Origin of the sequence: Brucella sp. BE17 (assembly GCF_039545455.1) — a bacterium.
Lineage (GTDB): Bacteria > Pseudomonadota > Alphaproteobacteria > Rhizobiales > Rhizobiaceae > Brucella.
Genome location: NZ_CP154468.1, coordinates 171,622 through 285,001, shown reverse-complemented (window position 1 = coordinate 285,001; position 113,380 = coordinate 171,622). Strand labels below are relative to the sequence as shown.

The following is a 113,380-nucleotide window of genomic DNA, read 5'->3' as shown; positions in this document are numbered from 1 at the left end:
GCGGTGCCGCACTGACCGTTCTACAAAGAGTGGTTGCCATCTCAAATGATGAAGCAGCCTGACGGGGAAGAAACACCATGTCCACCGACATTCTGCGCAAGATCGAAGTCTACAAGCGCGAGGAAATAGCGAGCGCCAAGACGCGCCATACACTCGACGACCTGAAAGCCCACATTGCGGATCAGTCGGCACCACGCGGATTTCTCAAGTCGCTGGAAGCAAGGCGCTGCGCCGGAGAGTTCGCTCTTATTGCCGAAATCAAGAAAGCCAGCCCTTCGAAGGGTCTGATCCGGCCTGATTTCGCCCCCCCTGCGCTTGCGAAAGCCTATGAAAAAGGCGGCGCCGCCTGTCTTTCGGTTTTGACCGATGCGCCTTCCTTTCAGGGCGCGCCTGAGTTTTTGGCGCAGGCGCGTGAGGCTTGCACTCTACCGGCACTGCGCAAGGATTTTCTATTCGACACCTATCAGGTCTATGAGGCCCGTAGCTGGGGGGCCGATTGCATCCTGATCATTATGGCAAGCGTCGATGACGATCTCGCGAAGGCATTGGAAGAGACCGCATTTGAGCTTGGCATGGACGCCCTTATCGAAGTGCATGACGAAGAGGAAATGGAACGCGCGCTAAAACTTTCCTCGCGTCTGCTCGGCGTCAACAACCGCAATCTGCGCAATTTCGAAGTCGATCTCGCTGTCTCGGAACGTTTGTCGAAGATGGTGCACGACGACCGCGTCCTGGTGGGTGAAAGCGGTATTTTCACCCATAACGATTGCTTGCGGCTACAAAAGTCCGGCATTGGCACCTTCCTGATCGGCGAAAGTCTGATGCGTAAGGACGACGTGGAAACTGCAACCCGTGAACTCCTGACAGGCAAGGCTTGAAATCATGCCGTCAAAAACCCGCGAGTTAACGCATCTTGATCTTACGGGTGCCGCCCATATGGTGGATGTCGGTGCCAAGGATGAGACGGAGCGTCAGGCCGTTGCCGAAGGATGTGTGCGCATGCGTAAAGAGACGCTGGCACTTATTCTGGCCGGGGACGCCGCCAAGGGCGATGTGATCGGCACAGCACGTCTGGCTGGAATCATGGCCGCGAAAAAAACCGCCGATCTTATTCCGCTCTGTCACCCTTTGATGCTGACCAAGGTATCGGTCGAGATCGAACCCGATGATACCCTGCCCGGCCTTCGCGTGCGCGCAACCGCAAAACTAAAGGGCCGAACCGGTGTAGAGATGGAGGCGTTGACCGCAGTTTCTGTCACCTGCCTCACCATTTATGATATGGCCAAGGCCGTGGACCGTCTCATGGAAATAGGCAATATCCGGGTTCTGGAAAAGACCGGCGGCAAATCAGGCGACTGGAAAGCCTGACAGAAATCCGGCAAATAATTTGAAAGGAAGCGTCATGGCCCTTCTCCCTGTTGAGCAAGCATTGCAACGCATCCTGCATTCAGCCAATACCGATGGATATGAAACCGTTTCATTGAGCGAAGCCGGCGGTCGCATTGTTGCCCACCCGGTTCAAGCGCAGCTCATGCAGCCGCCCTTCGATTGCTCGGCAATGGATGGCTATGCGCTGATTGCGCCCGCAGACATCACTTATCCGCTGCCTCTGAAAGTGATTGGCGAATCCGCTGCCGGAAAACGCTTTAACGGCAGTTTGCGACCCGGCGAAGCCGTTCGCATCTTTACTGGCGCCCCCCTGCCCGACAATGCCGACACGATCGTCATTCAGGAACATACAGACCGTAAAGGTGACCAACTGACAATATTGGAGGGTATCGACAAAGGTCGCCATATTCGCCGCGCTGGGCTGGATTTTGCGCCGGACAAAACGGTTCTCGAGGCGGGACGCGAGTTGGATGCAGCAGCGCTGTCGCTGGCTGCGGCAAGCGGCAATGCAGCCTTGGATGTCTTTCGCAGGCCCCGCATTGCCATTCTCGCCACAGGTGACGAACTCGTCCCTCCAGGCACCGCGCCGGGACCTGACCAGATCGTCGCGTCCAACAGTCTCGGCGTTGCAGAAATCATTCGCCGTGCGGGTGGCATGTCTCAGGATCTGGGCATCATCCCCGATAATCCTGCAAAAATCGAAGCGGCCATCGCGCAGGCGCTGGAGAGCGGCATCGATGTGCTGGTGACAGTTGGTGGCGCCTCGGTTGGCGACCGCGATTTTATCCATGTCGCCTTGCGCAATTGCGGCGTAGATCTCGACTTCTGGAAAATTGCCATGCGCCCAGGCAAGCCGCTGATGTATGGTCGCAAAATAGTCGGAAGCAAAACCGTGCATGTGATCGGCCTGCCGGGCAATCCTGTTTCCAGCCTCGTGTGCAGCCTCGTCTTTCTGCGTCCACTGGTCGCAAAGCTGGGCGGTACAAACCTGGACACCGATATCCGGCCCGCCATTCTTGGACAGCCAATGGCCGCCAACGATCATCGCCGCGATTTTGTACGCGCGACAATCGAAACACGAGGCGACGGCACGCTTGTTGCGACACCTTATTCGCTGCAAGATTCTTCCATGCTCTCGGCACTGGTCAACTCCGACGCGCTTTTAATCCGGGACGAAAACGCAACTGCGACTGCCAATGGCGAGCCATGCCGCATCCTCATGTTGTGATCATTTCGCGATAATTCGCCAAGCATACCCGTCTTCGCCTGAACATTAATTATTTAAAAACCATTGCAGAACAAGACTGGAACATATAGTGTTCGTTCTGGTTTTGTTTTTCTCTTATCTGTTCTAGGCCGGAGGGTGTCGCCAATGTTGACCCGCAAACAGCATGAACTTTTGCTGTTCATTCATGAGCGTCTGAAAGAAACCGGCATTCCCCCTTCTTTCGACGAAATGAAGGAAGCGTTGGATCTCGCTTCCAAGTCGGGCATTCATCGGCTGATTACAGCACTTGAAGAACGCGGTTTTATCCGCCGGCTACCCAACCGGGCGCGCGCGTTGGAAGTGCTGCGCCTACCGGATTCGATCGCGCCGGGGCTGAACAGTCAAAGAAAATTTTCGCCAAGCGTCATCGAAGGCAGCCTCGGCAAAGCGCCTGCAGCACAGCAGGCGGCGCGCCCCGCGTCCGTCACCACCAATGATGCCGTTTCTGCCACCGTTTCCGTGCCCGTTATGGGTCGCATCGCGGCAGGCGTACCGATTTCCGCCATCCAGAACCAGACACATTCACTGAGCCTTCCGCCGGAAATGCTGGGGGCGGGAGAGCATTACGCGCTTGAAGTGCGAGGCGATTCGATGGTTGAAGCTGGTATTTTTGACGGTGACACCGTCATCATCCGGCGTGGCGAGACGGCTAGCCCCGGCGAAATTATTGTGGCCCTCGTCGATGATGAGGAAGCAACGCTAAAGCGCTTCCGCCGCAAGGGCGCTTCGATTGCTCTTGAAGCTGCCAATCCCGCTTATGAGACGCGTATTTTCGGACCGGATCGGGTTCGCGTACAGGGAAAACTCATCGGGTTGATCCGTCGCTACTGACATTAAAGCGCGTTGCACCGGTGAGCGGGTTTGCAGCAACGTTCATGATCGGCTAATCCGGGGACCTTCCGTCATGACAGCGGAAGGTACTTTGGAAGGGTTAGGCTGTTTTTGGCGGTCGTAACGCGAACGCACAGACGGCTGAGACAATTGCCATCAGCACCATGTAAAGAACAGTGGGCATGACAGTGTCTGAATATTCCGCCGGGAGCGTCGTCGCGATAAGTGGTGAAACGCCGCCGCCCAGGATCGGACCAATCTGCTGAACCAGAGACAGGCCGCTATAGCGAATTCTGGCCGGGAACAATTCAGAACAAAATGCGCCCTGCAAGGCAATCGACGTTTTGATATTGGCGTGCCAGTTGTCTGCAAAGACCGTGTTCCAGAAACGCAGGAGCTCTTCATGGATTTCCTTGGCGCGGACATGATCTCCGCGTTACACGGCATTCCAAAGTGCAATGCACACCCCGGTAGGCCGTGATCCAGATTGCAAACAACATATCAGAAGCTCTGGGCGAATAGAGAGACGCAAACCGAGAGCTCAGATCAGACCAGATTTACTCCGTGCTCTAATATTCACCAAGCTTGATGTCAGATGTGTAATCGACACCATCCACTTCCTTCACGACTGGCTGTCCGCATTGCATGACGCCGGTTGCCGCGTTGAAAGCATAGGTTGGCGAGCCATAAAGTTGCCAGCCCTTGTTAAGCGCTGCCGTCACGCGGTGGCAAAAAGCGGAATCGTCCGGCCCGGTTATAAAGCGATAGAGTTTCATGGTCTGTCCTTTCTTAAATCCGGCCTAGAAGCCCGCTCTGGCAAGCAGGCGTTCGGCCATGGAAAGATGCAGCCGTTCGACCATCTTTCCCTCAAGCGAAATCACGCCCTTATCGGCATTTTCGGCCAGCGCGAACGCCGCGACCACCGCGCGGGCATGCGCAACCTCTCCCTCATCGGGCGAGAAGGCGCGGTTAGCAGCGCCGATCTGGTTTGGATGAATGAGCGTTTTGCCGTCAAAACCCATCGCGGCTCCTTGTGCGCATTCATCCGCAAAACCTGTTTCGTTGCGGAAATCATTATAGACTCCGTCAAGCACAGTCAGCCCGCCAGCACGAGCCGCCAGCAGAATCTGCATTAGCCACGGCACCAGATAGGTGCGCGCCCCATCAAGACGCACGCCCGTTTGCTGTGCGAGATCGTTGGAACCGACCACAAAAGCGGCAAGCCGTGCCGCTGAACGATTGCCAAGCGTCGCGATCTCGTCGGCATTGAGGATACCGCGCGCCGTCTCGATCATCGCCCATATAGCCATTTCTGGCTCAGCGTCATGGTGATCGAGCCGGTTTGCCGCATCGATCACATCCTGCGGGCGCTCAACCTTTGGCAGAAGAATGGCGTCAGCACCGATTCCAGCGGCAATGGTAACATCCTCCTTACCCCAAGGCGTCTCGGCACCATTGACCCGCACGATACGCTCGAAATTGGCTGAAGGGTGCGCGGCAAAATGCGCTTCAAGTGCTGCACGCGCCGATGCTTTTGCCTCGGGCGCAACCGAATCCTCCAGATCATAGATGATGCACTCGGCATCAAGCGTCAGAGTCTTTTCCAGAGCGCGAGCATTAACGGCGGGAACGAACAGGACCGAGCGGCGGGGACGGGCGATTGTCTTCATGGCCGATTTGTGCACCGAACGACAATGAAGCGCAAGCATGCGAGTGCTTGAAATACGGCCTTCGCCAGCTTATCTTTTCTGTTTGGTTGCGACCTATTCAGCACTTGGGGCCCGAAACCGGGTCTTAACGTTGACTCTACGCAGTGCTGATGTAAATCAGTCTGAAACTTTTCTACCGACAGGCGCAGAACATGGATAAATTCACCAAGCTTACCGGCGTTGCGGCCCCTCTGCCGATCGTCAATATCGACACGGACATGATCATCCCCAAGGATTACCTTAAGACGATCAAGCGTACCGGGCTTGGGACCGGCCTTTTTGCCGAAATGCGCTTTAATGAGGATGGCAGCGAAAACCCCGACTTTGTGCTTAACAAGCCGGCCTATCGCAATGCGCAGATTCTGGTTGCCGGCGATAATTTTGGCTGTGGCTCTTCGCGCGAACACGCGCCGTGGGCGCTGCTTGATTTCGGCATCCGCTGCGTGATCTCCACCTCCTTTGCCGATATCTTCTACAACAATTGCTTTAAGAACGGCATCCTGCCCATCAAGGTGAGCCAGGAAGATCTAGACAAGCTGATGGACGACGCTTCGCGCGGCGCCAACGCAACGCTCACCGTCGATCTGGACGCTCTGGAGATCCATGGCCCCGATGGCGGCTCGATTTCTTTCGATGTCGACGAATTCAAGCGCCACTGTCTTTTGAACGGTCTCGACGATATCGGCCTGACCATGGAAAAGGCTGCCAACATCGACGTGTTCGAGGCCAAACGCGCCGAACTGCGTCCCTGGGCTTAATAGCGGTATGCATAAAACGACCGGCTTGAACATCTGTGGCCTGAACAATTGAATAGGACACGATTGGCTCATATGGCCAGAGAAGATCAAAGCGGGGGATGGGCAGCACGTCTTTCTCCCTCACTGGACGAAATCGAATCGATTGCGATCGAAGCTCTTGCGCATCTCCCGCAGGAGTTTCGTCAGCTATGCGGCGACATCATCATCCAGATATCCGATTTTCCAGACGAACAGATCGTCGAGGATATGGGACTGGATACGCCTTTCGACCTGCTCGGCCTTTTCGAGGGCCACGGCATCGGTGAACGGTTTAGCATGCAAACAGGTGATGGGCCGAACCGCATCACGCTTTTCCGCCGTGCCGTCATTGATTACTGGGCCGAGCACGAGGAGACGCTGGGCGACATCATTACCCATGTTCTCATTCATGAGATCGGGCACCATTTTGGACTGTCCGACGAAGACATGGAAGAACTCGAAGCGCAGGCCGAATGATATCTGTCCTGTAAGCTCGCTTGCTTTCTGAAATAATTTGAAAGACCGTCTGAAGTTATTGCAAGGGATGGATGCTATAGATTTATCCTGATGCAGTTCGAGTAGTGATCATGAGTATAGATTTCTTCCAGGGGCTTTCCGCTTTTCCACTGACACCGATTGATGTTTCAGGAAATGTTGACGCGGCTATTCTGACACGTTTTCTGGATCGCATTCAGATGGCGGGAGCGGATTCCGTCGGTCTTTTGGGCAGCACTGGCAGCTATGCTTATCTCTCGCGCTCACAGCGCCAACAAGCAGTTCAGATAGCCGTTCATGCCGTGGGCGGGAAAACACCCCTCATTGTGGGTGTCGGCGCGCTTCGCGCCGATGAAGCTGTGATACTGGCGCGCGATGCTGAAGAGGCCGGAGCGGATGCGCTTCTGCTGGCTCCCGTGTCATACACACCGCTCACCGATGAGGAAGTGTATCAGCATTTTCGGACCGTTGCCGAAGCGACGTCCCTGCCTCTTTGCATCTACAACAATCCCGGAACGACCAGATTTATCTTCGCTCATGAACTAATTGTTCGCTTGGCAAAGCTTAAAAATATCAAGGCAATCAAAATGCCACTGCCTGCGAATGATGCTTTCAAAGTAGAATTGTCAAAGCTCCGTTCAGAGACAAAAGAAGATTTTTCCATTGGTTATAGCGGCGACTGGGGCGCTGCCGACGCGCTGCTTGCCGGATGTGATTGCTGGTATAGCGTGATTGCAGGGCTTCTGCCTGTTCCTGCGCTGTCGCTTGCTCGCGCGGCCCAAGCCGCCAACAGAGCCGAAGCCGAAAGGATCAATCTGGCTTTTCAACCTTTATGGGAACTGTTCAAGCGTTTTGGAAGTTTCCGCGTCATGTATGTGATTGCCGATCTGCTCGGCCTTGCACAGATTGAGCCGCCACGTCCAATCCTACCTTTAGCTCCGCCTGTTAGAGCAAAGGTCGAGCAAGCCCTCGAAAGCTTGGATAGTCTGGAATTATCGCGGGAATGAAAGACACCTTATAAGAGGCGTCTTTCATACTTGCATTCAGGCAACGCTCAGACGTACATCGAGATTGCCGCGCGTGGCATGCGAATAAGGACAAACGATGTGAGCCGCATCGACCAATGCCTGGGCGTTGTCTTTTTCAACACCGGGAAGCGCTATTTCCAACGCCACATCAAGGCCAAAACCACCACCATCTTCGCGCGGTCCGATACCAACGGTCGCCGTGACCGTGCTATCCGGTGAAATCGAAACCTTTTCCTTCGCAGCCACAAATTTGAGTGCACCGAGGAAGCAGGCCGCATAACCAGACGCAAAAAGCTGTTCAGGATTGGTGCCTTCGCCACCCTGCCCGCCCAGTTCCTTTGGCGTGTCGAGAACGACGCTCAGGCGTCCATCGGCGGTCTTCGCGCTGCCCGTGCGGCCACCAGTTGCTGTCGATTGAGTGGTATAGAGAATAGCCATTTGGTTGCTCCTTGCTAGATTAATCATTCTCAAAACCAACGTAGCGCATTTTAAATTGTGGACAATCTAATTTTGCGTAATTGATTACACAATTAAGTGATGCGCAATTCAATTGCATGTGCGGTATAAAGTGCGAATCTTCGGAAATTGAAGGCAGACATTGATGGCACAGGATTTCCCGCTCAAACTTTCCGATATGGTCTGCTTTGCGATCTATTCAAGCGCGAATGCTTTGGCACGGGCCTATCAGCCGATCCTGACGAGGGTTGATCTCACCTATCCGCAGTTTCTGGTGATGCTGGTTCTTTGGGAAAACAATGATCAGACGGTATCGCAGATCGGCTCGAAACTTGGTCTTGATTCTGGCACACTGACCCCGCTTTTAAAGCGTCTCGAGGCAGCTGGCCGCATTCAGCGCTGCCGCGACGCCCAGGACGAACGTCAGGTACGCATCACGCTTACAGAGGCGGGATGGGCGTTGCGGCATGCGGCTGCGGATGTGCCGGAAGCAATCATCTGTGCGCTTGGCCAGCCACTCGATGAGTTGATCGATATGCGCCAGCGCCTTTTCAATATCCGCGATAATCTCGTCGCCGCCCGCACCAAATAAAAAGCGCCGGTCAACCGGCGCACAAACATCAGTCAGATAAAGCCTCTCACTGAGAATGGCCGTTATAATGCTTGTCATACCATAGCCACCCGAAAACAGCAGCCGCTACAATCAGTGGGAAAACATACCAGAAGAACACTTCCGAAGTCATGGCTTCAGCCTCCCTAGAATTCGTCTTGCTGCTAAATGTAATCCAATTGCCGCGAGAATCCAAGAGCCAAGGACCAGCACGGAGACGAACAGCCCGCCATCCGGCGTGAAATTAAACGTCTTTCCGAGCACGCCAACCGCCAGAAAGGCCGTAGACAGGCGATCGAGATTATTCGCCAGAAGTTTTATGCGCTCGTTATATATCAGGCTCATCTATAGCCCCGTTTCGCTTTCCTCTCCTACATATCCAATACAGGAAGTAACTTCCAGTCCTCAAAGAAAAAGCGCCGGTTTCCCGGCGCCTCTGTCTTTCCAGTCTGAAAAAGCGATCAGGCAGCAAGTGCCTTGGGCGTAATCAGCCCGCGCGCAATCAGCAACTCTGCAATCTGAATGGTGTTGAGGGCAGCCCCCTTGCGCAGATTGTCGGAAACGACCCATATGGCCAGACCGTTCTCGACGGTAATATCCTCACGGATACGGCTGATATAGGTTGCATCTTCACCAGCCGATTCATAAGGCGTGATGTAGCCGCCGTCCTCGTGCTTGTCGATCACCTGACAGCCCGGCGCTTCGCGCAGAACTTCACGGGCTTCCTCGGCAGAAATCGGGTTCTCAAATTCCAGATTGACCGCTTCCGAATGCCCGATGAACACGGGAACACGCACAGCGGTTGCCGTCACCTTGATCTTGGGATCAAGCATCTTCTTGGTTTCGGCGACGAGCTTCCATTCTTCCTTGGTATAGCCGTCTTCCATGAACACATCGATATGCGGGATGACATTAAAGGCAATGCGCTTGGTGAATTTCTTCGTGGAGATCGGATCTGCGACGAAAACCGCGCGAGACTGTTCAAACAGCTCGTCCATGCCTTCCTTGCCCGCACCCGAAACCGACTGGTAAGTGGAGACAACGACGCGCTTGATTTTTGCGGCATCATGAAGCGGCTTCAGCGCGACAACCAACTGCGCCGTCGAGCAATTCGGATTAGCGATGATGTTCTTCTTACGAAAGCCTTCAATCGCATCCGGATTCACTTCCGGCACGATCAGCGGCACCGCAGCATCATAGCGCCAGGCCGACGAATTATCGATCACCACACAGCCCTGCTGGCCAATCTTCGGCGACCATTCCTGCGAAATCGAACCACCAGCAGACATCAGGCAGATGTCGGTGTCGGAAAAATCATAGGTGTCGAGCGCGCGTACCTTCAGCGTCTTGTCGCCAAAGGACACCTCCGTGCCCTGACTGCGACGCGAGGCGAGTGCCACGACCTCGTCTACGGGAAAACCGCGCTCCTCGAGAATATTGAGCATTTCGCGCCCAACATTGCCCGTAGCGCCGACAACTGCAACCTTGAAACCCATTTTCGTCTCCTGTCCCTCTCCGCTTCGATATTCAGAACCCCCGCAGGCCACGCGGATGTTCCGCCCCCGGGCCGAACCCGGAGAGAGGGCGAGCAGGCCAAGGGATCAGACCGTTTTGGTGGTCGTTTTGGTAATGGCCATAGTTTTTTTGGAAATTGAAGACATACACGCTTGCCCGGTAAAAATACCGGCGCTTTCTGACAAAGCTGACGCTATGATGACGCGTTCCACGCGAGTTCTCCTTCGTTCGAGTTTGCTTTTACGCGCTTTATGCAGGGAGTCAATTATCAGCGATCGCAAGAAGCATATTTTTTGCTAGTTTCATAAAGAAAGCGGCATTCCGGCACTGTCAAACCTGTCTCATACTAAAGACTTACTCCCCGAATCTGCATTTTCAGTTCATCATGCAAGTGTGTAGAGAGCGTTGTTCGCTGAGAGGAAAGCGGTGCGGCGCATTGGACGGATCTCATTTGCTCAATATTTCTCTTGTCGGGTATTTCCCCCATCAGGAACGAAATGAGAAGTCCGTTTTATATAGTTCTGTTTGGGAGGACAGATTAATGGCAGTTTCTTCAAGTGCCGATTCCGGTACAAAAAAAATGACACGCGAAGAGCGCAAGGTTATCTTTGCATCATCGCTTGGAACTGTTTTTGAATGGTATGATTTTTATCTGTATGGAACACTCGCTGCCTTCATCGGCGCAGCGTTCTTCAATGAATATCCAGAAACAACACGAAACATCTTTGTCTTACTGGCTTTTGCTGCAGGTTTTCTGGTGCGCCCGTTTGGTGCACTTTTCTTTGGCCGCATCGGTGACCTTGTGGGCAGAAAATATACTTTTCTCATCACCATCGTCATCATGGGCGCATCGACATTCCTTGTCGGCATTCTTCCTGGTTCGGCCACATTGGGCATCATCGCACCGACAATCCTGATCATTCTGCGCATGTTGCAGGGACTGGCGCTCGGCGGTGAATACGGCGGCGCTGCAACCTATGTTGCCGAACATGCGCCCAACGGCCGGCGCGGTTTTTATACTTCATGGATTCAAACCACGGCCACACTCGGCCTGTTTCTGTCGTTGATGGTGATTCTCAGCGTTCAGAACATTATGACGACAGAGTCATTTGCCGCATGGGGCTGGCGTATTCCGTTTATCTTCTCAATTTTCCTGCTTGGTGTTTCTGTCTGGATTCGTTTGCAGATGAATGAATCGCCAGCATTCAAGAGAATGAAGGAAGAAGGGAAAACATCAAAAGCCCCCCTTTCCGAAGCCTTTGGTCAGTGGAAAAATGCGAAAATTGCCCTTATCGCCCTTTTCGGCCTGACAGCAGGCCAGGCCGTTGTCTGGTATTGCGGTCAGTTCTACGCATTGTTTTTCCTGCAAAATGTGCTCAAAGTTGAAAATCAGTCTGCAAATATCATGGTGGCGACAGCGCTTATTCTTGGTACTGGTTTCTTCGTCGTGTTTGGCTGGCTTTCAGACAAGATCGGACGCAAGCCAATCATCATGGCTGGTTTGTTGTTGGCCATCTTGACCTACTTCCCGCTGTTCAAAGCTCTGACGCATGCCGCAAATCCCGCACTTGCTCAGGCTGAACAAACGATCCGCGCAACAGTTACAGCAGCCCCCGGCGATTGTAACTTCCAGTTTAATGCAACCGGCACAGCCAAGTTCACCAGCTCTTGCGATCTTGCCACGAGCTTTTTGTCACGCAGTGCCGTACCTTATGATGTTGTCGAGGGGCCAGCCGGACAGCCTGCAACCGTTAAAATTGGTGATGCAACGATCACATCTTTTGACGCGGTTCAGGAAGGAACGAACGCTCCTGCCAGACAGGCTGCACTCACCCATGACATCAATCTGGCTTTGCAAAAAGCTGGCTGGCCACTGGTCCGCAGCCCGGCAAAGGTTGCAGATTCCCAGCTTGAAGCGTTCATAGCATCCAATCCGGAATTGGAACTAAATGCCGATGCTATCAGAGCGGGTGAAAAAACAACATTAGCAAGCGCAGATCTCGTCAAGAACAAAATTTTGACGCAGGCTGAAGCTGATGCGGCTGCTCTACCCGAACAAGCCGTCTATACCATCCCGAATGCAGGGGCATTCAAGATGGTTGCGGATCCGGATCGGATCAACTGGGTTATGACCATCGCCATTCTCACTGTACTCGTGATCTATGTCACAATGGTTTATGGCCCGATTGCTGCGATCCTTGTCGAAATGTTCCCGACCCGCATCCGTTATACCGGTATGTCTTTACCATATCATATCGGTAATGGCTGGTTCGGTGGCCTTCTGCCAGCAACCGTCTTTGCAATGAGCGCGGCTAAGGGGGATATTTATTATGGCCTCTGGTATCCAATCATCATTGCAACCATAACACTCGTCATTGGCATTCTGTTCGTCAAGGAAACCAAGGATGTCGATCTGAACAAGGTGGAATAATCGCTCTTCCGCTGACAACCAGAAACGCCGCCCTTTCGGGCGGCGTTTTTGTTTTCATAATCCATAGGGAAATTCGATCAGGACAAGGCCTTGAACTTTCCAAGGATCGCATCACCCATTTCGCCTGTTGTGATCTGTTTGGTACCTTCCGACCAAATATCGGCGGTGCGCAGCCCTTCATCAAGGACACCGGCAATCGCTGTTTCCAGACGGTCGGCCTCGGCCACCAGATTGAACGAATAGCGCAAGCACATCGCAAGCGAAGCAATCATGGCGATCGGATTGGCGATCCCTTTACCCGCAATGTCGGGTGCCGAGCCATGCACCGGCTCATAGAGCGCCTTGCGCTTACCGCTCTTCGCATCAGCCGCACCCAGAGACGCGGAAGGCAACATGCCAAGCGAGCCTGTCAGCATGGCGGCAACATCTGAAAGCATGTCACCAAAAAGATTGTCGGTGACGATAACATCAAACTGCTTTGGCCAGCGCACGAGCTGCATGCCGCCGGCATCCGCCAGCATGTGATCGAGCTCGACCTCGCCATGCTTTTCCTTGTGACGCGCGGTTACGACCTGATTCCAGAGCACGCCCGATTTCATGACATTGCGCTTTTCCATCGAAGTGACCTTGTTGCGGCGCGTGCGCGCCAGCTCGAAAGCCACATCGGCAATGCGTTCAATTTCGTAGGTATCGTAAACCTGCGTGTCGATGCCGCGCTTCTGGCCGTTACCGAGGTCGATGATTTCTTTCGGTTCACCGAAATAGACGCCGCCAGTCAATTCACGCACGATGAGAATGTCCAGCCCCTCGACCACTTCGGGCTTGAGCGAGGAGGATTGCGCCAATGCCGGGTAACAAATGGCCGGACGCAGATTTGCATAAAGCTCCATGTCCTTGCGCAAACGCAGCAGTCCGGCTTCCGGGCGCACTTCATAAGGGACATCATCCCATTTCGGCCCGCCCACCGCACCAAACAGAACGGCATCAGCGGCAATAGCCTTTTCCATATCCGCGTCGGAAATCGCCTTGCCATGCGCATCATAAGCACAGCCGCCGACAAGTCCCTCATCAGTTTCGAAACCCAGTTTCAGATCCGAATTGAGAAAAGCGATAATCTTGCGGACTTCCGCCATCGCTTCGGGGCCGATCCCGTCGCCGGGCAGAAGAAAAAGTTTGCGCGATGCCATGATGCCATGCCTCTGTTTTTAAACTAGAAATAGAAGCAAACGAGCGGCTTGCTCCTGACGGTCAAAACTGTTCCGTAAGCCTTATAGAACTCCGGCTCAGGGCAGGCAACAACAAGCAGCAATGAAATTAATGAAAATTTTTACCGGAATGTAGGAAATTAAATAACCATCGCGGCAAGACTATCAGCTGTTTTTGCCTTCATTCGCATCGATCGTGCGTGCTTCCGACGGCAGCATGATCGGGATGCCGCCGCGCACCGGATAAGCAAGCCGCGCTTTGTGTGAAACAAGCTCGGATCGTGCGGCATCATATTCCAGCGGCCCCTTGGTCAACGGGCAGACCAAGAGTTCGAGAAGACGGACATCTATTTCTGTACTTTTGACTTTGTTGTCCATTATCGCCACTCCTTCATTGCAGTCGCGAGCCGAAATCATTGTCTTTTTCCTTGGCCAGAACCATTTCGGTGATAGCGATCAGCGTCGCGGCACGGGTCGTGAGATCAGGCGCTTCCAGCAATGCCTGTTTTTCAGCCGGGCTGAAAGGCGACATGATCGACAACGCGTTGACGAGCGTTTCATTGCCAGCACGTGCAATATTGTCCCAGTCCGCTTCCAGATTATGGGCTTCAAGATAATCACGAAACGCCTGCAAAAGCGCCTCACGGTCGATCTCGCCAGCATCACGTGTTTCTTCGAGATCGGCCAAAAAAGGTATGATTTGGCACTGGCGATAGGGTGAGCGGCAATTGACCTCCTCGCGCACCCGGAAACGACAGATGCCTTGCAAGGTGATGAGGAGACGTCCATCGCCAGTCTCGGCATAGGTGGTGATGCGGCCAAGGCAACCGACAGTGCTCAACGGCGGGTTGACCGTTTCATCGAGTTGCGCCACGGCCTCATCGTCATCGCCCTCGATACGGGGCTGGATCATGCCGATAATGCGTTTACCCGCCAGCGCGTGCTCGACCATTTCCAGATAGCGTGGCTCAAAAATATTGAGTGGAAGTTGACCGCCAGGTAGAAGCAGCGCTCCCTTTAAGGGGAACACCGGCACCTGATCCGGTATGTCGTCGCCCGTTCGATAACGAGCATTGCCAACCTGCATTGCAACCTCCCTTTGCGGCTTGTTCTCTCAAGAAAACAGGAGCGAGGACAACTTGCGGCGCGCTGCAAGGGTCGCAGCATCAGCGTTGCCCCAGGCTTCGAAAAACTGCAACAACTGCTTGCGCGCGCCGTCATCGTTCCACGCGCGGTCCGCCTTCATGATCGCCAGCAATTCATTGGCCGCATCGTCGCGCCGTCCTTGTGCATTGCGCACATGCGCCAGATCGAACCGCGCCTGATAGTCATTGGCGTCAAGCTGAATACGCCGCTCCAGTTCAACCGGATCACCGATCAGCTTGACCTGATCGGCAAGCGCAAGCTTTGCTTCCAGTGCGCGAACGGCTGCCGCCTCGCGCTTGTCTGCACTCACACTCTCCAGTATTTCGCGTGCCTTTTGCTCATCCCCGGATTCCAGAATACAGGTCGCAAGCCCGACGACCGCATCGAGATTATCCGGCACGACCTGAAGAACAGAATTGAAAATTTCGCCCGCCTGAACGAATTCACCGGCCGCCAGCAGTTCGTTACCGGCTGCGATGGCATCGGAAATTGCGGCTTCCTGATCGCTCGGACCGCCTAGTTTGGCGATAAATTCCTTGACCTTGGATTCAGGCTGGGCACCCATGAAACCATCCACCGGCTGACCGTCAACGAAGGCGATCACAGCAGGAATGGATTGGATGCCGAGCTGCCCGGGAATGGACGGATGATCGTCGATATTCATCTTAACCAGCTTGACGGCACCACCCGCCTCGTTGACCGACTTTTCGATGATCGGCGTCAACTGCTTGCATGGGCCGCACCAGGGTGCCCAGAAATCCACAAGCACTGGCTGCTTGCGCGATTCAGCGATCACGTCAGCCTGAAATCCCGCCGTCGTTGTGTCCTTAATCAGCCCCGACGCGACAGGGGCTGTCGTCGCGGAACCAAAAGAAATATTAGCCGACATCTGGCCGCCCGCATTGGCGTAAGGATTGTTCTGGCTGGTCATAAAATATCCCTCGTCTGTTCCGGTTTCAGGCGTTTCTCACCACCGGCTTCGTTCTTTCAGTTTGTGTCTGCCTTGCGCGATTTCAAGACGTAAACCTATATCGTTTCTTCTGACTTCGCTGCTTGCGATACCGCGAGAATACGTGGTTCGTGGCCGATCGATTTGAGGAAAGCGAGAAGGTCATCGCGCCGGATGCTGGTGGTCGCCTCATTGGTCAGCGGGTGCGCATTGATGATATCATATTTCATCAATGCGGCGTCCAGAATGACCTGTACGCGATGATCCCGGTCGTTGATAGCACCGAAGACTGAGACGGATCCCGGAATGACACCGAGATACTCCATCAGCTTTTCCGGCTTGCCGAACGAAACACGGCTTGCGGCACCGATCACCGGATGGATGGATTTCAAATCGACGACGGCATCTTCTTCCACGGTAACGAGAAAGAAATTATCCTTCTTATCCTTCAGGAACAGGTTTTTTGTGTGTCCACCCGGAACTTCACCGCGAAGTGTTTGAGAATCAGCGACTGTAAACAGAGGCGGATGTTCCACCGTCGACGTCTCAATACCCTGTTTTGCCAGATAATCGACAAGTTCCTTCGGCGAGAGCCCCATGATCCGATCCATTCCGTGATTATTCGATGCGAATTACACAAAGCTTATAGCCCAACTGCCTACCATCGTAACCATTGAAACGCAGATTTGATGCTTTCATTAGAATGCGGCAGAGCGAATACCGCGCTTTCGTTTACAAACTCTGCCGCTTCCCCGCATACGGCTCGCCTTAAACCGCACAGCGCAATAAAATCGGGAAATTCTTATTTCTCGTCATTTGCCTGTTGCATTCGCAAAAAGCTTGGTTCATATAGCGCCTGCCTGATGAGACAGCATCAAAATGAGGCTGGCTGGCGCGAGCGGGTGTAGCTCAGGGGTAGAGCACAACCTTGCCAAGGTTGGGGTCGAGGGTTCGAATCCCTTCGCCCGCTCCAGTTTTCTGATCAGACAGGCAAAAAAATCCCGGCTTCGTCCGGGATTTTTGCTTTTAAAAGTACCGATATCTGAAATGGCCGGGCTTCATCCGAATGCCAACAGTTTCACGACCTCGAACAAATGCGTTTGAGCCTCGTTAGAGGCAGTCCTATTGAGAGAAAGCGGAGCAGGTCGCTCCGCCTTCCCTGTCCGTTTCATCAGATGACGCCAAGCGCATTCATGGCTTCGGCCACGCGCACGAAGCCTGCAATATTGGCACCCAGAACATAATCACCCGGCGTACCATATTCCTCAGCTGTTTCCGCGCAGGTGTCATGGATGTTGCGCATGATCTCGGCAAGTCGCTCCTCGGTTTGCTCGAATGTCCAGCTGTCGCGAGATGCGTTCTGCTGCATTTCCAATGCCGATGTTGCCACACCACCGGCATTGGCTGCCTTACCCGGCGCAAACAGTACGGCTGCTTCCTGGAAAATTTTCACAGCTTCCGGCGTCGAGGGCATATTTGCGCCCTCGCCGACCGCCATAACACCATTATTGACCAAAGCCTTGGCATTCTTGGCCGTCAGTTCGTTCTGTGTCGCAGAGGGCATTGCGACATCGCAAGGCACATCCCAGATCGAGCCGTTCTCGACATAGCGCACACCCTTGCCCTTTTCCTGCGCATATTCGGAAATGCGGGCACGGCGAACTTCCTTGATATCCTTGATCAGATCGAGATCGATACCGTTCTCATCGACGATAAACCCATTTGAATCCGAACAGGCGATAACGCGGCCACCAAACTCGATGACCTTCTCCATGGTATAGACGGCAACATTGCCCGAACCCGACACCACGACGCGCTTACCGTCAAATTCGTGCTTTCGTGTTTGCAGCATGCGCTGCACAAAATAGGTTGCACCATAGCCAGTTGCTTCCGTGCGCGCCCTGGAACCACCATAAAAAAGCGCTTTACCGGTCAGCACCCCAGCTTCATAACGGTTGGTAAGACGCTTGTACTGGCCAAACATGTAACCGATTTCACGTCCGCCGACACCGATGTCACCGGCCGGAACGTCAACATATTCACCGATATGACGCTGAAGTTCGGTCATAAACGACTGGCAGAAGCGCATGATCTCCGCGTCGGAACGACCACGTGGGTTGAAATCCGACCCGCCCTTGCCTCCGCCAATCGGCATGCCGGTCAGCGCGTTCTTGAACGTCTGCTCGAAGCCGAGAAACTTAATGATGCCGACATTGACCGATGGATGGAAGCGGATGCCACCCTTATAAGGTCCAAGCGCCGAATTGAACTGGACGCGAAAACCGCGATTGATCTGCACACGGCCCTGATCGTCTACCCATGGCACGCGGAAGATGATCTGACGCTCCGGTTCGCAGATGCGCTCGATCAACGCATTGTTGGCGTAATGCGGCCGTTTGGCGATCACACGTCCCACGCTTTCGAGAACCTCTCGCACGGCCTGGTGAAACTCATGTTCACCGGCATTGCGACGAAGGACATCTTCAAGAATCGGTTCAAGCTTTTCGTGAACGTTGACCAAAATTTAATCTCCCGAATGGGTTGGTAGACTCGCGTAAGGAAAAAATCAGTTGTCGTTTAGGATAATTTTTGGGCTTTTTGAATAGGTATTGGGCAACAATCTTCTTAAATTGATCGCTAAACGCTATTTTTGCCTATTTCACGAGCGGATTGCCCACTACGGCATCGCCCCCGCAAATCTGAAACGATTTTAATCCCCCCTCGTGCTTTACTTGTAAACTGTTATAACGTTGCTTCCTGCTTCCGCTTTCATTCAGCCCGCACAGAAACCGGAGCGCATCCCGAAAAGTGTGAAATTGTTTTCGGGAAAAGATGCGTCACAATAAATGGATAGAGTATTGCTTATTAATCAAGGTAAATGGGAAATGCTCTATGTCACTCTATAAACAGGCATGGCTCTTTTCGATCTGGTTTCTAATTGTCATATGTTCTTTTCCCTACTGGCTGTTTGCTTTAGGCGATGAACTTGGCGCTGCTGGTTATATAATCGGGGCAATAATCCTTGGTGGGCACTGGGTGGCGGGCGAGTTATATTTTTATTGTCCTGATTGTGGCCTCTCCCCCTATCGCAGCAACAAGGGACTGATTTCCCGTGTCAGTCCGATCCCAAGTAAAAAATGTGCTCATTGCGGTTATGATTACAACGCTGCTCCGCCGTCGGCAGAAGTTTAACCGGCAGATTTTTCCGCGCTTATCGTATGATGGAACTTGTTTTCCCGTCGATTGCCGAACAGGCGCAAGGTTTCCAGATGTTCGCGCTGAGCCCGATAAAAGGCGCGTAGAAATGCCAGTTCGCGGCCGCGCTTGACGGGCGCATCATAGCGGATCTTGCGGACAATCGTTTGCGCAATACGCTCAACCTCAGGCGCGTCAGCGCTTTTTGCCGGATCGCGCAGCACATCTTCCAATGTCTGCAATTCGAATTTTCCGTAAACATCGAGATGTTCGGGCAGAAAGTCGAATTCGGCCTGATCAGCCACGACAGCGGGCGCGGCCAGTGCAAGATCGGACAACAACGCGGAGCGTGGATTATCCACCACCATCGTTCCCGCGATCATGTCGCCAAGTCGCTGACGGCGACGATTGGCGATTGGAACGATAAAGATCACGCTCACCCAGATCAGCATGATTGCAATGCCCCAGCCTGAAAGGGATGAAGCGGCAAAAACCATCGTCAATGGGGTGAAGAATTCAACCTCTTTCATGAGATTTCGCGCCGTCACCTGATGTGCGGTGAGACGGCGGCCATTCATGTTGATGACGCGGATACCGACAATCCTCTTGCCGAGTGTGCGCCCGTTCCAGATCATCTCCGACAGGATATAATAGGGAATACGCAGAAAGAACACGAGCAGTATGGCAAGAATGAACTGCGCCTCGAATGGCAGCAATCCGCTGACGAACAATGTCAAAACGCAGACATAAACAACGAGGTAGGTGAAGATCAGGTCAAGCAGTTGTGCGCCTAACCTGCTTCCAAGCGAGGCGATGGAAAAACTGATCGGCACACCTTCGGGCGGGATAAATTGTTCGATACGGCCCGTATTCTCTGCAACCTTGCTCATGCGTGCGCCTCATTTGCGGCTTTGTTTTCCCTGCCGCAAAGTAAAAGCCAGCTCAGCCAGAACGCTCCCATTCCCCAGCCAATGACCAGCCGCCAGACGGGTTCCTGTACCAGTTGTCGCAAAAAGCCCTCGATGAAAGCTGCGGCGACCAACATGATGCCTGCCAGAATGAACAGCTTGACCGCATCATGCGCCTGATGGCGCAGAGCATCACGGCGGCTTCGTTGCCCCGGCAACAAGACGGCGAGCCCCAGCCGCGCCCCGCCCGCACAGGCAATCGCAATTGCCGCAAGCTCGGTTACACCATGAATGGATAGCCAGGCAAACAGATCATATCCGAGCCCCTTTTGCGCGAACATGGAGAAAAACGCGCCCAGCAACAACCCGTTATAGAATGTCAGGATGAAGCTTGGGACGGCGAGAAAAATGCCAAGCGCGAAGATCAGGATAGCGATTCTTGTATTGTGAGAGAACAGAAACGAAGAGAACACCGCGAGCCTGTCGCTTTCATGTCGCTCATTACCGTAAATCGTGCTGCGCAGATAATCCGCCGAAGCTTCCGGCGTGCGCATATCACCGAGATCGGGTGGCACCAGCGTATAAAACCAGCTTGGATCCAGCATGAACAGCTTGTATCCTGCGGCGAAACCAAAAAGCAGCGCGAGAAAACCGATAAAAAGAGGCAGGGCGGAGCGGCGCACCGCTTGCGGAATGCCTTGGGTCAGCAGACGGGAAATCAGACCGCCGATACTTTCCTGTGGCGCGTAAACAACCAGATAGGCGCGCGAACACAGGCTTTCCAAATAAGCGACCAGAGCCCGATCCAGTGAAATATCGCGCGCAACACTGAGCGAATTCATCGCCTGACGATACTCAGTCGCCAGAGTGCGGGTCTCATCATAGCTCAATGACGATATACCGCTTTTTTCCGCCCGGGTGACAAGGTCATCCAGATTGCGCCAATGCGCTTCCCGTTCGACCCGAAAGCGCGCGGAACGCAGCATATCGGTCTGCGTCGCTAAGGGTGCGACGGGTTCCGGTGGCGATGCCATGTTCACATTAACCTTCTCGTCAACGGCGATATCGCTCATATCATCTCACGCGATTTGATTTCTATATAACGCGCCACCAAATCCGATGTCAGACTTTCGGGCGTGCTGTCGAGACAAAGAACACCAAGGCGCGCGAGCTTCTCCATGACTGCGCGACGCTCGTGCAATATCTGGCGTGTGGCAACCGACTGGGCGATTGCCTCAAGGTTAAGTTCGTCGGGTTCTGCAAGCTTGGTCAAGACCGGATCGCGCAACGCCACATAGACGATAAAGTGATGGCGCGCGAGAACCCCGATATTTTCAATCATCAGTTCGGCGGTAATACTGTCCACAAAATCGGAAAAGATCACGATCAATGAACGCCGCTTGAGCCGCCCGGAGAGATGCGTCAGTCCAAGCGTATGATTGGTTTCCTGCGTTTCATAGCGCAATTGCGCACAAATGGTCTGCAACCTCGAAAAGGCGGCGCGTCCCGGCATCGCCGGGGTAAACAGGCGCGGGCGGCTGTCGAAACTATAAAAACCGACCAGGTCGCCGGCAAGCCCGCCAGCCCAGCACATGGCGAGTGCTGCATTGATGGCACGGTCGAGCTTGGGCAGTCCTGCCAGACGCTCCGCCATAAGGCGTCCGCTATCGACACATAAAATGATCTGATGGTTTCGTTCGGCCCGCGTTTCACGCACCACCAGATTACGCACCCGCGCAGAGCGCTTCCAGTCGATGCTGCGCGGGTCCATGCCTGGCGCGAATTCGCGCAGCTGATGAAACTCCGACCCTTCACCGCGCAGGCGCATATCTTTTTGACCATTTTCCAGCGGCAGCATCTGCGTGGAAATCGCTCCCGACAGGACGGGCGAAATATCCGGCAGAACAGCGATTTCGCGTCCGACCGGTTTTGATGCGATCATCTCAAGCAAGCGTAGTCGCGACGGCCATTGCAACCACAGTGCATGGACCATGTACTGGCCGCGCCTTTTCAAAGGCAGGTGCACTATACAGCCCGCCTGACTACCATCAGATGTAACAACAAGTGGCGGCAAGTGATCGGTCTCGCCTGCGAGCTCCGGCGCCAAATCGAGGCGCGCCTTGATCCTTTCCGGCAAACGCCCTTTTCGCGGACGCACCTCAATCTTCACCCGCGCCTTATGTCCAACAAAACCCTGTGCAGGAATGTCGACGTCCGCATCAATCCGGCTGGAAAAAACCGACAACAGAAGATCGAGGATGGTAACGCCCGCCGCACCCCCCCAGGCCATAACAAGATACTGCACGAGATAGGGCCACCACACACTGATGATGACAGTGATGGCAGTCAAGAGCAGACCGAGGGCAACAAGGGTCGAAGAGGGCCGCATCTAGAGCATATCCAGTTTAACTTGGTTCATGAGAAATGCTCTCTTTTCGGGATGCGCTCTAACGCGGCGCATCCACACGGTTCTTGATATTGCTCAGCACATCTTCAGCGGTACGCCCATCGATTTCGGCTGCAGGAGACAACACGATGCGATGGCGCAAGGCTGGTGTGAGCAAAGCCTGAACATCGTCCGGCAACCCGTAATCGCGCCCCTCAAACGCTGCACGCACCCGCACCGCAGCCGCTAACGCATCAGCTGCACGCGTGGAAGCGCCATGGAGAATATCCGGGTCGGAACGCGTGGCGCGAATGAGATCAACGATGTAGCTCAAAATGGCCGTCTCCAGATGAATACTGTCGACCAGATTACGACCGTCAGCGAGCGTGACGCTATCAAGAAGACGAGCGATACCGGCCGTACGTTCATCGGATTGCAAGGCTTCGCCTGCATGTTTGGACAGGATGGCAATCTCGGTATCACGATCGGGGAAATCGACTACCAACTTGAACAGAAACCGGTCGAGCTGTGCTTCCGGCAGAGGATAGGTTCCCTGCTGTTCGATGGGGTTTTGTGTCGCGAGCACGAAGAAGTTCGAGCCAAGCGAATAGTCGGTTCCATCGATGGTCACCATGCGCTCGTTCATGGCCTGTAAGAGTGCCGACTGTGTTTTTGGCGGTGCGCGGTTGATTTCGTCTGCAAGCAGTATATCCGTGAAAACCGGTCCTTTGGTGAGGTGGAACTGGCTGGTCTGGAAATTGAACAGATTGACGCCAAGCACATCGCCGGGCATCAGGTCGGGCGTGAACTGGATGCGGCGATATTCCATGTCCATGACCGCCGACACCGAGCGGGCAAGCAAGGTCTTGGCGGTGCCGGGAGGGCCCTCGACGAGGCAATGCCCACGCGCAAAAATCGAAATCAGCACGAGATCGATCAGCGCATCCTGACCCTGAACGGCTTTACCGATCTCTCCACGGAGAGAGGCGATCAGCTTACGAAATTCATCAAGACCCAAGGTCGGCGCTCCTCAATAATTTTCTGAATGTTTCCAGATAGCTATACAGTTCAGAACGGCTCATCTGCGAGCCGCGCTCAATTAGTGCTTGGGCGGTTGTCCGCAATTGCGCTGAGAGAGCCTCATCACGCCGGGCAAGGCGTTGATACAGGCGCTCTATGCCAGCGGCATTCGCCGCAGCAGGTCCAAAGACCAGTGCTGCCTTGTCCGCCAGAAGATGTTGCACAAATTGCGCCGCCATCCGTCCGTCATTGCCGGAAAGACGCAACAGCCGCGCCATGGCGGCGATGGCCACGGTCTTGGATATTTCGATACGCTCATCGCCCTCACGTACGGGCGGTCCGAACCGGTATGCGCCGCGCCAGAACGAAATAACCGTCACGAACAGGATCGCTCCCCAGATAATCGACAGAGGGTAATCGAAAAAACGAGCGAAATCCGTCGCCGAGCGTTCGTATCTGCGCCCCTCTTCCTCCTGTTCGGTTTCTTCCAGAAGTCGCGTATCGGTATCGAGGTAAACGGGCTTGACCGCGTTTTCGCCGCGCAGATTTTTAACTAAAGTCACGGCAAAATCGGCATTATCGCCCTGCGTAAGACCGTGATTGTTCATAAGATCCGGGTCAGACAGAAGATAGGTCGGATTATAATGCTCGCATTGCAACAGTAACGCGCCCTCCGAAAAGCCTGCCAGTTCCTTGCAGCCTTTGGGCATCTTCGCGCGATCAAAAACTTGCGCCTGATAGAGTTTCACCCGATGGGTCTTACCACCCGTCAAGGACAGGTCTGCTTCTTCAAAGCCGCTATAAGGTTGCAATAGGCGTAAATCCGCAAAGCCGAGAGCCGTCAATGTTGCCAGTGCCGTATCCGTGGACAAGAGTTCGTTACCCTTGGCAATGCCATCCTTAATCAGCGTTTCCCGCCATTTTGGGAAGATGACCAGCGTAGACAATTCATAGATTTTCTCTTCGAGAACCCAGGATTCAATCTGGTCTTCGGACGATTCTTTTCCATTGCTATTTTGTGGCGGCGCACGCAAAGGCAGGATGCGCAGAGACAGCTCAGAGCGGTTCCTTGAAATATGCTCATCCGAACGCACGACCGGTATACCCTTTTGGGCAAGCCAGAACTCCAGCCCTTTGGAACCCAAAACAGACCGGTCATAGACCTCGCTGCGCCAAGGGGCAAAGATCAAAAGGGCGACCAGGCCAAGAAGGATCACCAAGAAAACGGTTGGGCCGACCTTACGCATAGGCACGCCTTCCCTGAGAGAGCAGGGCCCGGGCACTGGTCAACAATGTGGAAAACTGATTTTCCGCGAGATCACGTCCGCCATAATGAACAAGCTCAGCTTCAACCAGCAGATTTTCCAGTTGCTCACGGTTTGGCATGCTTTGCGGCAACCGGCCAAGGACCGTGCGCTCGGTATCGGAGCGGAACAGCCGCGTCCCCGAAACATCGGCGGCATGAAGCAAGCAGCGTCGCAACAGCTGTACCAGCGCCTGCCGCTTGTCTTCCATAGCAGCGATCTTTTGCAGAAATTGCTCTGGCCCTTCCTCGGGGACAGCTTCCGAAGTGCGCCAGCTTTCCGGTGCCTCACCCTGCCGCTGTTTCATTTCACGCGGCGCTGAAGACAATAAAACGCCGCCATTTCCAAAGCGCATCCACAATCCTAGGCCAAGGACCAGTATGCCAAGGACCACGAAGATAGCCAACGGTCCGTTAACAACCGGGTCGCTCGGGTTGAAAGAAGATGTATTTCGGTTTGAAGACGTTGAGCGCACCTTCGATTTATCGCCATAAACCAGCGAACAGTCGACGCCGTGTCGCCAGCATTGTGACTTGTATTTGGTTCCCGCCTCGCTCGAACTGGGGCCTTGGCTATTTGATACAGGGCTTGCATCCTGCGCCCAGACGGGCGCAGGCAGCGTTGAAGAAATAAGGATCAGACCCAGCGCAAGCAGGCTGGCGAAACGAAACATCATTGTTCAGGCAAAGACCTCGGCAGTGGCCGCAGGCCGCAGCGGATCGGCACCGAACTTGTTTGGTCCGTCAGTGCCTTTGAGGATTGTTATGACGAGAGAAGCGATACTTGCGAGAAAGCCGACATAGGGAATAGCCGAGAGCACCATAAGAAGCAGATACCACCAGCCCGACAGATTGCGATCATGAAAACGGCGAACCTGCAGCGCAATGAATGGAATGATTAGCGCCAGCATGAATATGGCCGCTGGAATCATCACAATCAAATAGGCCAGCGAAAACGCCTCACCGGTGCCTGCTATCATCCTGATAACAAGGCCGCTTATAAAAAGAGCTGCTAAAACGAGCGTATAAAACAGAGAGAACCACCAGTATTCGGAGCGGGAAGCCCGGCCACTGAACGTTGCATATTTCTGCTTCAAAACAGTCCGAATGGATTCAGTAAATCCCATTCTCATTCCCTCCGGGCGGTTAACCAGACTATGATTTCAACAATGCCATGTGCGCAGCGATAGCCCTGAACTGGAGTACCCTCACATTTCAAGGCGAACCAACTCATAAGTACGTGGGAAGAAGATTACAATTCACGAATTTTCTTTGTTGAATCCAGCAGTTGATCTCCCCCATTACATTGACTGGCGCTAAAAACACAATCGTATCACTAGAATATAGCGACAGACGTCAACGCCCAAATTCCAGCCTGCAAAATGCTGAAGCTTGCGCCACGGCGGGCGCAAGCAGGCCGGATATATGCGAACAGCCTTGCTCAGGCAAAAACGTCAGCAGTCGCCTCGGGTCGCAGGGGATCAGCACCAAACTTGTTGGGGCCATCGGTGCCTTTGAGAACGGAAATGACGACAACCGCAATACTTGCAAGAATTCCGACGTAAGGAATAAAGCCAAGCACCACGAGCAACAGATACCACCAGCCGGACAGATTATAGTCGTGAAAACGACGTATCTGCACGGCAATGACCGGGACAATCAAAGCCAGTATAAATATGGCGGCTGGAACAACCGCAATCAGATAAACAGAAGAGAAACCCTGACCTCTGTCGAAAAGGGCCATCAGAACGCCAAAGATAAGGCCAAAACCCAACAGCACCAGCCAGTAGAACAACTGGAACCACCAATATTCAGAGCGCGAAGCCCGGCCACTGAATTTTGCATACCTATGCCTTAAAACAGTCCGAATGGTTTCACCAAATCCCATTCTCATTCCCTCCGAGCAGAAAGCCAAGTTATGACTTCATGAATGTGCCAAGCGTGTAGCGACAGCCTTGAACTCAAAGCTTCCCACGACTTCAAGGCTAATTAACTCATAAGTAAGTGCTAAGAATATTACAATTCCCGAACTTTCTTTGTGGAGTTAGAACGTCATATTTCCCCAGAATATTGACTGTCGCTAAAATGAAAGACGTATCAGTCAAATATGGCGGATATTCCCAGCCGTTCGGGCGTCGTAATACACAGTGCCTGCAGAAGAAGAATGAAAACCGCGCCAACAGCTACGCTCAGCGATATTGAAGTCAGGCCAAACCCGGGGCTTAAAAAGCTGCCGACAAATCCGCCCAATCCACTGCCGAAGAAAAAGAGCCCCAGCATTATTCCCAGAAGATCGCCGCGTCTTATGCGCTCCGCACTCAATCCAAGAAAGGTCAGTGCGAAGGAAAGCAGGCAGCCAGCGGATATGCCCTGCAACATACGGGAAATTTCCCATACCCGAAAAGAAGGCATAAGCGCCTCTATCCATGCGCTGATGGCAAAGACAAAGGTCGCCGCCAATAGAAAGGGTTTTGCACCCATAAGCGCGAACAACCGTCCGCCCAGAAACAGCGCCACAAAAAACAGCATTGAATGAACACTCGTAGCGGTCCCCAGCATGGAATAGGACGCACCGTATTCCTGCGCAACGAGCGGAAGAAGCACCCCTTGTATGCCCTCCACCAGACCGATGAAAAATACGCTTAACAGGATCACGGAAAACTGCACACCGTGCGATGATTGCGGTTGCTGTTGCATATCCGGCCTCTCTTCATTTCCACCACCGCCCCTTTTGTGTTCATGCCATGAAGCACCGACAAGGGAAAGAAGTGGAAAGCTTAAAAGGCCGGATCTTTTCAGGAACTGCGGCGCAAGACGCCATGTGCGCCATCAAGATGGCTGGCTTGAAGTTCGAGTGCCAGGAAGCGGCGTTTTTCGAACGGACCCGGCATGGCAAGCGCGCCAGTTTTCTCTGAGGAGAAACCGAAGCGTTCATAATATTCTGGATCGCCGACAAGCAGGATCGCGCCATAGCCCAAACGACGCGCTTCAGAAATCGCGTGGCGCATAAGCGCCGAGCCGATCCCGTAACCCGCGCACGCCTGATCGACCGCGAGCGGCCCAAGCAGCAGCGCGGGAACCGCACGTCCAGAGGCATCGTGTCCAGCCTGAACGTTCCATAGCCGCACCGTGCCGGCAACCATGCCATCGCTGTTTTGCGCGGCAAAGGCCAAGCCCTTTGCGGGCACGCGGCCACGACGCAGCTTTTCCGATGACTTGCGACGCCGCCCCTCGCCCATGGCGCGGTCGAGAAGCGCCTCGCGCGCCTCGACGTGGTCCGGACGTTCGGCAACGACAGTGAAAGCCGGATCGAAAACCGGGACGGGACGGGAGACCGCAACCGCGATTTGATCTTGAAGGTTCAGATATGCGTTCATGGCATTTATCCGCGAGGGCAAAAAACTGCGTCAACAAACCCCGTCCAGTGCCTTGCGGCGCCAGACGGATTGCGATGATCAATTCGGGCCGAAACCTGACCGATCAGATGACGTAGGATCGCAACGGTTCGAAGCCGTTGAACGCCACCGCCGAATAAGTGGTGGTGTAAGCCCCCGTCCCTTCGATGAGAATTTCGTCTCCGATGGTCAGCGAGAGCGGCAGCGGATAGGGCGTCTTTTCATACATGACATCCGCGCTGTCGCAGGTCGGTCCGGCCAGAACGCAGGGTTCGGTTTCGCCCCCGTCACGCGGGGTGACGATCTGATAGCGGATCGCCTCGTCCATGGTTTCGGCCAAACCGCCGAACTTGCCAATGTCGAGATAGACCCAGCGCACATTGTCATTGTCTGCCTTGCGCGAAACCAGCACCACTTCCGTCTTGATCACACCGGCATTGCCGACCATGCCGCGGCCCGGCTCGATGATGGTTTCCGGGATACGGTTGCCGAAATGTTTGGACAATGCGTCGAAGATCGCCATGCCGTAAGCCTGGGCGGTCGGCACGTCCTTCAGATAACGGGTTGGAAAACCGCCGCCCATATTGACCATGCGCAGCATGATGCCTTCATCGGCAAGGGTACGAAAAACCATGGCCGCATCGCCAAGCGCACGGTCCCAGGCCGAGAGGTCCGTCTGCTGCGAGCCGACATGGAACGAAACGCCATAAGAATCGAGGCCAAGCGCCTTGGCGTGACGCAAAACGTCAATCGCCATGGCAGGCACGCAGCCGAACTTACGCGACAGCGGCCATTCAGCGCCTTCGCCATCGGTCAGAACACGGCAGAACACACGCGAACCGGGGGCTGCGCGCGCGACCTTTTCAACTTCCTCGACGCAATCGACAGCAAAAAGGCGGATGCCAAGCTCAAAAGCGCGCGCAATATCGCGCTCCTTCTTGATGGTGTTGCCGAAGGAGATGCGGTTGGGCGTTGCGCCCGCTTCCAGTGCCATTTCGATCTCCGCAACTGATGCCGTATCGAAGCACGAGCCGAGAGAAGCCAGCAACCGCAGGATTTCAGGGGCCGGATTTGCCTTCACCGCATAGAAGATGCGCGAATAGGGCAGAGCCTTTTCAAAACTCTGGAAATTATCGCGCACGACGTCGGTATCGACGACGAGGCATGGGCCATCGGGACGACGGGTGTTGAGGAAATCAATGATGCGCTGCGTTGCCATGGTCATTCTCCCGCACGGCGTCTTCGCCGTTTGTTAAGGGGACAAAGTGTGCATGAACGCCTTCGCTGCGAGGCCAGCCTTTGGAGGTGCTGATATCACGCGAAAACGAAATGCGGCGGTGGAACAACGCCAGAAACAGCGTTCTTCCGCTTTGTCTGCCTTGGATTGGAATTGGGAGAACCGCATCCGCACTACCGGCAATGAAGGTGTGCCTCTTCAGTAATTCCGGCTTTTGGACAGCCGAAAGACACCAGAAAGGCCCGCACCGTCGTTGCTTCAAGATGTCCTCGATCTGCCGGTTGGCCATCAGATCGACTGGAGCGGTTAGGTCCAGGTACCATACCGAGTTCCTCACCATTCGAGGACCGGCGGACACCCACAGGCACGTGCGACTTTGGGCAAGGCGGATATAAGCGGAAAATCATGTCTATTCAATGACAAAATTAACCACAGCCATTTATTTTCTTGCCTCGCAAAACCAGCCTTGCCATTGTTCAACGCAACTGAAACAGTCTCGGCCTGTATCCGGCTTTTCACGGCGCTTTACCGCGTTTTTCCGCCTAAAAGGGTGAACAATGCTCTGCTTCTATTCTCTTCAGGTTTCTTTCGCCCGCATTCGTCCTGCCGCCTCACACGCAGGGAGCTGACCGGCCATGGATACATTGACACGCATGCGCGCCTTCATAGACGTGGTCGAGGCGGAAGGGTTTTCAGCCGCAGCCCGCAAGATCGGACGTTCCAAGGCGCTTTTGTCCAAATATGTACGCGAACTGGAAGATGATCTCGGCGCACGGCTTTTGAACCGCACCACGCGCCAGTTCTCTCTGACCGAAGCGGGGCATACCTATTACCACCGGGCGGTGGAGATCATCCGCGAGATCGACGCTCTTCAGGATGCGGTCAGCGAAACAAGTTCGGACGCGCGCGGGCGCATAAAACTTTCCGCACCGCGCACCTTTGCCGATGCGGTGATCGGCCAATCGCTGATCGATTTTTGTCTTGCGCATCCCGACATCGTGCTTGATATCCGGCTCGACGACCGATTTGTCGATCTGGTCGAGGAAGGGTTCGATGTCGCTATCCGCATCACGCGCTTGCAGGATTCCTCGCTCATCGCCAGAAGGCTCTCGGATTTTCACAGCGTGCTGTGCGCTGCGCCGGAGCTGATTGCGCGCGTAGGAAAACCGGAGCGGCCAGAAGACCTCTCCGACAGACCCTGCATTGTCGACACCAATGCGCGCTCGCGCAACAACTGGCACTTTCGCAATAGCGACGGCTCGATGATGAGCGTTGCTGTCCGCGGCCCGATTGAGGTCAACAGTCCCGTCGCCACAAAGAACGCCGCTCTGGCAGGGCTCGGCTTCTGTTCGCTGCCCGCCTTCATCGCGGAGGAAGAAATCGAGCGGGGTCGGCTGATTGCCTGTCTCGACGAATTCATGATCCGCGACGGCGGCATCTATGCCGTCTATCCGCACCGTCGTTATCTTCCTGCAAAGATCCGCGCGCTGGTGGATTTTCTGGCGCAGTGGTTCAAGGAAAGGCAATGAACAGCTTTTCATGCCGAACGTCCTACTTTCGCCGCCTTCACGCTTAAGCGTGACAAAAGCTTACGGAAATTAAATCATGTTCGTTTCGCCCTTGCGTCTGAAAGGCTGGTTTATCCCGGCCGCAGCATGTGCATCGCTGATGGCGGGCTTTGTGCCGGTCGCAGCAAACGCACATCCGCATGTCTTCGCCGAAGCGCGCCTTGAAGTCAGCGTTACCCCTGACGGAACGGTTGAAAAACTTGCCCATGTGTGGCGCTTCGATGATGTGTTTTCGTCCACTGTTTTGATGGAGTTCGACAAGAACGGCGACTTGAAGCTCGATGACAAGGAGTTGATCGACCTTGGCCATGTGATTAATGAATCCATTGCCGAATTCAAATATTTCCAGACAGTCGAGCAAGATGGAAAAGACGTGGAGATGGAAAGGCCTAATGACCTTGCAGCTCTTTTTACCGATAACCGCCTGCTGATCCTCTTTACAAGCAAACCTGCCAAGCCACTCAAGCTTGCACCCGGTCACACCATGCGCTTCGGTATTTATGATCCAACGTTTTATACGGCAATCGACTACGTCAATGACAGTGATCTGGTGGTCAATGGGCTGCCGAAGGGGTGCAAATCGGCTATCGTGCGCCCTGACCCTGATGAGGCCATAGCACAAAATCAATCATCGCTGACGGAAGCCTTCTTCAACGATCCATCCGGAAATGACCTGTCGAAGATTTTCGCCACACGGCTGGAAATCACCTGTGGCGCTCAGGGATAGGGATAGGGAAAGCGACAAAAAACGATGAAAAGATCGGTCATGCTCGTTCTCACAGCCTGTCTGGCGTTGATCGCCGTTCAGGCCCATGCGCAATCCTCGCTCGGCATCGGTTCCAATGAGGCGGCACTAACGCCGACAGGTCCGTTTGCACATATCATTTTGTGGATGAACGAGCAGCAGCGCAGTTTCTATCTTGCCATGACCAATGCGCTCAAAGCCATGCGCGAAGACCCTTGGCAGGCATGGGTTCTCATCGGACTTTCTTTCATTTACGGCATTTTTCATGCTGCTGGCCCCGGCCACGGCAAGGCGGTCATTTCTTCCTATATGATTGCCAATGAAACCGCCTTACGGCGCGGCATCTTCCTGTCCTTCATCTCATCGCTGTTGCAGGCCATCATGGCGGTGGTCGTGGTCGGGCTTGCGTGGTTCGTTCTGCGCGGCACCGGCATTTCAATGAACCAGACAGCGCGCTACATGGAAATTGCCAGTTTTGCACTGGTGCTGCTCTTCGGCCTCTGGCTTCTGGTGCGCAAGTTGCCGCTGCTGTTTAAAAAGAGCGACACCAATCACGCCGCATCCCTTTTTGGTTCAGCGCTTGAGCCGGTTATGGCAAGCAGCCCGGCCAGAGAACCAGCATGGCAGGGCAGTATCTCGCAAAGCACGCGCGCGGCAGCAGCAGCCAGCACGGTCAAGCTCAATTACCGTCCGGCTACGGCTAACGCCGATCATGTCTTCATCGGCGAAGGAGAGCTTTGCACCGCCTGCGGCAATGCCCATATCGCCGATCCTGCCACCTTGGGCGATGAATTCAACTGGAAGACCGCATGGTCGGCGATTTTCTCGGTGGGGCTCCGCCCCTGTTCCGGCGCACTGATTGTTCTGACCTTTGCACTTTTGAACGGCCTCACGGTCGGCGGCCTGCTTTCGGTCTTCGCCATGGCCTTCGGCACATTCCTGACTGTGGCTTTTCTTGCAACGCTTGCGGTAACAGCCAAGAATGCAGCCCTTCGCTTTGCTGGAAGCACTGCCATATCGGGCCGATTAAAAGCAGCAATAGAAGTTTGCGCAGCCCTTTTCATCGCGCTGACCGGCGCACTCCTGCTCAGCGCATCGCTGTTTAGCTAGGATTTGCGACGGGCGGCAACGGTTCATCGACAATCATTGCGTGATCGAGAACTCTTTGCAGATTGGCGGCATGACGAAAGCTCGGCTCCAGTTCTGTGCCGTTGGCAACTGCGCGTGCAAAGCGCTCATAATTGCTTTCGGCCTGACCCGCATCGATTTCACGCCAGAGCGGCGTTTCGATGTCATCGCCCAACGAACCGCGCAGGCTTGATCCGGTCGGCGTGTGCAGCACCTCTAATGCGCCCTTGTCGCCATGAATGCGCAGACGCAGTTCGTTGAGATGCCCCGTCGCCCATCGACTGGCGTGGATGACACCGAGCGCGCCATTGGCATATTCGGCCATCATCACAAAACTATCATTGGCATCGAGAACATATTCGCCGATGTGGTTATTCCCGGCCTTCTCGAATGTCTTAAGCCGTGCCGACGCGCGCTCGACATCGCTGCCGATGGCATAACTGGCGAAATCAAGAATATGAATGCCGACATCACCCAGAACACCGTTTGAGCCATGGCGGGTCGAAAGACGCCACAGCCATTTGCTCTCGGTCTTCCAGTCGCCCCAGGTTTTCGCGACCAGCCAGCTTTGCAGGTAAGACGCCTCGAAATGGCGTACCTGCCCGATTTCACCTGCAAGCACCATGGCGCGCGCCTTCTGTAACGGTGCAACATTACGGTAGGTCAGATTGACGATATTGACGATGCACGCCTGTTCGGCGGCCTCCGCCATTTCCGCTGCCTTGTCGTAGCTCTCCGCCAGCGGCTTTTCACAAAAGACATGCTTTCCTGCGCCGATCAACGAAAGTGTGGTGGGGTGGTGGACAGCGTCGGGCGTCACATTGGCGACTGCATCAAAGCGGCCCCATTCAAGGGCATCCTGAAGCCGCGTGAAACGGTTGTGAATATCGTGGTTTTCAGAAAATGCATCGACGCGCACCGCCGACACATCACAGGCTGCGACCACCTCGACGCCCTCAATTGCCTTGAAGGCTTCAGCATGGGTATTCGCCATGTCTCCCGTTCCCAGAATAAGCAAACGCATCGTCTAACCTCACCGATAGCCGGCTTGACCGGGTTCATGCAATTTGGGGCCGCGCTCAACAATCCGCTCAAGCGCCTTTTCGACGGGAACATTGGGTGCATCGTGAACGCCGACCCACGGAGCTTGCGGATTATACGCCCATTTGACCGCATTGCGCAGCACGGTCTGCACATTGGCATCATGATAGGTTGGGTAAGTCTCGTGACCGGGGCGAAAATAAAAGATATTGCCGGCACCGCGTCGCCAGGTCATGCCAGAGCGGAAAACTTCCCCACCCGCAAACCATGAAATGAAAACCGTTTCCAACGGTTCGGGCACAGAAAACTGCTCGCCATACATTTCCTCGTTTTCAAGCACGAAATACTCACCAAGCCCAGCGGCAATCGGATGGCCACGATTGACAATCCAGACGCGCTCGCGCTCGCCCGCTTCACGCCATTTGAGCGCGCACGGCGTTCCCATAAGCCGCTTGAAGATTTTTGAGAAATGCCCGGAATGCAGAACTATCAGCCCCATGCCTTCCCACACACGATTGGCCACACGTTCGACAACAGCATCGCTAACACCGCCATGATCCTGGTGTCCCCACCAGACCAGAACATCTGTTTCAGCAAGACGCTCGTGGCTCAGTCCGTGCTCCGGCTCCTGCAAGGTCGCCGTGGAAACCGCAATTTCCGCATCATGTTTCAGTGCTGCTGCAATCGTTGCATGCATTCCTTCTGGATAAAGTGAACGGACGCTTTCGTTGATCTGCTCATGGATATTTTCACCCCAGACAATGGTGCGAATAGTCAAGAATATTCTCCTTGCCAAATAGATTTCAGCTGGAAAGCCCGCCCCGATAAATGCAGGCCCTCTACTCACACCTAACGTTGCGGTAAGGCTGGACAAGGGTTTTGAGACGGAAAAGTTCGGGCCGCAGAATTGCTGCGCATGGACAGGCGACCTGACATCACGATACATATTTCTTGTCGAAAAGGTAAGGTGACGTTGAGATCGACGCCCCGACTATCCCTTTCATAACCGAGTTTCAAATCGGCGACCGTTGCGGCTGAAACCTTGCATTCAACGAAAAGTGATGCCTGTTTTTCAGGCAAACAATAGGGTCGGTTACCGATTAGAGCTTCGTTGTCGTTGAACGGTCTGGTGAGAGAAAGATGTCGTAGCCAGACCATCAAAGAGTTCCGGTTTGTATTTGACACCCACATGATATTGCAAGCCGGTTTCACCGCGTGCGGCTGGTCCGCATTCCACCGTCCACACATCGACGATTGCACCGTTCCATGCGCGATATCGAAGATCGTCAAGGAACCTGACGTCCTCAATTCGGCTCTTCATGTGAGGATGAAACCCCAATATACCTGTCCTGTAACCAGCCTGAAATATGTATATATTAGTCATGTTTTACTGGCAACTTTCGCGAAGCCGCGTTATGACGGCTCGAAATCTGCCAACAGGATAGGCCCGACAGGATAGGCTTTGATGACCTCCACTTTGTTCGAATTGGAAAATGTCACCTTTTCTGCAGGTGGCCGCATGTTATTGCAGCCCCTGACCATGGCGATCCCGGCTGGAAGTGTCACGGCCCTGATCGGGCATAATGGTTCGGGAAAGTCGACACTCCTGAAAATTCTTGCCCGCCAGCAACCCGCATCAGGTGGTACAATCCGCTTCTATAACAAGAACCTCGATCAATGGGGTGACCGCGAATTTGCGCGAAAACTCGCCTATCTGCCGCAATATACCGCGCAAGCATCCGGCATGCTTGTCAAGGAGCTGGTGGCGCTGGGTCGCTACCCATGGCATGGCGCGCTCGGCCGGTTTGGCGACACCGACCGAAAGAAAGTCGAAGAGGCTATTGAGCTGACCGGCATAGGTACATTTGCCGACCGCCTTGTTGACACGCTTTCAGGCGGCGAGCGCCAGCGCGTCTGGATCGCCATGCTGGTGGCGCAGGACGCGCAATGCCTGCTTTTGGACGAACCGACCTCCGCGCTTGACATCGCGCATCAGCTCGAGGTTCTGTCACTGGTGCAAAAACTGTCGCAGGAAAAACAGTTGAGTGTCTTCATCGTCCTGCATGACGTGAATATGGCCGCGCGTTTTTGCGATTCCATATTCGCGCTGCACGGCGGCCGCCTGATCGCGCAATCGACACCTGCCGGCATCATGGAACCGGAACAATTGCGCGAGATTTACGGCGTGCCGATGGATGTCATACGCCACGCCGCGACGGGGCACCTGATCGCTGCCCCACTTTGACAATCAGCACGTCAACTCGCCCGACAGATACTTCTCGAGCGTTTTGGCGGCACCCTCATCCCAAATGGTCTTGAGCGCTGCCGAGAAAGCCGCGACATAAACTGGATCAGAAGCGAGGGCACCAAATATATCCTCCATAGCAAGCCAGGCGGAAGGATTATCCTTAGCCAGCGCCGCCTGCTTGACCAGACGATCCCATGATGGGTCGTTCGGTTCGATCACATTACCGCTGTCCGTCGTGCCGAAACAATAGCGGCACCAGAAGGCAGACACCAGTGCGAGCCCGCTCACCGGGCGCCCCTTGGCCAGACGGTCGGCAGCGGTCGGCAGCACGAATTTCGGCTGGCGATTGGAGCCATCGAGACAAAGGCGGCGGATCGTGTCGCCAATGCTCGGATTGGCAAAGCGCCTATCGATCAGCACGCGGTAATCCTCAAGGTTGGTATCCGGCACCGGTGGCACTTCCGGGATAATCTCCTCCCCGGTAAGCTTCTTGAGATAGCTGCGGATCAGCGGATGTTCCATCGCCTCATGCACGAAATGAATGTCGAGCAATCCCGCTGGATAGGCGATAGCCGCATGCCCACCGTTGAGGATGCGTATTTTCATCAGCTCATACGCATCCACCTGATCGGTGAAGGTGACACCAACCTTTTCCAGCGCGGGGCGGCCCGTCGGAAATCTATCTTCCACGACCCATTGTTTGAACCCTTCGCAGAAAACCGGCCAACCGTCATCAACGCCGAAATCGCGTTGTGCAATCTCGCGCTCGCGGGGTCCGGTAGCAGGCGTAATGCGATCAACCATGGAATTGGGAAAAGCAACATTTTCAGCAATCCATTGCGCAAAATCTAGATCGCTCAATTTTGCAAGACCCGTAACTGCGTCTTCCGTCACATGACCGTTGCCCGGAATGTTATCACAGGACATCACAGTGAAAGGCTCAATGCCCTTGTCGCGGCGCAGTTTCAGCGCCTGAACGATCAGGCCAAAAACCGTATTCGGGCGGTCAGGGTGAGCGCCATCGAAAACGATATCGGGGTGAGCTGGGTCGAATTGCTGGCTCGCCGGATCGATATAATACCCGCCTTCGGTAATCGTCAGCGAAACAATGCGGGTTTGCGGTGCGGTCAAATAGTCAACCAGTGCCTTGCGACCTTCATCGGTGTTAATGGTCACATAATCGACCATGGAGGCTGTAATGCGCGCACCGGCATGATCTGCTTCCTGATCGACCACGGTGGTGAGCCAGTCCTGCTCCTTAAGCTTGTCGCGCATGGCATCGTCGCTTGCACGCACGCCTGCTCCCACCAATGCCCAGTCGTGGTCTGTGCCCTGCCCGAAAAGGTCGTCGAGATAGACGGCCTGATGCGCACGGTGAAAATTACCAACTCCGAAATGCACAATCCCCGGCGTGAGGCTTGCCGGATCGTAAACGGGTTTTTGAACCTTGTCGAAGCCTTGCAGTGTCGTGCGCGAAAGCCTGGTCATGATGGGCGTCCTCTCAGTCAGCGGATACGAATTGTATTTTCATCGTGGCAGGGTCGCCACCATGTTTGGTGAAAAACGGAAGCATCTCGTCTATCGGCAGGCGATGCGAAATGAGGCGCGCCATTGCACCATCGTCTTTAGCCAGAACATCCAGAGCCTGCGGAATGTTGCGGTTGAGCGAGTGCGACCCCGCAAGCCGGATCTGGCGACGGAATATCTCGAAAGGTGCAAGTGCTATGCGGGCATCGGGCGCACAAACACCAAAAAACAACGCAGTGCCGCCATCGGCGGTATAATCGATCATGGATTGCGCAACATTGGCAATCCCGGTCGCATCCGCCACGAAATCAAAACTGCGTTTGCGCTTTTCAAGCGCGTCAGAACCCGAATGAATGGCTTCAAGGCCAAGGCTCTCAGTAAACCCAAGCCGATGCTCATTAATATCGGCAACCGCGACCTCATTAACACCTTGCGCTTTGAGTGAAAGCGCCAGCAAAAGACCAATCGGCCCTGCCCCGAAGACAAGCGCCGTGTCAGCCTCCTGTCTTTCTGCCTTAAGGCCCGATGCGTCCAATCCGTTGAGCACACAGGCAAGCGGCTCGGCCAATGCCGCCACATCAAGGGGCAGATCGCCAATCGGGTGGAGATGCGCCGCATCCACAAGACTCTCTTGCGCAAAACCGCCATTATGCGTGACGCCATAGGCTTTCAGGTCGCTGCAAAGGTTGGTCAGCCCCTTGCGACAGGCGCGACAATGACCGCAAGGGATATTGGGATCGACCGCAACCCGGTCGCCCGGCTTCAGATGCGTCACATCCTCGGCCACCGACACGACGATGCCAGAATATTCATGTCCCGGCACCAGCGGAAACGCACTTGAACCATAGCGGCCATGCAACACTTCGATATCAGTATGGCAAAGCCCTGCCGCCTTGACCTCGATCACAGCGTGACCGGGTTTGAGTTGAGGCTCCGGCAGGTCCACAAGTTCTGCCTTGCCAAGACCGGTAAAATATATGGCTTTCATAATCCAACCCCGGCCTATTAAAGCGTGTTGTATTTTATGGTATTTGAGGAGGCCAGCTTTATGCCATCCAGTTGCCGCCATCCACACCAAAGGTTTGGGCCAGAATGTAATCGCTTTCGGACGAGGCAAGAAAAATCGCTATACCGATAATATCTTCGGGCGTTGCAAACCTGCCAATCGGAACCGACTTGGCCACCGCCGCCTTTTTCTCACCGGGCTTAAGCCCTTCCCATTTTGCGAAATTAGCGTCCACCACGTCCCAGTGCTCACCATCCACCACGCCGGGTGCTATGGCATTGACCTGAATACCGTGTTTGACGAGCGCAAGCGCGGCGGATTGCGTCGCTGAAATAATCGCAGCCTTCGACGCGCAGTAAAATGTCACCAGTGCTTCACCGCGACGGCCTGCCTGGCTCGCCATATTGATGATCTTACCGCCACGCTTGCGCGCAATCATCACATTGGACACCGCTTTCATCATGAAAAGCGGTCCTCGAAGATTAATATTGAAGACGCGCTCGTAGCTTGCCTCGGTAATCTCGTTGATTGGCGCCATATCGAAGATCGCGGCATTGTTGACCAGAATATCGATGCCGCCATATTCGGCATCGATCTCCGCCACGACTTTCTCAATCTGGCCAAGATCGGTAACGTCGAGCTTGACCGCGCTCACCTTATCGCCAAGCTCACGGGCTGCCTGTTGCGCACGGTCGATATCGATATCGGCAATGATCACTTTCGCACCTTCACGCGCGTAGGCTGCCGCGAAGCCAAGCCCGATGCCACGTGCCGCACCCGTGATGAGGGCAACCTTGTCTTTAAGTCTCATAGAAAGTCTCCGGGAGAGAGGATATGCTGACGTCAGCGATGCGCAGATTTATCGGCGAGGGTCAGCGGATGGCGTTCGCGCCGTTCAAGTGCGAGTCCATCTGGCTTGAAAAGAAGTGCATCTGCCGCCACAAAACCGAGTTTCACCGGATCATGCAGCTGCACGGTGCTGTCTCCGCCCGCTTCAGAGACCAGAAAGCCATCTGCAGCGTCACTCTGAACATAGAGATAGGTCTGACCGCCAAGCCGCTCCACAACACTGACCTCACCATCAAGAACGCCATCAGTGGCGGGGTGCAGGCGTTCAGGGCGGATGCCCAGAACCAACGCCGCGCCTTCGCTGATCCCATCGCCCTTGACCGGCACCTTGACGGTGCGGCCACCGCCCAGTTCTACGGTAACGCCGTCAGCATCCACGGCTCGCGCCTTCACGTCGAGAAAATTCATGGTCGGTGAGCCGATGAAGCCAGCCACAAAACGATTGACCGGGTGGTGATAGAGTTCGAGCGGTGACCCCACTTGCTCTACCCTTCCATCACGCAGCACGACGATCTTGTCGGCCAGCGTCATGGCTTCGACCTGATCATGTGTCACATAGATCATGGTTGCATTAAGCCGCTCATGCAAACGCGCAAGCTCAATGCGCATCTGCACGCGCAAGGCGGCATCGAGATTGGAAAGTGGCTCATCGAACAGGAAAATTTTGGGCTCGCGCACCATTGCGCGGCCAATGGCGACGCGCTGGCGCTGCCCGCCCGAAAGTTGGCGTGGCTTGCGATCAAGAAGTGCATCGAGCTGCAACGTCTTAGCAACCTCTTCCACCTTGCGGTCGCGTTCGGCCTTGGCAAGCCCTGCAAGCTTGAGCGCAAAAGCCATGTTCTCGCGCACATTCATATGCGGATAAAGCGCATAGGTCTGAAACACCATGGCAAGGCCGCGCTCATCGGGTGGCGTGTCATTGACAAGTTCACCGTCGATTTTCAATTCACCAGTAGTGATCTCTTCCAGCCCCGCGATCATACGCAAGAGCGTGGACTTGCCCGAGCCTGATGGCCCGACGAAGACCACGAATTCACGATCTTCGATCTCAAGATCGACGCCCTTGATGACGCCGACATTGCCGAAAGTTTTTGTGGCGTTGTGTAATGAAAGTGTAGCCATGGGATATCCCTTTATTTCACGGCGCCAAAGGTCAGACCGCGCACCAGTTGGCGCTGCGTCATCCAGCCGAAGACGAGGATTGGTGCGATCGCAAGCGTCGAGGCTGCCGACAGCTTGGCCCAGAACAGGCCTTCCGGCGAGGAGAACGACGCGATGAAGGCCGTCAGCGGGCCTGCCTGTGAGGCTGTCAGGTTGAGGCTCCAGAAAGCTTCGTTCCAGCACAGAATAATGGAAAGAAGCGCTGTGGATGCAATGCCCGGAAGGCTCAATGGCAGCAACAGATAACGGATCTGCTGGCCTACCTTGGCACCATCCATACGGCTGGCTTCCAGAATTTCATGCGGCACTTCCTTGAAGAAGGAATAGAGCATCCACACAACGATCGGCAGATTGGACAGGGTGAAGATGATGATGAGCCCGGTACGGGTATCAAGGAGACCACTGTCACGCGCCAGCAGATAGATCGGCACCAACACGCCCACCGCAGGCAGCATCTTGGTCGACAGCATCCACAAAAGCAGATCCTTGGTGCGTTTTCCCGGAAAGAAAGCTGCGGCATAGGCAGCAGGTACGCCGATAATCAGCGAGAGAATCGTAGCACCCAGACTTTCAATCACGCTGTTCATTGCATAGCGCAGATAATTGGCGCGTTGATTGACCTCGGCAAAATTTTCAAGCGTCGGCGAAAAGAACAGCTTTGGCGGAGCAACTGCATCGATCTCCGTCTTGAACGATGCAAGCAGCATCCAAAGGATCGGGAAGAACATCAGAAGTGCTACGGCCCAGCCGATGATACCGGCTAGGAGTGCGGCTTTATTTATCTTGCGTTTTTTAGCCATGCCTGCCTCCTAATTATCCAGATTGCGCGCAACGGTGCGAATGAGGAAGAAGGCAACAATATTGGCCAGCACAATGGCAATAACGCCCGCCGCTGACGCGCCGCCAATATCCCATTGCAGAAGTGCCTTGAGATAGATGAAATAAGTCAGCGTCGTGGTGGCAATGCCCGGACCGCCTGATGTCGTCACCAGGATTTCCGCAAAGATCGACAGCAGGAAGATCGTTTCGATCATGATGACGACCGAAATCGGACGCAACAAATGCGGCAAGACGATATGATAGAACATCACCGGCCCTTTTGCACCATCGAGACGTGCGGCTTCCATTTGCTCGCGGTCGAGCGACTGCATGGCCGTCATCAGGATCAACGTTGCAAAAGGCACCCATTGCCATGAAACGATGATGATGATCGAGGCCATCGGGAACTGCGAGAACCAGTCGATCACCGGCAGTCCGAGACTGCGCGAGACAAAGGCGAAAAAGCCATTGACCGGATGCATGAGCAGGTTTTTCCAGATGAGCGCCGAGACGGTCGGCATGACGAAAAACGGTGCAATGACCAGCAGTCGCGCAATGTTTTTGCCAAAGAAATCCTGATCGAAAACCACCGCGAAGGCCACACCCATCACAATGGATATGGTGAGCACAGAACCTAAGAGAATAAGTGTCTTGGCGATTGCCGACCACAAGCCCGGATCAGACAGAAGGAAGGAATAATTGGACACCCCGGCAAAGCCGGTCACAAATGGATTGATCAGGTTGTAGTATTGGAACGAGAACCACAGGGTCATCCCCAGCGGTACGATCATCCATAAAAGAAGCAGGATGACGGCTGGTGCAAGCAAGGGACCAGTTCGCACACTGCGGCGCGATCTGCTCCGGCTGCGCGCTGGTTTACTATTGGGAGCCAAAGCACTGTCTGCTGGCATAAATCCTCTCTCCCTTCCGATCACATTCCCGTTCCTGACAGAAATATGCGAAAATTCGGCCTGCCGCCTCTCAAAGACGCGGCAGGCCACCTATTTTAACGCTGTTACTTGATGTAACCGGACTGCGTCATGATCTGTTCGACTTGACGCTGTGCACCATCAAGCGCCGCATCGACACCCTGCTGTCCCGAAACGGCTGCCGAAACAGCCTGACCGACAATCGTTCCAATCGCCTGAAATTCAGGGATCGCCACGAACTGGATGCCGGTATAAGGGACCGGATCCTTGGTTGCCTTGGTCGGATCGGCCGATTCAATCGACGCGAGAACCGTTGCGGCAAAAGGTGCTGCCTTCTGGTAGTTCTCATTGGCATAGGTTGATTGGCGTGTACCTGGGGGTACGGCAACCCAGCTTTCCTTCTCGCCCACCAGTTCGACATAGCTCTTCGACGTCGCCCATTTGAGGAAGGATTTCGCAGCATCCGCCTTTTTGGTGGAGGCGGGAATTGCCAGATTCCACGACCACGCCCAGGCCGAGCCGTTTGGCGTTACTTCGACAGGTGCCTTGGTGAAGGCGACCTTGTCGGCAACCTGGCTCTGCTTGGGATCGTAAACGCGACCCGCGCCAGAGGTTGCATCGATCCACATCGCGCAATGGCCGGTCGAAAACAGCGCCTGATTTTCGTTAAAACCGTTGGAGGTCAGTCCGGGAGGTCCGGCTTCTTTCATCAGATCGACGTAGAAACTGACTGCCTTCTTCCACTCGTCGGAATTGATCTGCGGCTTCCATTGCTCGTCGAACCAGCGCCCGCCATAGGTGTTGATGAGCGTGCCGAGATAGGCCATGTTTTCGCCCCAGCCGGGCTTGCCGCGCAGGCAAATACCATACTGCTCTTTCGACTTGTCGGTGAGCTTGGTCGCAAATTCCTTGATTTGCTCATAAGTCGGCTCATCCGGCATTTGAAGACCGGCAGCGTCAAACAGATCCTTGCGATAATAGGTAAACGAGCTTTCCGAATAGAAAGGCACCGCATAAAGCTTGTCATCGACAGTGAGGCCTGCACGCACCGGCTTGATCAGGTCGTCGTAATCGTAATCATCGCCAAGGTCGTCAACATCGAGAAGCCATCCGGCCTTGCCCCAGATCGGCGCTTCATAGCCACCGATTGTCATGACGTCAAACTGGCCACTCTTGGTAGCAATGTCCGTGGTCACGCGCTGGCGAAGAACGTTTTCTTCCAGAACCACCCAGTTGATCTTGTTGCCGGTTTCCTTTTCCCACTCCGGCGACAACTTCTGCATGATGATCATGTCGGAATTGTTAACCGTTGCGATGGTCAGTTCTTCCGCCGATGCGGCACCCGCCATCAGGGCAATGCCTGCGGCAGATGCAATGAGCCCTGCAATATAAGATTTGTTTTGCATCCCATCTCCTCCTTTACGAGTGCACAGTAATATCATTACGTATGTAAAGTTTATGGCTTGGCATTTCGGGACTTGTCAAGGGCGGTTTTTGACACCGCTGTCAGCAAAAGAATTTTTACTTCTCGCCAGCAAACAATTGCAAAGCGTTTGAAACGCCCCTCCCCGCAATATCATTTTAAAAGCCTATCACATTCGATTTGCAACTGCACCTGTTGAGTAGACGGCATTTGCTCCCTTGACGCCAATGCCTGCCTTTGACACTTTGACATCCGTCCGCCATCGGAGGAAACAAAATGCGGGCTATGGTTATATCGTTGAATATATTATGAAATATTTCTCTGGCTTCTGTACGTCTCTCCCACTTCGGATGTTTTGGGAGAACTCGGTGGTCATAGAAAGACAACCAGGGCGCAAAAATGCATGCGCCATCGCATGACGAACAGGACATCAATCGTGGGTAAAACCATACGCACCATGGAAGATTTTTCGGAATTGGTCGGGCTTTCACGCCCTACTGTTTCCAAATATTTCAACGATCCCGAATCTGTCCGTCCCAAAACGCGTGAACGCATCGAAGCCGCAATCCAGCAATCTGGCTTCCGCCCCAATCTTTTCGCGGTGAACCTTAATCGTCGTCGTACGACCATTTTAGGCATCATAATTCCGAACCAGCTTGACCATTTCTACATGGCCATGACGCGCAGGCTCCAGGCCCTTGCCGAACAGCGCGGTTATCTTGCTCTGGTCTTGTCCTCTGATGGAAAACCGGAACTGGAAAAGCGCGCCATTGAAACATTGCGCTCGCTCAATGTCGCAGGCGCAATCATCGCGCCCCTTGGTGAGCAATCGCAGCATTCGGCCCTTACCCACCTCGCCGATGATATCCCGACCGTTTATGTGGATTCACCCCTCGACAACAGTTCTCCCTTTGTCGGCACCGATAATCAGAAATCCTTCCATCTGATTGTTGATTATCTCTGCCGCTCGGGCAGCGAACCGTGTTATTTTTCCATGCCTCTTGTGAATAATAACGCGATCAAGCGGCGGGACGCCTATTGTCTGGCTATGGAAAACCTTGGGTTTGAACCCAGAATTATCGAACTCGAACCCAGTCGCAGCTGGGATTTCGAGCACTACGCTTTTGAGCAAACAGCCCGTATCCTGCGTGAGAAGAATAGTTTTCCGACCAGTACCGTGCTGTGCTCTAATGACCGTATCGCCTTCGGCGTGACCGGCGCTCTATGGCAGGCGGGTATGAAGATCGGCCGGCTGAAAGATTGCAATATCCGCGTTGCGGGACACGACAATAATCCACTTTCCGAATACACCTGCCCTCCGCTGACTACGGTTGCACAGGATTATAACGAAATTGGACGACTGGCGATGGAATTACTGTTTCAAACGCTCGGAGAGGGTTTGGATCAAAAGACCGATCTGCCATCCAATCATCGCATACTTCTCAATGCCGAGATCAAGCTGCGCTTGTCGGCTTAGACGTAGTGCGGGTATTTTTCACGAGACAGAGAACATGAAGAAAATCATCACCATTGGTGAAATCGTCGTCGAGATCATGGCGGTGGAAACAGGTAACGGTTTTAAAACCGCCATTCCGCTGATCGGACCTTTTGCTTCGGGCGCACCCGCTATCTTCATCGACCAGGTAGCAAAACTCGGTCAGCCCTGTGGCCTTGTCAGCGCTGTAGGCAAGGACGATTTCGGGACGCTCAATATCGAGCGATTGCAAAGAGACGGTGTGGACGTTTCGGCCATTGCCGTGCATCCGACTGCTGCCACCGGCAGCGCTTTCGTGCGCTATCGCCCGGATGGCAATCGCGATTTTATCTTCAACATCAAGCACAGCGCATGCAGCGCGATCGGCTTGACGTCGGAGACCGAAAAGATGATCGAAAGTGCCGATCATCTCCACATCATGGGATCGGCATTGTTTTCCGATGGCATCGTCGCCGCAATCCATGAGGCTACGACGCGCATCAAGGCCAAGGGCGGCACCATCTCCTTTGATCCCAATATTCGCAAGGAAATGCTTGACCTTCCCGGCATGCGCGAGGCGCTGCTGCATGCGCTGGAGCACACGGATCTTTTCATGCCGAGCGGATCGGAAATCTTTCTGTTTACGAAGGCGACAGAAGAGCATGCGGCAATCGATGAATTGCTTGCACGCGGCATCAAAGCCATTGTGGTCAAGCGCGGCGCGGATGGCGCAAGCTATCACGACGCATCGGGCACCGTGATTGCCCCGGCTTTAAACGTCAAGGAAGTGGACCCGACCGGCGCGGGTGACAGTTTTGGCGCGGCTTTCGTCACGCAATGGCTGCGTGGCGAAACGCCGGCACGTGCGTTGAGGATTGCCAACGCGACCGGGGCACGCGCCGTTGGCGTCAAGGGCCCGATGGAAGGCACCTCGACCATGGCAGAAATCGAACAATTCATTGCAGACAATAGAGAGCGTCCATGACCAGAACCATGAGCAGCACCCAGAGACTGAGCGCACTTCCATCCCGTTTTGCGCGTGGCGAGCGCGGTGGCATCACGTCGATCTGTTCCGCGCATCCTTTGGTGATCGAGGCGGCTCTACTTGAGGGATTGGCGACCGACACGGATGTGCTGATCGAAGCCACCTGCAATCAGGTCAATCAGGATGGCGGCTATACCGGCATGACGCCCAGCGATTTCCGGAGCTTCGTCGAGGACATTGCAAAAAAAGTCGGGTTTGACACACAACGTCTGATTCTCGGCGGCGATCATCTGGGTCCCAACCCGTGGAAACATCTGCCCGCAGAACAAGCCATGCAGAAATCCGAAGTGATGATGGATGCCTTCGTGCGCGCCGGTTTCACCAAAATCCATCTCGACACATCCATGGGCTGTGCAGGCGAGCCGGTCGCCCTCCCCGATGCCCTGACCGCAGAACGCGCAGCGCGCCTTGCCAAAATCTCGGAAACAGCAGCCGCTCAATCCGACTTCGATTTGCCCGTCTATATTATCGGCACGGAAGTGCCGATCCCAGGCGGCGCGATGGAAGAAATCGAAGGGCTGGAGCTGACCCGGCCCGAAGCCGCTCTCGAAACGGTGGCTATTCATCGCAAGGCCTTTGCCGCACTTGGCCTCGAAGACGCCTTTGCACGTGCCATTGGCGTCGTGGTGCAACCCGGTGTCGAATTCGGCAACGAGAACGTCGTCTTCTACGACAGCGACAAGGCAACGGCTCTAAGTGGCATTCTCAATGAAATGCCGCAATTCGTCTTTGAAGCGCATTCAACCGACTATCAGCCGGTCGAAGCGCTTTCAGCCCTCGTGCACGATGGGTTTTCCATTCTGAAAGTCGGTCCCGGCCTGACCTTCGCACTGCGCGAGGCACTCTACGGTCTCGACCAGATCGCAGCCTTCCTCGACCCGTTGCCGGAAGAGGAAACGCTGCGTGCCCGAATGGAGAAACTGCTTCTGGAAGAGCCTGCGAACTGGGAAAAATACTATCATGGCAACGCCGATGATTTACGGCTCCAGCGCCATTTTTCCTATAGTGACCGTATTCGCTATTACTGGCCGCACCCGCAGGCCTCGTCTGCAGTCAACGCACTTATGAAACGCCTTGAGGGACGTAAAATCCCTGAAACGCTGATCAGTCAGTATCTGGGTACCCTTTATCCGGCAGTTGCCGCAGGCCGTGTTAAAGCCACCCCGCATGCACTGCTGGTCGAAGCCGTGCGCAACGTCGTGCGCATTTACGCTCAGGCCGTTCGATAGAAGCCTTTACGCCGCTGGTGCCAGACGTTCGAGAAAACGGTCGCACCAGCGGGTGACATCATTCTCGGTCAGGAAGTCCATCATTGCCGAAAAGCGTTCCTTGCGTTCTTCCAGAGGCATGGCAATGGCGCGTGAAATGGCATGCGCAACCGATTCCGCATCATAGGGATTGACCAGAACCGCACCGCTTAGTTCCTGTGCGGCACCGGCAAAGCGCGACAGCACCAGCACACCGGGGTCCTCAGGATTTTGTGCCGCGACATATTCCTTGGCGACCAGATTCATGCCATCGCGCAGTGGTGTCACAAGCCCGATCCGCGCAAGCCGGTAAAGCCCGGCCAGCGTATCGCGATTGAGTGAACGATTGATATAACGTATCGGCGTCCAGTCGATCGTCGCATTGGCCCCATTTATACGACCCGCCAGCTCTGCCACCATGCGCTGCATAGCCTTGTATTCAGGCACCTCGGAGCGCGATTTCGGGGTGATTTGCAAAAAGGTGAGACTGCCACGATTGGCCGGGTCGATTTTCAGAAAATGCTCAAAAGCCTCAAGCCGGTCAGTGATACCTTTGGAATAATCGAGCCGATCCACACCGATGATCAGATCGCGCCCGCTCATGCTTTCACGCATGCGTTTGACCGAGGTGCTGTTTTGGGATTTTTTCGCAAGTCTCGCAAAAACTTCCGTCTCTATACCGATGCCAAAACTGTCCACGCTAAAACGGTGCCCAAATGCCTCGAACTGGCGCGGTGCAATCTGCTCGCCGATCTTCTCACGGCGCAGACAACCGATAAAATTTTCGACATCATTCTCGGTCTGAAATCCCACGACATCATAAGCGGTCAGTCCGCGCATAACCGCTTCGTGCACGGGCAAGGTCAGCAGAATGTCGGCTGGGGGCCATGGAATATGCAGGAAAAATCCGATGCGGTTTTTTAAACCGCAACGCCGCAACTCCTCGGCAAGTGGAATGAGGTGATAGTCCTGCACCCAGATCACGTCATCGGGTTCGATCAGCGGTAATAATTGCTGTGCAAACAGCCGGTTGACCCGAAAATAGCCGTCCATATCCTTACGGGCATAGTCGATAAGGTCGAGCCGGTAATGACACAACGGCCACAGCATGCGGTTGGCAAAACCGGCGTAATATTCGTCGATATCCTTTTTGGACAGACTCAAAAGCGCGTAGCTGATCGGGCCAACATCGCGCATTTCCAGTTTTTGCGATTGCCCCTCGGTCAATGTTTTTCCCGACCAGCCGAACCAGACCCCGCCACGCACGTTCAATGCCGCCTGCAAGGCAACTGCCAACCCGCCTGCCGGTGCCCTACCCTGCTTGTCAGGCAAGGGCACACGGTTGGAAACCACGATAAGCCGCCCCAATTATTCTCTCCTTTAAATTAGAGCGCATCCCGAAAGGTGTGAAACGGTTTTCGGATAAGATGCGCTTTGAATCAAATCATTAGAGCATCGATCTGATTTAAGCAGATCGGAATACGCTCTAACTTTCAGCCAAACCGGCGATCCATGCCCGAAGCGCCGCGGGCGAATCCAGTGCATGTGAAGACGAACCACGAATGGTTTCGCCAATCGCAATGCCCTGGCCACCGAGCGCAGTAGCAGCCTCAAGCATGGGTATGTCGGTCAGGTCATCGCCGAAAGCCAATGGCACACGTCCCGCAAAAGGTGCGCATTGCATGAGACGGCGCAAAGCCGCACCCTTGTCCCCATTGCGTGAACGCAGTTCGAAAACGTATTTTCCGGGCTGCACACGCCATTCAGGCCCGGCCAAGCGCTGCGCTACCGTCATCAATTCGTGCGCGACATCTTCGAGGTGAGGCGCATTTCTGTAATGAAGCGCAATTGCATTGCCCTTGTCTTCCAAGAGAAGATCACCGACACGCTCGCGGGTCATATTGAGAAAATCTTTTGCAAGCCGAAAATGTTCGCCCGGCTCCAGTCTTTCGATTTCCCCTGAAGGGAGCCGGAATTCGGTGCCATGCAGACCGGCAATGGCCCCTGAAAAGAAAGGAAACTGCTGCTCAATGAATTCGAGTGGTCGCCCTGTCACCAGCGCGACCGCACCGGTCAATCGATCATCCAGTTTTTGCAAGGAAAAAACGAGGTCGTCACTCACGATCACACTGTCAGGTGTCGGCGCCAGATCAATCAATGTGCCATCGACGTCGCAGAAAAATGCGTATTGCGCATCATCAAGAGAGAATGCTTCAAAAAAATCGTTTTTCAGAGGAACCGTTGAGACATGCATGGAATTCAAACCTTGCAAGCGCCAAAAGGTTCCATCTGAAGACGCCTGATTTCATCAGGCAAACGGCTCGGTCGGGCCTTTGGCTGGCTGCGTGAACCAGCGTGGACCGCCATCGGCCATATAGATATGATCTTCGAGACGAACGCCGAACTGCTCCGGCACCACGATCATCGGTTCATTGGAAAAGCACATGCCTTTCTCAAGTGGCAATGCATTGCCGCGCACGATGAAAGGCGCTTCATGGATTTCAAGACCCAGACCATGGCCTGCACGATGCGGCAGGCCGGGCAGTTTATAGTCCGGGCCCAGACCATGTTTCCCCAGAACGGCACGCGCCGCATCGTCGAGGCTGGAACAGGGTGCCCCTAATTTGGCCGCATCGAAAACCGCTTGCTGCGCTTCGCGTTCGATCGCCCATATGCGCGAAAATTCCGGCGCCGGTTCATCCAGCATATAGGTGCGCGTCAGGTCGGAATGATAGCCATCGATCCGGCATCCGGTATCGACAAGGATCACATCACCGCTTTTATAAAACTGCTCGCCGTCCGCGCCGTGCGGCAGCGAGGTCGCTTCTCCGAACGAAACAATGCAGAAGCTGGAACCATTGTCGGCACCGAGCGCCTTGTGCTGGTCGTCAATGAAGCGCACGACATCCGACGCCGCCACGCCGGGCTTGATGAAATCATGCGCGCGCTTGTGAACCTCAAGCGTCAGGGCCATCGCATATCTAATGATGGCAATTTCAGCGTCAGACTTGCAAAGCCGCAGTGAACCGATGATCGGACCGCCATCCACCAGACGCTCGACGCCAATTTCTGCCGTCAGCGCATGATAGACAAACAGCGGAACCGCATCATCCACTGCAAGGCTTGTTTTTTCCGGCACAATCGAGGCCACCAGCGCGGCGCTGCTCTCTTCCTCCTGCCATATGCAAATTCTGCCTTTAAGATGCGGCAGGCTTTCCACACGACTCAGCTCAAAACCCGGCACGATATAGGTCAGATCGCTCTGCGTGACGACAGCTCCCAGAAGCCGCTCGCTTGGATGCCACACCAGGCCTGTAAAATAATAGAGGCTCTCGGTCGAACCCAGCAAAAGGGCACCAATATTTTTTGCGCGCAAAACCGCACGCAAGGCTTCAAGCCGCTGTGCGCGTTCGGCATTATCAATAGGGGCGGGACGGACGGGCAAAACCATGGGCAGGCTCCTTTTTCAAGGCCTACCCATAACGCTCTGCATTTATCTTGTCGACACCAAGGCGTATTACTCAGTCGCGTTCAATGATGATTTTCAGCACATTACGGTCGCTATTCCAATAAGGCAGGGCCCATTCAGCGTCGTTGAATGCAAACACTTTCGAGATAAGTCCGTCGGCATCATTTCCAAGCTTTTCCAGATGCGCGATGACAGCTTCAAAATCGGCAAGCATCGCATTGCGCGAGCCCATGATGTCGAGTTCCTTGAGGTTGAAGAATTGCGTCTGATAAGTGACCGGCGCCTTGGAATAACCGACATAGACCACCCGCCCGGCAAAACCCGCCAGATCGACAGCCTGTGTGAAAGTAACCGGCAGTCCGACGGCCTCGAAAGCTACATCCACGCCGTCATCGCCGGTCAGTTGCATGACTTTTTCAACCACGTCCTCGCCGCTTGGCAGGACATGGGTGGCACCAAGATGCAGCGCCAGTTCACGCTTTTCAGCACTCGGATCGATGGCAATCACCTTTGCACCGCGCGCAACCGCACCGATCAGCACCCCCATGCCGATCATACCGCAGCCAAGCACAGCCACGGTTTCGCCCGCCTCGACGCGTCCACGGGCCACCGCATGAAATCCGACCGAAAGTGGTTCGACCAGCGCCAGATGACGTGGTTTCAGCGTGTCGTTGAGAATGAGTTTTTCAGCAGGCAGCACGATCTGTTCCGCCAGTCCACCATTTTGCTGCACACCCAGCGTCTTGTTATAACGACACGCATTCAGCCGCCCCTTGCGGCAGGAAGAACATGTGCCGCAGTTTGTATAGGGCAGGACGATAACGCGCTTTCCCTTGGCATAAGCCGCATCAACCCCTTCGCCGACTTCGATAATTTCGCCCCCGATCTCATGGCCCGGAATACGCGGCAGTTCGACAAGCGGGTTCAGCCCCTTGAAGGTGTTGAGATCGCTACCGCACAGACCGACATGGCGCACGCGAATACGCACATGACCGGGCAGCAGTGGCGCTTCATCGATTTCGGCAAATCGGGTTACGTTTTCGCTCTCGATGCGCAAAACCTTGACCATCAGATATTCCTATATTTCAAAAATTCAGGTGACGGCGCCAACCTGCCAGGCCACGAATTCATTGTCGCCATAATCGTAGATTTCGCTCAGCGTCTTTTCGCCGGATGCGACCGCGATAATGTGCTCGAACATGCGCAGACCCGCCTGTTCGATGCTCTCCTCCCCGGTGACGATGCTACCGCAGTTCAGATCCATGTCTTCCTTCATGTGTTCATACATTTCTGAATTGGTAGCGATCTTGATGCAGGGCGCAGGCTTGAAACCGGAGACCGAACCGCGCCCGGTAGTAAAGCAGATCACGTTGCAGCCACCCGCAACCTGTCCCGTTACAGCAACGGGATCGTAACCCGGCGTATCCATGAAAACGAAGCCCTGTTCAGTCACCGTTTCGGCAAACTCATAGACGGCCTTCAATGGCATGGAGCCACCTTTGGCGACAGCACCCAGCGATTTTTCCAGAATGGTGGTTAGCCCGCCAAGCTTGTTGCCGTGCGAAGGATTGTTGTTGAGCTCATCGCCATTGCGCGCGGTATAATCGCGCCACCAGTCGATGCGCTGCAACAGTTTTTGCGCAACCGCAGGGGTTACGGCGCGGCGCGTCAAAAGATGCTCGGCACCATAGATTTCCGGTGTTTCCGCCAGAACCGTAGTGCCGCCATTACGAACGATGAGGTCGGATGCATAACCCAGCGCCGGATTGGCGGAAATTCCGGAATAACCATCCGAGCCGCCGCATTCGAGCGCCAGCTTGAGCTTTGAAAGTGGCTGCTTCGTGCGCTTGGCTTCATTGACCAGCGGCAGCATTTGCTTGATCTCGGCAATCGCCGCATCGATGGTCTTGCGTGTGCCGCCATGCTGCTGGATGGTCATGGTGCGCAGGCGCGAGCCTTCCTCCATGCGATAATGTTCGAGGATCGGCGCAATCTGGTTGGTTTCGCAGCCAAGACCGATCAACAAAATGCCGCCAAAATTCGGATGCTTGGCATAGCCCTGGATCGTGCGCGTCAGAAGACGATAGCCTTCGGATTTGGTGTTGAGCGCGCAACCGCTGCCATGCGTCAGTGCCACCACGCCATCGACATTATCGAAACCGTCAAGCCCACCCATGCGGTTGAAATAATCGGCAATATAGCGCGAGACGGTGGCCGAACAATTCACCGAGGAAATCACCCCGATATAATTGCGCGTACCAACCCCGCCCGCGCCGCGATCATAACCCATAAAATGGCGGCGTTCGGCTTCCGCCACCATGCCGCGCTCTTCGATATCGACGGAAAACTGATGCTCATGCTCGGAGGGCAGCATGGCAAGGTTGTGCAGATGGACATGCTCGCCGGGCGCAATATCCTGCGTGGCCACACCGATCACCTGACCGTATTTCAGCACTTCCTTGCCCGAAGGGATGGCATGGATCGCCACCTTGTGCCCCCGCCCGATCAGTTGACGGGCCGTGATACCGCTAAGCCCTATGGAATGGCCTTCACGCACAGGCGTTCGCGCTACCACGACATCGTCCGATGGGTGCAGAAGGATAACCGGCGCAGCATTTGCCACAATGGAAACATTCATATGTCTGACCTCAGTTTGCCGCCCGGTTTTCAAGCCTGCGGCTCGTTATCCATCCAGCGTTGTCTGGACCGCTCCAGGTGCATCTGCATGGCTGCCTGCGCCTGAAGCGGATCCCTCGCTTCAAGTGCCGTATAAATGATCTCGTGCTCCACCAGAGCCAGTGACCAGGTATCGTTGTTTTCAAAACGCGTTCTGATTTGTGCCGTGAGCGGACTATGACGCTCGTCGAAAAGATCGCGAATGACTTTTACCAGAACCGAATTGCCGGCATGACCCGCAAGCAGGAGATGAAATTGCCGGTCGAGTTCCATCGCGGTACGATCACAACTGACATTTTCGCGCATGGCATTGAGCGTTGCGCGCAATTCGCCAAGCCCGTCGGGCGTCATGCGCGCGCAGGCCATGACAGCCACGCTGCCTTCAATCAATTGCCGCGCCTGCATGATCTCTAGCGGACTTTCACCAATCGCCTGAGACAAGACCCTTTTGTCCGGTCCTGCACTGACATAAATGCCCGACCCCATGCGGATTTCGACAGTGCCGGCGATTTCAAGCGCGATCAGCGCCTCACGCAGCGACGGACGCGACACACCCAGTTGCTGGGCAAGTTCACGCTCCGCCGGAAGCCTGCTTCCGAGTGGAAACTGCCCGTCCTGAATGCGCTCGCGCACCCTGTCGGCTATCTGCTGATAAAGCCGCCGTGGTTCCGCCATGACTGGCATATCACTCATAACTTCTCCCAAATTGGCCTTACCATATTCTGCGTCTTAACCAAGCGCAATATGCATGAACTGATGCCTTATTGCGACAAATTGTTCAATGGGCAGGATTTGAAAGCTCAAATCTCTACATTGGCTTGACCAGTTTACGCCTGTTTGCGTAGCTAGTACAAATATTTCCGGGAGGATGCCATGACGCAAAAGCCAGTAATTCTTCAGTTCGGCACCAGCCGTTTCCTGCTTGCCCATGTCGATTTCTTCGTTTCGCAGGCACGCGCAAAGCGTGAGGCAATCGGTACGATCGCCGTGGTGCAGACCACATCCAATCCGCAAAGTGCAGCGCGCATAAAGGCGTTGCATGAAGGGAATGGCTATCCGGTGATCATCCGCGGTCTGGTCGATGGCAAACCGTCAGAAACCGAACATCGCGCCACTGGGGTTTCCGCCGCCTATTCCGCGCATCGCGACTGGCAAGCGATCCTCGATCTGGGTACGAGAGTCACCGTCATTCTTTCTAACACCGGCGACAAAGGCTATGAACTGGACGCAAGCGACGATGCTTCGCTGCTTGAAAATCCAGAGACTTTGCCCAAAAGCTTTCCGGCAAAGCTCCTCGTTCTCACGCACCACCGCTGGCAGAACAACCCGCATGCGCCGCTTTCGATTTTCCCATGTGAACTGATTTCGCGCAATGGCGACAAGCTACGCTCGATCCTGATCGGCATGGCGCACGACTGGAACCTGTCCGCCAACTTCATCGGATGGCTTGGCGAGCACTGCGTCTTTGCCAATAGCCTCGTCGACCGCATCGTATCCGAAGCAATCGAGCCCGTCGGCGCCATAGCCGAGCCTTATGCGCTCTGGGCTATCGAGCAGACCGACGGGTTGATCTTGCCTTGTACGCATCCAGATATCATTGTCACCGACAATCTGGCGCTATACGAGCAGTTGAAACTTTATCTTCTCAATCTCGGGCATACATTCATTGCCGAGCAATGGCTAACCGGCAAGCGTCCTCAAGATGAGATTGTGCTGCAAGCCATGCAGGATGAAACCATCCGCAACGCGCTCGAAGCCCTCTGGCGCGAGGAAGTTCTGCCAGTCTTTGCGGCCGAAGGCTTGGGCTCGGAGGCAGAAAACTATGTCGCCACAGTGCGCGAACGCTTTCTCAATCCATATCTCAAACACCGCATTGCCGATATCGCATCCAATCACGCGGAAAAGAAGCAGCGTCGCTTCGCACCGATCATCGCACGTGCCGAAAAGCTGGGGCTTGATCTGCAACAGCCTCGCCTCAAGGCAGCATTGGCAAAGGACTGATCACACGGCCCGCAAGTGTGCCGCGGGCTTCTGTTGCATTTTGCCCGGCGCACAATAGCGGATATGGCAACCTTCCGCGCCGCTATGCTCTATTTCAACCTCGACACCGAAAACACGACGGATAAGTGCGGCGCTTAACACATCGCGTGGCGACCCCAGCGCCACGATCTGCCCCTTATCCATCACAGCGATACGGTCGCAGAACATGGCTGCATGGTTGAGATCATGGAGTGCCGCCATCACCGTCAGACCTTGCCGTTTGACCAGATCGAGCAGTCCGATCTGGTGGCCGATATCGAGATGATTGGTCGGCTCGTCGAGAAGCAATATCTGAGGTTGTTGCGCAAGCGCGCGGGCTATATGCAGGCGCTGACGCTCCCCGCCGGAAAGCGTGTGCCAGTAGCGCCGTTCCAGATGCGCCATATCCACATTGATGAGGGCGCTTTCCACAATGACATCATCCTGTGCCGACCAGGGTGACAAAGCACCAAGATAGGGCGTACGGCCAAGCTCAACCGCCTGACGCGCCGTGATACGCTCCATCGTTTCTGCCTGCTGCTCCACCAGCGCCAGACGCCTTGAAACCTCGCGGCGGCTTAATTGCGCGATAGACGTATCGCCTAATAGAACAGTGCCGGACCGCGGACGCCTGATCCCCGACAGAAGAGATAGCAGGCTTGTCTTGCCGGACCCGTTCGGCCCGATAATACCGAGAAACTCGCCCTCTTGAACGTCAAGGCAAACCCCACGCAAAATTTCGATCCCGCCCGCCGACCATGAAACGCCTTGCGCTGAAAGCATCATGAACGCCCCCGCCTTTGCCCCAGCAGCAGCGCGAAGGCAGGCGCTCCAACCAGTGCGGTTACAACACCGATAGGTAAAACCTGCCCTGGAACGATGATGCGCGACACGATATCGGCAGCGATCATGAAGATTGCTCCAATCAAGGCGGCAGCCGGCAAAAGTGCACCGTGGCGCACACCGACAAGCATGCGTGCGGCATGCGGAATGACAAGGCCGATAAAGCCGATTGAGCCGACGATCGAGACCATCACCGCCGTCATCAGTGCGCAGACACCAATCAGCATAGCATAGACGCGGCGCACTGGAATGCCGAGAGATGCTGCCGATTCCGCACCAAAAGTGAAGGCGTCGAGGGCGCGCGCATGCCAAAGACAGACAAAGAGGCCGACCAGGCAGGCGGGCAAAGCCAACGTCACATCGGGCCAGCGCACGCCGGAGAGATTGCCCAACAACCAGAACATGATGCCTCGAGCCTGTTCGGCATTGGCGGCTTTGGTCACGATGAAGGATGTCATGGCATTGAAAAGCTGCGAACCGGCTATACCTGCCAGAATGATAGCCGCACTGCCGCGCCCCGCTTTCATGGCCAGAAGCGACACCAGGACAAAGGCAATGATCGCGCCGATGAAGGCCCCGAAGGAAAGGCTCAACACACCACCGCCTACGCCCAGAATGGCGATACTGACCGCACCGGTAGAGGCGCCTGCGGAGATGCCCAGAATATAGGGATCGGCCAGCGAATTGCGCAAAAGTGATTGCAGAACCACGCCCGACATCGCAAGGGCCGCACCACAGCAGGCTCCCACCACAGCACGGCTCAGGCGATAGCTCCAGACGATGCCCTCATCGATCGGGTCGAGCGGATAGCCCGCCTGCCACAACCGATTGGCAACCGTCTTTGCCACCACATCAAGCGGAATCGCGGTTTCGCCGATAGAAGCGCCCAGCCAAAGTGCGACAAGAAGCAGGATCAGCGCCAGTATGGCAGCGCCGATCCTGTTGTTTCGTGGCAATCTTGCCGTGGCGGGCTGGGCCGTCATTGATTGAGATCCGAATCGGCAATGGCCGCGGCCAATGTCTCGATCCCCTCGACCACACGCTGCGAAGCACTCATCGATTGCGCGTCCACATCAAAGACGTGGCCATTCTTGACCGCAGGCATCAGGCTTGTCACCGGATCGCTTTTCAAGAACTCATGTTTGACGGCAATATCATCGGCCGGATAACGTCGACGGTCGAGTTTGGCCGCCACGATCATCGTTGGATTGGATTTGGCAACAGTTTCCCAGCCTATGGTCGGCCATTCTTCTTCACTTGTTATAACATTCCCAATACCAAGTGCCGAGAGAATATAGGCCGGAGCGCCGAACTTACCGCCAATATAGGGATCGGCGTCAATTTGCGTGCTGGAAAACCAAACCGCGGCCGACAGTTTCTTACCTGACGCTGCGATTTTTTTGCGTGCTGCGTCCTCACGTGCCTTGAGATCGGCGATCAGCTTCTCACCACGATCCTGCACGTTGAAGATTTCGGCCAGTTCACTGATTTCCTGATAGACGATGTTCATGGTGAAAGGGGCTGTTCGTACACCATCACCACCGCCGGAATTATCTTTGCCCACGCAATCGGCGGGCGATGTATAGGCGGCAATCCCCAGTTCCTCGAACTGCTCGGGCTTCGCAACAATGCCGTTCGGGCCAACATGCCACTGAAAGTCAGCCGTCACCAGATCGGGCTTTTGTCCCAGAACGCTTTCAAAACTTGGATCGTTTTCGGCAAGGCGCTTGACCTTGGCGTTGACCTCCTCAAAACCTTTCAGCACCGGGCCGAACCACACCGCCGTACCGACAACCTTGTCGCCAAGACCGAGGCTGTAGAGTATTTCGGCACTGCTCTGGCCGACCGCGACCGCGCGGGCGGGTGCCTGTTTGAAGGTTACATCGCGACCGCAATTTTTCAGCGTCAGCGGATATTGGGTTTCTGCCGCCTGAAGGGTTGCTGCGCCTGCAAGGAAAGTAAAAGCGCCGAATGCGGCACCAAGTGCCGCCTTGCCGATAATTTTCATGGAAATCCCCGAAATGATGAGAAAAAGCCCGCGTTAAACAGACACGCAGGCGCAGACGGAAGAGCGCGCGAAGCAAACCGACATATCCGGGGATATGCATGAAAAGAAAGGCAGGCGTCTTTCGACGCGATGTGCTGTCATAACCGGCTCCTGCTCCGGGCTTCCCCGCCCGTGACGATGGACACAATCTAGACGGCAGGTCTCCTGGCTCACGGACAAGATGCTGTTCATCTGCCTTCCCGTGCTGCTCGCACAGTGACATGACGCTTTTGACGTCACGAGGATGAACAGCAATCCGCTTACAGTTGCGGGGGCAGCCACGGTCTCGGTCCCTTTTGGGTCGGCCTCACCGTGTTCCCTATTAATCCCCTTCGCTCTCGGTCGGGGAACCGTCGTAATGGTATTATGTCGCGGTCATGCCCGGGTCAAGGGAGGAGCGCAACAATCAAGAGCCTACGACCCATACCGTCGCAGCAAAGGACAGAAATCAAAAATCTGGGAGAAAATGGTACGGTCGGTTGGAGTTGAACCAACGACCTCAGGAGCCACAATCCTGCGCTCTAACCAACTGAGCTACGACCGCGTACCGTTGCCGGATATTTCCACCTCAGCGGCACCGACAGGGGGTCACATACGGAGAATCGATCCATATTGCAAGAGATTATAGCGCTCTTTTTGAGAAATACCCCATCATCAAACCTGCCGCCATTTTCCCAAGACCACCATATATAATCGCAACAAAGTTCGCGCCCTTCAAAATTGCGCCTCGCGCATTAACTAAGGCAACAGAAAAACTGGCTCATATCCATTGGCAATATGGACCCAGGCGCATGACAAGCTTATTAATAAGACGTTAATAAAAGCCTTAAACGGCCAAAAGGACAGATAGGACCGGTATGTCTGGACCATACCCATTCATTGATATCGCCGCGCTGGATGACATCCGCGAGGGCTTTGTCCGGGGCGACGCACAGATCGTGCTCGACCACGTTCTGTCAGGCGTATTGTGGGCTAACGGTGCCGGTGCAAAACTACTGGGCTTTGATCGTATCGAGACGTTGATTGGCAGCGAACCGCAATTGCCTGTCGCTGCTCGCCGCCAGATCGCCACTGCCAGCGCGGATGCAGGGGCCGGGCCGCGCAGCGTTTCAGTACGTCTTGAAACCGGCCTGCGCTCGGAATTAACACAGCTTAAAATTTCCACCATAACGCTTCCGGACGGCGTGATCGGCCTGCTTTTGACCAGCAGCACCCCGGCAACATCCACTCCAAACACACAAGATGATGCAGTCATTGCCGGCCTTGGTGATAAAGAAACGCATGTTGCTCTGCTCGATGCTGACGGAAATATTCTCGCATCAAGTCCACATTTTTCCTCACTCGATATCACAGCCACAACACTGGAAGATTTGGTTATAGAAGCAGCGGATGCCGACGACCGGCTCGTCAAGCGCCGCATTCGCGCCGGAAGTCACTCAGTGCCGGGCGCCGTCGCCCGTCTTGCAGATACACCGCCCAAGCATCTTCTTTGCATCGTAGCCCCGGCTCCGGCGCTCAATTCCACACCCTCTGTAGCAGCGGATGCGTCCTTGCCGGAAAAACCCAACCGGCAAAGTTTCCGGTTCGATCCCGCATCCCCCCCGGCCCGCTTCATCTGGAGAACTGATGCCGACGCTGTATTTAGTGAAATATCGCCGGAATTCGCCGCTACAGTCGGTCCAAATGCCGCTGATGTGACCGGGCGGCGCTTTGGCGATGTCGCCACCGTTTTCGGTTTTGACACGGAAGGCACCGTTGCAGCGCTGCTGACAAAACGCGACACATGGTCAGGCAAACGGCTGATGTGGCCCGTCGAAGGCACCAGCCTGCGCGTGCCGGTGGAACTCGCCGCTCTTCCGGTCTATTCGCGCGACCGCGTCTTTAACGGCTTTCGCGGCTTTGGCCTCGTACGCCCGGAGGGCGCGGTGGAAGACCCCGAGCAGATCGGCCTGGCACTAGCTGGTAACAATGCACCAAAGCAGGCGCCGAAACCCGTCATCACGGAAGAAACCATTGAAGACGGGGCGTTGGCGCTAACGCAAGAAGTCGCCAATGACGACAGTCCGGAAAAAATTACGCCGCCACGCAGCGCGCTCAGCCGGGAATCGGATGCAATCGCCAGCCTGTTGAAAGCCTGCGCGCAAGAAAAGGTCGCAAGCGACGAGCAAAAGCAGAAGCTGCGTGCGCGCGAACACCGCTCTGAAGGTGGACTGACCGACACCGAACGCAATGCTTTTCGTGAGATCGCCGAGCGCCTGCGCCAACAAGGATTTTCCGCGACGCCTGCGGAAACTGTCGTGGAAGATCAGCCCGCCGAGACAATCACGCCGGACAACGTCCATTTTCTAGCCGAAGACGAGCAGCCTGAAAAAGAAACTGCCCTTCTCGCAAATCTTCCCCTGCCGGTGATTATTCATAGCGGTGACAACGTCCACTACGTCAACGAGGCGTTGCTCGATCTCACCGGCTATCGAAACCTTGAAGATATACGGGATGCTGGAGGCATCGATGCGCTTTTCAACAGCGAAAGCGATGACCAGCAACAGACTGGCAATCAAGGCCAGGGCATGATCCTACGCCGTGCCGATGGCAGCGAACAGGCGGTTGATGCGCATCTCAATGCAATTGCGTGGCGCGGCGCGCGCGCCCTTATGCTGAGCCTGATGCCGGTGGCAATCCCCCTAGCACCTAACCCGGTGCCAGCGCTCACCGCCGCACAGGATGAAGAAAAGGAAGCGCTTGAAGCGCATGTGGATGAGTTAAAAACAATTCTCGACACAGCGACGGACGGTGTCGTTCTGATTGATCCCGAAGGGCGCATCCGCTCGATGAACCATTCTGCCGCAGCCCTTTTCGGTTATGATCGCGAGGACACGCAAGGTAAAGTCTTTTCCATGCTCTTTGCGGTGGAAAGCCAGCGTGCGGCGATGGATTATCTTAGTGGCCTTTCCGGCAACGGCGTTTTGAGCGTGCTCAATGACGGCCGCGAAGTGATGGGGCGCGAAGCCAATGGCGGCGTTATTCCTCTGTTCATGACCATCGGCAAGCTGCCGCAGCAGCGCGGCTTTTGCGCCGTTCTGCGCGATATTACGCAATGGAAGCGCACCGAAGAAGAGCTGACCGATGCACGCCGACAAGCGGAACAAGCGTCCAGTCAAAAGACCGATTTTCTGGCGCGTATCAGCCATGAAATCCGCACGCCACTCAATGCGATCATCGGCTTTTCGGAGCTGATGTCAGACGAAAAATTCGGCCCCATCGGCAATGAACGCTACCGCGATTATCTGCGCGACATCAACCGCTCCGGCAATCATGTTCTGGCGCTGGTCAATGATCTTCTAGACATTTCCAAGATCGAGGCCGGTGGGCTCGACATGCAGTTCGAAGCGGTCTCGCTCAATGACGCTATTGGCGAAGCCATCGCATTGATGCAGCCGCAGGCCAATCGCGAGCGCATCATCATCCGCTCGAGCTTCCCGACCAACCTGCCAGATATTGTTGCCGATGCGCGCTCGATCAAGCAGGTGGCGCTTAATCTTCTGTCCAACGCCGTTCGCTTCACCGCACCCGGCGGTCAGGTCATTATCTCCACAAGCTATGAGTTGAACGGCGATGTGGCGATGCGGGTGCGCGATACCGGCATTGGCATGACACGGGGCGAAATCGAGGAGGCGCTGAAACCCTTCCGTCAGGTCAACAATCTGCAACGTCAGGCTTCAAAACAGAGCCGCAGTGAAAATCCGCGCGACTGGCGCAGTGAAGGAACCGGATTGGGCCTGCCCCTGACCAAGGCCATGGTCGAGGCTAATCGCGCCCAATTTGCAATCGAATCCACGCCCGGGCGCGGGACAATGGTTGAAGTAATATTCCCACCGACACGGGTGCTTGCCGATTAGGCCCGGGCCTGATGCTGAACGATCATATTTCTGCCTGATCAAGGCTCTAAACCCTTTTATTTCAAACATATTTTGTCGAGCTTATCTTCCCGCCGGCTCTAATATGCTTTAAATGGATTGTTCCGGATCACAGACAGGATCATTGATGCGCTGGCCTAAATTCGCACGCCTTGTCATCGCGCTCGTCATTCTTTGCGCGGCTGCCGCAGCGACCCTGCTTGCAGTATTGCCGTTCATCGTCTCGACCGATGCTATCCGCGTGCGGGTGGCACAAGAAATCAGCGCATGGACCGGCTATAGCGTCGAATTGCGCGAAGCACCGCGGCTGAAAGTGTTTCCGGTGCTGCGGGCATCGCTTAATGGTGTGACACTGAGCAAACTGACCGATCAGGGCCAGACGCCCTTTATGAGCGCTGACCGCATCGAAGTAGAGCTGTCGCCCTTCGATGCAATCATGGGGCACATTTCTTTTTCCGAAACACAGATCGTGCGTCCGCATGTCAATATCGACGGATCTGTAACGGATTTTCCGGCCTTTCTCGATGCAATCGCCAGTTCCGGCGGACGCCTTGGCACAGCAATTCGCGCCCAGAGACGGCTGCTGGAGGGCGCGGCCAACGATGACAGTCAGGCAGCCGACCTGGCTTCGCAGCCATTTGGTCGCGTTGTCGTGCGCGATGGAACCATCGCCTTCATGCGAGCAGAGGCGCAAACTGAGACCCAAAACAGCGAAGACGAGCATATCACCGCCGTCAACATGACGCTCGACTGGCCGCAGACGACCAGTGCCGCTGCACTCAAAGGTTCGGCCAAATGGAAGGGCGAAGCGTCCCAGTTCAACATCACCGCAGCCCAGGCGCTCAGGCTGCTGTCGGGCGGGAACTCCGACCTTTCCGTCAACCTCACAGCAAAACCCTTCAGCCTCTCCTTTCAAGGCAAGGCCAACATTTCAAAAGAACGCTTCTTCGAAGGCAGTCTTAGTATCAACACGCCCTCGCTCAGCAACGCCATACGCTGGTTGAACCTGCCACCCGTTGCAGGCAGTTCGGAAATCGGTGCCTTTTCGCTGGAATCGACCATTACCGCGACACCCAAGCGATGGAAATTCGCCAATGTTGACATGATGGCAGGTGAAAGCCCGGCAAAAGGCGTGATCGAAATTGGGCTTGAGAATGGACAACCTACCGTTACCGGAACGCTTGCTTTCGAGAAACTCGCATTGCGCAGCCTGTTTTCAGCCTTCGTGCCGCTGCCCGACAACCGCACCTATCCTCCCAGCGCACGCGCCAATATGGATGTGATCGATACGAGTTTCTTCGACCATTCGGAGTTCGACCTGCGGCTTTCTGCACAGAATGCGACCGCAGGGCCAGTGACGCTGACTGGCGTTGCAGCTGCGATCCAGATAAGAGGCGGGCGAGCAATTTTCGACATCGGCGACGCCAGAGGATTTGGCGGCACGCTTCAGGCGAATGTGCAGATCGTACGCGATCTTAAAAGCGCCAGCGGCGAATTTCGCTTCAATGCAAGCAGTATCGAGAGCGCTCAATTCCTCTCGGCGCTCGGTTTCGACACACCATTCATAAGCGGTAAAGGCAACGTATCACTGTTCATGAAAGGCCCAGCAAACCGCTGGTCTTCATTGCTTTCCAACGCACAGGGCAATGTTTCGGTAGAACTCAACAATGGCCAGATGCAAGGGTTCGCCGTGCAGGATTTTCTGACCAAGGCCCAGAACCAGCGCTTTTTTGCGCTACAAAGGCAGGATAATGTCGCTCTTGCCTTCAATCGTATGGCGCTCAAGGCCAATCTGGCAGACGGTGTCGCCACACTTGAAAGCGCCCGTCTCGATACGAGCGACGGAACGCTTAATCTGGCCGGTATCGTGCCGTTTGTCGATCGCAGTCTGGCACTGAGCGGCGAGGTCATCTTTCCGGATAGCCAGTCGCATGGAGCCGAGCAGCAGGAAGCCGCTCAAGCAGGTACCGAAAGCCCGACTGCACAGCAGCCTGCCAAGCCCCCGCTCACTTTCTTTGTCGGGGGCTCCTGGGACCGGCCATTCGTCTCCCCCTCATCAATGGGAACCGGACAGTAAGTGCAGGTCCTGCCACCTCAGGCTTCCTCGACGAACACCTCGTCACGCTTCTTGCGCACCTGTGGTAACAACACCACGATCAAAACCATGACCGCGATAGCAAGCAGGATCGCGCTGATCGGTCGGGTCACGAAGGTTGAAGGATCGCCGCGCGACAGAATCATGGCGCGCCGCAAATGCTCTTCCAAAAGCGGCCCCAGCACAAAGCCGAGCAGAAGAGGTGCTGGTTCACAGCGCAGTTTTGCCAGCACATAACCGATGAAGCCAAAGAAGGCGACCGCGTAAAGGTCATAGATGTTGGAGTTGACGCTGTAGACGCCGATAGCACAGAACGTCATGATGATGGGAAACAGCATGTAATAGGGCACGGTCAGAAGCTTCACCCACAGCCCAATCAGAGGCAGGTTGAGGATGATCAGCATCAGATTACCGATCCACATCGACGCTATAACACCCCAGAAAAGAGCTGGTTGTTCGGTTGCAACATTCGGGCCCGGAACGATACCCTGAATGATCATCGCACCGATCATCAAGGCCATGACCGGATTAGCCGGAATGCCAAGTGTAAGCATGGGAATGAAAGAGGTTTGAGCCCCTGCATTATTAGCCGATTCTGGCCCCGCAACACCGGCAATAGCACCGTGGCCGAATTCTTCCGGCGCGTCGGAAACGCGCTTTTCAATCGTATAAGACGCAAAGGAAGCAAGGATCGCGCCGCCACCGGGCAGGATGCCTAGCGCCGAACCGATGGCCGTGCCGCGCAAGATGGGTGCTGCCATACGCCGGAAATCATCGCGTGTCGGCATAAGGCCGGTTACTTTCGCCATTAAAAGCTCGCGCGTTTGCTCGCTTTCCAGATTACGCAGGATTTCGGCAATACCAAAAACGCCTACTGCAACGGCAACAAAATTCAACCCGTCCGCATATTCGGTAATGCCAAGCGTGAAGCGCGGGGCGCCGGTGTAAATATCTGTACCGACAAGGCCGAGCAGCAGGCCCAGCACGACCATTGCTAGCGCCTTGATGACGGAACCATGCGCCAGCGCGACCGAAGATACCAGCCCCACCACCATCAGCGAGAAATATTCCGCCGAGCCAAATTTGAGTGCGATTTCGGTCAAGGGCGGCGCGAAAATCGCGACCAGAAAGGTCGAGACCGTACCGGCAAAGAACGAGCCGATTGCAGCAACGGCAAGAGCTGCACCCGCACGGCCTTTGCGCGCCATCTGATAACCATCAATAGCGGTGACGGCGGATGAGGATTCGCCCGGCATATTAATGAGGATCGCTGTGGTCGAGCCGCCATATTGCGCCCCGTAATAGATACCGGCTAGCATGATCAATGCCGAGACCGGATCACCGATCTGGAAGGTGATCGGCAGCAGCATCGCGATGGTGGCGGTTGCACCAATACCCGGAAGCACGCCGACCAGCGTTCCAAGCAGAACGCCGATCAGGCAAAAGCCCAGATTGACAAGCGAGGATGCGGTCGAGAAGCCGAGCGCGAGATTATTGAAAAGATCCATCAGTATCGCTCCCAAGGACGCATTTCGATCTGATTACATCCGATCAGCGCTCTCATTATTTGATTTGACGTGCATCTAATCCGAAAACCGTTTCATGCTTTTCGGGATGCGCTCTAAAACGGCCACCAAGGGCCAAAACGTCGAAACGGAAGACTGAGGCCGTAGCTGAACACAACTATGGAAAACACCGTCATGGCAAACGATAGCGCGAGAGCGGTCACCGCTTTCATGCGCATTGATGCGAAGGACGCTATGAGACAGGTAAAGAACAACGAAGGAACGAAGCCGAGGCCGCGAACCGTCAGGCCGAAGAAAATCGGTGCGGGCAGGATAAACAACATGCCACGCCATGCGACAGGCCCGATCGGCTCACCCAAAACGCGCACGGACTGCACAAGAATGACGAGACCGAGCAAGACCAGCACGAAGGAAAGGACAAGAGGAAAATAACCGGGCCCCATGCGCAGCGACGTGCCCAGCTCCAGATCAAGAGACTGGAAAGCAAAGAAGGCACCGGTGACAATAAGCAGAACACCGCAAATGCCATTGGCTGGATCAAGCTTGAATTTGCGCGAAGCAGCGTCCTGTATAGAAGGTTTGTTCATGAGGTTTTCCCGTCTTTCGTGTGCGGAAATGCGGTGAAAATAATGGAGCTGAGCAATGACCGGGAGTGGAAGCGCAACAATGCGAAAGATCACCGTTGCGCGTTCCCGCCCACATCAGTCGGCGTATTGTCCTGCGGCCTCGATGATCGGCTTCCAGCGCGCGACTTCGCTTTCGAGCTTGTCTTTGAGCGCTTGCGGGGTTGCGTCGGATTCCGGTGACGGCTCGGTACCGAGTTCGGCAAAACGGGCCACAACATTCTGATCCTTCAGGGCAACTTGCAACGATTTCGACAAGCGCTCGGTAATCTCGGCAGACGTGCCCTTGGGCGCATAGATGCCATGCCATATACCTATCTGCATACCATCAAGACCGGCTTCCTTGGTGGTGGGAGTGTCCTTAAGCACCTCAAGCCGCTCCGGCGATGTGACGGCATAGGCCTTGATCGTGCCCGCCTGTATCTGCTTGGTCGTATTGGTGGTCTGGTCACACATGATATCGACCTGTCCCCCAAGGAGATCAGTCATGGCCGGCCCGGTGCCCTTGTAGGGAACTGTGACGAGTGGGGTTTCGATCGCGCTCATATATAGCATACCGCACAAATGCGAAGCCGCACCAATGCCCGCATTGGCAACCGTTACCTCGTCCTTTTTGGTTTTGGAATATTCCACCAGCCCCTTGAGATCGGCGGGTTCGAGATCCTTGCGCGCCACGATGGTCATTGGCACATCTGTGACAAGCCCGACATATTCGAATGCATTGAGCGTATCATAGGCAAGTTTGCGATAGAGCGTGGCACTTGTCGCCATACCGATATGATGCAGAAGGATGGTGTAGCCATCCGGCTCAGCGGAGGCGACCCGTCCGGCACCCAGCGTTCCACCCGCACCCCCGACATTTTCAACAACGATTTGCTCGCCAAGGTCCTTTGACATGGATTCTGCAACAAGCCGTGTGACGGTATCGGTCGGCCCGCCAGCGGAAAACGGCACAACAACGGTGATCGTGCGCTCGGGATAGGATTGCGCCTGTGCCCCATAAGCGAATGTAAAAGAAGCGCCAGCAACCGCCAAAGCGGCGATGAATTTTCTCATGATGTCCTCCCAGACAGAAGCAGCGCCGGCTCACTCGTCCGCAACGCTCCACTCCTCAAATTCAGCTAACCGTGAATTGGGCCAGCCTGTTCCCACTAGCTCCGAGAGTTTCTTCGAACTCTTCGGACGATCTTATATTTATGTTTTGAGTCCGTTCCCGTTATGATCGAAACACGAACCAAGACTTTTATCAATACAATTTAGAAGTATTGTTTGCAAACCAAGCACGACATCTTTGGACTAAAGTCTTAGCTGTTTCTGATAGCGTTTTATGAGCCGGTCGCGCCTGAGCCGTGACAGGCGCTCCAACCAAAATATGCCATTGAGCTGATCGATCTCATGCTGATGGCAGACGGCGAGCAACCCCTCGGATTCTTCCATTTGCTCGATCCCGTCTACATCCTGATAGCGAATGCGGATACGGGCATGGCGTTCCACTTCCTCCACCTCGCCCGGCATGGAAACGCTGCCCTCCTGATGGCGAATTTTCTCGTCCGAGACCCAGATGATCTCAGGATTGGCATAGGTTTTCGCACCATTCTGACCAGGAATCTCAAGAACGACAAGCCGTTTTAGAATCCCGATATGAGGGGCTGTAATGCCGATGCCAGGTGCCGCGCGCATAGTGTCGAGAAGATTACGCGCAAGAATGCGGAGAGCGTCATCAAAGCGCGCGACGGGTTCTGCCATCGCCCGCAAACGCGCATCGGGATATGTCACGATCTCTCTTATAGCCATGCCGCCGTTCAGTTCCTTGCTTTCATCAAAATCTATTTACGAGCAATGCCGCCATTTCCCGCATTAAACAAGCGCGCAGGATTATGCGCAATCTGCATGGCTGTCATGCAGGACCTAGCCTACTCAACCGGCCCGTAAGACCCCATCTTCATAGTGAAGGCGCGTTCGGCGCCGCAATGGAGAGTAGGATGTTTGGCTTCAATAATCGCTTTGGTCGCGCATTTGCGCAGTTCGGCAGTGCCGTTCGTGCCTCAGCTGCAGTGCGCGCAGGTCAGAAGCCCGCGGCCCGCGACCTCGAAGCACTCGGGATAGATGTTGAGCAATTCCGCCGTATCCAGGGATAAGAGCTCAAACACAAAACTGCGAAGAAATGAAAAGCTCCGCTTTATCGCGGAGCTTTATTATTAAAGCGCATCGCATTTCATAAGCTCCAGACGATACGCTTTAAGTCTATATTTTGACGTGCATCCCGAAAACCGTTTCACAGTTTTCAGGATGCGCTCTAATCTTCGTCCGTCGCCATTTGCTTGAGAAGATCACCTTTACCGCGCTGGCGCAGAATCATCGGAACAACCACCGCCGCGATCGCAAGCGCTATCAGCGTGATCGATACCCACGAATGAACCAGCGTGGCCGGATTTCCCTGACTGATCTGCAACGCCTGACGCAGGCTTTTTTCCGCCATTGGACCGAGAATCAGTCCCACGACCACCGGCGCAATTGGATAAGAAAAGCGCCGCAGCACGTAACCAAGCAGGCCAAAGGCAAGAAGCAGTCCCAGCTCGAACGAAACCGGCAGGCCGAACAGCATTGAGGTCGAAGCATTGGCACCTATGGTGCCAAGCGTGGCAAAGACCAAAATGCCCGCATAAAGCCAGTGACGGGGAATGGTGAGCATTTTCACCCAAAGCCCGATCAATGGCAGGTTGAGCACCAGCAGCATCAGATTGGCAATGAGCAGGCTTGCGACAAGCCCCCAGACCAGTGTTGCATTGGTGACGAAAAGAAGCGGTCCGGGTTGCAGACCAAACTGCTGGAAACCCGCCAGCATGATTGCAGCCGTCGCCGTGGTCGGCAGGCCGAGCGTCAAAAGCGGCACCAACGTTCCGGCAGCCGAGGCATTGTTGGCCGCTTCCGGCCCAGCGACGCCCTCGATGGCCCCCTTGCCGAATTCCTCCGGATATTTGGAAAATTGCCGCTCCGCCGAGTATGAAAGAAAGCTCGATACGTCGGCGCCACCCGCCGGCATGGCGCCGACCGGAAAGCCGATAGCCGTGCCGCGCAGCCACGGCATCCATGAGCGTTTCCAGTCCTGCTTGGTCATCCAGACCGAGCCTTTGACCGCAATAACCTCATCGTCCGGGCTGAGTTTCCTTGAAACGACGGCGAGTGTTTCGCCGATGGCAAAAAGAGCCACAGCAAGCGTGGTCACATTGATGCCATCAAGCAGATTGGGCGTTCCCATGGAAAGTCGCGCCTGACCGGTTAGCTGGTCGATGCCGATAAGACCGAGCGCCAGACCAATGAACAGTGAGGTGAGACCACGCAGGGTCGAATCCCCAAAGGCCGCCGAAACGGTCATGAAGGCAAGCAGCATCAGCGCGAAATATTCGGACGGCCCAAACGACAGCGCGAATTTCACCACCCATGGCGCGATAAATGCCAGCCCCAGCGTAGCAATCAAACCGGCAATGAAGGAACCGATGGCAGCGGTCGCAAGGGCCGGGCCTCCGCGCCCGGCGCGCGCCATCTTGTTGCCTTCGAGGGCCGTAACAATGGATGCGCTTTCACCCGGCGTATTAAGCAGGATCGACGTGGTCGAACCGCCATACATGCCGCCATAATAAATGCCCGCAAACATGATGAGTGACCCGGACGGGTCAAGCTTATAGGTAACCGGCAAGAGCAGCGCTACGGTGAGCGCCGGACCAATACCGGGAAGCACGCCGACGGCAGTGCCAAGTGTTACGCCAATCAGCGCATAAAGAAGGTTAGACGGCTCAAGCGCCACCAGAAGCCCTTGGCCGAGGAGTGCGACAGTATCCATGATCCTCTCCCCTTCAAACGAAGCGTTCGAGCCAGCCGGACGGCAACGAAAGCTGGAGACCGCGCGCGAAAATGAACCAGATCACAAAAGCGAAGGCGACACCGACCGGAACGCTGATCCAGTATTTGCTATAGCCGAAGCCCCGCGCTGTCGCCGCAAACAAAAGGCCGGTCGCAAGCGAAAATCCGGCGGTTTTCATGATCAGCATCTGTATTGCCAATCCGCCGATGATCCAGGCCATCGGCGCAATTTCCTGATGCTCGCGTTCGGGAAATTCACCACGCAAAGCACTGATAACGGTCCAGATTGCAAGCCCGAACAGACCAGCCGCCACGATATAGGGCACAGTCTTCGGACCCACCGGCGAATAGGACATCACATCGTTGCCGTAAGTGGTGGACCATGCAATTGCGACGGCGACTACGCCCAGAATAAAGGCGATGACAAGAGCTGCGAAATCCGGCGCCGCCCGCTGTGGACGGCGCTCTTCCTGTGGTTGTGGCGATGTCATTTAACCAGACCGATTTCCTTGAGTATAGTCTCGGTCGCAGCCGTGTCCTTGGCGAGCTGTTCCTTGAACGCAGGGCCGGCAAGATAGGTATCGGCCCAGCCCTTGTCCTTGAGCGCCTTCTGCCAGGTTTCCGACTTCACCATCTTCTCGATGTCGGCATTGATAGCCGCTTCCTGCTCGGCGGTGATATCAGGTGCCGCGGCGACCATGCGCCAGTTTTCAATCGCCACATCCACCCCGCTTTCCTTGAAAGTCGGGGCATCGATGCCTTCCAGACGCTCTTCACTGGAAATGCCAATGATGCGCAGGGCGCCAGCCTTGATCTGCGCCTCGAACTCGCCGTAACCGGAAATACCGACCGTCACCTGATTACCGAGAATGGCGGCCAGCGCCTCGCCGCCACCCGAAAAGGCGATGTAATTGACCTTGGTCGGATCGACGCCTGCAGCCTTTGTGAAGAGGCCTGCCGCGATATGATCGGTACCGCCTGCGGAACCACCTGCCCAGGAAACCGAACCCGGATCGGCTTTGAGTTTCTCGACCAGTCCGGCAATATCCTTGATATCCGACGCTGCCGGGACGACGATCGCTTCATATTCACCGGTCAGACGGGCAATCGGCGTCACGGCATCGAGCGTCACCGGAGACTTGTTGGTGAGGATCGCTCCGACCATCACATAGCCGCCGACAATTAACTGGCTGGCATCGCCCTTGTTCTGATTGACGAATTGCGCAAGCCCGATAGTGCCACCGGCACCCGGAACGTTGATGACCTGAACGCTACCGGAAATCTTTTCGTCCTGAAGCACGTTCTGCATAGTACGTGCCGTCTGATCCCAACCGCCGCCCGGTGCGGCGGGTGCGAGAAGCTTGTAATCCTCGGCAAGAGCACCGCCGGAAAAAGTCAGAACTGTTGCGGACGCAAGAGTCAGAATGAGCTTAAACATATGTCCTCCCAAAATTGTTTACAGGGAGGCTTATCATTCTCTCCCCCCACAAAAATCTCCACAAGAATTAATTTAGTCAGAACAACTGGAATTGAAAAGCTTAATCTGGATACTGTGACTTGCAGCTAAACTGCTTGCGAAAGCTTGCCTTTGCTCAAGCTTTGTCCGCGGCTTTAACAATCGAATTCTCCAGCTCCTTGATGGCCTCATCGATCGCGCTGTCGGAGAAATCCATTCCCCCACCGGTTGCGAGCATCTTGCCTTCTGTGTCACGGCCTCAAGTTTCTTTAGAGTGCGTTGGTTTTCACCGGCAGCTTTCGAAACAAGACCGCATTGCGTACGTTTTTATTTCTGAAAAATATTGGAAAAGCTTTTTTGACGAATTTGCGATTGCTGCGCACGCCAAACCACACCGAGCTGCATTCCGTATGTGTGTATCTACAAATAATAGATACCGATGCGCTTGCCGCCGATGATCTCCACGCAAATATCCATCTCATAAATATCCCGCAGGATTTCCGGATCAATGAGTTGATCCGGCGTACCCTGATGCACAACCTTGCCCTCACGCATGGCGACTATATGGTCGCAATAGCAGGACGCAAAATTGATGTCGTGCAGCACAAGCACCACGGTCTTGCCTAGATCGTCTGCGGCACGGCGCAGAAGCTTCATCATCGACGCCGCATGCTTCATGTCGAGATTATTGAGCGGCTCATCGAGCAGGACATAATCGGTATCCTGACACAGCACCATTGCAACAAAAGCTCTTTGCCGCTGACCACCGGAAAGTTCGTCGAGAAATCGCTCGCTGAACGTATCAAGACCCAGATAATGAATTGCCTGTTCAACATGTTTGAGATCATTGCTGTTCGGACGCCCCTTGGAGTAGGGATAGCGCCCGAAGGTCACCAGGTCGCGCACCGTCAGGCGCGAATGGATGGCGTTTTCCTGGCGCAGGATCGACAGGCGTTTTGCCAGCACATCCCCTGATGTCGTGCTGACATCGAGACCATCAACTGTAACGCGGCCTTTATCCATCGGCAAAAGCCTGCTCACCATGGATAGAAGGGTCGATTTTCCAGCACCATTTGGACCGATGATCGAAGTGATACCGCCTCTCGGCAAGCGAAGGGTCACATCGTCGACGACGATGCTGTCATGATAGGATTTACTGACCTTGGTGATTTCAATCAACGTGAATGCCCCCTGACCAGAAGAATGATGAAAACAAGGCCACCCACGAATTCAATGATGACACTGAGCGCAGTATTGAAGGCGAAGACGCGTTCCAGAATCGTTTGTCCGCCAACGATACAGATGATGGCAAGTAAGGCTGCCACAGGCAGGACAAGACGATGCTTCGCCGAACCGGTGACAATATAAGCAAGATTGGCGACGAGAAGGCCGAAAAAGGTGATCGGCCCGACAAGTGCTGTTGACACGGCAACCAGCACAGTGACCATGAACAGAATGTGCCGCACGACACGGCTGTGATCGATACCGAGATTGATCGCCTGTTCGCGCCCAAGCGCCAGCACGTCGAAGACATGCATCATACGCAGGCCATAAAGCGTAACAAAGGCCACGATTATGGCCGAGATCAGCAGAATATCGGAATTGACGGTGTTGAAACTGGCAAAAAAGCGGTCTTGCAACACAGCAAAGAGGTTGGGATCGAGCATGCGCTGCATGAGACTGGAAAGGCTGCGAAAAAAGACACCGCAGACGATGCCGACCAGCATGACCAGATGAAGACTGCGTGCGGCGCCGGAAAAAAGCCAATAATAAAGCGATCCGGCAAAAAGCACCATCACCACAGTCTCGCTCATAAATCGCACGTTCGGCCCCAGCCATGCAACATGAAGGCTGCCAAAGATAAAAACGGCAATCGTCTGGATCAGAATGTAGATCGCGTCGAAGCCCATGATCGAAGGTGTCAGGATACGATTATTGGTGACGGTCTGGAAAAGAACGGTCGATACGGCAATCGAATAAGCGACCAGCACCATTGCAGCGAGCTTGGTGGCGCGAAAGGGCAAGATGAAGGCCCAGCTTCCCTTGGCACCAATCGTCATGAAGGCAATGGCCGACAGGAGTGCAAGCAAGCCCAGCCCAGCAATGATTGCAGCGGAATATCTACGCAAGACGCGATCCCCGCCGTACGAGGAGATAAAGGAAAATCGCACTGCCGACCACACCCATCATAGTGCCGATGGGAATTTCATAGGGAAAGCGGATTAACCGTCCGACGATGTCGCAGGCCAGCACCAACCCTGCCCCCAATATCGCAACCCATGGCACGGCGCGGCGCATATTGTCGCCAAGAAACTGACTAACGATATTGGGTACGATCAGCCCGAGAAAGGGAATCGCGCCCACGGTTACGATGACAGATGCGCTCACCGTTGAAACGATAATGAGACCGAGCACCATAACGCGTGTATAATTGAGTCCGAGATTGGTGGTGAAATCTTCACCCAAGCCCGCAACCGTAAAACGGTCAGCAGCAATGTAGGCGATGATGGTGAGGGCAAATGCTAGCCAGAGCAACTCGTAGCGCCCACGCAACACGCCGGAAAAGTCGCCGGTGGTCCACGCATTCAATGATTGCAGGAGATCGAAGCGATAAGCAATGAAGGTCGTGATGGCGCTGACGACGCCGCCGAGCATGATGCCGACCAGTGGCACGACCAGAACCGAACGCATCGGAATGCGGCGCAGGATCACAAGAAAAAGCGCTGTTCCCGCAAGCGCTGTCAGAGACGCTACCAGCATCTTGCCGAAAACCGGGGTTTGTGGTGCAAAAAGAATGACGAGAAGAATGCCGAGACCCGCAGATTCCACCGTCCCCGCGGTTGACGGTTCGACAAAGCGATTACGTGTCAGCATCTGCATGATCATGCCGGCAACGCCCATCGACATACCGGCAAGAATGATGGCAAGGGTGCGCGGTATGCGGCTGACGACAAGCAGTTCCCACGCCTCCCCCGCAGTCTTCGGGTTCAAAAGAGCATGAAGCGACACATCGCCGACGCCGATGAACAGGCTGATCACAGCCAGCACGGCGACGATAAAAATAGCCGGAACGATGGTTGCGGCAAAACCCTTCACGATCTGTCCTGTTCTTCTGCCTTGCCACGATAGAGGGCCGTCCTTAGACAAAGACGGCCCGCTGCGACTGGGTAAAAATCTACTTTGCCTTGTCGAACGCTGCTGAAAGCTGATCAATCGTCTGATGTAAGGCTGTTAAACCGCCGCCGACGAGGTACCAGTTCTGGGGATTGAGATAAACCACCTGATCCTTTTGCCAAGCGGTCGTCTGGCGGACGAGTTCATTATCGAGAACCTGTTTCGCCGAGTTACCTTCACGCCCGATTGCCGCATCACGATCGACCACAAAAAGCCAGTCGGGATTGGCCTTGAGGATAAACTCTGAACTGACTGGCTGGCCGTGATTGCCAATGGAAAGATCGGGAGCGGCGGGCTTTACGCCATAGACATCATGCAACACGCCAAAACGCGAACCAGGCCCGTAGGCGCTGATCTTGCCGCCGGTGGTAAGGATCAGAAGACCGTTGCCCTTGTCGGCAGTCTTCGCCTTTAGTGCTGTAATATCCACATCCAGCTTTTCAGTTTCAGCCTTGGCTTGCGCTTCCTTGTCGAAAATCTGTCCGAGTTTTTCGACATTAGCCTTGGTTCCGGCGATGAAATCCTTGGCGGGCACAGTCAGGTCGATCGTCGGCGCGATTTTTGCCAGTTCGCCATATTTGGCCGCAGAACGTCCGCCAATAATGATGAGGTTGGGTTCGGCCGCGTTGATCGCTTCGTAATCAGGCTCAAACAGCGTGCCGATCTTCGCATAATCGGCCGATTCATATTTTTTGAGATAGTCGGGGAAAGACGCCAACGTCGGCACACCGGAGACTTTCACATCAAGACGGTCGAGGTTATCGAGCGTCGCCAGGTCAAGAACGATAATCTTTTGTGGCGATGCGGGAACGGCTGTCTCACCCTGCGCATGCTTAATGCTTATATCGGCAGCAAAGGCAGCCGACGACAGAGAAACCGCCATAATCGCGGCACCACAAAAACGGGCAAGATATTGACCGATTTTCAGCATGGTTGGTTCCTTTTCCTGATCCTGTAATTTGCTATTTCAATTCTTTTGCGGGTTCTGGCCAAGCAGAATGAAATTCAGGCTGTCGCTGACACTAAGGGGTATCATCGAGCCGTGGTTTTCATCGTCAAAACGATGAAAAGCTGCGTCCATTTGTGGTAGTTTAGAAAGCTCGTCATAAACATCCTTGCCCGAAGGTCCTCCGCGCAATTTGCGTATGCGCTCGACATCCTTCGCGGTTTGCCCCGGATGCCGGATGCGCTTACCTGAAGCTTCGACCAACAGCCGGATCGGCTGCGGGCTCGCTGTGAAGGCCTTAACGAAACGGTCTTTGTCTTTCAGGATCGAACGTTCGTTCCACCAGATGGATGGGTCGGCGGCCGCATAGGTCTGGAACCGGTCGGTGTGATTGAACATTGCGTAGAGCGTAAACAGGCCGCCCAGCGAATGACCGAACAACGCCTGCTTCGATGTATCGATATGAAAACGCTTTTCGATTTCGGGCTTTACCTGGTTTTCGATAAAATCGAAGAAAGCGTCGCGCCCGCCCGTTTTCACATCGCTGGATCGTCCGGCTATCGCTTCCTGCGGGGTCGGTGGCGTGAAATCGAAGTAGCGCAGCTTGACGATTTCATCCTTGTCTTGCGTCGGATATCCGATGCCGACAACAACTGCTTTCAGTTTCGCATTCTCTGCCATCAGTTTTGACGCCATCGGCAACATGCGGTTGCCATCAACCATATAGATGACGGGATAACCGTTCTCGGGCGCCGCTTCTGTGGGCGTTGCGGTAAATATGCGGTAGGAAATGCCATTGGCTTTCATCTCGAAAAATGCCGTGGTGGGTTCTGCTGCCTGCGCGGCAGGCAAAAGGAAAAGGCTTCCAAGCATCAAAAGCGCCTTTTTCTTCAGATTTTTCAAAGCTTTCACCAAACATACCAGTCAAGCAGATGGCACCGGCATCAAAGCCGGCACCAGATCGGGGGATTAGAAGCGTGAAGTCATGCTCACCCAGAGGCGACGGCCATCGACAACGGTATTGAAATCATCGACATCAACCTTCTTGTCGAAGACGTTGTAAACGGCCGCGTTCAGGGTGACATTTTCGCTGAAGTCATAGGAGCCACCCAGATCGAAGGTTGCGTATGGCTTGTACTTGCGCGCCACCACCTTGCCATCACGATAGATTGCTTCACCCGACGAACCAATGCGCGCACCGGCATTGGTTTCCTCACCATGATAATTGGCGCCGGCCCATGCATTGAGACCCTCGACAGGCGTTTCCCAGTCACCGCGCAGGCTCGCCATGTGTTTTGGCGTCCGTGCGAGCGGAAGACCGGCAAAATCTCCCGTCTTCTGTTCGGAATCCGTGTAGGTGTAGTTACCGCGTAGTGTTATCGTGTCGGTCGCTTCCCAGTTGAAAGTCAGTTCCACGCCCTGCATGACCGCATCATCAATGTTGAAAGCGTACCACAAACGATAATTGGGATCCTCGCTCCAGCGCTGGGGATTGCCGTTCGCATCCAGCACGAGTGCGTTGGAAATCTTGTCCTTGAAGTCGGTATAGAAATATGTCGCGCCGAGGCGCAGGCCCGACTGATTGTCCCAGAGAACGCTTGCTTCGTAACTCGTGCTCTTTTCAGGCTGGAGGTCAGGATCGCCGATAATGACGCCACAGGTGCCATCCGGCCCGTAGGAGCAGCCCGCACCACCCGTCGTATAGGCGTAGCCCGGCGCGATAGTGCGTATTTCAGGTGCCTTGAAACCTGTCGAAATACCGCCCTTCAAGGTGAGTTGTTCGGTTGCGTGCCATACGGCATAGCCGCGCGGGCTGAAATGAGAGCCATAAATCTCATGATCGTCCATACGCAGACCGCCGGTCAGCGAAAAATCTGGTGTAATCCACCATTCGTCTTCGGCAAAAAGCGCCCATTGGCGCACGCTGAATTTCTCGTCGAGCCCAGTGCGTCGACCGGGATTCTGATCGGTCAGAACCGTGTCGGTAAACTGACCGCCCGTCACGAGCGTGTGGTTGCCGTAAAACTCAAACGGTGTGGTAAACTTGCCATCAAGAACCGAATTGCGCACATGAGGCGAACGCAGATTCTCGACGTAATCTCCTGCTTTGTTATCCCAGTTAAACGTGGTCCGCTCGGCCCATTCCTGCATGAAGGAGAAGTCCGAAGTCGTCGGCCCCCAGCGGCCGGTATGGCTGATCGACCAATGATCGCGGTCGTTATAATTATAAGCATCGACCGGGTTACGGCCCGACGCACCGATAGTCTTTCCCACAGTCGTATCGCGCCGAAGTCGGGTCTTGCCCAGTTCGAGCATGACATCGTGATCCTCGTTCGGGGTCCAATTGATACGCCCGGTAATGTCGACGTCCTGCTGTTCCGGCGTTCCTTCGATGATCTTGTCTTCCGCACGCTTGAGGCCGCGCCCCCAAAGCTGAACGCCAACCAGGTTGGGCACGATCGGCCCCGTAATATAATAGGAGCCTTGCAGCGAATTGCCGAACTTGGAATGCTGCTGTAGCGTTCCATCAATCGTGAACGAGCCGCCCCACTTGTCCGATACTTTCTTGGTGATGACGTTGATGACGCCGCCCATCGCATCCGAACCGTAGAGCGAGGACATAGGCCCACGGATAACTTCGATCCGCTCTATGGCATTTGCGGGCGGCAGAAAGCTCTGTTCAAAACCAGAATTGCCGTTGGTGCGCGCATCACGGGTGCTCTGTCGCTTGCCATCTACAAGAAGCAGCGTATAGGAACCGGGAAGCCCACGAATGAAGATATCCTTCTCACCCGAAGCTCCCGTCACGGCAACACCCTGCACGTCTTTCAGCGCATCGGTAAGATCGCGATAGGCACCTTTTTCCAGCTCCTCGCCGGGAACAACCGAGATGCTGGCAGGAGCATCGGTGATGTTCTGTTCAAAGCCAGTCGCACTTACCACGATCTGCTTGAGCGTGACGCCTCCATCAACCGCTATACCCTCTTGAGTGGCGGTACTCCCGGTCACGGCGTTATTGGCGGCATTGTTCGCAGCTTGCGCAAAAGCGGAACCTGCACTCACGATAATCGCCGTGGAAAGACAGGTTCCAGCAAGGACCGTTTTGAGAAAAAGCGATGCACCGCCCTTTTGCCTGTTTTCCAAACCGTCAGCCCCTAATTCCCGAAACAAGCTCGTCATTTTAGCCACCGTTTAAAGTTGAGTTCTTAGGTCTCCTTATGTATGGCAATAAGGTGACGTCAATGATCATCTTTTATAAGGTTTCTAAGTTTCAAAAAACGCAAACAAGGAACGGCCTTGGCATGAATGGCAGCGGCCCTAAAAATAGCGGAGCGGAAGGCAAGGCCGAGGGAGAAAACCTGCGGCTTGGCCAGCTACGTCTGCTGATCGCGCTGGATTCACTTCTTGTGGAAGGAAGTGTAGGCGGTGCAGCCAGACAGATGGGATTGAGCACGGCTGCCATGAGCAGGATGCTTGGCCAGATTCGCGAAAAGTTCAACGATCCAATCCTTGTGCGCTCGGGACGCCGGATGGTGGCAACGCCCAAGGCGGAAGCCTTGCGCGGACGCCTCCGACGACTGGCAAATGAAGCCGATGCACTGATGGCAGCAGACATGGAACCGACTGGTGATGTGAACTGCTCGGGACACGAAGGCTGGTCACACAGCTCCATTGTAACGCCACCGCCCCTTAGCATTCGCAAGATCATAGATCTCGAAAACCATCCCACCCCGGAACAGCTGGCGGTGCAGTTTGCCGATATCTGGAGCGAAAACGATCCAACGCGGAGGCTCGCTAAATATATTGCCGTGGTGGGACGCAAGGAAGGCCATACCCGCCCGCTCGAATTGCGCGAGGCAGAGGACGCGTTAACGACAATCCTGACCGGCAAGGCCGACCCGATGCAGATCAGTGCTCTTTTGCGCCTTATCCATTATCGCGGCGAAACCGCGCCCGAACTTGCGGGCATGGTGCGTGCAGCGCGCGGTCTTTATGCCGTGGACAAAAGGATTGCATCACCAGCACTCGACTGGCCAGCCTATATTTCACCAAACTCGACACAATCACCATGGTTCATGCAAGCAGCAAAGCTTGTGGCGCGTGCTGGCTATCCTGTTGTCCTGCACGGGTACTGCGGCAATGGGAACCTTGCCGGGAAACTCGAACTGGCAGCCGAAGTATTGGACATACCAGTTACGCTGTCGCACGATACTGCATCCGATGCGCTAAGGGACAAAGGCGTTTGCTTCATGCCCTTGGCCAGTTTTGCGCCGCAGGTAAATGCCTTGCTATCGCTCTATCCGCTTTTCGAGTCACGTTCATCAATGAACAGCGTCGTGCATCTTCTCAACCCGCTAAACCTCAATGCCTCGTTCCTCGGCGTTTCACAGCCCGCATACCGCGATCTTCACCGTGACGCAGGCATACTTCTCGATATGCATTCCATTTCAGTTGTATCGACCAGCCGTGATGTCGCGGAATTGACCCCGCAGCACAATCATATCATCTACCGCCATATGCATGGTCAATCGAGCGAGTTGTTCCTGCCGATGCTGTCGAAGGAAAACGGTGACAAGCATGCAAGTCTCAGCTCCTTTGAACATTGGCATGCGGTGTGGCTGGGTACGACCGTGGACAAGCGGGCTGAAAACACCGTGATCGCATCGGCAGCCATGGCGATGATGACGTCCGCTATGGCCGATAATGACAGTTATCCCGCCTTTCACGATAAAGCGGCGCACCTCTGGCGCAGCCGCCACAGGACGTAGAGCGTCAGCGGCGGCGAACCAGCATCGCGAGAAAAAACAGACCACCGATAAAACCGGTAATGATACCGACCGGAATATCGTTGGGCGCGAGCAACGTGCGGGCAATAGTGTCGGCAAGAACAAGAAACAACGCCCCGAGCATTGCACTCGCAGGCAGGACAAGACGGTTATCGCCGCCAATCAGAAACCGCGCAATATGCGGCATCATCAGGCCAACAAACCCGATCATGCCGGAAAAAGCCACCAGCACGCCGGTCACGAAAGCGCTGGTAATCAAAAGCGTGAAACGAAGGCGCGTCACGCGAATGCCAAGTGTCGTCGCACTTTCATCGCCCATTGCGAGCGCGTTAAGCGCCCTTGCATTGATCATGAAGATCAACCCGGCAATCAGAAATGCTACAAACGGCATTGCAAGATTGCTCCATTGCGCCAACCCGAAACCGCCCAGCATCCAGAAGACAACATTTGCCACCGCGCGCGGATCGGCGAATAAAATGACAAGATTGGCAGCGGCGGAAATAATGAAGGAGATTGCCACACCGGCAAGCACAAGCTGCGTCCGGTCGGTGGCGCGCGTCATACCCGCAGCTGCAAGGATCAACAGCGTCGCCAGGAGCGCGCCCGCAAAGGCAAAGAATGGCACCGTTATTGGTCCCAGAACGTTGCCGACCAACAGGATCGCCACATTGGCACCAAGTGCGGCGCCAGCCGATACCCCAAGAAGGTGCGGATCGGCGAGCGGATTGCGGGTGATGCCCTGCATGGCAGCTCCTGCCATGCCGAGCCCCGCCCCGACGATTGCCGCCAGAAGCGCACGCGGAAAGCGCAGGCTCAAAACGATATTTTCGCGCCCGGTCGACCAGAAGGGTTCAATCATGTCCGGCGCAAGCCTGTGCAAGGCAATCGACCAGATGGTCGAAAAGGGAATGCGTGCCGAACCAAGGCTTACCGACAGGGTCAGCGCCAGGACGATTAGCCCGCAACCGCAAAAGAGCATAAGCCCCTGCCGGGAGCGCAGGGGTAGTCTCGCCTGGCCGCGTTTGTGCACAAGGGTACCGCCTGTGGTTTCATTTGCCATGCAAAAACTCCGCCACCCGTTCGGCAGCCGAAACATTGCGCGGGCCCGGCGTCAGGTCGTCATAGCCCAGCACGAGAAAGCGTTCGTTGCGGACTGCATCGACATTGGCGAAAGCGGGCATGCTTTTGAGGAAAGCGATCTTCTCATCGGCGGTGACTTCGCCATAGTCGACGATGACGATTGCTGACGGATTGCGGTCCACCATGGTTTCCCAATCGATCCTGATCCAGTTTGAAGCGACATCGGAAAAAATATTGCTGCCGCCCGCCGCATCGATGATCGCCTGCGGCATGGAATAGCCGCCTGCACTGATGGCGACGCGTTCACCGGAATCATAGATGAAAACACTCGGTTGTTGTTTGCCGCGGACATCTTCTTCGACCTTGGCAATACGCTTGCGATAGTCGGACACGAGAGCAGAGGCGCGCTCGGGAACGCCGAAGATCGTGGCCAGGTTCTCCAGATCGCCATAGAGGTAGTCGAATGTCGGATGAACTTCCCTACCAAGCCGCACACAGGATTCCGAAAGCTCATAGACAGGAATACCATAGGCTGAAAGTGTGTCGGGCGTAACCTCACCGCCGACCCGCATGCCATAGCTCCATCCGGCGAAATAGAAATCGATCTCCTTTTCAAGAAAAAGTTCCAGCGAAGGATAGCTGCGCTGCAATTCGGGCAGGTCGGCGATCGCCGGAAAATCTCTGAAAGACGATGCCTTGAGCCTGTCGCCCTGACCGATAAAGCCAGCCATATGGCCCTCTAGACCAAGTGCCAGCATGATCTCGGTGAGATTGGAGCCATAAGAAGCCGCATGTGCAGGCGCTTTCTCGATGGTTACTTTACGGCCACAGCTTTCGACGGTTACGGGAAAGGCTGTCGCTTCCTTCACGAAAATAGCGACAAGAAGCAGAGAAAAGACGACGACACGTTTCATGACGCGCGCTCCTGTGGCAGACGGAAAGCGAAGCGTATTTCGCTTTCAAATTTGCTTACTGTAGCCTCGACATCAAAGGCGCGACGGATAACAGCCGGAATCAGGACATCGGCAGGCTCGCCTCTGGCGATCACATGGCCTTCATGCATGACAATGACCTGGTCGGCGAGTGCTGCGGCAAGCGTCAGGTCATGCAGCGTCATGACGATCGTGATGTCGAGACCGCGCAGGGCTTCGAGAATTTCAAGCTGGTGCCGGATATCGAGATGGTTGGTCGGCTCATCCAGAACCAGAAGCCCCGGCTCCTGCACCAGAGCACGCGCGATAAGCGTGCGCTGCCTTTCACCGCCCGAAACAACCGCAAAAGGTTTTTCGGCCAGAGCCAAGAGATCGAGACGCTCCAGCATGGTCTCGACGATTTCTCCCTCGCCCGAGGGCAACCCGAACAGACCACGCCTGTGCGGCATGCGCCCCATGGCAACGACTTCACGCACCGTGAAGGGAAAGTCCGGCATTGTTTCCTGAAGCACCGTTGCAATCTTGCGTGCAACATCACGCGGCGTCATTTTCCAGATATCGCTGCCGTCGAGCAGAGTTTGCCCGCCAGACGGTCGGTACAGCCGGTAGATACAGCGCAGCAGACTGGATTTTCCCGCACCGTTTGCGCCGACGATCACCGTCACGGATCGCGGCGCGACGTCGAAGCTTATATCCTCAATGATGCGACGGTCAGCCGAAGGCCCCCAAGTCACATTCCTGATATGAAGGCCGAACGGCGTCATCAGTTTCCCTAGAACTTGAACCGAGCAGAGAGGGTTGCCGTGCGCGGTGGCGCCAGATACCACTGCGTGCTGCCGCCGGACGTCGCATAGACCTCATCGAACAGGTTATAAACATTGAGTTCGAATGTCGCCTTGTCGGTGGGTCGCCATTGCAGCCCCGCATCGACCGTCACATAGGAAGGCCGTGTCACCGTGTTGGCATCATTGACATAGGTCTTGCCGACATAATGCAGCCCGCCATAGGCCATCCAATTCTCAAGGAAGCTCCAGCTTGCAAAGAGATTGGCCGCCTGCTCCGGCACATTGGGAGGCGTATTGCCGGAGAAATCACCACCGGCTTGCAAATAATCATCAAATTGCGCTTTCAGAATCGTGCCATTGGCTTCCACGCGCCAACCATAGTCAAGATCGATACCGAGCGATGCTTCAATGCCTTTCGAGGATTGCTGCCCGATCTGGCGCACGATGGTGCGGTCATCGGGGTCACGTGCCAGCACATCCTTTTTGACTATATGATAGGCGGAAAGCGTTGCATCCGCCCGCCCGTCAAGAAAGCTGAACTTGACGCCCGCCTCATATTGCTCGCCGCGCGGCAGGGAATAATCGCGCTGCGCATCCGAAAGTGACAGGATATTGCTGATCGGCTCGGAGGCTTGTGAATATTGCGCGTAAAAGGCAATATCTGGCAATGGCGTGTAGACCGCCCCAACACGCCAGTTGAAACTGTCAAGATTGCGTGAAAAGCTGCTTCCCGTCTCGGGATTTGTGCGCCTCAGGCGGGGATCGTCATAACGAAGCCCCGCAACGATCGACCATTGCTCGTTGAGCTTGAGATTATTGTCGGCAAAGAGCGAATATTGCCATGTCTTGCTGTCGAGAGTGGTGCGAAACGGGTCGGTACCGATGAAAAACCCCGGATCGAAATTGATCGGATCAACCACGGATTCCCCGCCCCTATAGGGGGAATTATTGCTGTTCCTAAAGCGGATACGGTTGACGTCGAAACCAATGACGGTCTCGTTTTCCATGCCCCCGAGGTTATGTTTGAATTTCACATCCGTCCGGTGTCCGACCTGCTCCTGATGGTGGTTGATCGCGATATAGCTATCCCGAAGGATGTCGTTCGTTTCCGGGCGGTAGAGATAGCTTTCGGCATTGCGCCAGTCGCGATCACTGAACAGATAATAGGTCGTGGAACGAACCGAGATGTTTTCATCCGGCGTCCACTCTGCTTTGAGCTGCGTGATATGGTCATGAAAGCGCACGCGGGAATCGAGCACATTATAGTTTTCATCGCGAAAGCGCTTGTCCAGCCGCCCATTGACCAGGGGCGTGCCGAAATAAGCGGACGGTTTGTTCAGCCCATGATCATGTGAAAGCGTCAAAGCCAGTTCATCGGTCGCCTGCCAGCGAAGCCCACCGGAAATGGCGAAACTCGACGCATCCCCACGCTCCATCCATCCATCCGATCCCTTGGCGCTGACATCGATATTATAGGCAAAACGGTCATCGATGGGCCCGGCGCTGCCAAATGCTATGCCCTTCTGGCCATCGGTGCCTATCATGGTACGCATTTCGTTGCGACGACCTTGCGTGAGCGGCTTCTTCGGTACGACGTTGATCGCCCCGCCAATGGAACCTTCGCCATAAAGAACCGAAGCAGGTCCATGCAGAACCTCGATCCGCTCGACCGCCCAGCTATCGAATGGAAAGGTGATGGTGCCGGAACCGGGATAAAGTTTTACGCCGTCATAAAGCCGCGTCACCGAACCTTGGCCGGAAAAGCCGCGCATGCTTAGGGCTGTGCCGCCATTACCCGGTGTACCGAGAAAATTGATGCCAATACCGTTACGCACGATTGCCTGATTGACATCCATCTGCCCGCGCTCGCGGATCGTCTCGCCGTCGATGACTTCGACGCTGGCGGGTGTCTGGCGCGCGGTCAGCCCTAGCCAGCTACCAGCATTGGAGACTTCATCGAGGTTTGGCCCGGCCCCACGCTTTTGCCCGCTGATGGCAATGGGATCAAGTACCACCTCCGGTTGCGTGCCCGTTGAAGGCGACTGCGCGAAAACAACACTGCCTGTGAGCGAGAAAAACCCGACGCCCACGGCAAGAATCTTATGGCATCGTGATGAGGGAAGCCGAAAACGGCAAGCAAAGTCGAGTGGCGCTATCGGCGCAGAAAATTTCAGATAAGGCATTCCATGGTCCAGCGGTACGTTGCTCGTCACCGCGACCACAGTCTCCCCATGAATATATGGATCCCCTGTCTTTCATCAGGAAACCCCGCCCGATGTGCACGCGCATGACTACGGCTGACGGCAGGTCTCCTGGCTCGCGGCTCACTGTTTTGCGTCGCCTTCCCGGGACCGCTGGCCCAGTGGCATGTGACGAAAACTAACCGCCTACAGTTGCGGGGGCAGCTGCGGCATCAGGCATTGGCCTTCACCGCATTCCCTTTTGATCCCCTTTCGGGAAACCGTCGTGATCACTTAGGCGTTGCCCGACTGCTTCGTCAAGCGACCCTCAATAACTATCGCTGAAAAAGCCCCCTGATGGTTTTAGCTTCGCCGCAAAATGGTGACGTAGAATCCATCTGTATCGGTCGAGAGAGGAGAGAAAACACTTCCATGTCGGGGAAAGACCGGTGTGGCCGAAACTCTATCGGGCACGGTAGCCTGCCAGAGGGATTTCGGCGAAGCTTCCGAAAAATCCATATTGGCACTCAGAAACCGCTCAATCTGCGCGGTGTTTTCCTCTGCAAACAGCGAACAGGTGACATAGGCAAGCCGTCCGCCGGGACGTACATAGTGTTTCGCGGCATCAAGAACCTGCGCCTGATCCTGCACCCGCCGCTCCAATTGCTGTTCATTGAGCCGCCATTTGGCGTCAGGCCTGCGCCGCCAGGTACCGGAACCCGTGCAGGGCGCGTCGGTTAAAACGACGTCCATTCGACCGACAAGCGGTTCAAGTGTATCGAGTTTTCCATGCACCTGCGTGTTGCGCGCACCCGCGCGTTGCAATCGTTCATGCATCGGTGACAAGCGCGCGAGCTCGGCATCATAAGCATGGACCTGTCCGCGATTATCCATCATCGCAGCAAGCGCCAGCGTCTTGCCGCCAGCACCCGCGCAATAATCTAGCACCTGCTCGCCTGGTTTTACTCCGGCAAAGAGTGCCGCAAGCTGTGAGCCCAGATCCTGCACCTCAAACCAGCCGTCAAGAAAGGCCTGTTCGCCCTGCACATTGGGATGGCGTCCCAAAGCTTCGATGGGGGGAATACGCAAAGCTTGCGAAAGAAACGGTGCTGGTCTGGCTCCAGCCTTTTCCAGCGCGGCAAGAACCTGCTCGGGTTTTGCTTTGAGACTGTTGATGCGCAGATCGACCGGTGGACGCGCGGCAAGCGCCGTGCCCTCCTCGACCCAGCGCGGTCCGAAAAGCGCTTCCAAAGACTGTGCACACCATTGCGGCACATCGGCACGCACATGCGCTGGCGCATCGTTGATGTCACGGTTTTCCCATGCAGAGCGGCGTTCGGCTTCCAGCGTCGCAGGCGCAAATTTGTCGCCATCGAGCATGGCATCAATCGTTGCCATATCCATACCACCATCAGCCAAAAGCGCACCAAAGGCGAGCGAACGGGCATCGTCGCCATCCATCCGCCACGCGATGGAAAGCTTGCGGCGCAAGGCGTCATAAACGATATTACCGATGACGGCACGGTCACCAGCCCCGGCAAAACGGTGTGCTGCGCCCCAATCCTTGAGTGCTTCGGAAGCCGGGCGCTTGCCCGCATCGATTGCACCCAGAACCTCGATTGCCGCCTGCAGGCGTCCACCAAGCCGCATGATTTCTCCTTATTAAACTATGCTCCCGGCATAGCCTTCCTTGCAGGCAAAAGGCAATCGTCAATTGGCTTATCGTCCCAAGCAAACAGAAAAGCCGGAGCAACGCCCCGGCTTTTCATGACAATCGGCTCACCGCCAATCATTCAGCGGCAGTCGTTGCCTCTTCTTCCAGCGCGATCGTATTGGCTTCATAGCCATGCGCTTTTTTGAGCGCGGCTCTTACGCCGGCTTCATAATCGGGATGAATCAACCGGAAGTGACCGAGCTGACGCTCGATGATAAAGCCCGGAACCCCGGTCATGGCAGCGGCGATGTTGGAAAACAGCCGCTGCTTTTCGCCATCGTTGAACAGGTTGAACAGCGCGCGCGGTTGCGAATAATCATCATTACCGATGCGGTGGTCATAGCGTGCAGCGTCCCCGGAGATGCGCAGCGGCGGCTCCTTGGCGGCAGGTTGTTCAACCGGGCCGTTGAACGAATTCGGCTCGTAATAGGCATCCGGGTTGCCGGTCTTGATGCCGCCATAGACGTTCATCTGACCATCGCGATGATAGTGGTGAACCGGGCACTTGGGCTGGTTGACCGGGATGGTTTCATAATGTGTGCCAAGGCGATGACGATGCGCATCCGCATAAGAGAAGATACGTGCCTGCAGCATTTTGTCCGGTGAATAGCTGATCCCCGGCACGATATTCGACGGCGAGAAAGCGGCATTCTCGATTTCGGTAAAATAGTTTTCCGGGTTGCGGTTCAACTCCATGACGCCGATATCGATGGGCGGATAATCGGCATGGGGCCAAACTTTTGTCAGATCGAAGGGATTATAAGGCGTTTTGTCGGCATCGAGTTCCGGCATGATCTGCACCTGAACTTTCCACTTTGGATAATCGCCGTTTTCAATGGAGGTGAAGAGGTCTTCCTGCGTGGATTCGCGCGTGCGCCCAATGACGCGTTCCGCCTCATCATTGGTCCAGTGCTTGTGCCCCTGCAAGGTCTTGAAATGGAACTTTACCCAGTAACGCTCGCCCGCATCGTTCCAGAAGGAATAGGTGTGCGAGCCATAACCGTTGATATGGCGCACGTCAGTGGGAAGGCCGCGATCCGACATCAGGATTGTCACCTGATGCAGGCTTTCAGGTGACAGCGACCAGAAATCCCACATGGCGGTGGCGGAGCGCAGATTGGTTTTCGGATGGCGTTTCTGCGTATGAATGAAATCGGGGAACTTGACCGGATCGCGCACGAAGAACACCGGCGTGTTGTTGCCAACCAGATCCCAGTTGCCCTCTTCGGTATAAAATTTCAGGGCAAAGCCGCGCACATCGCGCTCGGCATCGGCCGCACCCTGCTCACCGGCAACGGTTGAAAAGCGCGCCAGCATCGGCGTCTTTGCACCCGGCTGCAAAGCTTTGGCATTGGTATATCTGGAAATGTCGCCGGTAATGCTCAACGTACCAAATGCACCCCACCCCTTGGCATGAACGGGACGTTCGGGAATACGCTCGCGGTTCTGATGGCTGAGCTTTTCAATGAGCTGATAGTCCTGCAACAGCAGAGGACCGCGCTCGCCTGCGGTCAGGGAATTCTGATTGTCCGGTACCGGAGCACCGGCACTGGTCGTCATGATAGGACGGTCTGCCATGGGAATATTCCTTCCTGAAAAGCTCGCGTTAAAACGGAGCCTAGCCTTGCTGGGGCGGAGGGCGATAAAAAGCCGTCGCACCGTGGCTAGGGTACGAAGCAGTTTAGACCCGTTCCAATCATAACCTCCAATTGCTTTTTCTGTTATTTTTGATAGGTTTTTCCTATCATGTTTACCATTCGTCAGATGCGCTATTTCGATGCGCTTGCCACCACGCTGCATTTTCGCAGGGCAGCCGAACTCGTCCACGTCTCCCAGCCCGCTTTATCAGCACAAATCGCCGAGATGGAATCGGCTGCCGGGGCACCGCTTTTCGAGCGTTCCTCGCGCAATGTCATCATGACGGAACTGGGCAAGGAGCTTCATTCCGGCATCCGCACGATCCTGCATGAGTTACAGGCGCTGGAAGAAATCACCGCGCAAAGTCGCGGCCTGATGCAGTCGGGCTTGCGGCTCGGCGTTATTCCAACCGTCGCACCCTATCTGGTCCCGATGCTCATTCCGCTTTTGCGCGAGCGGCATCCCGCGTTTCGCCTGCACTTACGCGAAAGCGTGACTGCACGCTTGCTGGATGAGTTGCACGCGGGCGAAATAGACGCCTTCGTTGCAGCCCTCCCCATCGATGACGAGCGGCTTGCTCATAAGAAGCTTTTCGACGACCGTTTTCTGATCGCCACATCCAGCAACGACCAGACGGTTCTCACCTCGCCTATGACACAGAATACGATTGCTCTGGAACGGCTGCTGCTGCTGGAAGAAGGCCACTGCATGCGTGATCAGGCGCTCGCCGTCTGTTCGCTGCCATCGCAGCGCCAGCTCGTCAAATATGGCGCAACCAGCATGACCACGCTTTTGCAGATGGTGAGCCACGGCATGGGGCTGACGCTTATTCCCGAAATCGCCGTACGCGCAGAGGCGCGCAGCACACGGATGCGCATCGTGCCCTTCGAGGGTGAACAGCCCAAACGCGAAATCGGTCTTTTCTGGCGCAGGCAAAGCATGCGTCGCAAGGATTTTCAGGCGCTGGCCCAATGCATCATCGAATGTTCGAACAAATGGCGACTACCGGATAAGGAATTGCAGGCTCTCGGAGCATAAAAAACGCGGCTCGTGGCCGCGTTTTTCATGCAATATATGCAGAAGCTCACACACTGCCCGGATAGTTTGGGCTTTCGCGAGTGATCGTCACGCCATGGGAATGACTTTCACGCAGACCCGCATTAGTGATGCGCACAAACTGGGCCTTATCGCGGAATTCTTCCAGCGTTTTCGCACCCACATAGCCCATGGAAGCGCGAAGACCGCCTGCAAGCTGGTGAAGGATCGCAGCGATCGGCCCCTTGTAGGCGACCTGACCTTCGATGCCTTCGGGCACCAGTTTCAGCTCGTCGCGCACTTCCGCCTGAAAATAGCGATCCGCCGAACCACGCGCCATGGCGCCAACCGAACCCATGCCGCGATAGGCTTTGAACGAGCGCCCCTGATGCAGATAGACCTCACCGGGGCTTTCTTCCGTACCCGCCAGAAGTGAACCGGCCATGGCAGCAACGGCACCTGCGGCCAGCGCCTTGGCGAAATCACCGGAGAATTTGATGCCGCCATCGGCAATTACCGGGATATTGTGCTTATGCGCGGCTTCAACCGCCGCCATGATGGCGGAAAGCTGCGGAACGCCGACGCCTGCAACGATACGTGTGGTGCAGATGGAGCCCGGTCCAATGCCGACCTTGACCGCATCGGCGCCGGCATCGATCAGTGCCTGTGTACCGCCTGCGGTTGCCACATTGCCAGCGAGAATAGCGACATTCGGATAGGCCTTCTTGATGCGAGCCACCGCATCAAGAACGCGCTGCGAATGGCCATGTGCCGTATCGACCACCAGAAGATCGACGCCTGCATCAATAAGACGTTCGGCGCGCTCATAGCCGTCTTCACCGACACTGGTCGCAGCAGCGGCACGCAGGCGGCCCTGCGCATCTTTCGCGGCATTCGGGTTAAGCTGCGACTTTTCAATATCCTTGACGGTGACAAGACCAACACAGCGACCCTGATCGTCGACGACCAGCAGCTTTTCAATGCGATGGCTGTGTAGAAGCCGCTTGGCCTCATCCTGCTCTACGTTCTCGCGCACGGTGACGAGATTTTCGCGCGTCATTAATTCGTGGATTTTCTGGTTGGGATCAGAGGCAAAGCGCACGTCGCGGTTGGTCAAAATACCGACGAGACGGCCCGGACCCTTGGCAGCAGCTTCTACCACCGGAATACCGGAAATGCCGTGCGCCTTCATCAGCGCCTGCGCATCGGCAAGGCTTGCGTCCGGTCCGATGGTGACCGGATTGACAACCATGCCTGATTCGAACTTCTTGACCTGACGCACTTCTTCCGCCTGACGCTCCGGCGTCAAATTGCGGTGAATGACGCCGATGCCGCCAGCCTGTGCCATGGCTATTGCTAGGCGCGATTCGGTGACCGTATCCATGGCAGCTGACAAGAGCGGCAGATTGAGCTCGATATCGGCAGCGATGCGGGTGCGCAGATCGACCTGTCCCGGCATGACTTCGGAATGTCCGGGCTGCAACAGCACATCGTCGAATGTGAGAGCCATAACGCCGGTGGGCGATTCCACGATTTTAGCCATTGCCAATTCCTTTACCGGTTTTATCGAATGAGAAAAGCCGTCTCTCCGGAAAGCGTCCGGGAGCAACGGCTGGTCTTGGTTTTCTAGTTGAATTGGCACCGGCTCGTAACATGCTTATGAAGAAATGGAAAGGCTTTTGCTGACAAGTTTCGGTTACCGGATGGAATTATTGATTATACCGTCAAAATTTGTTGCGAGCGGGGCGGTTATGCCGTTGATAATCGCCGCACCGAAAAAATATGGATGGGAGGCCGGGCATGATTGAGCTTTTGGACGGCAGTATCAGCGATGTGCCGGGGTTGAAGCTCGGTCATCATACGCTGTCAAAACGCTCGACCGGTTGCACGGTGCTACTTTTTGACGAAGGCGCAACGGCAGGCGTCGATGTGCGTGGGGCGGCACCCGGCACGCGTGAAACTGATCTACTCGATCCCGTCAATCTGGTCGACAAGGTGCATGCCGTGATGCTGAGCGGCGGCAGCGCCTATGGTCTTGATACCGCGACCGGCGCAATGCGCTATCTGGAAGAACATGGCGTTGGCTTCAAGATCGCTGGCGGCGTGGTACCGATCGTTCCCGCTGCCGTATTGATGGACCTGGGCGTTGGTGATTTTTCCATCCGCCCCGATGCAGAAGCGGGCTATCTTGCCTGTAAGGCGGCAAGCGACCAGCCGTCGGGCGAAGGGAATATCGGTGCCGGAGCTGGTGCTGCCGTCGGTAAGATGTTTGGCATGGAACATGCCATGAAGGGCGGGCTAGGCACTGCAAGCCACGCCATACCCGGAACAGATATTGTTATTGGCGCTATTGTTGCAGTGAACGCTGTGGGTGATGTCTACGCACCAAATTCGAACCGGATTCTGGCCGGTGCCCGCTGTGCAGAAGACAAAGGTTTTCGCAACAGCATGGGCGCAATCATGCAAGGCCACGGCGTCGTGCCATCGGCAGGGGGTAACACCACAATCGGTGCAATCGCCACCAATGCGCTCTTCAACAAGGCGGAACTGAAAAAGATCGCCGCAATGACCCATGACGGCTTTGCACGCGCAATCAATCCCGTGCACACCATGTGGGATGGCGACACGATCTTTGCGCTTTCAACCGGTAAAGCAGCAGGCGTCAAGGCGGATGTCACCGCCATCGGTGCCATTGCCGCAACCGTGATGGCGCATGCCATTGCGCGCGCCATCATTTATGCCGCAAGCCTTCCCGGCTTGCCCGCTTACAAGGACTATTGCCCGGAATAAGCCGTTACGTCGAAAGGGCCGCTATCGCTGTTTACTTTCAGCGCGCCCCTTCATAAAATTCCAGAGATAACAGCTTGCACGTCATACAGCGAGACATTGGGCGTGGCTCGCGACAATGCGTTGATGACCGCGCAATCATCGAGCTTGGAAAGCAGGAACAGAACTCAGTCCAATGGACTGAGTTCCTTGCGTCGACGTTCCCGGTGTAAAGACATAATGTAAGTCTGCCTGACGCGGCAGATAATACGGCTCCATTATGATTGGAGCCGTATGCCAATTACCCGGCCATCATTTCCAGACTGTCATCTTGGAAAATTCGGGATCCTGCTTTTCTTTACCGGCCTGCTCACATGCAGCCGCTTCGTCTTTGACGATTGCTGCTAGCTCGCCGCCAACCAGCATACCGTATACAACAGAAAGATGTTTCTCATGACGGTCCTTCTGTTCGGCAGAGGCCTTCTCATCACCCTGCAACGTCAGCGGCTGGAACTGGTCGACGAATTTCTTCTTATCAACCTCAAAGCCTTTACAGGCATCAGCAATCGCCACCTGGTGAGCCAAAAGATTGAGCGTGGTGATCTGCTCAGGCGAAAGAATTCCGTTGAGCAAAGCAATAGCGTGTTCACGCACAAAGCTCGACGTAACATCGCCGGATGCAGTCTGTTCAGCCTGTGCAGAAGACACCGTGAAGACGAGCAGGGCAGAAAAAATCCATTTCTTCATAATCATGTTCCGTCTTGCTCTCAAAATACCTTGCGGGTCCAGGAAGGCATAAGATGCCCATGCCGGTTATAGCAGGCGCGCTGGTTGGGATAACAGGTGATGTCAGCACCTGGGCTGAACGGCGCACCATAGGGTTGCGCACCGCCGCCGATGGAAGGCTGTGGCGCATAGGGTACGGCACCTCCGCCAATACCACCGTAATAGGGTCGTGGCGGCATGGGCGGAGGCGGCGGACCATAGGGATTGTAATAATTCGCGCCATTATTGTCATCGTAGTCATCACGATGATCATGGGAGGAAGCAGCCAGCGCCAGCCCTCCGATCAGAAGGCCACCAATCACAGCCCCGGCGATATCATCGCCGTGATGATGGTGGTCCGCCAATGCAGGTTGCGCGGCAAAACTGAAAACAACCGTTGCGGCCAGAAATGCTGATGCCCATTTCATGAGGCTCTCCTTGGTGTGGAGGCACTTGGATTTACCAACGGCTGCGCTTCAAGCCGCCTGCTGAAAAGCAGCAGCGCAAGAAATTTGGAGCGAATTGACAGTTGGCGCACGTTGTTCTCCAGTGCCGTCTATCGAAAACTAAATTGAATGCAGAATCGGATCAAAGCTTTTGCATTGGAGGCGAACCAATCTGCTACCACGCATCGAGATGGAAACGAATCTATAAGATTTCACAAATCAAGCATCGTGAGTTCAATTAGCAACACACTACGAAAACGGTCAAGATATATATTATCGTTATTTTAGGATTACCTAATTAAGAAATAAACATTTTGGATGTTATAATATTTCTCAACAACCACAATGTACGTCTTCTTTATTATTGAGCTGGTTATGAAACCCCGCACCCAGTCCCTTGAAAGATATGCAGCGAAATCCTTGACCGGAAAGGCGCACTGTTTTGCGGTTCACGCGGATTGGGTCTGGGTATAAAGCAGCCATTTCAACGTTCGGCGTTCGGCATCATCGAGTTCTGGTGCTAGGATGCGGATAGATGTTGCGGCTTGAATTTGAGAAACGAGCTGACCGTCCAGCCAGGCATTCAAGACATGCGGATGAATATAGGAATTGCGGCAAACTGCGCGCGTGTTACCAAGTGCGGCTGCAACCTTGTCGATCTCAGCATTGAGCGCCCGCTTAACCGCACCGGCATTTTCTGGAAGTTCTACCGACCGCAGCGCCTCCAGAGCAAGGGTCGTGCCCGCCCAGGTGCGAAAATGCTTGGATGTGAATTCGGCATTCGTCGTCGCACGCAAGTAATCGTTGATATCCTGTGACGTCACAGGTCGACGCTCACGGGCTTCATCGAGATATTGAAAAAGCTGCTGGCCCGGCAATTCCTGCACACTGCGCACGATACGGGCAATTCGCCGATCAGTTAAAGCGAGGTTCCAAATCTTTCCCGATTTTCCGGTAAAGATAAACCGCACACTGCTGCCTTCCATCTTCAAATGCCTGTTTCGCAGGGTGGTTATTCCATAACTCTTGTTCTCCCGCGCGTAATTGAGATTACCTACGCGCAGCAAAAGGCGGTCCATCAGAAAGATGACGGTCGCCACTACCTTTTCACGGCAAAGACTTCGCCTGCGCATATCGGCTTCGATCGTCTGGCGCAGTCGGCTCAGCCCCCTTGCAAAATCAGGAAGCATCGCAAATTTTGTTTCTCCCTGACTGGTCATCCATGATGAATGATACCGATATTGCTTACGACCGCGTTCATCGCGCCCGGTCGCCTGCAGGTGGCCGTTGGCGACCGTACAGATCCAAACATCCGTCCATGCAGGGGGAATGACAAGCGCCTGAATGCGGTTTTTGTCTTGCTGCGTAATTCGTCCACCATCCGCATGGTTATAGCGAAAGCCTTTACCACAGCGAAGGCGTCTTATACCCGGGTCGTCGTCACTGCTATGAACAAGCCGGTCCAGACAAGAATGATTATGATGAGAAGGAACAGCGGACTTCTTCAGCAACGCGCCTCCTGAAAGTCCCGCGCCCTCTCAGCGCAGAGTTGGAAAATAAAAGGCGCCCGATGTGCTGATATCATGCACCGTCCTCTTTCGAAGTCGTGCCGTCGGTTTTCCCGAGATAAAGCGCATAAAGAAAACCGCCCGCAAGCAGAACGGGCAACCCTATGAGAACCAACCATACAAAAAATGCTCCCATTCTGGCCTCCTGAATGCTTTTGTCGCCGACTAACTCTCGGCTTTGAACTTTTTGGCCTCTTCGAGCAGCTTTTCGCGATCACGCCCGAAGCGCTTGATGAGGTCACGTGCCTGCAAAGGAGAGATATCGGTCTTTTCCGACAGATACTTGATGTCATCGTCTTCGGTCAGCGGGGTGGTGTCAGCTGATGATCTGTTCATGACTGGCCTCATTGTGTGTTTGGACTTGGATCAGGTGCGGCTGGCTGTTCGCCACCGCTCCCGGTTTCAGGGCGATTGCTTTGTGCAGGCGGAGCGGGCTGTACGCCCTGGGGTGATTGCGTCTCGGGGGGCGTTTGAACGCCATCATTGCCGTTGAAAGTTCCGCCACCCGTCAAACTCCAGACAAGGAGAACCACGAGAAGCACACCCAGAACGCCAAGCATGATCCGCGGGAGATAGCTGACCGCACGCGAGGATTTATCCCTTCGCTCAGCCTGCTTGTGTTGCAGTTGCATATTCATCATCACACCCAAAAGCTCGTGAAATACCCAACGGCCACGACCGAAAGTATAATCACCCACCAAATGAAATAGACGTTGCCTTCCTGCAATTCGGTACGCGCTTGCACGTCTTCGTCATCCAATCCATTCCCTATGGCAACTGGCGCGCGTTTATCAGCAACGGGATAGGGTTCGTCCCGGCCTGACGAGAGCGTTTTCGATTTCTCCAGTTCTTCTCTTTTGAAGACCTCTCCACCCGACCGGGATGCGGAGGGATCTTCAATCGTCTGGGATGCTGTCATTGTTATTCACCTCTAAAAAGGAACAACACAGCCCGAAAATGGTTCCCATCGCGCAATGGGTTGTTTTCAAGCATTTGCGAACGCAAGCCGCTTTGCGTGCTTACTGGAATGCGACAAGCCTAGAGCCTAATTCCATGCCGCCAGCAACTCCTCTGTGGAGGCCACCTCCAGTTGCTCGCTCAAACGCTCGTGACAAAGCGCGAGAATGGCATCATGGGTCTGATCGGAATAGCTGCAAACGGCGTCACTTAAGATTATCACCCGATAACCGCGATCCACCGCCCCGAACAATGCGGAGAGAACACATAAATCCGTCTCGGCACCGCTCAAGACAATGGTATCCACCCCCTGCTGGCGCAACTGTTTATCCAGTCGCCCATCAACCCATGGCGAATAAACCGCCTTATCGAGAATGCGCGCTGGCGGAACATACACTCTGAGTTCAGGCAGCAACTGTATGAGTTCGGGATCAGCCTTTTCGAGCGTAAGCTCACTCCACTTGGCAAAATAGCGTTTCCAGGCACCCAATGCGTCTTCCGCATGCAGGGGCGGAATAAAGCGCGTAAAAATCGTCCTTTCCGCGTGACGCTCGCAGATTGCGCCAATAAACGGCGTTATAGAGGCGAGCCAAGGTACATGCCAGGGCGCGTCTTCAGAAAAGAGATTTTGTACATCGATACACAAATGAACACAATTTACGCCCAGCTCACCGTGGATAAGGCCTTTGTTCAGGAGCATGTTTCTCCCCCGCCTGCTCACTCGTCCATTAAACGATTAATCCGCAATGCTCGCTTTTTGTTCCTCAGATCAAATGAAAAAGGCGGGCTTTCAAGCCCGCCTTTGCTTCCAATCATCGCGCTTTAATAGCCGTAACGGCGACGCTCACGCTCGATCTCCTCTGCCGTGTAGGGTTCGGCATCGGCATCAAAACTCTCCCAGCCTTCTTCAGCATAGAGCTTACGGCGCTCAACAACATCAACGCGATGTGCTCCCTGAAGAATGGCGTCTGCTTCAGCATAGCGCTCTTCAGGTACCCGCGCGGTTACTACCGCACCGCCACGGCGCACGCCCTCGGCATAAAGATGGGCTTCCTCTTCCGATACACCGGACGAAGTGAAGGCTCCGATAAGGCCACCGGCAGCACCACCGACAACGGCACCGCCAACAGCACCTGCAAGCGTTGAAGCCAACCAGCCTGCAGCAACGACCGGACCAACGCCGGGGATCGCCATGATGCCGAGTCCTGCCAGAAGGCCGCCCGCGCCACCTGCCGCAGCACCCAGTCCCGCACCAATACCAGCACCCTCACCGGCATTGCTTTCCTCATGGTGAGACACAATACTGATATCGGAGGATGGAATTCCCGCGGCTTCCAGACGCGCGACTGCATCCTTTGCTGAATCATAGCTATCAAACAGTCCTGTGACACTTCGCATTATTTTCTCCCTTACGTATTCGTTTCAACTGGTTAAGTGGCAACCCGTTACATCTTCTTGGTAACATTGCCCTGATAGTCGAGCTGGACATCGGTCTGTTCGGCTCCCTTGCGCGCAGTTGCCTGCCAGATACCGTCCTCACCAAGCTTCAGATTGGTAACATTGGTGTATCCGGCTTCCTCAATACGGGTCTTGGCCTGCTCTTCAGTAAAGCTGTTCTCGCCAGCCACCGGAGCATCCGGGTTGGTTTCATCAGGCGTTACGACTGCTGGCGTCTCAGGTGCTGCGCCCTCTTCTTGAGCATAGGCGAAAGAAGGCACGACAAGGCAAGCACCCAGCAAGGCTAATGTTCTGATTTTCATCGTATTTCTCCTATGGCAATTCTGTTTCGATGAAAAAATAACGCCCGGATTAACGTTCGGTTCCACAATTCCAGCGGCTGTTTTTTAACTATTTCAAATATCGTCAGCCCCTTGAAAGCCGAACAAGGCCAAGCTCGAGAACCATTGGGAACAAGCTTTGCCGAACGGCGTTATGCAGGGTTGAGCAAGAGGGATCATCGACAACATGGCGCACCACGAAAGCGCGCAAACCAAACAGCAAGAATTTCTGAACGGACTAGCGCGCGGGCTTGTCGGCGCGTTGCTGTTCGCACTGCCCATGCTCATGACGATTGAAATGTGGAACCTGGGCCTTTATGCCGACCCAAACCGGTTGCTGCTTTTATGCGCAATAAACCTGCCGCTTCTTTTGGGCCTGGCCTGGCGGATCGGCTTTGAAAAAACAGCTTCCCTGAAACAAGCGATACGCGACGCCGTCATTGCCTATGGATTAGGCATCACTGTCAGCGCGGGTGTCCTGTGGCTGCTGGCCATTCTCGATGCCAGACTCATGCCCAGCCACAACATAGCGATGGTCGCCTTCCAGTCAGTACCCGCCAGTATCGGCGCTCTGCTGGGGCGAAGCCAGCTCGGAATGCATTCAGAGGAAAAAGACGAAGAGCGAGACGACCATGATAGCGAGACCGGCTATTTCAACGAGCTTTTCATGATGTTGGTCGGGGCGCTGTTTTTAAGTCTGAACGTGGCACCGACCGAAGAGACCATTCTGATTGCTTTCAAAATCACGCCTTTTCATACGTTGTTGATCGCCGCTTTGTCGATTGTGATGATGCACGGCTTCGTCTATTCGGTTCATTTTAAAGGCGGTCACCAGCTGATCGAGGGGGCTCCGCGATGGCACGCGTTCATACGTTTCACCATGCCGGGCTATGTCATCGCCATTGCGTCGAGCGCCTATGTGTTGTGGACCTTCGAACGACTCGACGACACATCCCTGTCGCAGATGGTCACTGCCATTGTAGTTCTTTCCCTGCCCGGTGCGCTCGGAGCAGCTTCTGCCCGATTGATATTGTGAGGCCCCATGACACGATCCTCCAACAGCAGACATATCGAAACCAGTACACCCCATTGGATCGAGTGGGCTACCGGTGGAATATCCACTTTTCTGGTGCTGGCATTATTCGGATGGATCATTCACGACATCTATCGATATGCGCCGGGCGATGCCGCATTTCACATCGATATTAAGGCCATAGAACCCGTCAATGATATGTTTCGCGTCCGTTTCGATGTTGAAAACATATCACAAGCCAGTGCCGCGCAGGTGCGGATCGCCGGCGAAACGATCAATGCCGATGGCAACCACGAACAATCAAGCGTGAACTTTGATTACGTCGCGTCAGAAGCGCGCGACAGCGGCGCGCTGTTCTTCCGCACAGATCCACGCGACGGTCAGTTCACGATTAAGGTTGAAGGCTACACGCAACCCTGAGGACGCGCCGGATCATTTGCGGATATAGTCGGGAAATTCAGCTCCAATCACATCAATGATCGACAATGTTCCCGACAAATGTTTGCGCAGTGCCCCTTCCGCCACGGACGCTCTGCCCGAGGCGATGCCATCCACGATCGCCTGATGCTCGCTCAGCACTGTCTGCATCTTGCCGGGCATCGGCAAATTGAGACGTCGCAGCCGGTCGATATGTACGCTCTGACGCCTGACATTCGTCCAGAGCTGCGCGATCCCTGTCTTTTCATAGAGATGGCGATGAAAATCGCGGTCGATACTGTCAAAGGCATTATAGGTTTCGGGCGATGCCACCGCCCGCTGACGCGCAAGGATTTCGCCAAGCTCCACCGCCGTTTCCGACGATCGTTCATCGGTCAGCCAGCGCACGGCCTCCAGCTCGATCGACAGTCGCAGGAACTGGGCCTGGCGCGCATGGTCGACATCGATACGGGCAACCACCGTTGCATATTGCGGATACACATCGACAATACCTTCCTCCTGCAGGCGCATTAAAGCATCACGCACTGGCGTTTGACTGATGCCGAATTCCAGTTGCAGAGCATTGCGAGACAGTACCGTGCCGGGGGTAAGTTCGACCTTCAAAATCCGGTCTCGCAGGATTTCGTACACCTGCAACGCCACCTGACGCGAGCGGTCCAGTTGCCCACCTCTTATCATTCCACTCATGAATCAGTCCCATTCGGCTTTTTTTCATATAATCACAGATTGTAGGTTGATGCACTGATGTTTTAGTGCTTCAATGTTTTAGTCGCTTTGGGAGAAGCGACCAAGGCCAACGAATGGATTGAATTTGACATTTGAGCACACATGCAACGACCAATCTTTCAAGTATCAAATTTGGAGAATCCATTTCTATTCATAAGTTTGCTGGTGGTTTGATTCCAACTTTTGCGCTGAGGCTCGAGTAGCGGGATGCACATGTTGGAATCAAACCGCTAGCCGTTATCTTTGGGAGGATAATTCATGCGATTGCTCATAAGTGGCATGACCGCGCTTGTTCTGGCGCTGGGCCTTGGCCCCACACAGAGCCAGGCACAGGAAAAAACCAATCTTTCGATCACCCGGCAGCCTGGCATTCTCTATCTTGCCAGCCACGTGATGGAAACGCAGAAACTCATCGAGAAAGAAGCAGCAAAAGATGGGCTCGACGGTGTCACCGTCGAATGGCGGACATTCAGTGGCGGCGGTGCTCAGACGGATGCGTTGCTTGCCGGCAATGTCGACGTCGTCAACACAGGCACCGGCAATCTGCTTTTGCTGTGGGATCGAACGCGCGGCAAGGTCAAGGGCATCATCACCAGCTCGGCGCAACCAGTCATCATGGTGTCTAACGATCCCCGCATCAAGTCACTGAAAGATATCGAGCCGAGCGACAAGATCGCAGTACCGACCGTCGGCGTATCGACGCAGGCAATCCTGTTGCAAATGGCTGCCGCCAAACTTTACGGCGAGGACGAGATCAAGAAATTCGACCCCAATACGGTGCAACTCGGCCATCCCGATGCGGTTGCAGCCATCGCCAATGCCAATCACGAGGTCAAAAACCACTTTTCCGCACCGCCCTTCCAGTATGTCGAACTCAAGCAGTCCGGCGTCCATAAAGTCACGGATTCGCGTGAAATTCTCGGCGGCGCTCTGACCCAGGCCACATTTTTCACCACCACGACATTTGCCGAGGCCAATCCGAAGCTGGTAAAGGCGTTGCGCACCGCAACCGAACAGGCCGTCGCCTTCATCAAGGAAGACCCCAAAGCGGCCCTTGAATCCTACAAGACCATCTCTGGCGATAAGACAAGCCTCGACGACCTCATGACGATGCTCGAGGAACCGCATATGGACGAATGGCGTACTGATCCGCAGGGTACGATGAAGTTTGCTGAACACCTGCACAAGATCGGCACCTTAAAAACCATGCCTGCGGCTTGGACGGATTATTACCTGCCCGACAGCGCCTATCTCAACGGTAACTGAACGCTCGAAGCGACAGTAGCAGCGGCGATCTGCGCCGCTGCATTTCTTCAAGAAAGTAAATTCGATGATGCAGGCTACAGCCGCCAGGGCCGACACGATCACTCCGCAATCAACGCCGGAGAAAGCCCCTCTCCTTTCCGTCGATCGCGTCACATTGCGCTACAAGACCCCGAACCTGTTGATCACCGCGACTGAAGACGTCAGTTTCACGGTGCGCGAATCCGACCGTTTCGTGCTGCTCGGCCCGTCGGGCTGCGGAAAGTCCACGCTATTGAAGGCGGTCGGCGGCTATATGGCGCCTGCCGCTGGAAAAATTCACATAAACGGGCGCGAAGTCACCCGTCCCGGCCCCGACCGGATGATGGTCTTTCAGGAATTCGATCAGTTGATGCCTTGGAAGACTGTTCTGGAAAATGTCATGTTTCCGCTTCTCGTCGCACGTAAACTTGCGAAAGACGAAGCCGAAGCGCTGGCCCGCCAATATATCGACAAGGTGAAGCTGACGCGCGCCATCGACAGCTACCCGCACACCTTGTCAGGCGGCATGAAACAACGCGTAGCGATTGCCCGCGGCATGGCCATGCAGCCGGATATCCTTCTGATGGACGAACCTTTTGCAGCACTCGACGCGCTGACCCGCCGTCAGATGCAGGATGAATTGCTGCAACTTTGGCAAGACACCAAGTTCACTGTCATTTTCGTCACCCACTCCATCGCCGAGGCCATCAAGATTTCCAACCGCATCCTGCTGCTTTCGCCTCATCCGGGGCGGGTGCGCGCCGAAGTGGTCGATGTCGACAAGGTGAACCAGGAGGATGGCAGCGCTGCAGCACTTGAGCGCGACATTCACAATCTCCTGTTTTCCTCAGAGACCGGACACAAGGAGTAAACTATGCTTTCTTCCAACATCATCCTCAGTGCAGATAATGAAGCCGATGAACCTCATCACAATATCGCGCCGATCGAGCAGAAACTAAGCACCTTCGAAACGCTCTGGGGAATCGGAGCGCTACGCAAAACCCTGCTTATTCTGGCACTTGCCGCCATCTGGCAGATTTATGCCACCTATCTCGACAATCCGCTGCTGTTTCCGACCTTAAGCGACACGATCGGGACGCTTTACGATCGCTTTGTCGACGGCTCATTGCCAGCACGCATCTGGACGACGCTCAAAATCCTGTTCATGGGCTACACCATCGGCACGGTACTGGCCGCCCTTCTCACAGTTCTCGCCATCAATACGCGTATCGGCACCGATTTTCTTGAAACCATGACTGCCATGTTCAATCCGCTGCCAGCCATTTCGCTGCTGCCGCTGGCGTTGATCTGGTTCGGCCTGGGTGCCTCAAGCCTCGTCTTCGTGCTGATCCATTCCGTGCTCTGGGCTGTAGCGCTCAATACGCATTCCGGCTTTCTCGGCGTATCGCGAACGCTGCGCATGGTTGGCGCCAATTACGGACTGACCGGCATTTCCTATGTGCTACGCATACTGGTTCCTGCCGCATTCCCTTCCATACTCACTGGCCTCAAGATCGGCTGGGCCTTTGCCTGGCGTACCCTGATCGCCGCCGAACTCGTCTTCGGCGTATCGTCGGGACAGGGTGGACTTGGCTGGTTTATTTTCGAAAACCGTAACCTGCTGGATATCCCGGCAGTCTTTGCGGGGCTGCTCACCGTTATCATCATCGGTCTGATCGTCGAAAATCTCGTTTTCCAGACCCTCGAACGCCACACCATCCAGAAATGGGGAATGAAAGAGTAGCCGCCGCCAGCTGCCTCATTCCCGCAACCGGTAATACCATCCATGCCCCAGAATATGCCCCACAAGAAGACACCTGAGACGCTCAGAAGTGCGCGATGGTTTGCACCCGATGATCTGCGATCCTTCGGCCATCGTTCACGACTGATGCAGCTTGGCTATGGCGAAGACGATTTTCGCGACAAGCCGGTGATCGGCATTCTCGACACATGGTCCGAGCTCAACACCTGCCACGCACATTTTAAGGAGCGGGTGCAGGATGTGAAGCGCGGGGTCCAGCAGGCAGGCGGCTTTGCGGTGCAATTGCCTTCACTATCGGTGGATGAAAGCTTCACCAAGCCGACCTCGATGCTCTACCGAAACATGCTGGCCATGGAAACGGAAGAAATGATCCGCTCGCATCCACTCGACGGCGTGGTGTTGATGGGCGGTTGTGACAAGACAACGCCCGGCCTTGTCATGGGCGCAATTTCAGCTGGCGTGCCAATGATATATCTGCCAGCGGGGCCTATGCTGCGCGGCAATTATGCCGGAAAGATATTGGGCTCGGGCTCGGATGCGTGGAAATATTGGGATGAGCGGCGCGCCGGCAATATCACAGATGAGGAATGGCTGGGTGTTCAGGGCGGTATCGCACGCTCGGCAGGCACATGCATGACCATGGGCACCGCATCGACCATGACGGCTATCGCCGACGCCATGGGGCTGACCCTGCCTGGTGCATCGTCCATTCCAGCCGTCGATGCCAACCACCAGCGCATGGGTGCCGATTGCGGAAGGCGTATAGTCGCCATGGTGTGGGAGGACCTCACGCCGGACAGGATCATTACTGAAGGCGCTTGCCGCAATGCGGCCATCGTCGCCATGGCCACCGGCTGTTCGACCAATGCAGTTGTCCACCTGATCGCTATGGCGCGACGCGCCGGGGTCAATCTCACCCTCGATGATCTCGACGCGCTGGGCCGCGTCACGCCGCTGATCGCTAATGTACGCCCATCGGGTAACGATTATCTGATGGAGGATTTCTTCTATGCAGGCGGATTGCGCGCGCTGATGAAGCAAATCGAGGACCGGCTCGATCTTAACGCAATGACGGTAACCGGCAAATCCATGGGCGAAAACCTCGAAGGAGCGAAGGTCTATAATGACGATGTCATTCGCCCGCTTTCCAACCCCGTCTATCATGAAGGATCGCTGGCGGTACTGCGCGGCAATCTCTGCCCGAACGGCGCGGTCATCAAACCTGCCGCCTGCGACCCTAAATTCCACGTTCATGAAGGCCCGGCGCTGGTGTTCGACAGCTATCCGCAGATGAAGGAAGCCATTGACGACGAAAACCTCGACGTCACGCCCAATCACGTGCTGGTGTTGCGCAATGCCGGGCCACAGGGCGGACCAGGGTTTCCCGAATGGGGTATGTTGCCCATTCCGAAGGCGCTGATCCGCAAAGGCTATCGCGACATGCTGCGCATTTCGGATGCGCGCATGTCAGGCACCTCCTATGGCGCCTGCGTGCTGCATGTCTCGCCCGAAAGCTTTATTGGCGGCCCGCTGGCGCTTCTTAAAAACGGCGATATCATACGCCTCGATCTACCCAATCGCCGCCTTGATATGCTGGTAAGCGACGAGGCGCTTGCGCAACGCAAGGCCGAATGGCAGGCACCACAACCGCATTTTGAGCGCGGCTATGGCTGGATGTTCTCGCGCCATGTAACCCAGGCCGATCAGGGCTGCGACTTCGACTTTCTGGAAACAGGTTTCGGCAAGGCGAGCGGCGAACCCGAGATTTATTAAAGGCCATTTATTGAAAGTAGCAACGACGGTCTTTCCCGGAGGCTAGGCTGCGCGAAAGTCGCGCTGAAACATAAGGTGATCATGACGGCCTATGATTCAAAGTCAATGAGCGTATCATAGTCTTTTCAACAGGAGGCCACCATGCCGCTGTTTAGCGAAGAAAGTCGCATTTACGACGCCGATGAGGTCAAGTTTATGCGCAGATGCTTTTCTCAAGCCTCGATTATTCTTGAAGAAAGAAATAAAAACTATACTAAAACTGATCTCTCGTCGGCTATATTTATGCTTTACGTCAAAGGATTACGCAACGTCGACCGTATTGCCAATCTGGGGTCGCGCCTTGCGACAAAACAATATGACGAGCGGTATGCAATCCCGCTTGTTACGGCGAATTCCAATCTTTTTTCAGGACATACGACGCTGTTGTGAGGTCTAACCAACCGCCCTCACTTTACCAGAAACGCATGTTTATTCCAGCCTTGCGCATGAACCAGTAAAACAGCAAGGCCGCGATAACACCCATCATCATCGCCCAGGAAAAACCCGAATTCTCGCTCGTAAACGGCAGTCCACCCATGTTCATACCAAAAACTCAAGCAATCAGCATACCGGGCAAAAGCAGGGCACTCAGCACGGTTATGACTTTCAGGATGTCCATTTTACGGCTCAGCAGCGCGCGTGGTCGTGGCCCTGATATGACGACCTTGTCCCATAGGACCTCCTGCCATTCTAGCTAAAGAATTGGACCATTAAACCGTCGGATCCAATACCTAGAACGCTGATGGGCTGTCGAGCCTTGCATGATGCATATCCATTCACTAGAAAGCACGATAACACCGTATATGTCGCCTCGCCGGGAACGCCTGAACTGAAAACGCCGGCCTGATGAAATCAGTCCGGCGATCGTCATTTCAAACTTGGACAATGGTCAAACTTGAACAGTGGCTCAGGCGGCGTGTTTCACCGCTGCGGCATTCTGCTTGCTCCAATCCGCATACCAGGTCTGGAACAATTTGAGCTGCGCTTCGCAATAACCGCGCTGACTATCGGAAAGCTTGTCAGTCTCGTTGAAATGCAGCTCATATTCCGGATTGCCGGTCAGAACCATCATGTGCTTGTAGAAGAGCACGAGATCCGGACCTTCGTCAAAAGATGACAGAACGCCGAGGGCTGCTTCCAGCTCCTGTGCCGCCTGACGTGCTTGCGCATCGCCTGCGGCGGCAGCTTTTGAAAGCGCGACGAGTTGCTGTACTTCCTTGGGCAGCACATTACCGATACCGGTGATCGCACCGCGCGCGCCACAATTGACGAAACCGTGGAAAACCGTGGTATCCACGCCCACCATCAAGGTCACATCGTCATCGGCGCTGGTGATGTTTTCAGCAGCATACCGTAGCGCATCCACACCACCAAATTCCTTGAAACCAATAAGGTTCGGGTGTTCGGCGCGCAGTGCAAAAAACAGATCGGCGCGCGTTTCGAACCCGTAGTAAGGGCTATTGTAGATAACAGCCGGCACATCAGGCGCTGCCGCCAAAATGGCCTTGAAGTGCGCCTTCTGCGCGCTTGCCGATGCGCCACGCGACAATACGCGCGGAATAACCATCAATCCCTTGGCCCCAACCTTCTGCGCGTGCGCCGCATGCGCCACGGCCGACGCGGTATTCACCGCGCCCGTACCAACGACCACCGGCACACCAGCCTTCACCAAGGCCTCCACACCGGTCATACGCTGCTCGTCGCTCAGCAGCGGCCAGTCGCCCATCGAACCGCAATATACAACGCCCGACATGCCGAGCGCGACCAGTTCCTTGCCCTTGCGCACCAGCGCGTCGAAGTCAGGTGTACGGTCAGCCTTGCACGGGGTCATCAGGGCCGGGATGCAGCCGGAAAAAATATCAGAATTCATGTTTTCGTCCTCAAGCCTTTTCAGTCAACCACAAACGACAGCCGCCCGCAGCGGACTTCGTATTCTTAAAATATACACCATGTATTTTTCTTGTCGACTAAAATCTCTATTGGGTTTAAATTCGCCGCATCCTCGTGCATATGAACCAAATTGCATGAGCAGCCAGAGAGCTATAAGAGCTTATGGGATCAAAAGGGATGCACATCATGGATAAAACCTCGACAGACCAATCCACGGATCGAAGGAAAGGCTCTGGGGTCAAGCGCGTCTATGATGTGCTGCGCGATGAAATCATCGATCTATCTCTGGCACCCGGCAGTCCGATTGACGAAAATCAGCTCGCGGAGCGTTTTGCGATGTCGCGCACCCCTATTCGCGAAGCGCTGGTGCGGCTTGCAAGCGATGGTCTGGTGACGACACTGCCCAACCGTTCAACCGTTGTGTCCAATATCGATTTTTTGAGCCTGCCGGCTTTTTTTGATGCAATCACGCTGATGTATCGCGTCACGACACGCCTTGCAGCATTGCACCGTACAAAGGCGGACCTTCGTATCATCCGCGCCCATCAGGAAGAATTCGCCCGCGCCGTGCGCGCCCAAAACGCGCTCGAGATGATCGCAACCAATCGCGATTTTCATGCAGCAATCGCCGAAGCCGGTCGCAACCCCTTCTATACAGCCTTCTTTGCCCGGCTTCTCGACGAAGGACGACGGCTCTTGCGGCTTTATTATCAGTCTTTCTCCGATCGCCTGCCCGAGCGATATGTCAGCGAACACGAAGACATGATCCGCGCTATCGAAGAGCAGGACGTTGAAACCGCCGACCGGCTTGGCAGGATACACGGCGACCAGATCGTCGATCAGATACGAAAGCTCATTGCCGAAGACCGGCGCGACATGATGGCCCTCTGAACCGGAAAAACTGCGGCCTAACTGCCATTGACGAGGGCGAGAACCAGCTGTTGAACATTACCGCCCTGGCCCATTTCGACACGGTCGAAATCACGGCCGTGCTGGCGCTGGACTTCGACGAGACCATTGATTTCATTAATCAATATCCTGCGCACCTTCTGACACTTGGGATCATTTGGCACCGAAAGCCCCACCGTCCTGCGCACGATTTCGCGCGTCATGTCTATCGCGCTTTGACCATGGACCTGTTCATGCTTGCGGATGCCCTCAATGAAAACGTCCCAGTTTGCGCGCACCTCAGGCGGCAGACTTTCCGCAGGTTTTGGCAATGTATAGGTGATTTTCAGCTTCGGCTTTGCCGAAAGGATGGTGCAGGCCTTGTTGCTATGGTCGAATTTTCGATCCCATGTCAGGACGTAGCTTGTATGCGCGATAACCTGAGTCTTGCCAATTTTTGGGCCGCGCTGACCAATCGATTCATAAAGCGCAAAGCCGGTTTTACCGGTAATAGCATAGGCTTTGACTTGCTCGACAGCCTTCCAAGCGTCCTGAGCATGGGCGAACGCCGTGCCAAGAATGGTCACGCAAAGCAGCGAGGCGATTACCTTCATGTTTATCGAAATGCCTCTCAAACCGTATTTTTGCCAAAAAAACACACAGCTTTGCCTTGTTCTTTGCTGCTTTTTCGACGCTTCAGGCGTCCTTTTCGCATAAACGGCGTTTCTTTTTGCCGAATATTTTCAAAAAACCTCAATATGGATCGTTATAAGATTAAGCCGTCCACGAACAGAGACAAACTCCGCGCTTTGAGAGATAATCCAAACAAGACGAAATAGCAGTCAGGGTGAATCGATCAGTGATAGCCGATGTGAAGATAGAGGCCATGGTGCTGGCGGCCGGAAGTTCGCGGCGCATGGGCGCAGCCAACAAACTCATGGCACACTTTGAGGATGCGACGTTGATCAGCCGCATCACCAAGCGTGCACTGGCATCGAAGGCCAACACGGTGTCGGTCGTGCTCGGACATCAGGCCGCGCAACTCACGGCCATTCTTGCGCCTTTGGCGATCACCACCATCTATAATGCCGATCATGCCTCGGGCATGGCATCCTCTCTCAAGGCAGGCATCGAAAACCTGGCACCCGACACGGCGGGGGTCCTGATCGTGCTCGGCGATATGCCTGCCATCGAGATTGACCATATCAATCGCCTCATTGATCGTTTTCGGGACGCGGATGGAAAGGCCATCATAAGGGCAACCAGCAATGGCGAACGCGGTAACCCTGTCATTCTGCCCCGCTCGCTCTTTGCAGCCGTTTCGAATTTAAAAGGCGATGTCGGCGCGCGACGTCTTATTGAGGAAAGCGTGCTTGAAATTCTCGACGTCGAAATCGGCCCCGCCGCGCTGATCGACGTCGACACCCCGGAAGCTCTCATTAAAGCAGGCGGCGTGCTGCCAACCAGTGCCGACCAAGGCTAAAGCTGGCGTGAATGCCGACCCTCCTCGAATTCTTCGACGAGTTTGGCACAAAATGCCGGAAGATCATCCGGCGTGCGACTCGTGACAAGGCCGTTATCGACGACGACTTCCTGATCGACCCAGTGCCCGCCAGCATTGGCGATGTCGGTTTCAAGCGTCGCATAGGACGTAACCGTTCTGCCCTTCAAAACGTCCGCTTCCACGAGAAGCCACGGCGCATGGCAGATGGCCCCGACGGGCTTGCCCTGCTCGAAGAATGAGCGCACGAACGAAACCATTGCCGCATCGCCGCGCAATTTGTCTGATCCGATACAGCCACCGGGAATGACAATCCCGTCAAAATCGCTGGCCGAGACCTCCTGCACGGTCTTGTCGACCGGGTAACTACCGCCGGGATCAAGATCGTTATTATTGGTCGAAGCTTCCCCGCTTTCAAGCCCGACCACTATGACGGTAGCGCCCGCCGCCTCAACCGCCTTTTTCGGCTCCGTAAATTCGGGTTCCTCGGTGCCGCGCGGGGCAATCAGAATTGCTATCGTTTTGTCTCTGAGGGTCATGAAATGCTCCATTCATTTTTATGAGTTTCACATATTCAAAACCGGACAGGCGTTTCAAAGTTCCATTATCGGTGATGTTACCGCCATTCTCGCTGCACCGTATCGTAGACCGATTGCGCATTGTGCAGACTTTGATAGCGACCATTCTTGCGCGCTAGAAGTTCGGCATGGCTGCCCTGTTCGGCAATCCTGCCATTCTCCACTACCAGAATTCGGTCGGCATTGGCGATCGTCGCAAGCCTGTGGGCAATCACCAGCGTGGTGCGCCCTTGCGACAGTTCCGCCAACGATTGCTGGATCGCACGTTCCGTTTCGGTATCGAGTGCCGAGGTAGCCTCATCGAGAATGAGGATCGGCGGGTTTTTGAGGAAGATGCGGGCAATCGCCAACCGCTGCTTCTGCCCGCCTGATAGCTTGACGCCGCGTTCGCCGATAACCGTTTCATAGCCTTCACTTAGCCCGGCAATGACCGTGTCAAGCCGCGCCCGCTTTGCTGCGGCAAAGATTTCCTCATCGCTCGCATCCAGCTTGCCATAGGCGATGTTGTCGCGGATGGTGCCTGCAAACAGGAATACATCCTGCTGCACGATACCAATATTGGAGCGTAGCGACCTCAAGGTCATGTCGCGAATATCGATACCGTCAATGCTGATTGTACCGCCCGTTACTTCATAAAAACGCGGCAAAAGCGAACAGATCGTGGTTTTCCCAGCCCCGGAGGGGCCGACAAAGGCAATTGTCTCACCGGAGCGGACCGACAGAGTAAGGTCAGCAACGATCGGCTTTTTCAGCCCATAGCCGAAGCTGACATCACTATACTCGATATTGCCGTTCAGCCGCTCGACGGTTTTCGCCTGCGGCGTGTCGGCTATATCCGGGCGCGTATCGAGAAACTGCGTATAGCGCTGAAAACCGGCGATGCCTTTGGGATAGGTCTCGATTATCGAATTGATTTTGTCGATGGGACGGAAGAAAACATTGACCAGAAGCAAGAAGCCGACGAAACCGCCAGCCGTCAGTTCTCCATGCACCACGAACCAAGCACCAGCCAGCATCACCACCACTTGTACAAAACGCATGGACAAATACGACAACGACAGCGACGCCGCCATGATCTTGTAGGCTTCGAGTTTGGTGGTGAGATAATTCCGGTTGCTTTCGGCAAACAGCTTACGCTCGTGATCCTCGTTGGTGAAAGCCTGCACCACGCGAATACCGCCGACATTTTCCTCGATGCGCGCATTGAACTCTCCAACCCTGCCATAAAGAGCGCGCCATGTCGCCGTCATGCGTTTTCCATAAAGCATGGTGACGCCCGCGGTAACCGGAACAATCGTCGCCGTGATCAGAGCCAGAGGCACGTGTACCCACAGCATCAGCACGAATGCGCCGATCAAGGTCATGATGGCGATGAACAAGTCTTCCGGCCCGTGATGGGCGACTTCGCCTATCTCTTCCAGATCCTTGGTCAGCCTTGCCACCAGATGCCCGGTCTTCTGATTGTCGAAGAAGCCGAAAGAAAGCTTTTGCAGATGGTCGAAGGCTTTCCTGCGCATCTCTGTCTCGATGCGTATGCCGAGCATATGGCCCCAATAGGTGACGATGACCTGAAGCCCCGCACTGATCAGATAGATCAGAAACAGACCAAGGGCTGCCAGCGCGATCATGCCAAGCTGATTGGTGGGCAACAATCGATCGATGAACAGTGTCACTGCCAGAGGGAAGGCCAGTTCCAGCAGTCCGGCCACCACGGCGCTGGAGAAGTCCAGCAGGAATAGGCGACGGTGCGGGCGGTAATAGACGGCGAAGCGCTTCAACAAGCCGGTCATGGGACGGCTCCTTTCATACGCCCTCTATATGGTTCTGTCGCGCGAAAGGCCAGCGCTCCCACACTTTTTTGATAAAGATTTAGTGGGTGCCACAGCTGGCCAAGAAGATCGGCACTCATTCCACTTTCTACTTGAAACAAATGCTACAAGAAGCGATGACAGATGCTGGTATTGTTTCAAACATTTGCGGACAGGACATGCAGGCTTCGGAAACGCATCACGATGCGAAATGGAATTTGCGCGGCGCGCTGTTCATGGTTCTCGCCATGGCCTGTTTTGCGGTCGAAGATGCGTGTCTGAAAAACGCCACTTCGCACATCCCGGTCGGTGAGGTGCTCGTTTTATTCGGCCTGATAGGAGTGGTGGCTTTTTCAACCATGGCAATCATGACCGGGGAAAAACCGCTTTCGAGCGCAATGTTATCGCGCGTCATGACCACCCGTTCGCTCTGCGAGATCGTCGGGCGCCTGTTTTTCATGCTGGCCATAGCACTGACGCCACTTTCCACGGCTTCGGCAATATTGCAGGCAACGCCACTTGTTGTGATTGCCGGGGCAGCGCTGGTCTTTGGCGAACGGGTAGGATTGCTGCGCTGGCTGGCAGTTATTATCGGCTTTTTGGGCGTTCTGCTTATCTTGCGGCCGGGAGCTGAAGGGTTTGGCCTGCTGTCGCTGCTGGCCGTTATCGCCACGCTGGGATTTGCCGGTCGAGATCTTGCGACCCGGGCAGCCCCACGATCGCTCTCGCATCGCCAGCTCGGCGTTCTGGGCTTTCTTATGCTTGTGATCTCAGGTCTGATCGTTCTGCCATTCGGCACTGCTCCCGTTTGGCCGAATGCTACCGCGGCGGCAAGCCTGCTGGTCGGCTCCGTCAGTGGCGTGATTGCCTATACGTCGCTGACCGTCGCCATGCGCACCGGCGAAGTCGGTGCAGTCACCCCGTTTCGATATACGCGTCTGGTTTTTGCCATGCTCGCTGGTGTGCTGATTTTTCACGAACAGCCGGACCTGTGGACGCTTGTCGGCTCGGTGATCGTGGTCGGCGCGGGAATAGCAGCGCTTACGTTCTCACGCCGCCGGACTTGAAGACGACCACTCCTTAGACTGCACCGATCCGCAGCAGATCATGGAAATGCAC

The 113,380-nt window shown here is 55.1% G+C and carries 112 protein-coding genes, 2 tRNA genes, 1 pseudogene and 2 riboswitches (2 of these 117 running past the window's edge); of the genes and pseudogenes, 36 read left to right on the top strand and 79 right to left on the bottom strand.

Translation table 11 applies throughout. The features are described 5' to 3' along the window. The 5 genes from trpD to lexA form a co-directional block, all read left to right on the top strand. Nucleotides 1–62, top strand: partial view of an anthranilate phosphoribosyltransferase gene (gene trpD / locus AAIB41_RS12795; protein WP_343315674.1) — the end only. Its footprint begins 958 nt before the window's first position; the window shows 62 of its 1,020 coding nt (coding positions 959–1,020); the start codon falls outside the window, past its left edge; the stop codon is at nt 60–62. A gap of 15 nt (nt 63–77) precedes the next feature. Further along, nucleotides 78–878 (top strand): indole-3-glycerol phosphate synthase TrpC, encoded by an 801-nt coding sequence (gene trpC, locus AAIB41_RS12790; protein WP_343315673.1) that lies wholly within the window; start codon nt 78–80, stop codon nt 876–878. Nucleotides 879–882: 4 nt separating this feature from the next. Beyond that, complete coding sequence (gene moaC / locus AAIB41_RS12785; RefSeq protein WP_343315672.1) at nt 883–1,368, top strand: cyclic pyranopterin monophosphate synthase MoaC; 486 nt, start codon at nt 883–885, stop codon at nt 1,366–1,368. 34 nt (nt 1,369–1,402) lie between these two features. Beyond that, nucleotides 1,403–2,617 carry a gephyrin-like molybdotransferase Glp gene (gene glp / locus AAIB41_RS12780; protein WP_343315671.1) on the top strand — a complete coding sequence of 405 codons (1,215 nt, stop codon included), beginning with the start codon at nt 1,403–1,405 and terminating at the stop codon, nt 2,615–2,617. 144 nt (nt 2,618–2,761) lie between these two features. Then, entirely contained in the window at nt 2,762–3,487 is a 726-nt protein-coding gene (gene lexA / locus AAIB41_RS12775) for a transcriptional repressor LexA (protein ID WP_343315670.1), read from the top strand. Nucleotides 3,488–4,056: 569 nt separating this feature from the next. Here the strand turns inward: lexA and AAIB41_RS12770 are convergent. Beyond that, nucleotides 4,057–4,263, bottom strand: coding sequence for a DUF1737 domain-containing protein (locus AAIB41_RS12770; protein ID WP_343315669.1), 207 nt, complete (start codon nt 4,261–4,263; stop codon nt 4,057–4,059). A gap of 24 nt (nt 4,264–4,287) precedes the next feature. After that, nucleotides 4,288–5,157, bottom strand: coding sequence for a CoA ester lyase (locus tag AAIB41_RS12765; protein ID WP_343315668.1), 870 nt, complete (start codon nt 5,155–5,157; stop codon nt 4,288–4,290). A 191-nt stretch (nt 5,158–5,348) separates the two neighbouring features. On the opposite strand from AAIB41_RS12765, the gene leuD reads away from it, so the two are divergent. From leuD to AAIB41_RS12750, 3 genes are all read left to right on the top strand, one after another. Further along, nucleotides 5,349–5,954, top strand: a complete 606-nt coding sequence (leuD, locus tag AAIB41_RS12760) for a 3-isopropylmalate dehydratase small subunit (protein WP_343315667.1) — start codon at nt 5,349–5,351, stop codon at nt 5,952–5,954. A 72-nt stretch (nt 5,955–6,026) separates the two neighbouring features. Next, complete coding sequence (locus tag AAIB41_RS12755; protein ID WP_343315666.1) at nt 6,027–6,449, top strand: metallopeptidase family protein; 423 nt, start codon at nt 6,027–6,029, stop codon at nt 6,447–6,449. A gap of 110 nt (nt 6,450–6,559) precedes the next feature. Beyond that, nucleotides 6,560–7,474 (top strand): dihydrodipicolinate synthase family protein, encoded by a 915-nt coding sequence (locus tag AAIB41_RS12750; protein ID WP_343315665.1) that lies wholly within the window; start codon nt 6,560–6,562, stop codon nt 7,472–7,474. A gap of 36 nt (nt 7,475–7,510) precedes the next feature. Here the strand turns inward: AAIB41_RS12750 and AAIB41_RS12745 are convergent, their stop codons facing one another. Continuing rightward, nucleotides 7,511–7,933: an organic hydroperoxide resistance protein gene (locus AAIB41_RS12745; RefSeq protein ID WP_343315664.1), complete on the bottom strand. Its 423-nt coding sequence runs from the start codon at nt 7,931–7,933 to the stop codon at nt 7,511–7,513. A 163-nt stretch (nt 7,934–8,096) separates the two neighbouring features. Between AAIB41_RS12745 and AAIB41_RS12740 the strand changes: the two genes are divergently transcribed. After that, nucleotides 8,097–8,543, top strand: coding sequence for a MarR family transcriptional regulator (locus AAIB41_RS12740; protein WP_343315663.1), 447 nt, complete (start codon nt 8,097–8,099; stop codon nt 8,541–8,543). A gap of 147 nt (nt 8,544–8,690) precedes the next feature. Here AAIB41_RS12740 and AAIB41_RS12735 read toward each other — a convergent pair whose 3' ends face one another. Together AAIB41_RS12735 and AAIB41_RS12730 are read right to left on the bottom strand one after the other, a co-directional pair. Then, nucleotides 8,691–8,906: a hypothetical protein gene (locus tag AAIB41_RS12735; RefSeq protein ID WP_343315662.1), complete on the bottom strand. Its 216-nt coding sequence runs from the start codon at nt 8,904–8,906 to the stop codon at nt 8,691–8,693. A gap of 116 nt (nt 8,907–9,022) precedes the next feature. Further along, nucleotides 9,023–10,057 (bottom strand): aspartate-semialdehyde dehydrogenase, encoded by a 1,035-nt coding sequence (locus AAIB41_RS12730; RefSeq protein WP_343315661.1) that lies wholly within the window; start codon nt 10,055–10,057, stop codon nt 9,023–9,025. A 560-nt stretch (nt 10,058–10,617) separates the two neighbouring features. On the opposite strand from AAIB41_RS12730, the gene AAIB41_RS12725 reads away from it, so the two are divergent. Continuing rightward, a complete protein-coding gene (locus tag AAIB41_RS12725; RefSeq protein ID WP_343315660.1) occupies nt 10,618–12,507 on the top strand; it encodes an MFS transporter in 1,890 nt (629 codons plus the stop codon). 77 nt (nt 12,508–12,584) lie between these two features. On the opposite strand, the gene leuB is transcribed toward AAIB41_RS12725, so the two are convergent. From leuB to AAIB41_RS12700, 5 genes are all read right to left on the bottom strand, one after another. Then, nucleotides 12,585–13,694 carry a 3-isopropylmalate dehydrogenase gene (leuB, locus tag AAIB41_RS12720; protein WP_343315659.1) on the bottom strand — a complete coding sequence of 370 codons (1,110 nt, stop codon included), beginning with the start codon at nt 13,692–13,694 and terminating at the stop codon, nt 12,585–12,587. A 183-nt stretch (nt 13,695–13,877) separates the two neighbouring features. Then, nucleotides 13,878–14,090, bottom strand: coding sequence for a Trm112 family protein (locus AAIB41_RS12715; protein WP_343315658.1), 213 nt, complete (start codon nt 14,088–14,090; stop codon nt 13,878–13,880). Nucleotides 14,091–14,103: 13 nt separating this feature from the next. Next, entirely contained in the window at nt 14,104–14,799 is a 696-nt protein-coding gene (locus AAIB41_RS12710; RefSeq protein ID WP_343315657.1) for an LON peptidase substrate-binding domain-containing protein, read from the bottom strand. Between the two features lie 27 nt (nt 14,800–14,826). Beyond that, entirely contained in the window at nt 14,827–15,789 is a 963-nt protein-coding gene (gene trxA, locus AAIB41_RS12705) for a thioredoxin (protein ID WP_343315656.1), read from the bottom strand. Nucleotides 15,790–15,884: 95 nt separating this feature from the next. Further along, nucleotides 15,885–16,406 carry a prolyl-tRNA synthetase associated domain-containing protein gene (locus tag AAIB41_RS12700; protein ID WP_343315655.1) on the bottom strand — a complete coding sequence of 174 codons (522 nt, stop codon included), beginning with the start codon at nt 16,404–16,406 and terminating at the stop codon, nt 15,885–15,887. Nucleotides 16,407–16,705: 299 nt separating this feature from the next. Here AAIB41_RS12700 and AAIB41_RS12695 point away from each other — a divergent pair. Then, nucleotides 16,706–16,780, top strand: a tRNA-Gly gene (locus AAIB41_RS12695). Between the two features lie 198 nt (nt 16,781–16,978). On the opposite strand, the gene gdhA is transcribed toward AAIB41_RS12695, so the two are convergent. Then, on the bottom strand, nt 16,979–18,328 hold the full coding sequence (gdhA, locus tag AAIB41_RS12690; RefSeq protein WP_343315654.1) for an NADP-specific glutamate dehydrogenase: 1,350 nt from the start codon (nt 18,326–18,328) through the stop codon (nt 16,979–16,981). 371 nt (nt 18,329–18,699) lie between these two features. Here gdhA and AAIB41_RS12685 point away from each other — a divergent pair, with 371 nt between their 5' ends. Beyond that, entirely contained in the window at nt 18,700–18,999 is a 300-nt protein-coding gene (locus tag AAIB41_RS12685; RefSeq protein ID WP_343315653.1) for a hypothetical protein, read from the top strand. Here AAIB41_RS12685 and AAIB41_RS12680 read toward each other — a convergent pair. From AAIB41_RS12680 to odc2, 11 genes are all read right to left on the bottom strand, one after another. Beyond that, nucleotides 18,996–19,892, bottom strand: a complete 897-nt coding sequence (locus AAIB41_RS12680; RefSeq protein ID WP_343315652.1) for an RDD family protein — start codon at nt 19,890–19,892, stop codon at nt 18,996–18,998. The two genes, AAIB41_RS12685 and AAIB41_RS12680, sit on opposite strands and share 4 nt — an antisense overlap. Next, complete coding sequence (locus AAIB41_RS12675; RefSeq protein WP_343316059.1) at nt 19,889–20,944, bottom strand: stage II sporulation protein M; 1,056 nt, start codon at nt 20,942–20,944, stop codon at nt 19,889–19,891. Before AAIB41_RS12675 ends, AAIB41_RS12680 begins: the two co-directional genes overlap by 4 nt. 35 nt (nt 20,945–20,979) lie before the next feature. Further along, nucleotides 20,980–22,299 (bottom strand): DUF58 domain-containing protein, encoded by a 1,320-nt coding sequence (locus AAIB41_RS12670; RefSeq protein ID WP_343315651.1) that lies wholly within the window; start codon nt 22,297–22,299, stop codon nt 20,980–20,982. Nucleotides 22,300–22,357: 58 nt separating this feature from the next. After that, entirely contained in the window at nt 22,358–23,314 is a 957-nt protein-coding gene (locus AAIB41_RS12665) for a MoxR family ATPase (protein ID WP_343315650.1), read from the bottom strand. Next, the gene (locus AAIB41_RS12660) at nt 23,304–24,563 is read right to left on the bottom strand and encodes a hypothetical protein (RefSeq protein WP_343315649.1); all 1,260 of its coding nucleotides are present in this window, start codon (nt 24,561–24,563) and stop codon (nt 23,304–23,306) included. The genes AAIB41_RS12665 and AAIB41_RS12660 overlap by 11 nt, the downstream gene beginning before the upstream one ends. Then, nucleotides 24,556–25,296 (bottom strand): hypothetical protein, encoded by a 741-nt coding sequence (locus AAIB41_RS12655; RefSeq protein WP_343315648.1) that lies wholly within the window; start codon nt 25,294–25,296, stop codon nt 24,556–24,558. The genes AAIB41_RS12660 and AAIB41_RS12655 overlap by 8 nt, the downstream gene beginning before the upstream one ends. 3 nt (nt 25,297–25,299) lie before the next feature. Further along, nucleotides 25,300–25,746 carry a DUF805 domain-containing protein gene (locus tag AAIB41_RS12650; RefSeq protein WP_343315647.1) on the bottom strand — a complete coding sequence of 149 codons (447 nt, stop codon included), beginning with the start codon at nt 25,744–25,746 and terminating at the stop codon, nt 25,300–25,302. 314 nt (nt 25,747–26,060) lie between these two features. Beyond that, nucleotides 26,061–26,507 carry a DUF805 domain-containing protein gene (locus AAIB41_RS12645; protein ID WP_343315646.1) on the bottom strand — a complete coding sequence of 149 codons (447 nt, stop codon included), beginning with the start codon at nt 26,505–26,507 and terminating at the stop codon, nt 26,061–26,063. Between the two features lie 209 nt (nt 26,508–26,716). Then, nucleotides 26,717–27,316: an MFS transporter gene (locus AAIB41_RS12640; RefSeq protein WP_343315645.1), complete on the bottom strand. Its 600-nt coding sequence runs from the start codon at nt 27,314–27,316 to the stop codon at nt 26,717–26,719. A 98-nt stretch (nt 27,317–27,414) separates the two neighbouring features. Next, nucleotides 27,415–27,996, bottom strand: a complete 582-nt coding sequence (locus tag AAIB41_RS12635; RefSeq protein WP_343315644.1) for an N-acetyltransferase — start codon at nt 27,994–27,996, stop codon at nt 27,415–27,417. Between the two features lie 103 nt (nt 27,997–28,099). Continuing rightward, nucleotides 28,100–29,233, bottom strand: coding sequence for an ornithine/lysine decarboxylase (gene odc2, locus AAIB41_RS12630; protein ID WP_343315643.1), 1,134 nt, complete (start codon nt 29,231–29,233; stop codon nt 28,100–28,102). 653 nt (nt 29,234–29,886) lie between these two features. Here odc2 and AAIB41_RS12625 point away from each other — a divergent pair. The 3 genes from AAIB41_RS12625 (at nt 29,887) to AAIB41_RS12615 (ending at nt 32,674) form a co-directional block, all read left to right on the top strand. Continuing rightward, on the top strand, nt 29,887–30,780 hold the full coding sequence (locus AAIB41_RS12625; protein ID WP_343315642.1) for a LysR family transcriptional regulator: 894 nt from the start codon (nt 29,887–29,889) through the stop codon (nt 30,778–30,780). A 76-nt stretch (nt 30,781–30,856) separates the two neighbouring features. Next, the gene (locus AAIB41_RS12620; protein ID WP_343315641.1) at nt 30,857–31,546 is read left to right on the top strand and encodes a DUF1007 family protein; all 690 of its coding nucleotides are present in this window, start codon (nt 30,857–30,859) and stop codon (nt 31,544–31,546) included. Between the two features lie 24 nt (nt 31,547–31,570). Beyond that, on the top strand, nt 31,571–32,674 hold the full coding sequence (locus AAIB41_RS12615) for a nickel/cobalt transporter (RefSeq protein ID WP_343315640.1): 1,104 nt from the start codon (nt 31,571–31,573) through the stop codon (nt 32,672–32,674). Here AAIB41_RS12615 and AAIB41_RS12610 read toward each other — a convergent pair. The 3 genes from AAIB41_RS12610 to AAIB41_RS12600 form a co-directional block, all read right to left on the bottom strand. Then, a complete protein-coding gene (locus AAIB41_RS12610) occupies nt 32,667–33,716 on the bottom strand; it encodes a Gfo/Idh/MocA family oxidoreductase (RefSeq protein WP_343315639.1) in 1,050 nt (349 codons plus the stop codon). The two genes, AAIB41_RS12615 and AAIB41_RS12610, sit on opposite strands and share 8 nt — an antisense overlap. A 9-nt stretch (nt 33,717–33,725) precedes the next feature. Beyond that, nucleotides 33,726–34,511, bottom strand: coding sequence for a ThuA domain-containing protein (locus tag AAIB41_RS12605; RefSeq protein WP_343315638.1), 786 nt, complete (start codon nt 34,509–34,511; stop codon nt 33,726–33,728). A 315-nt stretch (nt 34,512–34,826) separates the two neighbouring features. Continuing rightward, nucleotides 34,827–35,054 carry a hypothetical protein gene (locus tag AAIB41_RS12600; protein WP_343315637.1) on the bottom strand — a complete coding sequence of 76 codons (228 nt, stop codon included), beginning with the start codon at nt 35,052–35,054 and terminating at the stop codon, nt 34,827–34,829. A 144-nt stretch (nt 35,055–35,198) separates the two neighbouring features. On the opposite strand from AAIB41_RS12600, the gene AAIB41_RS12595 reads away from it, so the two are divergent. Beyond that, nucleotides 35,199–35,978: an ATP-binding cassette domain-containing protein gene (locus tag AAIB41_RS12595; protein WP_343315636.1), complete on the top strand. Its 780-nt coding sequence runs from the start codon at nt 35,199–35,201 to the stop codon at nt 35,976–35,978. Between the two features lie 3 nt (nt 35,979–35,981). Here AAIB41_RS12595 and AAIB41_RS12590 read toward each other — a convergent pair whose 3' ends face one another. From AAIB41_RS12590 to AAIB41_RS12560, 7 genes are all read right to left on the bottom strand, one after another. Then, a complete protein-coding gene (locus tag AAIB41_RS12590; RefSeq protein ID WP_343315635.1) occupies nt 35,982–37,469 on the bottom strand; it encodes a mannitol dehydrogenase family protein in 1,488 nt (495 codons plus the stop codon). A gap of 13 nt (nt 37,470–37,482) precedes the next feature. Next, nucleotides 37,483–38,496, bottom strand: a complete 1,014-nt coding sequence (locus AAIB41_RS12585) for a zinc-dependent alcohol dehydrogenase family protein (RefSeq protein WP_343315634.1) — start codon at nt 38,494–38,496, stop codon at nt 37,483–37,485. 58 nt (nt 38,497–38,554) lie between these two features. After that, nucleotides 38,555–39,325 carry an L-iditol 2-dehydrogenase gene (locus AAIB41_RS12580; RefSeq protein ID WP_343315633.1) on the bottom strand — a complete coding sequence of 257 codons (771 nt, stop codon included), beginning with the start codon at nt 39,323–39,325 and terminating at the stop codon, nt 38,555–38,557. A gap of 32 nt (nt 39,326–39,357) precedes the next feature. After that, complete coding sequence (gene ugpC, locus AAIB41_RS12575; protein WP_343315632.1) at nt 39,358–40,485, bottom strand: sn-glycerol-3-phosphate ABC transporter ATP-binding protein UgpC; 1,128 nt, start codon at nt 40,483–40,485, stop codon at nt 39,358–39,360. An 11-nt stretch (nt 40,486–40,496) separates the two neighbouring features. Next, on the bottom strand, nt 40,497–41,324 hold the full coding sequence (locus AAIB41_RS12570) for a carbohydrate ABC transporter permease (protein WP_343315631.1): 828 nt from the start codon (nt 41,322–41,324) through the stop codon (nt 40,497–40,499). 9 nt (nt 41,325–41,333) lie between these two features. Then, a complete protein-coding gene (locus AAIB41_RS12565; RefSeq protein ID WP_343315629.1) occupies nt 41,334–42,254 on the bottom strand; it encodes a sugar ABC transporter permease in 921 nt (306 codons plus the stop codon). Nucleotides 42,255–42,358: 104 nt separating this feature from the next. Further along, nucleotides 42,359–43,678 carry a sugar ABC transporter substrate-binding protein gene (locus AAIB41_RS12560; RefSeq protein ID WP_343315627.1) on the bottom strand — a complete coding sequence of 440 codons (1,320 nt, stop codon included), beginning with the start codon at nt 43,676–43,678 and terminating at the stop codon, nt 42,359–42,361. 474 nt (nt 43,679–44,152) lie between these two features. On the opposite strand from AAIB41_RS12560, the gene AAIB41_RS12555 reads away from it, so the two are divergent. From AAIB41_RS12555 to AAIB41_RS12545, 3 genes are read left to right on the top strand one after another with little or no spacing between them, the layout of a single operon-like run. Continuing rightward, complete coding sequence (locus AAIB41_RS12555; protein WP_343316058.1) at nt 44,153–45,172, top strand: LacI family DNA-binding transcriptional regulator; 1,020 nt, start codon at nt 44,153–44,155, stop codon at nt 45,170–45,172. A 34-nt stretch (nt 45,173–45,206) separates the two neighbouring features. Beyond that, the gene (locus AAIB41_RS12550; protein ID WP_343315626.1) at nt 45,207–46,154 is read left to right on the top strand and encodes a sugar kinase; all 948 of its coding nucleotides are present in this window, start codon (nt 45,207–45,209) and stop codon (nt 46,152–46,154) included. Between the two features lie 8 nt (nt 46,155–46,162). Next, nucleotides 46,163–47,443: a D-tagatose-bisphosphate aldolase, class II, non-catalytic subunit gene (locus AAIB41_RS12545; protein WP_343316057.1), complete on the top strand. Its 1,281-nt coding sequence runs from the start codon at nt 46,163–46,165 to the stop codon at nt 47,441–47,443. Between the two features lie 6 nt (nt 47,444–47,449). Here AAIB41_RS12545 and otsA read toward each other — a convergent pair whose 3' ends face one another. From otsA to AAIB41_RS12515, 6 genes are all read right to left on the bottom strand, one after another. After that, nucleotides 47,450–48,829, bottom strand: a complete 1,380-nt coding sequence (gene otsA, locus AAIB41_RS12540) for an alpha,alpha-trehalose-phosphate synthase (UDP-forming) (protein WP_343315625.1) — start codon at nt 48,827–48,829, stop codon at nt 47,450–47,452. Between the two features lie 118 nt (nt 48,830–48,947). Next, on the bottom strand, nt 48,948–49,715 hold the full coding sequence (otsB, locus tag AAIB41_RS12535) for a trehalose-phosphatase (RefSeq protein ID WP_343315624.1): 768 nt from the start codon (nt 49,713–49,715) through the stop codon (nt 48,948–48,950). 54 nt (nt 49,716–49,769) lie between these two features. Then, entirely contained in the window at nt 49,770–50,912 is a 1,143-nt protein-coding gene (locus AAIB41_RS12530) for a Xaa-Pro peptidase family protein (RefSeq protein ID WP_343315623.1), read from the bottom strand. 70 nt (nt 50,913–50,982) lie between these two features. Continuing rightward, nucleotides 50,983–51,999: a zinc-binding alcohol dehydrogenase family protein gene (locus tag AAIB41_RS12525; RefSeq protein ID WP_343315622.1), complete on the bottom strand. Its 1,017-nt coding sequence runs from the start codon at nt 51,997–51,999 to the stop codon at nt 50,983–50,985. Nucleotides 52,000–52,023: 24 nt separating this feature from the next. Continuing rightward, nucleotides 52,024–53,568, bottom strand: a complete 1,545-nt coding sequence (locus AAIB41_RS12520) for an altronate dehydratase family protein (protein ID WP_343315621.1) — start codon at nt 53,566–53,568, stop codon at nt 52,024–52,026. A 29-nt stretch (nt 53,569–53,597) separates the two neighbouring features. Beyond that, nucleotides 53,598–54,299 carry a FadR/GntR family transcriptional regulator gene (locus AAIB41_RS12515; RefSeq protein ID WP_343315620.1) on the bottom strand — a complete coding sequence of 234 codons (702 nt, stop codon included), beginning with the start codon at nt 54,297–54,299 and terminating at the stop codon, nt 53,598–53,600. Between the two features lie 180 nt (nt 54,300–54,479). Here AAIB41_RS12515 and AAIB41_RS12510 point away from each other — a divergent pair, with 180 nt between their 5' ends. Beyond that, on the top strand, nt 54,480–55,607 hold the full coding sequence (locus AAIB41_RS12510; RefSeq protein ID WP_343315619.1) for a mannitol dehydrogenase family protein: 1,128 nt from the start codon (nt 54,480–54,482) through the stop codon (nt 55,605–55,607). Here the strand turns inward: AAIB41_RS12510 and AAIB41_RS12505 are convergent, their stop codons facing one another. From AAIB41_RS12505 to AAIB41_RS12490, 4 genes are all read right to left on the bottom strand, one after another. Further along, nucleotides 55,608–56,411, bottom strand: a complete 804-nt coding sequence (locus tag AAIB41_RS12505) for an ABC transporter ATP-binding protein (protein WP_343315618.1) — start codon at nt 56,409–56,411, stop codon at nt 55,608–55,610. Continuing rightward, nucleotides 56,408–57,451, bottom strand: a complete 1,044-nt coding sequence (locus AAIB41_RS12500; protein WP_343315617.1) for an iron ABC transporter permease — start codon at nt 57,449–57,451, stop codon at nt 56,408–56,410. The genes AAIB41_RS12505 and AAIB41_RS12500 overlap by 4 nt, the downstream gene beginning before the upstream one ends. Then, nucleotides 57,448–58,476 (bottom strand): ABC transporter substrate-binding protein, encoded by a 1,029-nt coding sequence (locus AAIB41_RS12495; protein WP_343315616.1) that lies wholly within the window; start codon nt 58,474–58,476, stop codon nt 57,448–57,450. Before AAIB41_RS12495 ends, AAIB41_RS12500 begins: the two co-directional genes overlap by 4 nt. Nucleotides 58,477–58,652: 176 nt before the next feature. Next, a riboswitch (cobalamin riboswitch) is annotated at nt 58,653–58,885 on the bottom strand. Between the two features lie 97 nt (nt 58,886–58,982). Further along, nucleotides 58,983–59,059 (bottom strand) — tRNA-His (locus tag AAIB41_RS12490). 313 nt (nt 59,060–59,372) lie between these two features. On the opposite strand from AAIB41_RS12490, the gene AAIB41_RS12485 reads away from it, so the two are divergent. After that, nucleotides 59,373–62,411: a PAS domain S-box protein gene (locus AAIB41_RS12485; protein ID WP_343315615.1), complete on the top strand. Its 3,039-nt coding sequence runs from the start codon at nt 59,373–59,375 to the stop codon at nt 62,409–62,411. 145 nt (nt 62,412–62,556) lie between these two features. After that, entirely contained in the window at nt 62,557–64,506 is a 1,950-nt protein-coding gene (locus tag AAIB41_RS12480) for an AsmA family protein (RefSeq protein WP_343315614.1), read from the top strand. Nucleotides 64,507–64,523: 17 nt separating this feature from the next. Here the strand turns inward: AAIB41_RS12480 and AAIB41_RS12475 are convergent, their stop codons facing one another. The 4 genes from AAIB41_RS12475 to AAIB41_RS12460 form a co-directional block, all read right to left on the bottom strand. Next, nucleotides 64,524–66,032, bottom strand: a complete 1,509-nt coding sequence (locus tag AAIB41_RS12475; RefSeq protein WP_343315613.1) for a tripartite tricarboxylate transporter permease — start codon at nt 66,030–66,032, stop codon at nt 64,524–64,526. A gap of 113 nt (nt 66,033–66,145) precedes the next feature. Beyond that, a complete protein-coding gene (locus AAIB41_RS12470) occupies nt 66,146–66,637 on the bottom strand; it encodes a tripartite tricarboxylate transporter TctB family protein (protein WP_343315612.1) in 492 nt (163 codons plus the stop codon). 114 nt (nt 66,638–66,751) lie between these two features. Next, nucleotides 66,752–67,729, bottom strand: coding sequence for a tripartite tricarboxylate transporter substrate-binding protein (locus AAIB41_RS12465; RefSeq protein ID WP_343315611.1), 978 nt, complete (start codon nt 67,727–67,729; stop codon nt 66,752–66,754). 240 nt (nt 67,730–67,969) lie between these two features. Then, the gene (locus tag AAIB41_RS12460; RefSeq protein WP_343315610.1) at nt 67,970–68,467 is read right to left on the bottom strand and encodes a peptide deformylase; all 498 of its coding nucleotides are present in this window, start codon (nt 68,465–68,467) and stop codon (nt 67,970–67,972) included. Between the two features lie 188 nt (nt 68,468–68,655). On the opposite strand from AAIB41_RS12460, the gene AAIB41_RS12455 reads away from it, so the two are divergent. Beyond that, nucleotides 68,656–68,811 carry a hypothetical protein gene (locus tag AAIB41_RS12455; RefSeq protein ID WP_343315609.1) on the top strand — a complete coding sequence of 52 codons (156 nt, stop codon included), beginning with the start codon at nt 68,656–68,658 and terminating at the stop codon, nt 68,809–68,811. A 158-nt stretch (nt 68,812–68,969) separates the two neighbouring features. On the opposite strand, the gene AAIB41_RS12450 is transcribed toward AAIB41_RS12455, so the two are convergent. From AAIB41_RS12450 to AAIB41_RS12410, 9 genes are all read right to left on the bottom strand, one after another. Continuing rightward, on the bottom strand, nt 68,970–70,514 hold the full coding sequence (locus AAIB41_RS12450) for a tripartite tricarboxylate transporter permease (protein ID WP_343315608.1): 1,545 nt from the start codon (nt 70,512–70,514) through the stop codon (nt 68,970–68,972). Between the two features lie 13 nt (nt 70,515–70,527). Then, on the bottom strand, nt 70,528–71,025 hold the full coding sequence (locus AAIB41_RS12445; RefSeq protein WP_343315607.1) for a tripartite tricarboxylate transporter TctB family protein: 498 nt from the start codon (nt 71,023–71,025) through the stop codon (nt 70,528–70,530). Continuing rightward, the gene (locus AAIB41_RS12440) at nt 71,022–71,972 is read right to left on the bottom strand and encodes a tripartite tricarboxylate transporter substrate binding protein (protein WP_343315606.1); all 951 of its coding nucleotides are present in this window, start codon (nt 71,970–71,972) and stop codon (nt 71,022–71,024) included. Before AAIB41_RS12440 ends, AAIB41_RS12445 begins: the two co-directional genes overlap by 4 nt. Before the next feature lie 438 nt (nt 71,973–72,410). Continuing rightward, nucleotides 72,411–73,169, bottom strand: coding sequence for an ABC transporter ATP-binding protein (locus AAIB41_RS12435; protein ID WP_343315605.1), 759 nt, complete (start codon nt 73,167–73,169; stop codon nt 72,411–72,413). Next, nucleotides 73,166–74,119, bottom strand: coding sequence for an iron chelate uptake ABC transporter family permease subunit (locus AAIB41_RS12430; RefSeq protein WP_343315604.1), 954 nt, complete (start codon nt 74,117–74,119; stop codon nt 73,166–73,168). The genes AAIB41_RS12435 and AAIB41_RS12430 overlap by 4 nt, the downstream gene beginning before the upstream one ends. Further along, entirely contained in the window at nt 74,112–75,086 is a 975-nt protein-coding gene (locus AAIB41_RS12425) for an ABC transporter permease (protein WP_343315603.1), read from the bottom strand. The genes AAIB41_RS12430 and AAIB41_RS12425 overlap by 8 nt, the downstream gene beginning before the upstream one ends. A 79-nt stretch (nt 75,087–75,165) precedes the next feature. Continuing rightward, nucleotides 75,166–76,095: a siderophore ABC transporter substrate-binding protein gene (locus AAIB41_RS12420; protein WP_343315602.1), complete on the bottom strand. Its 930-nt coding sequence runs from the start codon at nt 76,093–76,095 to the stop codon at nt 75,166–75,168. 36 nt (nt 76,096–76,131) lie between these two features. Continuing rightward, on the bottom strand, nt 76,132–77,022 hold the full coding sequence (locus AAIB41_RS12415; protein WP_343315601.1) for an alpha/beta hydrolase-fold protein: 891 nt from the start codon (nt 77,020–77,022) through the stop codon (nt 76,132–76,134). A 57-nt stretch (nt 77,023–77,079) separates the two neighbouring features. Beyond that, nucleotides 77,080–79,290, bottom strand: a complete 2,211-nt coding sequence (locus AAIB41_RS12410; RefSeq protein WP_343315600.1) for a TonB-dependent receptor — start codon at nt 79,288–79,290, stop codon at nt 77,080–77,082. A 122-nt stretch (nt 79,291–79,412) separates the two neighbouring features. On the opposite strand from AAIB41_RS12410, the gene AAIB41_RS12405 reads away from it, so the two are divergent. Continuing rightward, entirely contained in the window at nt 79,413–80,879 is a 1,467-nt protein-coding gene (locus AAIB41_RS12405; RefSeq protein ID WP_343315599.1) for a glycosyl transferase family protein, read from the top strand. Between the two features lie 4 nt (nt 80,880–80,883). On the opposite strand, the gene AAIB41_RS12400 is transcribed toward AAIB41_RS12405, so the two are convergent. From AAIB41_RS12400 to katA, 6 genes are all read right to left on the bottom strand, one after another. Continuing rightward, complete coding sequence (locus AAIB41_RS12400; protein WP_343315598.1) at nt 80,884–81,957, bottom strand: iron ABC transporter permease; 1,074 nt, start codon at nt 81,955–81,957, stop codon at nt 80,884–80,886. Next, nucleotides 81,947–82,891: an ABC transporter substrate-binding protein gene (locus AAIB41_RS12395; protein WP_343315597.1), complete on the bottom strand. Its 945-nt coding sequence runs from the start codon at nt 82,889–82,891 to the stop codon at nt 81,947–81,949. Before AAIB41_RS12395 ends, AAIB41_RS12400 begins: the two co-directional genes overlap by 11 nt. Next, nucleotides 82,888–83,673, bottom strand: a complete 786-nt coding sequence (locus AAIB41_RS12390) for an ABC transporter ATP-binding protein (protein ID WP_343315596.1) — start codon at nt 83,671–83,673, stop codon at nt 82,888–82,890. Before AAIB41_RS12390 ends, AAIB41_RS12395 begins: the two co-directional genes overlap by 4 nt. A gap of 8 nt (nt 83,674–83,681) precedes the next feature. Next, nucleotides 83,682–85,877, bottom strand: a complete 2,196-nt coding sequence (locus AAIB41_RS12385) for a TonB-dependent receptor (RefSeq protein ID WP_343315595.1) — start codon at nt 85,875–85,877, stop codon at nt 83,682–83,684. 101 nt (nt 85,878–85,978) lie between these two features. Then, nucleotides 85,979–86,175: riboswitch (cobalamin riboswitch) on the bottom strand. 62 nt (nt 86,176–86,237) lie between these two features. Further along, entirely contained in the window at nt 86,238–87,524 is a 1,287-nt protein-coding gene (locus AAIB41_RS12380; RefSeq protein WP_343315594.1) for an RsmB/NOP family class I SAM-dependent RNA methyltransferase, read from the bottom strand. 139 nt (nt 87,525–87,663) lie between these two features. Further along, on the bottom strand, nt 87,664–89,166 hold the full coding sequence (katA, locus tag AAIB41_RS12375; protein WP_343315593.1) for a catalase KatA: 1,503 nt from the start codon (nt 89,164–89,166) through the stop codon (nt 87,664–87,666). 168 nt (nt 89,167–89,334) lie between these two features. On the opposite strand from katA, the gene AAIB41_RS12370 reads away from it, so the two are divergent. Next, the gene (locus tag AAIB41_RS12370; protein ID WP_343315592.1) at nt 89,335–90,264 is read left to right on the top strand and encodes a hydrogen peroxide-inducible genes activator; all 930 of its coding nucleotides are present in this window, start codon (nt 89,335–89,337) and stop codon (nt 90,262–90,264) included. Between the two features lie 46 nt (nt 90,265–90,310). On the opposite strand, the gene guaB is transcribed toward AAIB41_RS12370, so the two are convergent. Continuing rightward, nucleotides 90,311–91,804, bottom strand: a complete 1,494-nt coding sequence (gene guaB, locus AAIB41_RS12365) for an IMP dehydrogenase (RefSeq protein ID WP_343315591.1) — start codon at nt 91,802–91,804, stop codon at nt 90,311–90,313. 242 nt (nt 91,805–92,046) lie between these two features. On the opposite strand from guaB, the pseudogene AAIB41_RS12360 reads away from it, so the two are divergent. Then, nucleotides 92,047–93,051, top strand: a pseudogene (locus AAIB41_RS12360) (P1 family peptidase); the annotation flags it as partial. Between the two features lie 288 nt (nt 93,052–93,339). Here the strand turns inward: AAIB41_RS12360 and AAIB41_RS12355 are convergent. The 10 genes from AAIB41_RS12355 to AAIB41_RS12310 all read right to left on the bottom strand — a co-directional run bounded on the left by AAIB41_RS12355 (nt 93,340) and on the right by AAIB41_RS12310 (nt 98,523). Then, the gene (locus tag AAIB41_RS12355; protein ID WP_343315590.1) at nt 93,340–93,774 is read right to left on the bottom strand and encodes a hypothetical protein; all 435 of its coding nucleotides are present in this window, start codon (nt 93,772–93,774) and stop codon (nt 93,340–93,342) included. A 20-nt stretch (nt 93,775–93,794) separates the two neighbouring features. Then, entirely contained in the window at nt 93,795–94,220 is a 426-nt protein-coding gene (locus AAIB41_RS12350; protein WP_343315589.1) for a hypothetical protein, read from the bottom strand. Between the two features lie 467 nt (nt 94,221–94,687). Then, nucleotides 94,688–95,749 carry a DNA topoisomerase IB gene (locus AAIB41_RS12345; protein ID WP_343315588.1) on the bottom strand — a complete coding sequence of 354 codons (1,062 nt, stop codon included), beginning with the start codon at nt 95,747–95,749 and terminating at the stop codon, nt 94,688–94,690. Between the two features lie 70 nt (nt 95,750–95,819). Further along, nucleotides 95,820–95,942: a hypothetical protein gene (locus tag AAIB41_RS12340; protein ID WP_343315587.1), complete on the bottom strand. Its 123-nt coding sequence runs from the start codon at nt 95,940–95,942 to the stop codon at nt 95,820–95,822. A 29-nt stretch (nt 95,943–95,971) separates the two neighbouring features. Continuing rightward, nucleotides 95,972–96,142: a hypothetical protein gene (locus AAIB41_RS12335; protein ID WP_343315586.1), complete on the bottom strand. Its 171-nt coding sequence runs from the start codon at nt 96,140–96,142 to the stop codon at nt 95,972–95,974. Between the two features lie 8 nt (nt 96,143–96,150). Continuing rightward, entirely contained in the window at nt 96,151–96,447 is a 297-nt protein-coding gene (locus AAIB41_RS12330; protein ID WP_343315585.1) for a hypothetical protein, read from the bottom strand. Further along, complete coding sequence (locus AAIB41_RS12325; RefSeq protein WP_343315584.1) at nt 96,447–96,725, bottom strand: hypothetical protein; 279 nt, start codon at nt 96,723–96,725, stop codon at nt 96,447–96,449. The genes AAIB41_RS12330 and AAIB41_RS12325 overlap by 1 nt, the downstream gene beginning before the upstream one ends. A 126-nt stretch (nt 96,726–96,851) precedes the next feature. Continuing rightward, complete coding sequence (locus AAIB41_RS12320) at nt 96,852–97,463, bottom strand: isochorismatase family cysteine hydrolase (RefSeq protein ID WP_343315583.1); 612 nt, start codon at nt 97,461–97,463, stop codon at nt 96,852–96,854. A 122-nt stretch (nt 97,464–97,585) separates the two neighbouring features. Then, a complete protein-coding gene (locus AAIB41_RS12315) occupies nt 97,586–98,161 on the bottom strand; it encodes a general stress protein (RefSeq protein WP_343315582.1) in 576 nt (191 codons plus the stop codon). 47 nt (nt 98,162–98,208) lie between these two features. Continuing rightward, on the bottom strand, nt 98,209–98,523 hold the full coding sequence (locus tag AAIB41_RS12310) for a PepSY domain-containing protein (RefSeq protein WP_343315581.1): 315 nt from the start codon (nt 98,521–98,523) through the stop codon (nt 98,209–98,211). A 205-nt stretch (nt 98,524–98,728) separates the two neighbouring features. Here AAIB41_RS12310 and AAIB41_RS12305 point away from each other — a divergent pair, with 205 nt between their 5' ends. Together AAIB41_RS12305 and AAIB41_RS12300 are read left to right on the top strand one after the other, a co-directional pair. Further along, a complete protein-coding gene (locus tag AAIB41_RS12305) occupies nt 98,729–99,577 on the top strand; it encodes a TIGR02587 family membrane protein (RefSeq protein ID WP_343315580.1) in 849 nt (282 codons plus the stop codon). Between the two features lie 6 nt (nt 99,578–99,583). Then, nucleotides 99,584–99,994, top strand: a complete 411-nt coding sequence (locus AAIB41_RS12300; RefSeq protein ID WP_343315579.1) for a TIGR02588 family protein — start codon at nt 99,584–99,586, stop codon at nt 99,992–99,994. Nucleotides 99,995–100,006: 12 nt separating this feature from the next. Here the strand turns inward: AAIB41_RS12300 and AAIB41_RS12295 are convergent, their stop codons facing one another. Continuing rightward, nucleotides 100,007–100,699, bottom strand: a complete 693-nt coding sequence (locus tag AAIB41_RS12295) for a GntR family transcriptional regulator (protein WP_343315578.1) — start codon at nt 100,697–100,699, stop codon at nt 100,007–100,009. Nucleotides 100,700–100,996: 297 nt separating this feature from the next. Here AAIB41_RS12295 and AAIB41_RS12290 point away from each other — a divergent pair, with 297 nt between their 5' ends. The 5 genes from AAIB41_RS12290 to AAIB41_RS12270 all read left to right on the top strand — a co-directional run bounded on the left by AAIB41_RS12290 (nt 100,997) and on the right by AAIB41_RS12270 (nt 105,986). After that, on the top strand, nt 100,997–102,004 hold the full coding sequence (locus AAIB41_RS12290; RefSeq protein ID WP_343315577.1) for an ABC transporter substrate-binding protein: 1,008 nt from the start codon (nt 100,997–100,999) through the stop codon (nt 102,002–102,004). 64 nt (nt 102,005–102,068) lie between these two features. Then, nucleotides 102,069–102,893, top strand: coding sequence for an ABC transporter ATP-binding protein (locus AAIB41_RS12285; RefSeq protein WP_343315576.1), 825 nt, complete (start codon nt 102,069–102,071; stop codon nt 102,891–102,893). Nucleotides 102,894–102,896: 3 nt separating this feature from the next. Further along, entirely contained in the window at nt 102,897–103,766 is an 870-nt protein-coding gene (locus AAIB41_RS12280; protein ID WP_343315575.1) for an ABC transporter permease, read from the top strand. 54 nt (nt 103,767–103,820) lie between these two features. Further along, on the top strand, nt 103,821–105,557 hold the full coding sequence (gene araD, locus AAIB41_RS12275; protein ID WP_343316137.1) for an L-arabinonate dehydratase: 1,737 nt from the start codon (nt 103,821–103,823) through the stop codon (nt 105,555–105,557). A 141-nt stretch (nt 105,558–105,698) separates the two neighbouring features. Next, nucleotides 105,699–105,986, top strand: a complete 288-nt coding sequence (locus tag AAIB41_RS12270; protein ID WP_343315574.1) for a hypothetical protein — start codon at nt 105,699–105,701, stop codon at nt 105,984–105,986. 22 nt (nt 105,987–106,008) lie between these two features. On the opposite strand, the gene AAIB41_RS12265 is transcribed toward AAIB41_RS12270, so the two are convergent. Beyond that, nucleotides 106,009–106,134: a hypothetical protein gene (locus AAIB41_RS12265; RefSeq protein WP_343315573.1), complete on the bottom strand. Its 126-nt coding sequence runs from the start codon at nt 106,132–106,134 to the stop codon at nt 106,009–106,011. Between the two features lie 369 nt (nt 106,135–106,503). Beyond that, a complete protein-coding gene (locus AAIB41_RS12260) occupies nt 106,504–107,466 on the bottom strand; it encodes a dihydrodipicolinate synthase family protein (protein ID WP_343315572.1) in 963 nt (320 codons plus the stop codon). A gap of 206 nt (nt 107,467–107,672) precedes the next feature. Here AAIB41_RS12260 and AAIB41_RS12255 point away from each other — a divergent pair, with 206 nt between their 5' ends. Further along, nucleotides 107,673–108,377 carry a GntR family transcriptional regulator gene (locus tag AAIB41_RS12255; RefSeq protein ID WP_343315571.1) on the top strand — a complete coding sequence of 235 codons (705 nt, stop codon included), beginning with the start codon at nt 107,673–107,675 and terminating at the stop codon, nt 108,375–108,377. A 17-nt stretch (nt 108,378–108,394) separates the two neighbouring features. On the opposite strand, the gene AAIB41_RS12250 is transcribed toward AAIB41_RS12255, so the two are convergent. Continuing rightward, nucleotides 108,395–108,988: a DUF922 domain-containing protein gene (locus AAIB41_RS12250; RefSeq protein ID WP_343315570.1), complete on the bottom strand. Its 594-nt coding sequence runs from the start codon at nt 108,986–108,988 to the stop codon at nt 108,395–108,397. A 233-nt stretch (nt 108,989–109,221) separates the two neighbouring features. Between AAIB41_RS12250 and AAIB41_RS12245 the strand changes: the two genes are divergently transcribed. Next, nucleotides 109,222–109,857 (top strand): nucleotidyltransferase family protein, encoded by a 636-nt coding sequence (locus AAIB41_RS12245; protein WP_343315569.1) that lies wholly within the window; start codon nt 109,222–109,224, stop codon nt 109,855–109,857. Here AAIB41_RS12245 and AAIB41_RS12240 read toward each other — a convergent pair. Both AAIB41_RS12240 and AAIB41_RS12235 read right to left on the bottom strand, forming a co-directional pair. After that, a complete protein-coding gene (locus AAIB41_RS12240) occupies nt 109,854–110,414 on the bottom strand; it encodes a type 1 glutamine amidotransferase domain-containing protein (protein WP_343315568.1) in 561 nt (186 codons plus the stop codon). The genes AAIB41_RS12245 and AAIB41_RS12240 overlap by 4 nt on opposite strands. Before the next feature lie 77 nt (nt 110,415–110,491). After that, nucleotides 110,492–112,243, bottom strand: coding sequence for an ABC transporter ATP-binding protein (locus AAIB41_RS12235; protein WP_343315567.1), 1,752 nt, complete (start codon nt 112,241–112,243; stop codon nt 110,492–110,494). A 197-nt stretch (nt 112,244–112,440) separates the two neighbouring features. Here AAIB41_RS12235 and AAIB41_RS12230 point away from each other — a divergent pair, with 197 nt between their 5' ends. Beyond that, nucleotides 112,441–113,328, top strand: a complete 888-nt coding sequence (locus tag AAIB41_RS12230) for a DMT family transporter (protein WP_343315566.1) — start codon at nt 112,441–112,443, stop codon at nt 113,326–113,328. A 13-nt stretch (nt 113,329–113,341) separates the two neighbouring features. On the opposite strand, the gene AAIB41_RS12225 is transcribed toward AAIB41_RS12230, so the two are convergent. After that, on the bottom strand, nt 113,342–113,380 hold the 3' portion of the coding sequence (locus AAIB41_RS12225; RefSeq protein ID WP_343315565.1) for a KpsF/GutQ family sugar-phosphate isomerase. 960 nt of this gene lie beyond the right edge of the window; the window shows 39 of its 999 coding nt (coding positions 961–999); its start codon lies off the right edge, out of view; it ends in the stop codon at nt 113,342–113,344.

What these genes read in the sequence shown, in the direction of transcription:
- AAIB41_RS12290 (WP_343315577.1), top strand. Translation starts at nt 100,997, where the DNA reads ATGCGATTGCTCATAAGTGGCATGACCGCGCTTGTTCTGGCGCTGGGC.
- AAIB41_RS12550 (WP_343315626.1), top strand. Translation starts at nt 45,207, where the DNA reads ATGAAGAAAATCATCACCATTGGTGAAATCGTCGTCGAGATCATGGCG.
- AAIB41_RS12455 (WP_343315609.1), top strand. Translation starts at nt 68,656, where the DNA reads ATGTTTGGCTTCAATAATCGCTTTGGTCGCGCATTTGCGCAGTTCGGC.
- AAIB41_RS12405 (WP_343315599.1), top strand. Translation starts at nt 79,413, where the DNA reads ATGAATGGCAGCGGCCCTAAAAATAGCGGAGCGGAAGGCAAGGCCGAG.
- AAIB41_RS12595 (WP_343315636.1), top strand. Translation starts at nt 35,199, where the DNA reads ATGACCTCCACTTTGTTCGAATTGGAAAATGTCACCTTTTCTGCAGGT.
- AAIB41_RS12560 (WP_343315627.1), bottom strand. Translation starts at nt 43,678, where the DNA reads ATGCAAAACAAATCTTATATTGCAGGGCTCATTGCATCTGCCGCAGGC.
- AAIB41_RS12350 (WP_343315589.1), bottom strand. Translation starts at nt 94,220, where the DNA reads ATGAAATGGGCATCAGCATTTCTGGCCGCAACGGTTGTTTTCAGTTTT.
- AAIB41_RS12600 (WP_343315637.1), bottom strand. Translation starts at nt 35,054, where the DNA reads ATGAAGAGCCGAATTGAGGACGTCAGGTTCCTTGACGATCTTCGATAT.
- AAIB41_RS12340 (WP_343315587.1), bottom strand. Translation starts at nt 95,942, where the DNA reads ATGGGAGCATTTTTTGTATGGTTGGTTCTCATAGGGTTGCCCGTTCTG.
- AAIB41_RS12500 (WP_343315617.1), bottom strand. Translation starts at nt 57,451, where the DNA reads ATGACGGCCCAGCCCGCCACGGCAAGATTGCCACGAAACAACAGGATC.
- AAIB41_RS12750 (WP_343315665.1), top strand. Translation starts at nt 6,560, where the DNA reads ATGAGTATAGATTTCTTCCAGGGGCTTTCCGCTTTTCCACTGACACCG.
- AAIB41_RS12255 (WP_343315571.1), top strand. Translation starts at nt 107,673, where the DNA reads ATGGATAAAACCTCGACAGACCAATCCACGGATCGAAGGAAAGGCTCT.
- katA (WP_343315593.1), bottom strand. Translation starts at nt 89,166, where the DNA reads ATGGCAGACCGTCCTATCATGACGACCAGTGCCGGTGCTCCGGTACCG.
- AAIB41_RS12735 (WP_343315662.1), bottom strand. Translation starts at nt 8,906, where the DNA reads ATGAGCCTGATATATAACGAGCGCATAAAACTTCTGGCGAATAATCTC.
- otsB (WP_343315624.1), bottom strand. Translation starts at nt 49,715, where the DNA reads ATGCATGTCTCAACGGTTCCTCTGAAAAACGATTTTTTTGAAGCATTC.
- AAIB41_RS12625 (WP_343315642.1), top strand. Translation starts at nt 29,887, where the DNA reads ATGGATACATTGACACGCATGCGCGCCTTCATAGACGTGGTCGAGGCG.
- AAIB41_RS12620 (WP_343315641.1), top strand. Translation starts at nt 30,857, where the DNA reads ATGTTCGTTTCGCCCTTGCGTCTGAAAGGCTGGTTTATCCCGGCCGCA.
- AAIB41_RS12765 (WP_343315668.1), bottom strand. Translation starts at nt 5,157, where the DNA reads ATGAAGACAATCGCCCGTCCCCGCCGCTCGGTCCTGTTCGTTCCCGCC.
- AAIB41_RS12715 (WP_343315658.1), bottom strand. Translation starts at nt 14,090, where the DNA reads ATGGACAACAAAGTCAAAAGTACAGAAATAGATGTCCGTCTTCTCGAA.
- AAIB41_RS12310 (WP_343315581.1), bottom strand. Translation starts at nt 98,523, where the DNA reads ATGAAAATCAGAACATTAGCCTTGCTGGGTGCTTGCCTTGTCGTGCCT.
- AAIB41_RS12505 (WP_343315618.1), bottom strand. Translation starts at nt 56,411, where the DNA reads ATGATGCTTTCAGCGCAAGGCGTTTCATGGTCGGCGGGCGGGATCGAA.
- AAIB41_RS12570 (WP_343315631.1), bottom strand. Translation starts at nt 41,324, where the DNA reads ATGGCTAAAAAACGCAAGATAAATAAAGCCGCACTCCTAGCCGGTATC.
- AAIB41_RS12515 (WP_343315620.1), bottom strand. Translation starts at nt 54,299, where the DNA reads ATGAGTGATATGCCAGTCATGGCGGAACCACGGCGGCTTTATCAGCAG.
- AAIB41_RS12325 (WP_343315584.1), bottom strand. Translation starts at nt 96,725, where the DNA reads ATGACAGCATCCCAGACGATTGAAGATCCCTCCGCATCCCGGTCGGGT.
- AAIB41_RS12270 (WP_343315574.1), top strand. Translation starts at nt 105,699, where the DNA reads ATGCCGCTGTTTAGCGAAGAAAGTCGCATTTACGACGCCGATGAGGTC.
- AAIB41_RS12635 (WP_343315644.1), bottom strand. Translation starts at nt 27,996, where the DNA reads ATGAACGCATATCTGAACCTTCAAGATCAAATCGCGGTTGCGGTCTCC.
- AAIB41_RS12320 (WP_343315583.1), bottom strand. Translation starts at nt 97,463, where the DNA reads ATGCTCCTGAACAAAGGCCTTATCCACGGTGAGCTGGGCGTAAATTGT.
- AAIB41_RS12395 (WP_343315597.1), bottom strand. Translation starts at nt 82,891, where the DNA reads ATGAAACGTGTCGTCGTCTTTTCTCTGCTTCTTGTCGCTATTTTCGTG.
- AAIB41_RS12615 (WP_343315640.1), top strand. Translation starts at nt 31,571, where the DNA reads ATGAAAAGATCGGTCATGCTCGTTCTCACAGCCTGTCTGGCGTTGATC.
- AAIB41_RS12400 (WP_343315598.1), bottom strand. Translation starts at nt 81,957, where the DNA reads ATGGCAAATGAAACCACAGGCGGTACCCTTGTGCACAAACGCGGCCAG.
- lexA (WP_343315670.1), top strand. Translation starts at nt 2,762, where the DNA reads ATGTTGACCCGCAAACAGCATGAACTTTTGCTGTTCATTCATGAGCGT.
- AAIB41_RS12440 (WP_343315606.1), bottom strand. Translation starts at nt 71,972, where the DNA reads ATGTTTAAGCTCATTCTGACTCTTGCGTCCGCAACAGTTCTGACTTTT.
- AAIB41_RS12370 (WP_343315592.1), top strand. Translation starts at nt 89,335, where the DNA reads ATGTTTACCATTCGTCAGATGCGCTATTTCGATGCGCTTGCCACCACG.
- AAIB41_RS12740 (WP_343315663.1), top strand. Translation starts at nt 8,097, where the DNA reads ATGGCACAGGATTTCCCGCTCAAACTTTCCGATATGGTCTGCTTTGCG.
- AAIB41_RS12460 (WP_343315610.1), bottom strand. Translation starts at nt 68,467, where the DNA reads ATGGCTATAAGAGAGATCGTGACATATCCCGATGCGCGTTTGCGGGCG.
- AAIB41_RS12660 (WP_343315649.1), bottom strand. Translation starts at nt 24,563, where the DNA reads ATGCGTAAGGTCGGCCCAACCGTTTTCTTGGTGATCCTTCTTGGCCTG.
- guaB (WP_343315591.1), bottom strand. Translation starts at nt 91,804, where the DNA reads ATGGCTAAAATCGTGGAATCGCCCACCGGCGTTATGGCTCTCACATTC.
- AAIB41_RS12495 (WP_343315616.1), bottom strand. Translation starts at nt 58,476, where the DNA reads ATGAAAATTATCGGCAAGGCGGCACTTGGTGCCGCATTCGGCGCTTTT.
- AAIB41_RS12565 (WP_343315629.1), bottom strand. Translation starts at nt 42,254, where the DNA reads ATGCCAGCAGACAGTGCTTTGGCTCCCAATAGTAAACCAGCGCGCAGC.
- AAIB41_RS12580 (WP_343315633.1), bottom strand. Translation starts at nt 39,325, where the DNA reads ATGAGACTTAAAGACAAGGTTGCCCTCATCACGGGTGCGGCACGTGGC.
- AAIB41_RS12585 (WP_343315634.1), bottom strand. Translation starts at nt 38,496, where the DNA reads ATGAAAGCCATATATTTTACCGGTCTTGGCAAGGCAGAACTTGTGGAC.
- odc2 (WP_343315643.1), bottom strand. Translation starts at nt 29,233, where the DNA reads ATGGCAACGCAGCGCATCATTGATTTCCTCAACACCCGTCGTCCCGAT.
- AAIB41_RS12390 (WP_343315596.1), bottom strand. Translation starts at nt 83,673, where the DNA reads ATGACGCCGTTCGGCCTTCATATCAGGAATGTGACTTGGGGGCCTTCG.
- AAIB41_RS12710 (WP_343315657.1), bottom strand. Translation starts at nt 14,799, where the DNA reads ATGCAGGTTGGCAATGCTCGTTATCGAACGGGCGACGACATACCGGAT.
- AAIB41_RS12330 (WP_343315585.1), bottom strand. Translation starts at nt 96,447, where the DNA reads ATGATGAATATGCAACTGCAACACAAGCAGGCTGAGCGAAGGGATAAA.
- AAIB41_RS12475 (WP_343315613.1), bottom strand. Translation starts at nt 66,032, where the DNA reads ATGGATCTTTTCAATAATCTCGCGCTCGGCTTCTCGACCGCATCCTCG.
- AAIB41_RS12315 (WP_343315582.1), bottom strand. Translation starts at nt 98,161, where the DNA reads ATGCGAAGTGTCACAGGACTGTTTGATAGCTATGATTCAGCAAAGGAT.
- AAIB41_RS12680 (WP_343315652.1), bottom strand. Translation starts at nt 19,892, where the DNA reads ATGAGCAAGGTTGCAGAGAATACGGGCCGTATCGAACAATTTATCCCG.
- AAIB41_RS12700 (WP_343315655.1), bottom strand. Translation starts at nt 16,406, where the DNA reads ATGGGGCTCTCGCCGAAGGAACTTGTCGATTATCTGGCAAAACAGGGT.
- AAIB41_RS12470 (WP_343315612.1), bottom strand. Translation starts at nt 66,637, where the DNA reads ATGAACAAACCTTCTATACAGGACGCTGCTTCGCGCAAATTCAAGCTT.
- AAIB41_RS12250 (WP_343315570.1), bottom strand. Translation starts at nt 108,988, where the DNA reads ATGAAGGTAATCGCCTCGCTGCTTTGCGTGACCATTCTTGGCACGGCG.
- AAIB41_RS12555 (WP_343316058.1), top strand. Translation starts at nt 44,153, where the DNA reads ATGGAAGATTTTTCGGAATTGGTCGGGCTTTCACGCCCTACTGTTTCC.
- AAIB41_RS12445 (WP_343315607.1), bottom strand. Translation starts at nt 71,025, where the DNA reads ATGACATCGCCACAACCACAGGAAGAGCGCCGTCCACAGCGGGCGGCG.
- AAIB41_RS12675 (WP_343316059.1), bottom strand. Translation starts at nt 20,944, where the DNA reads ATGGCATCGCCACCGGAACCCGTCGCACCCTTAGCGACGCAGACCGAT.
- AAIB41_RS12640 (WP_343315645.1), bottom strand. Translation starts at nt 27,316, where the DNA reads ATGCAACAGCAACCGCAATCATCGCACGGTGTGCAGTTTTCCGTGATC.
- AAIB41_RS12520 (WP_343315621.1), bottom strand. Translation starts at nt 53,568, where the DNA reads ATGAATGTTTCCATTGTGGCAAATGCTGCGCCGGTTATCCTTCTGCAC.
- glp (WP_343315671.1), top strand. Translation starts at nt 1,403, where the DNA reads ATGGCCCTTCTCCCTGTTGAGCAAGCATTGCAACGCATCCTGCATTCA.
- AAIB41_RS12230 (WP_343315566.1), top strand. Translation starts at nt 112,441, where the DNA reads ATGCAGGCTTCGGAAACGCATCACGATGCGAAATGGAATTTGCGCGGC.
- AAIB41_RS12235 (WP_343315567.1), bottom strand. Translation starts at nt 112,243, where the DNA reads ATGACCGGCTTGTTGAAGCGCTTCGCCGTCTATTACCGCCCGCACCGT.
- leuB (WP_343315659.1), bottom strand. Translation starts at nt 13,694, where the DNA reads ATGGCATCGCGCAAACTTTTTCTTCTGCCCGGCGACGGGATCGGCCCC.
- AAIB41_RS12410 (WP_343315600.1), bottom strand. Translation starts at nt 79,290, where the DNA reads ATGACGAGCTTGTTTCGGGAATTAGGGGCTGACGGTTTGGAAAACAGG.
- AAIB41_RS12240 (WP_343315568.1), bottom strand. Translation starts at nt 110,414, where the DNA reads ATGACCCTCAGAGACAAAACGATAGCAATTCTGATTGCCCCGCGCGGC.
- leuD (WP_343315667.1), top strand. Translation starts at nt 5,349, where the DNA reads ATGGATAAATTCACCAAGCTTACCGGCGTTGCGGCCCCTCTGCCGATC.
- AAIB41_RS12420 (WP_343315602.1), bottom strand. Translation starts at nt 76,095, where the DNA reads ATGCTGAAAATCGGTCAATATCTTGCCCGTTTTTGTGGTGCCGCGATT.
- AAIB41_RS12335 (WP_343315586.1), bottom strand. Translation starts at nt 96,142, where the DNA reads ATGAACAGATCATCAGCTGACACCACCCCGCTGACCGAAGACGATGAC.
- AAIB41_RS12355 (WP_343315590.1), bottom strand. Translation starts at nt 93,774, where the DNA reads ATGAAGAAATGGATTTTTTCTGCCCTGCTCGTCTTCACGGTGTCTTCT.
- trxA (WP_343315656.1), bottom strand. Translation starts at nt 15,789, where the DNA reads ATGACCAGCCAGAACAATCCTTACGCCAATGCGGGCGGCCAGATGTCG.
- AAIB41_RS12380 (WP_343315594.1), bottom strand. Translation starts at nt 87,524, where the DNA reads ATGCGGCTTGGTGGACGCCTGCAGGCGGCAATCGAGGTTCTGGGTGCA.
- AAIB41_RS12465 (WP_343315611.1), bottom strand. Translation starts at nt 67,729, where the DNA reads ATGAGAAAATTCATCGCCGCTTTGGCGGTTGCTGGCGCTTCTTTTACA.
- AAIB41_RS12265 (WP_343315573.1), bottom strand. Translation starts at nt 106,134, where the DNA reads ATGGGTGGACTGCCGTTTACGAGCGAGAATTCGGGTTTTTCCTGGGCG.
- araD (WP_343316137.1), top strand. Translation starts at nt 103,821, where the DNA reads ATGCCCCACAAGAAGACACCTGAGACGCTCAGAAGTGCGCGATGGTTT.
- AAIB41_RS12385 (WP_343315595.1), bottom strand. Translation starts at nt 85,877, where the DNA reads ATGCCTTATCTGAAATTTTCTGCGCCGATAGCGCCACTCGACTTTGCT.
- AAIB41_RS12730 (WP_343315661.1), bottom strand. Translation starts at nt 10,057, where the DNA reads ATGGGTTTCAAGGTTGCAGTTGTCGGCGCTACGGGCAATGTTGGGCGC.
- AAIB41_RS12610 (WP_343315639.1), bottom strand. Translation starts at nt 33,716, where the DNA reads ATGCGTTTGCTTATTCTGGGAACGGGAGACATGGCGAATACCCATGCT.
- AAIB41_RS12480 (WP_343315614.1), top strand. Translation starts at nt 62,557, where the DNA reads ATGCGCTGGCCTAAATTCGCACGCCTTGTCATCGCGCTCGTCATTCTT.
- moaC (WP_343315672.1), top strand. Translation starts at nt 883, where the DNA reads ATGCCGTCAAAAACCCGCGAGTTAACGCATCTTGATCTTACGGGTGCC.
- AAIB41_RS12525 (WP_343315622.1), bottom strand. Translation starts at nt 51,999, where the DNA reads ATGGTCAAGGTTTTGCGCATCGAGAGCGAAAACGTAACCCGATTTGCC.
- AAIB41_RS12745 (WP_343315664.1), bottom strand. Translation starts at nt 7,933, where the DNA reads ATGGCTATTCTCTATACCACTCAATCGACAGCAACTGGTGGCCGCACG.
- AAIB41_RS12590 (WP_343315635.1), bottom strand. Translation starts at nt 37,469, where the DNA reads ATGACCAGGCTTTCGCGCACGACACTGCAAGGCTTCGACAAGGTTCAA.
- AAIB41_RS12755 (WP_343315666.1), top strand. Translation starts at nt 6,027, where the DNA reads ATGGCCAGAGAAGATCAAAGCGGGGGATGGGCAGCACGTCTTTCTCCC.
- AAIB41_RS12295 (WP_343315578.1), bottom strand. Translation starts at nt 100,699, where the DNA reads ATGAGTGGAATGATAAGAGGTGGGCAACTGGACCGCTCGCGTCAGGTG.
- AAIB41_RS12770 (WP_343315669.1), bottom strand. Translation starts at nt 4,263, where the DNA reads ATGAAACTCTATCGCTTTATAACCGGGCCGGACGATTCCGCTTTTTGC.
- AAIB41_RS12260 (WP_343315572.1), bottom strand. Translation starts at nt 107,466, where the DNA reads ATGAATTCTGATATTTTTTCCGGCTGCATCCCGGCCCTGATGACCCCG.
- AAIB41_RS12545 (WP_343316057.1), top strand. Translation starts at nt 46,163, where the DNA reads ATGAGCAGCACCCAGAGACTGAGCGCACTTCCATCCCGTTTTGCGCGT.
- AAIB41_RS12485 (WP_343315615.1), top strand. Translation starts at nt 59,373, where the DNA reads ATGTCTGGACCATACCCATTCATTGATATCGCCGCGCTGGATGACATC.
- AAIB41_RS12450 (WP_343315608.1), bottom strand. Translation starts at nt 70,514, where the DNA reads ATGGATACTGTCGCACTCCTCGGCCAAGGGCTTCTGGTGGCGCTTGAG.
- AAIB41_RS12305 (WP_343315580.1), top strand. Translation starts at nt 98,729, where the DNA reads ATGGCGCACCACGAAAGCGCGCAAACCAAACAGCAAGAATTTCTGAAC.
- AAIB41_RS12650 (WP_343315647.1), bottom strand. Translation starts at nt 25,746, where the DNA reads ATGGGATTTACTGAATCCATTCGGACTGTTTTGAAGCAGAAATATGCA.
- ugpC (WP_343315632.1), bottom strand. Translation starts at nt 40,485, where the DNA reads ATGGCTACACTTTCATTACACAACGCCACAAAAACTTTCGGCAATGTC.
- trpC (WP_343315673.1), top strand. Translation starts at nt 78, where the DNA reads ATGTCCACCGACATTCTGCGCAAGATCGAAGTCTACAAGCGCGAGGAA.
- AAIB41_RS12280 (WP_343315575.1), top strand. Translation starts at nt 102,897, where the DNA reads ATGCTTTCTTCCAACATCATCCTCAGTGCAGATAATGAAGCCGATGAA.
- AAIB41_RS12530 (WP_343315623.1), bottom strand. Translation starts at nt 50,912, where the DNA reads ATGGTTTTGCCCGTCCGTCCCGCCCCTATTGATAATGCCGAACGCGCA.
- AAIB41_RS12725 (WP_343315660.1), top strand. Translation starts at nt 10,618, where the DNA reads ATGGCAGTTTCTTCAAGTGCCGATTCCGGTACAAAAAAAATGACACGC.
- AAIB41_RS12285 (WP_343315576.1), top strand. Translation starts at nt 102,069, where the DNA reads ATGATGCAGGCTACAGCCGCCAGGGCCGACACGATCACTCCGCAATCA.
- AAIB41_RS12685 (WP_343315653.1), top strand. Translation starts at nt 18,700, where the DNA reads ATGTCACTCTATAAACAGGCATGGCTCTTTTCGATCTGGTTTCTAATT.
- AAIB41_RS12655 (WP_343315648.1), bottom strand. Translation starts at nt 25,296, where the DNA reads ATGATGTTTCGTTTCGCCAGCCTGCTTGCGCTGGGTCTGATCCTTATT.
- AAIB41_RS12510 (WP_343315619.1), top strand. Translation starts at nt 54,480, where the DNA reads ATGACGCAAAAGCCAGTAATTCTTCAGTTCGGCACCAGCCGTTTCCTG.
- AAIB41_RS12645 (WP_343315646.1), bottom strand. Translation starts at nt 26,507, where the DNA reads ATGGGATTTGGTGAAACCATTCGGACTGTTTTAAGGCATAGGTATGCA.
- AAIB41_RS12670 (WP_343315651.1), bottom strand. Translation starts at nt 22,299, where the DNA reads ATGCGGCCCTCTTCGACCCTTGTTGCCCTCGGTCTGCTCTTGACTGCC.
- AAIB41_RS12300 (WP_343315579.1), top strand. Translation starts at nt 99,584, where the DNA reads ATGACACGATCCTCCAACAGCAGACATATCGAAACCAGTACACCCCAT.